This window comes from Oceanicella sp. SM1341 (genome assembly GCF_003448965.1).
GTDB lineage: Bacteria > Pseudomonadota > Alphaproteobacteria > Rhodobacterales > Rhodobacteraceae > Paroceanicella.
This window is the reverse complement of sequence record NZ_QRGC01000002.1, coordinates 1-115,343: the sequence shown is the minus strand read 5'-3', so window position 1 is coordinate 115,343 and position 115,343 is coordinate 1. Positions and strand designations below refer to the sequence as shown.

The window sequence follows — 115,343 nt, the reverse complement described above, 5'->3', positions numbered from 1 at the left end:
GCGGCGAGCATCATCGAGAGGCTGGGCACGAAGGTGTAGAGGCAGGCGAGTGCCGCGGTGCCCGCGCCGGCCCAGCCCCCGGCCGGCCAGCCGGCGAAGAACCCCGCGTAGACGTTCACGAGGATGAGCGGCCCCGGCGTCGCCTCGGCCAGGGCGAGGCCGGTGAGCATCTGCGCGCCGGTGAGCCAGCCGAGCTCGGTCACCGCCCGCTCGGCGACGTAGGGCAGCACCGCGTAGGCGCCGCCGAAGGTCACCAGCGCCGCGGAGGTGAAGAGCCCCGCCAGCGCGTCCTGCGGCTCGGGCCCGAACAGGCTGCGCGAGGCCAGCCAGGCGGCAAGCACCACAGCCGCCCCCGCCCCCAGCGTGGCCGCGGCGGCGAACAGGCCCCGGCGCGCCCCGCGCCCGGGCGCGGCCGCCACCTCCGGCGCCGCGGGGGCGGGCAGTGCCAGCCCGGCAAGGGCGGCGAGCCCGACGACCAGCGGAAACGACAGCCCCGCGACGGCGAGCGCCGCGAAGGCCGCCACCGCGACGGCCGCGTGCCGCCAGCCCGGCAGCGCCCCGCGCGCGAGGCGCAGGAGTGCCAGCAGCACGATCACCAGCACCGCGGGCTGCAGCCCGGCGAAGAGCGCCTGCACCGCCGGCAGTTCGCCGTGCTCCGCCGCCGCCCAGGCGATGGCGATCATCAGCGCCGCACCGGGCAGCACGAAGGAGAGCCCGGCGACCAGCCCGCCGATCCGTCCGTGCACGCACCAGCCGAGAAAGGTGGCGAGCTGCTGCGCCTCCGGCCCGGGCAGCAGCATGGCCACCGCCAGCCCGCGCCGGAACCGCTCCGCCGACACCCAGCCGCGGCGGGTCACGATCTCGTCCTGCATCAGCGCGATCTGGCCGGCCGGTCCGCCGAAGGACAGCAGCCCGATGCGCAGGTGCACGGCCAGCCCTTCCCACAGGCCGGGGCGCCCGGGAGGCACGTCGGACGGGGGCATCGAGCCCCCGCCCGCCGTGTCGCCGCCTTGCGGCTCCGGCGCGGGATGGGGGGCCTCGGGCCCGGATGGCAAGAGCTCGCGTGTCATGCGGATCATTCTGCCACGGCTCGGTCTCGGCCATGTGACGGAAGCCGTGTGCCGGGCGCGGCAAAGGCGCGCGGCCGGTGCGGCGGCGCGGCTCCGCCCGTGCCGGGTCGCTCGCCGGAGCCGCCCTGGCCCGCGCGAAGACGGACCGGCACGGGTGCGGCTCACGCCCCGCACCCGGCGCCGGCGCGAGGCAGGCCGGGCGCTCCTCCCGCCTGCCTCGCGGCGGCGCAGGGGGCGAAAGGCTTTCCCGCCCGGCTGCCGCCCCGGAGGCAAGCCGAAGCGCACCCTGCCAGGCGCATCTCCGGCTCTCGCGACGGCGGCATTCGAAGCCGAGGTCCCCCAAGCGCCCGGGCAGCACGTCGGGCGCCGCGGCTGGCTTCCCCTCCCGACAGTCCCGGAACGGCCCCTGCAGCCCGGAATGATGCCCCGCCCCCGCGGCGCGAGCGGTCGGGGCTGCGCCCGGGCCCTGCGATCGCGCAGCTGCGGCAGCACTCACAGAGTGCTCGCACGGAAAGAACCGGCCTTGGCGCCATGGCAAGCCTGCCCCCCGGAGCGCACGGCGACGGCCATCATCGGGTCTCGACGGCTCGGCGTCTCGCGGTCGCCGCGCGGGACGCGCGGCCGGGCCCAAACCGCAGGAGACCCGCCCGAAGGGCGGGTCGACGCAGGGCGGGAGAGCTCCCCGGCCCGAGCCACGCGGACCGCCGAGGGCAGCAAGGGCCGGCCAACATGGGGGCTCCCGCGGGCCCGACAATCACACCCGCACCCGCACACGCACTGCTCCCTGCCTCTGCCTCTGCCTCTGCCTCTGCCTCGAGGTGCTGCTCGGCCGGCAGGCGGTGTCCGGGCCCGTTTCCGTCAGCATCCGGCTGGACCGCGGGCCGCGCACCGCTAGGATGACCCGCATGTTGCCCGGATATGTCCAGGACTGGTTCGCCGCCCGTGGCTGGCGCCCGCACCCGCACCAGCTCGCCGTGCTGGAGGGGGGCGCCGCCGCGACGCTGCTCATCGCGCCCACCGGCGGCGGCAAGACGCTGGCCGGGTTCCTGCCCTCGCTGGTGGAACTCGGGCCGGAGCCGGGGCCCGGGCTGCACACGCTCTACGTCTCGCCGCTGAAGGCTCTGGCGGCGGACATCCGGCGCAACCTTTCCGCCCCGGTGGCGGAGATGGGCCTCGGCATCCGCATCGAGGACCGCACCGGCGACACCCGCCCCTCCGCCCGCCAGCGCCAGCGCCGCGACCCGCCGCACATCCTGCTCACCACCCCCGAGAGCCTCGCCCTCATGCTCTCCTACGAGGACGCCCCGCGCATCTTCGCCGGGCTGCGCCGGGTGATCGTCGACGAGATCCACGCCCTCGCCGAGAGCCGCCGCGGCGACCAGCTCATGCTCGGCCTCGCCCGGCTGGAGCGGCTGGCGCCGGGGCTGCGCCGGCTCGGGCTCTCGGCCACGGTGGAGGATCCGGAGGCCCTCGGCCGCTTCCTCTCCCCCGCCGGCTGCACCCTGCTGGAGGCGGACCCCGGGCCGGACCCGGACATCGGGATTCTCGCCACGAAGGCGCCGCCGCCCTGGTCCGGGCAGGGCGGGCGACATGCCGCGGCCGAGGTGATGGCAGAGATCGCGAAGGCGCGGGTGACGCTGGTGTTCATCAACACCCGCGCCCAGGCCGAGCTGTTCTTCCGCGCGCTCTGGGCGGTGAACGCCGACAACCTGCCCATCGGCCTGCACCACGGCTCGCTGGCGCGCGAGGTGCGCGAGCGGGTGGAGGCGGCGATGGTGGCGGGGGAGCTGCGCGCCGTGGTCTCCACCGGCTCGCTCGACCTCGGGATCGACTGGGGCGCGGTCGACCTCGTGATCCAGGTGGGCGCGCCGAAGAACGTGAAGCGGCTGGTGCAGCGCATCGGCCGGGCCAACCACCGCTACAACGCCCCCTCCCGGGCATTGCTGGTGCCGGCCAACCGGCTGGAGCTGGTGGAATGCCAGGCCGCGCTGGAGGCGGTGCGCGAGCGCGATCTCGACGGCGACCCGCGCCCGCCCGGCGGGCTCGACGTGCTGTGCCAGCACATCCTGCTCTGCGCCTGCGCCGCCCCCTTCGAGGCGGGCGCGCTCTTCGAGGAGATCCGCACCGCGGGCCCCTACGCCGGCCTCACGCGCGAGCGCTTCGAGCGCTGCCTCGAGTTCTGCGCCACCGGCGGCTACGCCCTGCGCGCCTATGACCGCTGGCAGCGGCTGATGCAGCGCGACGGGCTCTGGCAGCTGCGCGACCCGCGCCGCGCCCGCGACCTGCGGATGAACATCGGCACCATCACCGCCTCGGAGACACTGAAGGTGCGCCGGCGCGGCGGCGCGCCGCTGGGCGAGGTCGACGAGATGTTCGCCGCCTCCCTCACCCCCGGCGACCGCTTCCTCATCGGCGGCGAGGTGGTGCGCTACGAGGGCCTGCGCGAGATGGTGGTGGAGGTGAGCCCGGCTCGCGGCGCCGAGCCGATGATCGCGGTCTACGGCGGCACCAAGCTCGCCCTCTCCACCCGGCTCGCACACCGGGTGCTCGCCCTGCTGGAGGACCGGGCGCGCTGGCCCGACCTCCCCGGCCACATCGGCGACTGGCTGGAGCGCCAGGCCCGCATCAGCCGGGTGCCCTGCGCCGAGCGCCTGCTGGCCGAGACCTTCGGGCGCGACGGCCGGCACCACCTCTGCCTGCACGGTTTCGCCGGGCGCAACGCCCACCAGACGCTGGGCCTCCTGCTCACCCGGCGCATGGAGGAGGCGGGGCTGGAGCCGCTGGGCTTCGTCGCCTCCGACGCCTCGCTGATGATCTGGGGCCTGCGGGAGGTCGCCGACCCCGCCGCCCTGCTCGCCCCCGGGGCGCTGCGCGACGGGCTGGAGGGCTGGCTCGCCGGCAACGCGGTGATGAAGCGCACCTTCCGCTCGGCGGCACTGGTGGCGGGACTGATTGACCGCACCCTGCCCGGCAAGCGCCGCTCCGGGCGGCAGACCACCTTCTCCTCCGACATCCTCTACGACACGCTGCGCCGCTACGACCCCGGCCACCTGATGCTGGAGATCACCCGCGAGGAGGCGATGCGCGGCCTCGTCGATTTCGAGCGCATCGAGGAGATGCTGGCCCGCACGAGCGGCCGCATCGACCACGTGCGCGCGCCCCATGTCACCCCGCTCGCCGCCCCGCTCTTGCTGGAGATCGGCAAGGTGCCGATCCGCGGCGCCGCCGAAGCGAGACTGCTCGAGGAAGCCGCCGAGACGCTGATGGCCGAGGCCGGCGAGACGGCGGAAGACGACCTCTCCGCCTGACACCCCGTCCCGGAACAACAGGCTGGCGCGACCGCGACCGGCCGCCTGCGGCGCGCAGCATCCGCCGGGTCGCGCCTGCGCGCCGCCCGCTCCGCCATCCGCTTGTGGCCCGCGGCCAGCACCGGAGGCGGCATCCACATTGGCCCGCGCGCCTTCGGGGTCCTCCTGTCTCTCCCGCAGCCGCCCCGGGTGCGCCCCGGCCTGCCTGATTCGCCGCCCCGCTGCGCGCCGGGGCGCGATCTCCGCGCCGGCGGCACCATTGCCGCCCCCTGCCGGCCGCGCGATGCACGGCGTCGTACCGCAGATGTTTCAGCCGCTCAGGAAGGGCACCCGGATCTCGCGCTGCTTCGGGTCCGCCGCATCGCCGTAGCGCTTCAGCGCGTAGCACCCGCCCACCAGCGGCTCGGCGCGCAGCAGCGGTTCGATGGCGGTGAAGAGGCGGTCCGCGTCCGGCCCGTAGAAAAAGAACACGAAGGTGCCCTCGCCGTATTCGTCGCCGTCGAACTCGCCGGAGCCCTCGGTGTTCAGGAACTCTCCCAGGCGGTCCCCGACGGCCATCAGCCCTTCGATCTCCTCCGGTGATCCCATGGGACCGCCCTTCAGCGGCACGACGATCTTCACGCAATGTTCCATATCGGCTCCCTCCCTGCCGGATGGCACAGAGTTGCACCGGCCGCACCGCGGATCCACAGGAATTGTCGCGGAGCCGGGGCGCGGCGGCGGGAGCCGACGGGGAAGCGCGACCCGGCTCGTGCCGCGCCACGCTCGCAGCCGGTCGCGGTCGCGCCAGCGCGGGGGGGGGGGGGCCGTGGCGCCGGGCCTCAGAGCGGCAGGGCCACCGGGCGGCCGGTGCCGGGCTGGCGCATCACGTCCATGTCGATGCCGTAGATGCGGCGCAGCTCGTCCGGGGCCATCAGCGCCTCGGGGGGAAGCTGGGCGATCACCCGGCCCGCCTTCAGCGCCACGATCCCGTCGCAGAAGCGCGCCGCCATGTTCACGTCGTGCAGCACGATCACCACGCCCATGCCGCGGGCCCGGGCCAGCCGGCGCACCAGGGCGAGCACCTCAACCTGGTGGGCGATGTCGAGGGCGGAGATCGGCTCGTCGAGCAGCAGGCACCCCGCCTGCTGGGCCACCAGCATCGCCAGCCACACCCGCTGGCGCTCGCCGCCCGAGAGCGTGTCGACCTGCCGGCCGGTGAGCCCGCCCACCCCGGTCTCGGAGATCGCGTCGCGCACCGCCTGCCGGCCCTCGCCGGTGATCCGGCCCAGCGCGCCGTGCCAGGGGTAGCGGCCGAGGGCCACCAGCTCCTCCGTCAGCATGCCGGCGGTGGCGGGCAGGTATTGCGGCAGGTAGGCCACGCGGCGGGCGAAATCGCGCCCGCGCCAGGCCTCAAGCGGCCGGCCGTCGAAGCGGATGCTGCCGCGGTCGGGGCGCATCTGGCGCGCGAGGATCTTCAGCAGCGTCGACTTGCCGGAGCCGTTGTGGCCGATCAGCCCGGTGATGCTGCCGGCGGGCACATCCAGCGTGAGGTCCGAGAGCAGCTCGCGGCCGCCGAGCGCGAGGCCCAGGCCGGAGATCGAGAACAGGGGAGCGTCAGCGGTCATCGGCCTCGCCTCGTGAGCAGGAGGATCAGGTAGGGCGCGCCGATCAGCGACGCAAACAGGCCCAGCGGCTGCTCGTAGGGGAAGCTCGCCACCCGGGCGCCGAAATCGGCCAGCATCATCAGCGCGGCACCGATCAGCACCGCGGCGGCGAGCTGCGGGCCCGGCCGGGCGAAGCCGGCCCGCGCCGCCATGTGCGGCGCCATCAGGCCCACGAAGCTCATCGGCCCGACGAGCAGCGTGGCCGCCCCGGTGGCGAGGCCCGCGAGCAGCACCAGCCCGAGCCGCGCGGCCACCACCGGCACGCCCAGCGCGCCCGCCGCCTCCGGCCCGAGCGGCAACAGCACGAGCCAGCGGCGGAACAGGAGCGCGAGCCCGGTGCCCGCGCAGGCCGCCGCCACGAGCCCCAGCGCACCGGCCGGGCCCGCCGTGGCGGCGGAGCCGCTGGTCCAGGCCAGGATCTCCCAGGCGCGCATGTCCCCCAGCGACATCAGCGCGCTCAGCACCGCGCCGGAGAGGGCCGAGACCGCGACACCGGTGAGCAGCAGCTTCTCGGCCGAGAGCCCGCGCAGGGCGGCGAAGAGCACCAGCGCCAGCACCAGCGCCGCCCCGCCCATCGCCCCTCCCCCGCGCAGCAGCGCGTCGGAACCGGGGGCGAGGAAGACGACCGTCGCGAGGCCCATGCCGGCACCGCCGGTGACGCCCATCACCTCGGGGCTGGCCATCGGGTTCGCAGTCATGCGCTGCAGCAGGGCACCGGCGAGGGCCAGCAGCGCGCCCGCACCGCCCGCCGCCAGCAGGCGCGGCCAGCGCAGCGGCCAGAGCTCGGCGGCCATCGCCCGGTCGAGCAGCACCCAGCCGTCGGGCAGCCGCCCCAGCCCCAGCGCCAGCGCCGCGGCCAGCAGCACCAGCGCCGCCGGCACCGCGAGCGCGCGCGCCTCGCGGGAGAGGCGCGGCACCGGCGCGCCTTCGCCCGCCGCCCCCGGCGGGGCGGAGGCGCGCAGCCGCGGCAGCAGCCAGAGCAGCAGGGGCCCGCCGATCAGCCCGATCACCGCGCCGGCGGGGAAACGCTCACCCGCCTCGGCGGCGAGGGTCAGAACCAACCCGTCGACGAGGCTCAGCAGCAGCGCGCCGGTGAGGGCGGAGAGCGCCAGCACCGCGCCGGGCCGCCGGGCGCCGAGGCCGCGCGCCAGCGCCGGCGCGGCGAGGCCGAGGAAGGCCACCAGCCCCACCGCCGCCGTGACACTGGCCGAGAGCACCACGGCGAGCCCCAGCACGCAGGCGCGCAGCGCGGCGACATTGACCCCCAGCGCCCCGGCACCGGCGGCGCCGAGCCCCATCGCCGCGAGCGGGCGCAGCATCAGCGCCGCGAGCAGGCCGCCCGCCCCCAGCACGCCCGCGAGCCAGAGCGCCGTCTGCCAGTCCTGCTGCACCAGCGAACCGCCGTTCCAGATCACCAGCGACATGAGGTATTCGCCCTCACCGATGGTGAGGGCGGCCGAGAGGGCGGCGGCGGTCATCCCCACCAGCAGCCCCGCGACCACCATGGTGACCGGAGCAAACCCGCTGCGCCAGCCGAGGCCGAGCGACAGGGCGGCCGCCGCAGCGGCCCCCGCCAGCGCCACCGGCCAGCGGCCGCCCATCAGGATGTCGGGCGCCAGCACCGTGGCCGCCACGATGGCGAGTTGCGCGCCGGCGGAGACGCCCAGCGTGGCCGGGCTCGCCAGCGGATTGCGCAGCGCGGCCTGCATCAGCGCGCCGGAGAGGCCCAGCACGGCGCCGGCCAGCAGCCCCACGGCGCCGCGCGGCAGGGTGCCGTAGGCGAGCAGGATCTGCCCGAGGTCCATGTCGGCGGCGCGGAAGGGCCAGGCGGGCCAGGCCGCGAAGGGCAGCTCGGCCAGTGCCGCGTGCAGCCAGAGGGCAGCCGCCAGAGCCGCGGCACCGGCCGGCAGCAGGAGGGCGCGGGCGCTCATGCCGCCTCCAGCGCGGCGGCGAGCAGGCGGGCGAAGCGCCGGGCGGCGAAGATGCCGCCATGCGGGTTCACGTTGGCGAGTCGGCATACCCGGCCCTCGCGCACCGGCGGCAGGGAGGCCCAGAGCACGCTGGTCTCCAGCCCGGCGCGCGCCGCGGGGGGAATGTCGGACACGATGACGATGCGCGCCTCGGGCCGGGCGGCGAGCTCCTCCAGCGGCACCGGGGCGGCGAAGCTGAAGCGCGAGGCGGAGGTCCAGGCATTGGGCAGGCCCAGCCGGTCGAGCACGTTGCCGAACATGCTGTCGGCCCCGAAGGCGCGGAAATGCCGGGCGTCGCCGAGGTTGATCACGTAGGTGGGCCGGGTGGCGAAGGGCGCGAGCCGGGCGGCGAGACGGTCGAACTCCGCCTCGGCCCCGGCCCGTGCGGCGCGGGCGGCCGCCTCGCGGCCCAGACGGGCGCCGAGCGCGCCCAGCGCGTCGAGCGCCTTGGGCAGCGGCGGCTCGCCCGGCACGAAGAAGGGCAGCGACATCACCGGCGCGATGCGCTCCAGCGCCGCGAGATGGCGGGTGTAGTAGGGCGAGGAGAGGATGAGATCGGGGCCCACGAGGTGCAGCAGCTCGAAGTTGGGCGCGCCGCGCAGGCCGATGTCGACCACCGAGGGCGGCAGGGCCGGCTCCACCGCGTCCTCGCGAAAGCGCAGCAGCTCGGCGGCGGCCACCGGCTCCACGCCCAGGGCCACCAGCGTCTCGAGCATCGACCAGTCGAGTGCTGCCACCCGGGGCGCCGGCCCGGCCCCGGCGGCCGCCGGGGCGCGGGACACGGCAAGCCCGGTGGCCAGAAGCCCCAGCACCTGCCGCCGTGTACGCGCCGAGCCGCTCACCGGACCCGGCTCACCACTTGTAGGTGAGCTTCGCCATCACCGTGCGGCCGTCGCCGTAGTAACAGCCGAAGCTGCCGCAGTTCGAGACATAGGTCTCGTCGGTGAGGTTGCGCACCGTGACCGAGGCCACGGCACTGCCGAGGTCCCAGCTCACGCCGAGGTCGAGCAGCGTCACCGCCTCCATCTTGTAGCTGTTGGCGAGATCGCCGTAGCGGCTGCCGACGTAGCGCACGCCGCCGCCGAGGCCGAGCCCCTTGAACGGGCCGCTCTGCAGCTCGTAGTTCAGCCACAGCGAGGCGGCGTTCTGCGGCACGTTGGTGGGCTCCAGCCCGTCTTCCGTGCCGCCCTCGCGCTCGGCGTTGGTGTAGGTGTAGGCGGCATGCAGGTCGAGCCCCTCGGCGAGGCTGGCCTGCCCCTGCAGCTCCAGCCCCTGGGTGTGCACCTGGCCGATCTGCCTCTGGTAGCTCGCGCCGCCGAAGGTGTCGGTCACGGTGACATTGTCCTGCGTCAGGTCGTAGAGCGCGACGGTGAAGAGCGCGTTCATGCCCTTCGGCTGGTACTTCACGCCGATCTCGAACTGCTCGCCGGTGGTGGGCTCGAAGGCCGCACCGGTGAGCCCGTCGGTGCCGACCACCGGCTCGAAGGAAGTGGCATAGCTCGCGTAGGGCGCGATGCCGTTGTCGAAGACATAGCTCAGCCCGATGCGGCCGGTGACATCGCTGTCCTGCTCGTCGAGCTCGGAGGTGCCGGCGAAATTGGTGTAGGTGCTGCCCTCGGTCTTCGCCCAGTCCCAGCGCAGCCCGCCGGTGGCGCGCCAGCCGCCCCAGGCCACCTCGTCCTGCACGTAGATGCCGGCCTGCTCGAGCGTGGTGTCGTTGGTGGAGGTGTACCACACGTCCTTCGGCACGTCGGCGCCGTAGACCGGGTCGAAGGCGTCGAGCGTGGGGGCGTAGCCGAACTCGGTCGACACGTCATTCTCGAAACGGCGCAGGTCGAGGCCGAAGAGCAGCGTGTGCCGCGTGGGGCCGAGGTTCACCTCGCCGGTGACATGGGTGTCGAAGTTCCAGGTGGTGGTGTCCTCGCGCTGGTAGGTGACACCGCGGTTCATCGTGCGGCCGTCGGCGGCGAGGCTGCTGAAGTAGACGGAATCGTAATCCCAGTCGAATTTCGAGTAGCGGGCGTTCTGCGACAGGGTCCAGCCCTCGGCGAAGCGGTGCTCGAACTCGTAGCCGATGTTGGTCATCGTGCGGTCGGAGGTGTCGGCCGCGGTCTCGCCGATGTAGAACTCGCGCTTGAGCTGGTTGCCGCCGTTCAGCGTCAGCTCTGCCGGCAGGCCGGAGGGCGCGGTGGGGTTGTCCTTCTGGAAGCTGGTGAGCAGGGTGAAGGAGGTGTCCGCGCTCGGCCGCCAGGTGGCGGTGGGGGCGATGTAGAAGCGGTCGTCGTCCAGCTCGTCGGTCTGAGCGCCGGCCTGGCGCAGCACGCCGGTGAGCCGCCAGGCCACCTCGCCGTCGCCCAGCGTGTCGCCGACATCGCCGAAGACCTCGCGCTGGTCGAAGCTGCCCATGCCGACGCCGAGCTCGCCGAAGCTCTCGAACACCGGGTGCTTCTGGATCTGGTTGATCAGCCCGCCGGGGTTTCCCTGGCCGTAGAGCACCGAGGCGGGGCCGAGCAGCACCTCGATGCGCTCCATCCCGTAGGTCTCGATCGAGGGCGCGCCGGAGGTGCGCATCAGCTTCAGGCCGTTGAGGTACTGGCTCTGCCTCCCGTCGAAGCCGCGGATCGAGGGGCTGTCGAAGCGCGGGTCGGCGCCATAGGGCACACCCACCACGCCGGCGGAATATTCCAGCGCCTGGCCGAGCGTCTCGGCGCCCTGCGCGCGGATCTCGTCGGCGGTCACCACCGAGACGGACTGCTGGGTCTCGAGGATCGGCGTTCCGGTCTTGGTGGCGGTGGCGGAGGTTTCGGCCACGTAGCCGTCGACCGGCTGGGTCGGGTCCTGCTCGCCCTCGACGACCACGGGTTCGAGCGCGATCGGCGCGCCGCTGTCCTGGCCGAAAGCCGAGGGGGCGGAAAGGATGGCGGCGAGGCAGGCGCCGCAGAGCAGGCCGCTGCGGCCGGAGAGGAGAACGGGCATGGATAGCTCCCGGCAAGACGGTTGAGGCACGCCGCGGGGCAGGACACCCCGCGCAGGTGGCGGCGCTCTTGGCTGGGCCAGCCGGGGGCACGGCGCCGGCGGGCGGGGCGGGGAGCGCGCGGGGCGCCACCCCTGCCGGGCGGGCAGGCCATGCCTCCGCTGCCTTGCTGGAGACGCGGCCCTCATGCTCCGCCGGCAGGGCTTTGTCCAACATTTATTTCAGACCGGCGACAATTTTTGCCGCGCTGCAGCAGCACTGTTGCACCGTTGCCATTGCGGACCGCCCGCGCCGGGCCCCGGTGCCTCTTGCCAGCCGCGGCGCCTCCTGTATAGTTACGTTATAACATTACATATGAGGCTCCCGATGCCGGAAACCGACCCCCGCCTGCCCGTCACCGTCCTGTCCGGATTCCTCGGGGCGGGCAAGACGACGCTGCTCAACGCGGTGCTCAACAACCGCGAGGGCCGCCGCGTGGCGGTCATCGTGAACGACATGTCCGAGGTGAACATCGACGCCGACCTGGTGCGCGAGGGCGGCGCCGAACTCAGCCGCTCGGAGGAAACGCTGGTCGAGATGACCAACGGCTGCATCTGCTGCACCCTGCGCGACGACCTGCTGCAGGAGGTGCGCCGCCTCGCCGCCGAGCGGCGCTTCGACCACCTGCTGATCGAATCCACCGGCATCTCCGAGCCGCTGCCCGTGGCCGCCACCTTCGAGTTCCGCGACGCGGAGGGGCAGAGCCTGTCGGACATCGCCCGGCTCGACACCATGGTGACCGTGGTCGACGCGGCAAACCTGCTGGCCGATTTCTCCGGGCACGACTTCCTCGCCGACCGGGGCGAGAGCCGCGGCGAGGGCGACACCCGCCGCATCGTCGACCTGCTGGTCGACCAGATCGAGTTCGCCGACGTGGTGGTGCTGAACAAGGTCACCGCCGCGGGGCCCGCCCGGGTGGACGCGGCGCGGGCCATCATCACCGCGCTCAACCCCGTGGCCCGGCTGATCGAGACCGATTTCGCCCGGGTGCCCCCCGGCGATATCCTGGACACCGGCCTGTTCGACTTCGAGACCGCCCACACCCACCCCACCTGGGCGCGCGAGCTCTACGGCTTCGCCGACCACGTGCCGGAGACCGAGGAATACGGCGTGCGCTCCTTCGTCTACCGCGCCCGGCGGCCCTTTCACCCCCAGCGCGTGCACGACGTGCTCAACGGCGCCCTGCCGGGAGTGATCCGGGCCAAGGGCCATTTCTGGGTGGCGACCCGGCCGGACTGGCTGGCCGAATTCTCCCTCGCCGGGGCGCTGAGCAGCGTGAAGCCGCTGGGCCGCTGGTGGGCCAGCGTGCCGGAAGCGCGCCGCCCCGCCTCTCCCGAGGCCGAGAGCTACTTCCGCCGCCACTGGGCCGAACCCTTCGGCGACCGGCGGCAGGAGCTCGTCTTCATCGGCACCGGCATGGACCCCGCCGCCATCACCGCGGCGCTCGACGCCGCGCTCATCGGCCCGGAGGACCGCTTCACCCCCGAGGCCTGGACGGCGCTGCCGGACCCGTTTCCGCAGTGGCTCGCGGCGGCGCCGGCCTGATGGCCCGCGCCCGCAACGGCGGGAACAGCCGCCTGCCCCGCCGCCGCCGCAGCGCCGACCCGATGGCGGCCTACGACCGGCTATCGCCCGAGCTGCGCGCCTGGCTCGCCGCCGCGGCCCTGCCCTGGTCGCCCCGCTCGGCCCGCAAGGCCTGGGCCCGCGCCCTCGCCGCCGCGCGCGGCGACACCGCGGCCGCCCGCACCGCCCTCACCGCGCTCGAAGCCCGGCTGCTGGCCCGCGATGCGCCGGGCGTCTGGGGCCCCGGGCACCCCTCCGGCTGACCCCGCCCGCAGCAGGCGCACCCGAGCGGCCACCTGCACCTGCCGAACGCCGCCGGAAGCGCGCAGGTGGCCGCTCGGGCACCGGAAAATCCATGTGGGGGGCGCGGGGGCGCGCGCCGGGCAGATGCTTCAGGGTGCGCCTCCGCAGGGGCCTTCGGGCGGGAGACCGGCGGCGCACCTTCGGCAGGTACCTGGCGCGCGCCTTCGGCGGACTCCTTAATGCGCGCCTTTGGCGGAGCCCTTGCAGCACGCCTTCGGCAAGTTCCTTAATGCGCGCCTTCGGCAGATTCCTTAATGCGCGCCTTCGGCGCGACACCCCGGACAAACCCCCTCAACCTCCACCACCGCGCGCTCGATCTCGAAACCCGCTTCCCGCGCCGCACGGTCCAGCTCGCCGCTCATCGGCGACGACGGCGCCTCGGCCACCGACGCACAGACCCGGCAGATCATGAAGGCCGGCGCATGCCCCTCGCCCGGATGCGCACAGGCCACATAGGCGTTCAGCCGCTCGATCTTGTGCGCGAACCCGTTCGTCACCAGGAAATCCAGCGCCCGGTAGGCCACCGGCGGCTGCGAGCCCAGCCCCTCCGCCCCGAGCCGCTCCAGGATGTCGTAGGCGCCCAGGGCCCGGTGCTCTTCCAGCAGCATTTCCAGCACGCGACGCCGCACGGGGGTCAGCCGCAGCTTGCGTGCCGCGCACTCGCCTTCCGCCGCCGCCAGCGCGTCGCCGATACACGCCGCATGGTCGTGCCGCCCGAAACCCAGTGCCGTCATGACAGCCTCCCGCTCAGTACACTTCGGGGATTGATATGTGATAACGTAACATATAAGACCCCGACATCTGTTATGTAATAACACGGAGCGAGACATGCGGAAGCTTTTTCCCGGAATGGCGGTGACGGCGGCGCTCGCGGCGGGCACGGCCGCGGCGGAGGTGCCGTCGGTGGCCACCGACATCCCGCCGGTCCATTCCCTCGTGGCGCGGGTGATGCAGGGCGTCGGCACGCCGGACCTGATCATCCGCCCGGGCGCCTCGCCGCATGACTACGCGCTGCGCCCCTCCGAGGCGGCGGCGCTGCAGCGCGCCGACCTGGTGTTCTGGGTCGGCGAGGAGCTCACGCCCTGGCTGGAGGGGCCCGTGTCCGAGCTCGCGTCGGGAGCGGAGTCCATCCAGCTGCTGGAAACCCCCGGCACCACCGAGCTCGCGTTCCGCGAGGGCGCGACCTTCGAGGCCCACTCGCATGGCGACGCGCACGAGGGCCATGAAGAGCATGCCCATGACGATCATGAAGGCCACGGGCATGAAGGCCACGGGCATGATGACCACGGGCACGAAGAGCACGGGCACGAAGAGCACGGGCATGACGCGCACGCCCATGACGACCACGGGCACGATGACCACGCCCACGGGGAGGATGCGCATGGCCACGATCATCACGGCCACGATCCGCATGCCTGGCTCGACCCCGAGAACGCCCGCGTCTGGCTCGGCGTGATCGCCGACAGGCTCGCTGCGCTCGACCCCGAGCATGCCGCGGCCTACGCGGCCAACGCCGACGCCGGTCGCGCCGAGCTCACCGCACTGGAGGAGCGCATCAACGCGAGCCTCGACGGGCTGCACGATACGCCGTTCATCGTGTTCCACGACGCCTACCAGTATTTCGAGACGCGCTTCGGCCTCGCCGCCGCGGGGGCGATCAGCATCGGTGACGGCGCGGCCCCCGGTGCCGCGCGCCTCGCCGAGATCCGCGACAAGGTGCAGCGCCTCGACGTGCGCTGCGTCTTCGCCGAGCCCCAGTTCAACCCCGGCCTGGTCGAGACCGTGCTGCAGGACACCGAGGCGAAGGCCGGCGTGCTCGACCCGCTGGGCGCGAAGCTGGAGCCGGGACCCGGCCTCTACCCCGCCCTGCTGCAGGAGATGGCCGACGGGCTGCGCGCCTGCCTCGCGCGCTGAACTTCCCCGACCGCCCTCCCGCCCGCGGGCGGGCGGTCATACCGCCGGGCGGCGCGCCGCCCAGGCGGTGATCTCGGCCGCGAGCCGCGCCGGCGGCAGCGCCCGCTCGGCGGCGCCGAGGGCCAGCGCCTCGCGCGGCATGCCGAAGACGACGCAGCTCGCCTCGTCCTGCACCAGGGTCTCGGCCCCGGCCTGGCGCATCTCCAGCAGGCCGCGCGCGCCGTCATCCCCCATCCCGGTCATCAGCACGCCGAGCGCGTTGCCCCCCGCCTCCTGCGCGACGGAGCGGAACAGCACGTCCACCGAGGGACGATGGCGCATCACGCTCGGCCCTTCCACGATCTCCACCCGATACTGCGCCCCCTGCCGGCGCAGCAGCATGTGGCGGTTGCCCGGCGCGATAAGCGCGAGGCCGGGGCCGGTCATGTCGCCGTTCGCCGCCTCGGCCACCCGCATGGGGCATTGCATGTCGAGCCGCCGGGCGAAGGCGGCGGTGAACTTCTCGGGCATGTGCTGGACGATCACCACCGGAGGCCCGCGCTCCGGCAGGGCGCGCAGCACCTCCAGCAGCGCCTCGGTGCCGCCGGTGGACGCGCCCATCGCCACCAGCGAGCCGGCGCGCGGCACCCGGGCGGCGCCGGGGCGCGCGGGCGGCAGGATCACGTCGGCGCCGAGCTTGGGCAGCGGGCGGGTGAGCTCCTCCACCCGCGCGGGGCGGCGCACCCGCGCCGCGGCGAGCACGGCGGTGACCAGCAGCGCCTGGCCCTCGCGCCGGTCCGCCTCGGTGACCAGGCGCGGCTTGCCGATCACCTCCGTGGCGCCCAGTTCCAGCGCCCGCTGCGCCTGGAGCGAGCCCTTCTGCGTGGGATCGGTGCAGATGACCACCGGCAGCGGATGCCGCGCCATCACCTTGCGCAGGAAGGTGAGCCCGTCCATGCGGCTGAGGTCGAGATCCATCAGCAGCACATCGGGCATGCGGGCGCGCATCTTGGCTGCAGCGTCATACGGATCGGTCGCCGTGTCGGAAACCGTGATGCCGCGCTCGGCGGAAAGCAGGGCGCGGTAAGCCGAACGGGCGGAGGCGCTGTCATCGACGACGAGCACGCGGATCGGCCGGTCGACGGCATTCATCGGCGCCTCACTCGCGCCGGAACGGCGCCGCAGGGAGAGCGCCCGGCAGCCCCGGCCCCGCAGCCGGAGCCCGGCGGCAGACGGTGCCGGCGCGTGGCGCGCGGCGGGCTTCCCGCCCGGCACGGCCTGTTGCGGTGCCGTGTCATCCGCCCCCCCGGCTCAGCTTGCCCGGCGGGCGGGCCGCCCCCGCCGCGCCGCGGCCATCCCGCAAACGGGGCGCTCAGCGGGCCCGGCCGCCGGCCGCAGGCGGGCCGATGCCGCGCTCCTGCCTTGCGGAGGCAGGCGGCGGCAGGGCCCGCGAGAAAGACGCGCGCAGCGCCGGGGGCGGGCGGGGCGGGGGCTCGGCGGGGGATGGGGCATCCGTGCTCTCCATGGTCGGAGAGACGGTCATAGCGGGGCCACCTTAACAGCCTCTTGCGCCGTCGGGGCGCATGGCAAGGCGGGGTCCGGCACGTGGTTCAGGCAGAGCCCTGCGGGGGGGGGGGGGGGAAGGGTGGTGCCGCTTGTCAGACTCGAACTGACGACCTCCGCATTACGAATGCGATGCTCTACCGGCTGAGCTAAAGCGGCGTCCGGTGCGTCGGGCGGGCGCGGGAGTGCCGCGCCGGCCCGTCAGGCACGCTCCATACGGCATCTTGGGGGATGCCGCAAGAGCCTGTGGGGCGGCTCAGGCCCCGCGCGGGGCGGAGGTGGCGGGGGCCTCCTCCTCCACCTGCTCGGCATCGCTCGCCTCGGGCGGCGGCGCGGCCGGCTTCGGCGCCGGGTCGGAGGTTTCCGGGCCCGGCACGCTGCGGCCGGCGCCGACGATGATCGGCAGCATGGCGGCCGAGCTCGCGTCCGGCACGCTGCCGGCGGGGGGCTCCTCCCAGACCAGGGTGTCGAAGGCGTCGCAGTTCTCGCAGACCGGGGTCCAGCTCGCGTGGACATGGCGGCACTTGCCGCAGACCCACTGCTCGCCGCGCGAGGCGCCGAGCGCGCTCGCCAGCCAGCCGCGCACCACGCTGTCCTCGGCGCCCTCGCCGCGCTCCACCGCCGCCATGATGGCGAGGCTGCGCGTGGTCGGGCGGGTCTGGGCGAGATCGCCCAGCGCGCGGCGCGCACCGGGGAAATCCTCGGCAGCGAGGGCGAGCTCGGCGGCCAGCATCCGGGTTTCGGGGTGGTCGGCCTTCAGCTTCAGCAGCGGGCGGAAGCGCTCCTGCCGCTCGGCGGCGGTCTCGTCGGGCACGAGGGCGGCGAAGGCGGCGGCGAGGTCGGGGTGCGGGTTCGCCTCCCAGGCCTTCTTGAGGATCTTCTCGGCCCCCTTGCGGTCGCCCTCCCCGGCCTTGAGGCGGGAGGCGGTGACGGCGGCAGGCACGAAGGCGGGGGCGAGGCGATTCGCGTCGCGCGCGGCGAGCCGGGCGCGGGCGAGATCGCCGGTCACCTCGGCCTCGCGCGCCTCGGCGAGCGAGAGCACGGCGTCGCGCCGCGCGCCCACGTCGCGCGGCAGGGCCTTGGCCTTCACCTTGGCCTCCACCGTGCGGCGGGCGCCGGCCCAGTCACCGCTCTCGGACTGGAGCATGAACAGGGTGTCGAGCACGCCCTCGTGCTTGGGCTTCAGGGCGAAGGCCTTCTCGGCGAGCTTGAGCGCCACCTCGGTGTTGCCCTCCTCCAGCCGCTGGCGCATCAGGCCGCGCACGCCCACGAAGCGGGTGCGGTCATCCTCGAGGAGCTGCTTGTAATACTCCTCGGCGCGGGCGTGGTTGCCGGCCATCTCGGCGGCCTGGGCGTTGATGAGGCGGGTGAGCTCGGGGCGGTCGAGCAGCTTCTCGGCCTTGGAGGCCTTGGCCATCGCCTCCTTCCCCTCGCCGCCGGCGAGCGCGATCATGCCCTTGGCCAGCGCGTCGAAGCCGCGCCGTTCGCGCGAGCGGTCGAAGTGGCGCGAGATGGCGGTGTCGTCGCCGTTGAGGAAGCGCAGCACCGCCACCAGCAGGCCGGCGAGCTTGAGCAGGATCCACACCGCCAGCAGCGCGAGCAGCAGCACGATGATGAAGGTGATGGGCTCCAGGCTCACCTCGCGGGCGCCGAAGGCGATGCGCACCTCGCCGGGGGTTTCCACGACATATCCCGCGCCCCAGGCGACCAGGGCGGTGAGGACCACGAAGATGGCGACTTTGAGAAGCGACCAGATCATTGCTTTTCTCCCCCCGGCATTCAGTTCGCGACAGACGCTTCGCGCAGCGTCTCGTAGGCGGCCAGCGCGTCGCGGCGCCGCTCGGCCCGGCCGAGCCAGCCGGACATGGCGTCCTTCGCCTCCGGCGGCAGGGCCTCGGCCTCGGTGAGGGCGGCGTCGAGCCGGTCCTCCTTCAGGCGGGCGTCGACCCGGCTGAGGATGGCGTCGGTGCTGTCGCCCTGCTGCTCGGTGAGCGAGCGGCTCGCCACCTGGGCCGAGAGGAAGGCGGTGGCCCGGTCGAAGATGCCGGAGCCGGCGTCGGCGCGCAGCGAGGCGCGGATGGAGGCATGGGCAGCGTCCGGGAAATCCGCCCGCAGGGAGGACAGGGTGGGCACGCCGCTTTCCTCGGCGGCGGCGAGGCCCTCGGGCACCTCCGCGGCGCCGGCCTGCTCGATGGCGGCGACGGGACCGGTGAGCGGCTCCCCGCTCTCGATGGCGGCGCCGAGGTCGTTGAGCGCGGCCTGGTAGGCGGCGGAGCGGCGCACGGTCTCGGCATCGGCGGCGATGGCGTCGGCCTCCTCGGCGCGGCGCTCGCTGGTGGCGGCCACCTCGTCGATGCGCTGGGAGAGGCTGCCGGTGCGGCCGGTGAGGTCGGCGAGCTCGGCCTTCAGCCCGTCCACCGCGGCGGAGAGCGTGTCGAGCCGGGCCGAATTCTCCTGCGCCACGCCGGTGCCGAGCGACTCGACCTGGGCGGCGAGGCCCTGCATCTGCGATTCCGCCTGGGCGAGGCGCGATTCGATGGCGCCGCTGTCGGAGGCGGCGATCTGGTCGGAAAGCTGGTTCACCTGCTCGAGCGCCGCATCGAGGCGCTGCTGGCGCTCGGTGGCGTTCTCCTCCAGCGCGGCGGCGACACGGGCATTCACCATCTCCTCGAGCGCGGCCTCGTCGGGGCCGGTGTCGAGGGCGGCGATGCGGTCGTCGAGCTCGGCGCGCAGGGCGGCGATCTCCTCCTCGGCGCGCTCGCCGCCGGGGGTGAGCCACTGGGCGACCGGGGCCATGCCGGCGGGCAGGTGCGGCGCCACCTTCGGCCCGGCCCAGAGGAACAGCGCCCCGCCCAGCAGGATAAGCACCAGCCCGGTGAGCACCCGGCCGGCGACGGAGTAATGCTCCTCCTCCTCGTGCTCCGGCTCCTCGGGCTCCGTCTCGGGCAGGAGCGGGGGCTCGGCGGCGGGCGGCGGCGTGGCCGCGCCGGGGCCGTCCTCCTCCGGCGCACGCTCGGGCACGGGCGCGAGGGCCGGCGCGGCGCCGGGTTGCGGCGCGGCCCGGGCCGGGTCCGGCGACGGGGCTCCTGCAGCGGGGTCGTGCGGGGCGGCGGCCGGCCCGTCGGGGGCGGCCATGCGGGGCCCGGCGGGCATGTCGGCAAACGGGTCCGGCGCGGTGAGTTTCGGGCCGGACGCGGTGTCCGGGCCGGTCTTCGCGGCATCGATTTCGGTTTCGGTCTTCCTGTCGCGTGTCATGGGACCGGCATATCCTCCTGCAATTCTGGCAGGCGGTCAGACACCGCCAGCACCCATCCGCCTGTGGGGCGAAGGTAGGTCAGCCCACCGCCGGGGGCAACAATTCTTCCAGTCGGATGCGGGGTTTCACCGGCCGACAAACTGTCCCAGCCCCTCGATCACCGCCTCCGCATCGGGGCGGGAGGCGAGGGTGACGCGGCCGAAACCGGCCTCCGAGAGGGGGGTCGCGGCGGCCCGCGAGATGCAGATCGCCGCGGCGCCGCCCAGCGCCCAGCCGGCGCCGGCCGCCCGCGCCGCGAGCGCGAGATCGGTGAACAGCCGCGCCGCCCGGGGCGAGAGGAAACTGGCCACCAGCGGGCCGCCATGCGCCAGCCGCGCGGCCACGGCCTGCGGCGGGGCGGCCACCGGGCGCGCCTCGTAGAGCACCAGTTCGCGCACGCCGATGCCCTCGGCGGCCAGCGTGCCGACGAGGTCTCCCGCCGCCTGGCGGCCGTGCACCCAGAGATAGTCTCCGCCGCCGGGAATGGCCGCCCGTGCGGCCAGCGCGGCGAGCGCCGCGGCATCGCCCCCGGCCGATTCGGCGGCAAGCCCGGCCCCGGCTGCGGCGGCCGCCGTGGCATCGCCCACGCAGAGTGCCGGCAGGTGGCGCGCCTCGCTTGCCGCACAGAAGGCGCGCACGCCGTTGGCGGAGGTGAAGAGCAGCGCCTGCACGCCCTCGAGCGCCACCGGCGCGGGCTCCGTCACCAGCTCGGTAAGCGGCATCATGAGCGGCCGGAAGGCGCCCGGCCAGGCCTCCGCCACCCGGGCCGCGAAGGCCGTGGCCTGCGGCTCGGGGCGGGTGATGAGCAGATCAGCCGAAGAACCCGTCACCGGCCTTGTCCCTCAGCGCCTCGCCCAGCGCCCGGGCCGCGGCGGCGGCTTCCGCCTCGGGCCCCGACCAGTCGGCGGCGTGGCGCTCGGTGCCGTCGGGGCGCAGGATCTCGCCGCGGAAGCGGATCGTGCCGCCCTCCAGCCGCGCGAGCGCCGCGATGGGCGTGCGGCAGGAACCGTCGAGCGCGGCGAGGAAGGCGCGTTCCACCGCCACGCAGGCGGCGGTCTCGGCATCGCCGATCGGGGCGAGCAGCGCGGCGGCGCGGTCGTCGTCCGCGCGGCGCTCGATGCCGATGGCACCCTGGGCGGGGGCGGGCAGCACCGTCTCCACCGGCAGGGGAGTGCCGAGGCCTTCGCGCCCCAGCCGCTCCAGCCCGGCGCAGGCGAGGAAGGTGGCCTCGGCCACGCCGGTCTCGAGCTTCTTCAGCCGGGTCTGCACGTTGCCGCGGAACTCGACCACCTGCAGGTCCGGCCGCACGGCGAGCAGCTGGGCGCGCCTGCGCAGCGAGGAGGTGCCCACCGTGGCCCCCTGCGGCAGCGCCTCCAGCGAGGCATGCCGGGCGGAGATGAAGGCATCGCGCACATCGGCGCGCGGCAGCACGGTGTCGATCACCAGCCCCTCGGGCAGCAGGGTGGCCACGTCCTTCATCGAGTGCACGGCGATGTCGATCTCGCGGGAGAGCAGCGCCTCCTCGATCTCCTTGGTGAACAGGCCCTTGCCGCCGATCTCGGCCAGCGAGCGGTCCTGCACCGCGTCGCCGGTGGTGCGGATGACCTTGATGAGGAAGGCGTCCTGCGGCAGCCCGTGAGCGGCCATCAGCCGGTCCCGGGTCTGCTCGGCCTGGGCGAGCGCCAGCGGTGAGCCGCGCGTGCCGATGCACAGCGGCTCGGCGGGGGAGCATTGCGGTGTCATGTCCGCGGTGTTACCTGCGCAAGCACGCGCTGGCAATCGGACAAAAGCGACCAATGGACCGGACCCTGACCCTCCTCGGACTGGAATCGAGCTGTGACGACACGGCCGCCGCCGTTGTGCGCGGCCGGCCGGGCGGAGCGGGGGAGATCCTGTCCTCGGTCGTCTCCGGCCAGGCGGAGCTGCACGCCGATTTCGGCGGCGTGGTGCCCGAGATCGCCGCCCGCGCCCATGCCGAGCGGCTCGACCTGTGCGTGGAGCGCGCGCTGGAGGAGGCGGGGCTCAGCCTCGCCGATGTCGACGCCATAGCGGTGACCGCCGGGCCGGGGCTGATCGGCGGCGTGGTCTCGGGCGTGATGTGCGCCAAGGGGCTCGCGGCCGGCGCCGGGCTGCCGCTCATCGGGGTCAACCACCTCTCGGGCCATGCCCTCACCCCGCGGCTGACCGACGGGCTCGCCTACCCCTACCTGATGCTGCTGGTCTCGGGCGGGCACTGCCAGTTCCTCGCCGTGGAGGGCCCGGACAGCTTCCGCCGCCTCGGCGGCACCATCGACGACGCGCCGGGCGAGGCCTTCGACAAGGTGGCGAAGATGCTCGCGCTCGGCTACCCCGGCGGCCCGGCGGTGGAGCGCGAGGCCGCGGCGGGCGACGCCGCCCGCTTCGCCTTCCCCCGCCCGCTGCTCGACCGGCCGGACTGCGATTTCTCCTTCTCCGGGCTCAAGACCGCCGTGCGCCGCGCGCGTGACCGGATCGTGGCGGAAAAGGGCGGCCTCACCGTGCAGGACCGCGCCGACCTCTGCGCCGGTTTCCAGCAGGCCGTGGCCGAAGTGGTGGCGGAAAAGACCCGCCGCGCCTGCCGGCTGTTCGCGCAGGCGCACGGACCGCGCACCCTCGCGGTGGCTGGCGGCGTGGCGGCAAACGCTGTGCTGCGCGCCGCCCTCACCGGTGCGGCCGAGGGCGAGGGCTTCGGCTTCCTCGCCCCGCCGCTGCGCCTGTGCACCGACAATGGCGCGATGATCGCCTGGGCCGGGCTGGAGCAGCTCGGCCTGCGCGGGCCCGACGACATGGCCCTCGGCGCCCGCCCGCGCTGGCCGCTCGACGCCGCGGCCGCCGCCATGCTCGGCTCGGGCCGCAAGGGGGCGAAGGCGTGAGCGCGCCTGCGGGCGTGATCCACATTCTCGGCGCCGGGGCCTTCGGCTCCGCCCTCGCCGCCACGTTCCGCGACGGTGGCGCGCCCGTGGCGCTGCACGGCCGGGGGGCCGCGCCGGCGCTGGCGGAAGGCGACATCCTGCTCGCCGCGGTGCCGGCGGGGGCCACGGCCTCGGTGCTCGCCGCCCTGCCCCCGGGCCCGGCCGTGCCGCTGGTGCTCTGCGCCAAGGGGCTCACGCCCGGCGATCTCCTGCTGCAGTCGCAGGTGGCGGAGGGGCATGCCGGCCCGCTCGCAGCCCTCACCGGCCCGGGCTTCGCCGCCGATCTCGCCCGCGGCCTGCCCACCGCGCTCACCCTCGCCTGCGAGGAGCCGGAGGCCGGGGCGGAGCTGCAACGCCGCCTCTCCACGCCGGCGCTGCGCCTCTACCTCACCGACGATCTCACCGGCGCGCAGCTGGGCGGGGCGCTGAAGAACGTCTTCGCCATCGCCTGCGGGGCGGCCATCGGCGCGGGCCTCGGCGACAGTGCCCGCGCCGCGCTGATGACCCGGGGTTTCGCCGAGATGACCCGGCTGGGCTGCGCGCTCGGCGGCCGGCGCGAGACCTTCGCCGGGCTCTCCGGCCTGGGCGACCTCTCGCTCACCTGCAACTCGCCCCTGTCGCGCAATTTCGCCCTCGGCCATGCGCTGGGGCGCGGCGAGGCCCCGGCGGCGGTGACACAGGAGGGGCGGCCCACCGCCGGCGCCGCCCTGGCGCTGGCGCGGCGCGAGGCGGTGGAGGTGCCGATCATCACCGCGGTTGCACAGCTCCTCGCCGGGGAGATAACAGTGCGCGAGGCGATGGCGCAGCTTCTCGCCCGGCCGCTGACGCGCGAATCCAAGGGGACGACATGAACTACTGGCTCTTCAAATCGGAACCCGGCACCTGGTCCTGGGACGACCAGGTCGCCAAGGGGGCCGAGGGCGAGGAATGGAACGGCGTGCGCAACTACCAGGCGCGCAACAACATGCGGGCCATGGCGCTCGGCGACCGCGGCTTCTTCTACCACTCGGTGAACGAGAAGCGCATCATGGGCGTGGTCGAGGTCTCGGCCCTGTGCCACCCGGACAGCACCACCGAGGACCCGCGCTGGGAATGCGTCGACATCCGCGCCGTCGGCCCGTTCGCCACGCCGATCACCCTGGAGGACTGCAAGCGCACGCCCGGGCTGGAGAAGATGATCCTGGTGAACAACTCCCGCCTCTCCGTGCAGCCGGTTAGCCCGGAGGAATGGGACATCCTGTGCCGCATGGGCGGTTTCGAAGGCTGAGCGCCCGGCCGCGCCGGGCGGCCCACCCCGACGCCCCCGCCCCTCGCGGGCGCCCCCCCTGACCCCCGCCGGGCGCAGCGCCGGCAACGGCCCCCGGGCCGGTGCCACGCCCGCCGAGCTGCGGGGGCGTTAGCCCCCTCGGCGAGGCGGGCGTTCCCCCTTCGGGCTGCAGGCTGTCGCTCCCCTTCAGGCGGCCGGATGTCGGGCCGCTGGCTCTTGCACTCTCTTCGGGCTTCTGGCCGTCGCGCCCCTTCGGGCTGCGGGCTGCGGGTTGCGCTCCCTTCGAGCCGCCGGCTGTCGCGAGCGGAGTGCCGGAAATAAAGTGGCGGAGAGCTTCTGCCCAGGAAGCTCTCCGCCGCCCCACCAGGCCAGACGCGCAAACACATCCGGCCGGCTCCCACGGGTATCCCGTATCCTCATCGCACAGTGCTCCAAGGCCGCGCAGGATCGGCGCGCCGCTGCATCACGATGCAGAGGCAGGCCACCCGGCTCTGGAAAATCCGCTCTCGGGGAGACGGAGGCGTTTGGGGAATATGCGTGCCGTCAGCCTGTGGAGGTGGTGCGTCGGACATCCTGTGCTGCAGTTCCTGAACTGCAGAGAGCTGTCCGGCATCGTCCCGGCTGGCGGCGCCCGTTCTAGGCTCGCAGGATCTGTATCGCCCATCTGCCCGCGCGCCGCAAGAAATTGATAGGTAAAATCCAATAATTACAGAGGTATGAACGCAAAAGGGGCGGCCCGCGGGCCGCCCCTTCCTCGCCCGTGCGGGGGCGATCAGTAGCGGTAGTGCTCGGCCTTGAACGGCCCCTCGGCGGACACGCCGATATAGGCCGCCTGCTCCTTGGAGAGGGTGGTGAGCTTCACGCCCAGCTTGGCGAGATGCAGCGCCGCCACCTTCTCGTCGAGATGCTTGGGCAGCACGTAGACCTCGTTCTTGTACTGCTCGCCGCGGGTCCAGAGCTCGATCTGCGCCAGCACCTGGTTGGTGAAGGAGGCGGACATCACGAAGCTCGGGTGGCCGGTGGCGTTGCCGAGGTTCAGCAGCCGCCCCTCGGAGAGCAGGATCAGCCGCGCGCCCGTGGGCATCTCGATCATGTCGACCTGCGGCTTGATATTGGTCCACTTGTGGTTCTTCAGCGCCGCGACCTGGATCTCGTTGTCGAAGTGCCCGATGTTGCCGACGATGGCCATGTCCTTCATCTCGCGCATGTGCTCGATGCGGATCACGTCCTTGTTGCCGGTGGTGGTGATGAAGATGTCGGCGGAGGACACGACATCCTCCAGCGTCACCACCTCGAACCCGTCCATCGCCGCCTGCAGCGCGCAGATCGGGTCGATCTCGGTCACCTTCACCCGGGCGCCGGCGCCGCGCAAGCTTGCGGCGGAGCCCTTGCCCACGTCGCCGTAGCCGCAGACCACGGCCACCTTGCCGGCCATCATCGTGTCGGTGGCGCGGCGGATGCCGTCGACCAGCGATTCCTTGCAGCCGTACTTGTTGTCGAACTTCGACTTGGTGACGCTGTCGTTCACGTTGATCGCCGGGAAGGGCAGCTGGCCCTGCTTCATCAGCTCGTAGAGCCGGTGCACGCCGGTGGTGGTCTCTTCCGAGACGCCCTGCAGCATGTCGCGCTGCTTCGTGAACCAGCCCGGGTTCGCCGCCATGCGCTTTCTGATCTGGGCGAAGAGGCACTCCTCCTCCTCCGAGGTCGGCGTGGCGATGAGGTCGGTCTCGCCGGCTTCCACCCGCGCCCCCATGAGGATGTAGAGCGTGGCGTCGCCGCCATCGTCGAGGATCAGGTTGGCGCCCTCGGCGAAGTCGAAGATCTTGTCGGCATAGTCCCAGTACTCGGCCAGGGTCTCGCCCTTGATGGCGAAGACCGGGATGCCGGCGGCGGCGATGGCCGCGGCGGCATGGTCCTGGGTGGAGAAGATGTTGCACGAGGCCCAGCGCACTTCGGCGCCCAGTGCCACCAGCGTCTCGATCAGCACGGCGGTCTGGATGGTCATGTGCAGCGAGCCGGCGATCCGCGCGCCCTTGAGCGGCTTCGTGGTGCCGAACTCCTCGCGCAGCGCCATCAGCCCCGGCATCTCCGTCTCGGCGATGTCGAGTTCCTTGCGGCCGTAATCGGCCAATCCGATATCCTTGACAATGTAATCCGTGGACATGAAAGGCTCCTCCGAGACAATTGGAATCCTAAGGCCTGTTACCACCTTCCCCCGGGGCCGACAATGTCGGGCGTGGGTCGTGACGCGAAGTGAATGCTTACAACACGGGAGAACCCGTTTTGCCCCGCAAGACCCGCGCCTGGCAGCGCATGCTTTCCGGACGCCGGCTCGACCTGCTCGACCCGTCCCCCTTCGACATCGAGATCGAGGACATCGCCCACGGGCTCGCCTTCGTGGCGCGCTGGAACGGCCAGACCATGGGCGCCTGGCCCTACTCGGTGGCCGAGCATTCGCTGCTGGTGGAGGAGTTCTTCTGCCTCATCGCCCCGGAGGCCCCGGTGCAATGGCGCCTCGCCGCCCTGCTGCATGACGCGCCGGAATACGTGGTGGGCGACATGATCTCGCCGGTCAAGCACACGATCGGCGCAGATTACCGCGAGCTGGAGGACCGGCTGATGCAGGCCGTCCACCTGCGCTTCGGCCTGCCGGCGGTGCTGCCCGCCCGGGTGAAGGCGCAGATCAAGAAGGCCGACCGGCTGTCCGCCTGGCTCGAGGCGGTGCAGATCGCGGGCTTTTCGGAGGGCGAGGCCAGCCGCTTCTTCGGCCGGCCGGACGCGGGCCTGATCGCCTCCGTCACGCTCGACCCCCAGCCCCCCGCGGTGGTGCGCGGCGGCTACCTCGAGCGCTTCCGCACCCTGATGGGCGAGATGGGCCCCGCCTGAGGCGCCCCGCCCCGCGGGGCGGCGAGGCAGCAGGAACGGCCCGGAACGGGCCTCCGCATCGCAACGAAGGCGGCACGCGCGATTGCAGCGCCGACGGAGGGGCCGGGAGCAGCCCCGGCCGGCCGATGCCTCAGGTGTTGAAGAGGAAGTGCAGCACGTCCCCGTCCTTGACCATGTAGGACTTGCCCTCGGCGCGCAGCTTGCCCGCGTCGCGCGCTCCGGCCTCGCCCTTGCAGGCCACGTAGTCGTCGTAGCCGATGGTCTCGGCGCGGATGAAGCCGCGCTCGAAATCGCCGTGGATCACGCCCGCCGCCTGCGGCGCGTGGGTGCCGGCCGGGATGGTCCAGGCGCGGGCCTCCTTCGGCCCCACGGTGAAGTAGGTCTGCAGGCCCAGCAGCCCGTAGCCGGCGCGGATCATCCGGTCGAGCCCGGGCTCGGCGAGGCCCATTTCCTCGAGGAACATGTCGCGGTCCTCGTCGGCGAGCTGGGAGATCTCCTCCTCGATCGCCGCCGAGATCACCACCGAGGCAGCGCCCTGCTCGGCCGCCATCTGCGCCACGCGCTCGGAATGGGCGTTGCCGGTGGCCGCCGAGGCCTCGTCGACGTTGCAGACATAGAGCACCGGCTTCGCGGTGATGAGCTGCAGCAGGCTCCAGGCACGGGCGTCGTCCTCGGCCACGGACACGGTGCGGGCCGGCCTGCCGTCCTCCAACGCCGCCTGGGCATCCTTGAGCAGGCGCTCCTGGTCGGCGGCCTCGCGGTCGCCGCCGCGCACCTTGCGCTGCAGGTTCTGCAGGCGTTTCTCGATGCTCTCGAGGTCGGCGAGCATCAGCTCGGTCTCGATCACCTCGGCGTCGGAGATCGGGTCCACCCGGCCCTCGACATGGGTGACATCGTCATCCTCGAAACAGCGCAGCACATGGGCGATGGCGTCGGTCTCGCGGATGTTGGCGAGGAACTGGTTGCCGAGCCCCTCGCCCTTCGAGGCCCCCTTCACCAGGCCCGCGATGTCCACGAAGGTGAGGCGGGTGGGGATGATCTGCTTCGAGCCGGCGATTTCGGCCAGCGTGTCGAGCCGCGCATCGGGCACGGCCACCTCGCCCACGTTGGGCTCGATGGTGCAGAAGGGAAAGTTCGCCGCCTGCGCCGCGGCCGTGCGCGTGAGGGCGTTGAAGAGCGTCGACTTGCCCACGTTCGGCAGCCCGACGATACCGCATTTGAAGCCCATGAGGATCTCCGGATCTGTTGCCGGGCGCCCGGGCCCGTTTCCCGGGCGGTTCTAGGGTTTTTCCGCCCGAAGGTGAAGGGCAAAGCTGCCGCGCCCTCCGGGCGTCGCCCGGCGCGCGCCGGCCAGCGTTCCGGCAGGGCCCGGGCCGGGCTGCGGAGGTGCGCAGTCCGATTTGCCGGTCCCCGCACGGCGGCTGCGGAAACCCGCATGGAGACGTTGCGTCAACCTGCCAGAATTGTTGCAATGCAATAGGGAATACGCAGATGCAAAACAGAGAAGGTATTGAATTTCTTCTTGTTTGGTCGAAGACCCTCCAGTAGTTTTTCCGCGAGGTGCACAGATCGTTTGTGCGCCAGACCGCGAAAACGGCCCGTTCAGAAGAGCCGCGCATCGGGAGGACCATGTATGAAACTTTCTCTTCTGCTCGCAGGTGTGGCTGCGGCCGCCATTTCCGCCACCGCCGCCTCGGCCCAGGAATACACCCTGCGCATCCAGACCCATTACGCGCCGGAGACGGTGTCGGGGAAGCTCGCCGCCCAGTTCGTCGATGACGTGCAGGTGATGTCGGGCGGGCGTCTTGCCATCGAGATGTTCTACTCCTCCTCCGTCGTGAAGACGGTGGAGACCTTCGACGCCGCCGCCTCGGGCATCCTCGACGGCGACATGACCGGCGGCGCCTACCAGACCGGCAAGAACGCCGGCTTCCAGTTCGTCGGCGACATCATGGGCGGCTACGACACGCCCTGGCAGCAGTACGCCTGGCTGTACGACGGCGGCGGCATGGAGCAGGCGCAGGCGCTCTACGAAGAATTCAACATGCACCTGGTGGGCTGGTGGATCTACGGGCAGGAATCGCTCGCCTCCAACAACCCGCTCACCGGCGTGGCCGACCTGAAGGACTGGAAGTTCCGCTCGCCCCCGGGCCTCGAGACCGAGATCTTCGCCTCGCTCGGCTCCAAGCCGGTGGTGATGGACTTCACCGAGATCTTCACCGCGCTCGAGACCAAGATCATCGACGGCGCCGATGCCTCGGGCTTGGCGAACAACGTGGGCCTCGGCCTCTACGACATCGCCACGCATGCCACCTACCCCGGCTTCCACTCCATGCCCTCGGACCATCTCGCGATCCGCAAGGACAAGTGGGACAGCCTGCCGCCGGACATCCAGCGCATCATCGAGGTGGCGATGCAGAAGCTCGGCTTCCAGACCTCGCTGAAGTTCGAGGTGGCCAACAACGAGGCCGCCGCGAAGCTCAAGGAACAGGGCGTGACCCTGCACAACTGGAGCCAGGAAGACCGCATGGCCTTCCGCACGGCCGCGCAGGAAGCCTGGAAGGGCTGGGCCGAGAAGTCCCCGGAAGCCAAGGCGCTTGTCGAAAGCCACACGGCCTTCCTCGAGAAGCTGGGCCTGATCCAGTAACGCACGCTTCCGCGAGCCCGAGAAACCTGCCGGCGGGTGCCCATACGGGTGCCCGCCCGCTGTTCTGATGCCCCGGAGACAGGAGGAATTCGCAGTGGTCGAACATGAAAAGACCAGTGTCATGGACTGGATCAGCGTCGCCGTCGGGCGGGTGACCATGCTGCTCATCGCCGCGATGGTGCTGGTCATGGCCTACGAGATCATGATGCGCTACGTCTTCGAATCCGCCACGATCTGGGCCACCGAGCTGTCGCTGTGGATGGCGGGCTTCGTGTTCCTGTTCTCCGGGCTCTATGCCATGCAGCAGCGCGCGCACATCCGCATCTTCGTGCTCTACGACCTGATGCCGCGCTCGCTGCAGCGTGTCTGCGACCTGATCTCCACCGCGCTCATCGTCGCCTTCGCGGTGGCCATCGTCTGGGGCGGCTACAACGAGGCGCGCGACAAGCTCCTGCGCTGGGAGACCTTCGGCACCGCCTTCGACCCGCCGATCCCGGCCACGCTGAAGCCGCTGGTGCTGCTCATCATCTGCCTTGTCGCCGTGCAGGCGGTGACCAACCTCATCTGCGACTGGTCGAAGGACAAGGAATTCCACAACCCCGCAGACGACCTGGAAGACTGAGGCACCCGACAATGGATACAGGTACAATCTCCCTCATCCTGCTGCTGGCGCTGCTCGCGACGCTGGCCATCGGGATGCCGCTCGGTTTCGCCTCCGCCTTCCTCGCCGTCGGCGTGATGGTGATGAAATTCGGGCCCGACCTGCTGTTCGGCAATTTCGGCACCGGGCCGCTCAACATCCTCGCCCAGCGGGTCTACGGCCTGCTGACCGACTACGTGCTGATCTCGATCCCGCTGTTCATCTTCATGGCGAACCTGCTGGAACGCTCCGGCATCGCCACGTCGATGTACTCCTCGCTCAACGTCTGGCTCTCGGGCACGCGCGGCGGCATCGCCATCGTCACATCCATCATGGCGGTGATCATGGCGGCGATGTCGGGCATCATCGGCGGCGAGGTGGTGCTGCTGGGCCTGATCGCGCTGCCGCAGATGCTGCGGCTGGGCTACAACCAGAACCTCGCGGTCGGCACGATCTGCGCCTCGGGCTCGCTCGGCACGATGATCCCGCCCTCGATCGTGCTCATCATGTACGGGCTGATCACCGAGACCTCGATCCGCTCGCTGTTCACCGCCTCCTTCCTGCCCGGCTTCATGCTGGCCTCGTTCTTCATCATCTACATCATCATCCGCACCCAGCTGCGCCCGCAGGACGCGCCCCTGCCCGAGCCGGTGCCGGGCGAGCCGGTGGGCCGCGAGAAGGGCCTGCTGTTCCTGAGCTTCCTGATGCTGCTGGTGGCGGGCTTTGCCATCGCGCTGTTCCTGCGCGCGCTGTTCCTCACCGTCAGCGGCCAGAACGTGCCCCAGGAGGGGGTGGACCCGATCGTGCTCGGCATGGCGGGCGACCTGCTGCCGCTGGGCATCGTCACAGCGGTGGCGCTCGGCATCATCGCCTTCCTCGGGCTCGGCCGGCTCTCCAAGGGCTGGAGCATGGGCAAGGGCCTCGTGGCGCCGATCATCGTCATCGGCGTGGTGCTGGGCTCGATCTACGGCGGCATCACCGGCATCACCGAGGCGGCGGCCATGGGCGCCGTGGCGGTGTTCGTCATCGCGGTGGTGCGCGGCGAGGCCTCGGTGGGCCTCGTGTGGGACAGCCTGCTGCGCACGGTGAAGGCCACCGGCACCATCGTGTGGGTGACCATCGGCGCCACGGCGCTGGCCGGGGCCTACACGCTCGCCGGCGGCCCCACCTACGTGGCCAACCTCATCACCGGCGCCGAGATGCCGACCATGTCGATCATCCTGGTGATGATGGTGATCTTCCTGTTCATGGGCGCCTTCATGGACTGGGTGGGCATCGTGCTGCTGGTCATGCCGGTGTTCCTGCCCATCGTGCTGAAGCTGCCGGTGGAGGAGATCGGGGTGTTCGGCACGCTCTCGGCCTCCAACGTGGCCGTCTGGTTCGGCGTGGTGTTCTGCATGAACATGCAGGTGAGCTTCCTCTCGCCGCCCTTCGGGCCCGCGGCCTTCTACCTCAAGTCGGTGGCGCCGCCGGAAATCTCGCTCACCGACATTTTCAAGGGGTTCCTGCCGTTCATCGGCCTGCAGATCCTCGCGCTCGCGGTTCTGCTGGTCTGGCCGGGAATCATCGAAATCTTCCTCTGAGAGGGCTTGAGAAATGGCTGACTGGGTCAGACTCGATCCGCAGGACAACGTGGTGACGGCGGTGAAGCCGCTCGCCGCGGGGGTGGCACTGGAGAACGGGGCCGAGACCATCGGCCTCGTGCCCCGGGGCCACAAGATCGCCACCCGCGCCATCGCGAAGGGCGAGGCGGTGCGCAAGTACGCGCAGGTGATCGGCTATGCCTCCGAGGACATCGCGCCGGGCGCGCATGTCCACAGCCACAACCTCGAGTTCCGCAATGTCGACGTGGAATACGAGTTCGGCACCGACCTGCGCCCGGTCACTCCGGCGGCCACGCCCGACACGTTCATGGGCTACCGCCGCGCGAGCGGCCGGGTGGGCACGCGCAACTACATCGCCGTGGTCACCTCGGTGAACTGCTCGGCCACCGCGGCGAAGCGCATCGCCGCGCATTTCACCCCCGAGAAGCTCAAGGACTATCCCAACGTGGATGGCGTCGTGGCCTTCGTGCACGGCACCGGCTGCGGCATGGCCGGCGACGGCGACGGGTTCGAGGCGCTCAACCGGGTGATGTGGGGCTATGCCCGCCACCCCAACCATGCCGCGGTGCTGATGGTGGGGCTGGGCTGCGAGGTGAACCAGATCGACTGGCTCCTGTCGCTCTACGGGCTCGAGCAGGGCCCGACCTTCCAGACCATGAACATCCAGGACGTGGCGGGCCTGCGCCGCACCATCGAGGCGGGCATCGAGAAGATCGAGAAGATGCTGCCCGTCGCCAACCAGTTCACGCGCGAGCCCTGCCCGGCCTCCGAGCTGATGGTCGCCCTGCAATGCGGCGGCTCCGACGCGTGGTCGGGCATCACGGCGAACCCCGCCCTGGGCTATGCCTGCGACCTGCTCGCCGCCCAGGGCGCCACCGGCGTGCTGGCCGAGACGCCGGAGATCTACGGCGCCGAGCACCTGCTCACCCGCCGCGCCGCCTCGCCCGAGATCGGGCAGAAGCTCATCGGCCTCATCAAGTGGTGGGAGGACTACACCGCCCGCAACAAGGGCTCGATGGACAACAACCCCTCGCCGGGCAACAAGAAGGGCGGGCTGACCACCATCCTCGAGAAATCCCTCGGCGCGGCGGCCAAGGGCGGCACCTCGCCGCTCAACGGTGTCTACAAGTACGGCGAGCCGGTGACCGCGAAGGGCTTCACCTTCATGGACAGTCCGGGCTACGATCCCGCATCCGTCACCGGGCAGATCGCCTCGGGCTGCAACCTGGTGGCCTTCACCACCGGGCGCGGCTCGGCCTTCGGGGCCAAGCCCTCGCCCTCCATCAAGATCGCGACGAACACCGAGATGTACACCCGCATGGTCGAGGACATGGACGTGAACGCCGGGGCCATCCTCACCGAGGGCCGCACGGTGGAGGAGGTGGGTCGCGAGATCTACGAGCTGCTGCTGCGCGTCGCCTCGGGCGAGATGTCGAAATCCGAGGCCCAGGGCCTGGGCGACAACGAGTTCGTGCCCTGGCTGATCGGCGCGGTGATGTGAGCGTGGCAGCCCGGCCGGCCATATTGCTGATCGGCCAGGGGGCCGGCCTGCGCCAGTGCGCGGGCCTGCTCGCCCGGCACGACCGGCTGAGGCTGGCGGGGCTGGTGGCCACGGGGGGTGCGGCCGCGGTGCGCGGCTTCGCCCGCCAGGCCGATGCCGCCGTGATCGGCGATTGCGCCGACCGGCCGGCGGTGATCGCGGCCGCCGCGGCGCGGGGCTGGCCGGTGCTGCTCACCGGGCCGCTGCCCGCCTCGCTCGAGGAATTCGACACCGAGGTGGCCGCCGCGGCCGACACCCCGGTGCTGGTGGGGCTGGAGCGCCGCCACCATGCCGCGGTGGGCGCCGCGCGCAGCCTGATCGCCTCCGGCGCGGTGGGCACGCTCACCGCCATCCAGGCGCAATGGGCCCTGCGCCAGCCGCGCAGCCTCTACACCGACGAGCGCCGCCTCGCCGCCCGCGGCGGCCCGGCCTTCGCGGCCCTGGTGGAGGAGATCGACCTCCTGCGCCACCTCGGCGGCGAGATCGCCGGCATGGCCGCCCTCTCCTCCGCCCATGCCCGCCGCGGGCCGGTTGAGGACGCATTCGCGCTCTGCGGCCGCTTCGCCTCCGGCGGGCTGTTCACCCTGCTCGCCACCGATGCCGCCCTCACCCCCTGGGGCTGGGAAGCGGCGGCGGGCGAAGCCCCCGGCGTCGCCCCCACCGGGCTCGACTGCTGGCAGATCTCCGGCACCGAGGGCGCCATCGGCTTCCCCTCGCTCAGGCTCTGGCGCTTCGAGGGCGACGGGCAGGCCGACTGCTCGCGCGCGCTCTCGGCCATCGACCTCGGCGCGCGGGGCGAGCCGCCGGCGGCCCGCCAGCTCGCGCATTTCGCCGACATGGTGGAGGCGGGCGCCGCCCCCGCCGTCCCCTTCGCGCAGGCCCGCGCCAGCCTCGCCGCGGCGCTGGAGGCCCGCGCCGCCGCCGCGGCGGCGCTGCGCGACCCCGCCGCGCCCGGCGACGACGACACGAACGACGGCGACCGCGGCCCCGGCAGCGCGCCGAGACGGGTTCCGACATGATGCAATCCTGGCAGCTCTGGGCCTTCGGCGCCGCGGGCTTCGCCGCCCTCACCGCCATCCTCGCCAAGATCGGGGTGGAGGGGATCGACAGCGATCTCGCCACCTTCATCCGCACCATCGTGGTGGTGGTGGCCCTCGGCGCGCTGCTGGCCGCCACCGGCAAGCTCTCGCTGCCCGACCCGCTGCCGGGGCGCACCCTGCTGTGGCTCGCGGCCTCGGGGCTTGCCACCGGCGCCTCCTGGCTGTGCTATTTCCGGGCGCTGAAACTGGGCGAAGCCTCGCGCGTGGCGCCGGTGGACAAGCTCAGCGTCGTCTTCGTCGCCGTGTTCGCGGCGCTGTTCCTGGGCGAGCGGCTGTCGGCCTCCGGCTGGCTCGGCATCGCCCTCATCACCGCCGGCGCGCTGCTGCTGCTGCGCCGCTGACACCCCACTTCCCCGAAAGGACCCCGACATGAGCAAGCCCGCCATCGGATTCATCGGCCTCGGCCTCATGGGATCGGCCATGGTCGAGCGGCTGCAGGGCCTCGGCTACCCGATGACCGTCACCGCCAACCGCTCGCGCCCCAACATCGACGCCGCCGTGGCGCGCGGCGCCACCGAGGTGGGCACGGCGCGCGAGGTCGCCGCCGCCTCCGAGATCGTGATGCTGTGCATGGACACCTCCGCCTCGGTCGAGGCGCGGATGCGCGGCGAGGACGGGGTGATCGCCGGGCTGAAGCCGGGCGCGCTGGTGATCGACTTCGGCACCTCCCTGCCCGGCTCCACCAAGGCGCTCGGCGCGGAAGTGGCCGCCGCGGGCGCCGCCTACATGGACGCGCCGCTGGGCCGCACCCCCACCCATGCGCTCGAGGGCGCGCTCAACATCATGGCCGCCGGCGCCCAGGAAGACTATGCCCGCGCCCAGCCGGTGTTCGCCGACCTCGGCGAGAACGTGTTCCACGTCGGCCCGCTCGGCGCCGGGCACACGCTCAAGCTCATCAACAACTTCTACGCCATGACCACCGCCTGCGCGATGTCCGAGGCCTTCGCCATGGCCGATGTCGCCGGCCTGCCGCGCGACAAGCTCTACGGCGTGATGGCGGCCGGGCCCAACGGCTCGGGCATGATGGATTTCATCAAGGCCTACGGCGTGGACGGCGACGCGACCAAGCTGCAGTTCTCCGTGTCCAACGCCCGCAAGGACGTGGGCTACTACGCCACCATGGCCGATGATTTCGGCGTGCCCTCGATCATGTCGCAAGCGGCAAAGACCGCCCTCGGCCTCGCCAAGGCCGACGGCGCGGGCGAGCGCATGGTGCCCGAGATGGTCGACTGGTTCGCCTCCAAGCTGGGAGGCCGGGCGTGAAGGTACTGGTAACCGGCGGCGGCGGCTTCATCGGGCAGAAACTCGCCCGCGCCATCGCCGCGGAAGGCATCGTGGCCGGGCAGGCGGTGAGCGGGCTCACCCTCGTCGACATCGCCGCCCCCGCGGCACCGGAGGCGGGCTTCCCGGTCATCACCCGGGCCTGCGACATCGCCGACCCCGGCGCGGTGAACAAGGTGTTCGAGGAGCGGTTCGACGTGGTCTTCCACCTCGCCGCCGTGGTCTCGGGTGCTGCGGAGAAGGATTTCGACCTCGGCATGCGGGTGAACCTCTTCGGCACGCTCACGCTCATGGAGGCGGCGCGGGCGCAGGGCAACTGCCCGGTGTTCGTCTACGCCTCCTCCTGTGCCGCGCATGGCGGCGAGGCGCCCGAGACCGTGCGCGACGACACGCCGGCCAACCCGCAGACCTCCTACGGCGCGCAGAAGGTGGCCTGCGAATACCTGCTCACAGACTACTCGCGCCGCGGCTTCCTCGACGGCCGGGCGCTGCGCCTGCCCACGGTCACCATCCGCCCGGGCCGGCCCAACGCCGCCGCTTCCTCCTTCATGTCCTCGATCTTCCGCGAGCCGCTGCAGGGCGAGGCGGCGAACTGCCCGGTGGGCGAGGATTTCGTCATCTGGCACAGCGCGCCGCGCACCGTGGTGGGCAACATCCTGCATGCCGCCGCCCTGCCGGCCGAGGCCTGGGGCACCAACCGCGCGCTCAACCTCAACGGCCGCTCCGACACGGTGGGCGAGATGATCGCCGCGATGACCCGCGTCGCCGGGCCCGAGGCCGCCGCCCGCATCACCTGGAACCGCGAGCCCGAAATCGAGGGCATCCTCGAGGGCTGGCGCGCGAAGGTCGACAGCGCCCGCGGCCGCGCGCTCGGCTTCGCCACCGACGAGAGCTTCGAGGATTCGGTGCGCTGGTTCATCGAGGACGATATCTCCCGCGCCTGAACTCGCCTTTCGCGGGAACCCGCACTGGCAATCCCCGGGCGGATGCTACATCCTTGTGGCATCCGCCCCTCCGAAGGACCTCCCGATGAGTGACCTCAGACCGCAGGAAAACCGCCCCGTGGCGGCGATCCTGCTCATGCTTGCCACGTTCCTGTGTTTCGCCAGCCTCGACACCACCGCGAAATGGCTGGTCACGCACGGGTTTCCGGCGTTCCAGGTCGCCTTCGTGCGCTACCTCGTGCATTTCCTCGTGGTGCTGGCGATCTTCGCGCCCACGCAGGGCCTCACCTCGCTGGTGCATTCGCGCGCGCTCTCCAAGGAGATCCTGCGCGCGGCCTTCCTGCTGGGCTCCACGGTGTTCAACTTCTTCGCGCTGGCCTACCTGCCGATCACGGTCACCACGGCGGTGCAGTTCGCCTCGCCGCTGGCGGTCTGCGCGCTGTCGATCCCGCTCCTGGGCGAGAAGGTGGGGCCGCGGCGCTGGTTTGCCATCGGGCTGGGCTTCGTGGGGGTGCTCATCATCACCCAGCCCTGGAGCGCGGAGTTCAACTGGGCGATCCTGCTCTCGCTCGGCTCCATGCTCTGCGCCGCGCTCTACTTCATCATGACCCGGGCGCTGGCGGGGATCGATCACAACATGACCATGCAGTTCTACGCCTCGGGCCTCGCCTCGGCGATGCTGGTGGCGCCGGCGGCCACGGACTGGGTGTGGCCGGAGGATACCAGCTACTGGATCCTGTTCGGCATGCTGGGGCTGATCGGCGGCACCGGTCACTATATCGCGACCACGGCACACCGGCTGGCCCCGGCCTCCACCCTCGCGCCCATCGTCTACGTGCAAATCATCTACGTGACGTTCTACTCCTACGTCATCTTCGACACACCCCCGGACAGGAACACCATCCTGGGCACTCTGGTCATCGTGCTCTCGGGGCTCTATCTGTGGGCACGCGAACGAAAGGTTAAGGGGATCTGATGGCAGAGCTTGGCTTGATCGGGGCGGGTGTGATGGGCGGCGCGCTGGCGCTCAACCTCGCCGAAAAGGGGCACCGGGTGGTGCTGTCGGACCTCGACCTTGCGAAGAGCGAGGCGATCGCGGCGAAGGCCGTGGCCGAGGGGCTTCCCGGCCGCATAGAGCCGGTGGCGAACCCGCGCGCCATGGTGCGCGCGCTGGCCCGGCCCCGGGCGGTGATGATCCTCGCCCCGGCGGGCGACCCCACGGAGAGCGTGATCGCCGACGCGGTGCAGTATCTCGAGCGCGGCGACGCCATCGCCGACCTCGGCAACGCCGATTTCCATGACACCCGCCGCCGCGCCGGCAAGATCGGCGACCTCGGCATCGGCTATCTCGGCATCGGCGTGTCGGGCGGCGCGGAGGGCGCGCGGCACGGGCCGGCGATGATGGCCGGCGGCTCGGCCGAGGCCTGGGAGCTGCTGGCCCCGGCGCTGCAGAGCATCGCGGCGCGCTTCGAGGGCGAGCCCTGCTGCACCTTCCACGGTGCCGACGGCGCCGGGCATTTCATCAAGACCGTGCACAACGGCATCGAGTATGCCGACATGGAAGCCATCGCCGAGACCTACGGGCTGATGCGCGACGGGCTGGGCATGGAGGCCGCCGCCATCGGCGCGCAGTTCACCGCCTGGAACGACGGCCCGCTCGCCTCCTACCTGGTGGAGATCACCGGCAAGGTGGCCGGCACCACCGATGCCGCCAGCGGCACGCCCCTGCTCGACGAGATCGACGACCGCGCCGGCCAGAAGGGCACCGGGCGCTGGTCGGTGATCGAGGCGCTGCACCTCGGCGCCCCGGCCTCCACCCTCGCCGCCGCGGTGGAAGCGCGCAACGGCTCGGCCCGCAAGGACGAGCGCCTGGCCTTCGAGGCACAGTACGGCGCCGCGCCCCAGCCGGTGACCGGTGTCACCCCGGAGGACCTCGAGGCGGCGCTGCTCGCCACGCGCCTCGTGGGGCTGGCGCAGGGCTTCGCCATCCTCTCCGCCGCCTCGCGCACCTATGGCTGGGGGCTCGAGCCCGCCGCCATCGCGCGCAACTGGCGCGCCGGCTGCATCATCCGCTCCGCGCTGCTGGGCGAGATCGCCGAGGCGCAGGACGGCGCGCCGGAGGCGCCGCTGCTGGCCGCCCCGGCACTCGCCGCGAAGCTCACCGGGGCCCTGCCCGGCCTGCGCCGGGTGCTGGCCGCGGCCCTTGCCGCCGGCCACCCGGTGCCGGCCATGGCCGCCGCCCTCATCCACGTGGACGCGATGCGCACCGGGCGCGGCACCGCCAACATGCTGCAGGGCCTGCGCGACTATTTCGGCAGCCACGGGTTCGAGCGCATCGGCGCGCCGGGCAAGGTGGCCCACGGGCCCTGGGCCGACGCCGGCTGACCCCGCCCGGCCGGCCGTTTGTCGCCATACAATTTGCCGCTGGAAATCCCCGCCCGCCCGAATAGGCTGGCGGAGTTCTTCATTCCCCCGGAGCCCTCCATGTCCCTCGCGCACGGCCGCCATTTCCTGTCCATTCCCGGTCCCTCCGTCATGCCCGACCGGGTGCTCAACGCCATGCACCAGGCCGCGCCGAACATCTACGAGGGCGACATCATCACCCTCACCGCCGAGGTGTTCGACAACCTCGCGAAGATCGGCCGGACGACCGAGGCCAAGCCGCTGATCTACATGGCAAACGGCCACGGCGCCTGGGAGGCCTCGCTCACCAACACCTTCTCGCGCGGCGACACGGCGCTGGTGCTGTTCACCGGCCGCTTCGCCCGCGGCTGGGCCGAGCAGGCCGAGCGCCTGGGCATCAACGTGCAGTCGATCGACTTCGGCCCCCGCAGCCCGGTGGACCCCCAGCAGGTGGAGGACGCCCTGCGCGCCGACACCGCGGGCAAGATCCGCGCCGTGATGATGGTGCAGACCGACACCGCCACCTCGGTGCTCAACGACGTGCCGGCGGTGCGCGCCGCCATCGACGCCGCCGGGCATTCCGCGCTGCTGATGGTCGATTGCATCGCCTCCTTCGCCTGCGACGCCTTCGAGATGGACGCCTGGGGGGTCGACGTGATGGTGACCGGCTCGCAGAAGGGGCTGATGACCCCGCCGGGCCTGGGCATGAACTACGTGGGCCCCAGGGCGCTCGAGTCGCGTGAGCGCGCGGACCTCGCCACCCCCTACTGGGACTGGAAGCCGCGCTGCAACCCGCAGGTCTACTACCAGCAGTTCTGCGGCACCGCGCCCACGCACCACCTCTTCGGCCTGCATGCCGCCACCTCGATGATCCTCGAGGAGGGCATCGAGAATGTCTGGGCCCGGCATGTCACCCTGTCGAAGGCCGTGCATGCCGCGGTGGAGGCCTGGGGCCAGGGCGGGCCGCTGGAGTGCAACATCGCCGAGCCCGCGCACCGCTCGCGCGCCGTCACCTCGATCCGCACCGGCTCGATCGACGCCAACGCCCTGCGCCGCTACTGCGAGGATGAGCTGGGCCTCACCCTCGGGGTCGGCCTGCCGCTGGGCAGCCCGGTGATGGGCGGGCGCGAGGAGGGCGTGTTCCGCATCGGCCACATGGGCCACCTGAGCCCGCCGATGATCCTCGGCACCCTCGCCTCGATCGAGACCGCGCTCACCGCGCTGAACATGCCGCACGGCCAGGGCGCCGTGGCCGCCGCCGCGGCGGTGATCGCGGGGCACTGAGGCCGCCCGCGGCTCAGCCGGCGAAGAGGTTGAGCCGCAGCGCCCTTGCCGCTTCCGTCACGCCCGCGAGGGCGCGCACGCTGTTTCCCGCCGCGTCGAGCGGCGGGGAGAAGCCGGCGATGGCGAGCCGGCCCGGCGCCACGGCGAGGATGCCGCCGCCCACGCCGCTCTTGCCCGGCAGGCCCACAGTGTAGGCGAAATCGCCCGAGGCGGTGTAGAGCCCCTCCATCATCATCTCCGCGAGGATATGCGGCACGTTCGCCGCCGCGATCACCCGCTCGCCGGTGGCGGGGTTCACCCCGCCGTTGGCCAGCGTCGCCCCCATGGCGGCGAGGTTGGCGCAGGTGACGAGGGTGGAGCACTGGCGGGTGTAGATGTCGAGCGCCTCCATCGGGTCGGTCCCGATCACGCCCGCCGAGGCGAGCAGCCAGGCGATGCCGCGGTTGTGCGTGTTGGTGGTCTGCTCGGAGGCGTTCACCTCCTCCGACAGCCGGATCGGCGCGCCGGCCATGCGGGACTGGAAGTCGAGGATGCGCTGCCAGCGCGCCTCCACATCCGCGCCGGGCACGAGGCTGGCGGTGGCGATGGCGCCGGCGTTCACCAGCGGCGAGAGCGGCTTGCCGCCGTGCAGCTCCAGCGCCATCACCGAGTTGAAGGGCAGGCCCGTGGGGTCGGCGCCGATGCGGGTGCGCACCGCCTCCGGCCCGATCTCCTCCATCACCAGCGCGAGGGTGACGACCTTGGAGATCGACTCGATGGCGAAGGCGTAGCCGGTGTCGCCCGCCTGCTCCACCGCGCCATCCGCCGTGGCGACGGCGAGGCCGCAGAGCTCCGGCGGCACCTTGGCGAGATAGGGGATGTAATCGGCGTTGGCGCCGCCCGTGGCGGCGCGGGCCGTCTTCAGCCCGGCCTGCACCGCGCCGGCGATATCGGGCCCGGGGGCTGCCTGCGCGCGCAGGGGCGCCGCCCCTGCCGCCAGCGTTGCCGCCGCAGCGCCGAGCAGGGCGCCGCGCCGTGTCACGTCTCCGGTCTCGTTTTCCATCCCGCGTCTCCCCCGTTGTGCTTCGGGGGATGGTGTCGCCTCGGAGTGCAACCGGCAAGCGAAAGCTGCCCGGCCTGCACGCCGGGCGCGCGGGGCTCAGCCGGCGATGGCCTCGCCCCAGGGCGACATGATCTCGGTGGCGCCGAAGTTCTCCTCGCCGTCGCGCAGCACGCCCGCGGGGCAGGCGAAGGCGAAGGGGAAGGGCGCGCGCCGGGTGGTGACCACGCGGCCCCGCGCCTCCAGGCTCTCGATCACCGAGGCCGGCAGGCTGTCATCCGCGATCACCGTGTCGCCGGAGGCGTCGATGCGCGGCTGGTGAAAGGCCGCGTCCAGCCCCATGCCGAAATCGGTGAGGAAGGAGGCGAGCTGTGCCACCGCCGGCATGATCTTGCGCCCGCCCGAGGCGCCGATGGCAAAGCGCTTGCCGCCGGCCTCGCCCAGCACCGGGCAGACGTTCATCAGGCAGCGCTTGCCGCCGGCGAGCGAGTTCGGCCGGCCCGGCTCGGGGTCGAACCACATGATGCCGTTGTTGAGCAGCAGGCCGGTGGAGGGCGAGACGACGCGGCTGCCGAAGATCGACAGCAGGGTCTGGGTCATCGCCACCATGTTGCCCTCGGCGTCGACGATGGAGAAATGCGTGGTGCAGGCCGGTCCGCGCGGGTCGTCGTTGCCCATGTCGCCGTCATTGGCGAGGCGCTTGGCATAGGCCGCGTCGCAGGCCTCGGCATAGGCGGCATAGGCGGCGGCATCGGGCGCGCGGCCGGGGGTGAAGCCGGTGGAGAGGTTGGAGAACACGTCGGCGATGGTGGGGCCGGCGGTGAGATGCGGGGTGACCCAGAGCATCGCGTCGCGGTAGGGCACGGCGCGGGCCTCCTGCCACACGGCCTGGTAGGCCTGCAGGTCGGCGCGGCGCAGCGAGCCGCCCTTGGCCTCCACGTCGGCGGCAAGTGCTGCGCCGAGGTCGCCGTCGTAGAGCGCGCGGGCGCCCTCGTCGGCGATGGCCTGCAGGCTGGGCGCCATGGAGGACATGTCGATGCGCTTGTCCGAGAGCGCGGTCCAGTTCGCTACCGTGGGCCACTGGCCGTCCTCGAGGAAACGGGCGGCGGCGTCGGGGTCACGCGAGAGGGCGCGGGTGGAGGAGGCGATGAGCAGGGCGAGGTACCAGTCGGCCTCGATGCCCTCCTTCGCCAGTTTCACCGCCGGGGCGATGAGCTCGGCCCAGGGCATGCGGCCGTAGCGGGCATGCGCCTTGCCGATGCCGTCGACCACGCCGGGCACGGCGACGGCGGTGGCGCCGATCACGTTGCGGTCGTCCACCACGGCCTTCCAGGGGAAGAGATCGCCCGAGACCTCCTCGCCGGAGAGCGGGTAGTCGGCCGGGTTCAGCCCCGCGGGCGCGCGCATGCCGTAGTAGAGCGCCTCGGGGCCGGCGCCCATGTGGAGCATCATCGCGCCGCCGCCGGCCGGGCCGCTCATCCAGGGCTCGACCACGCCGATGGCGAAGGACACGGCCACCGCCGCGTCCACCGCATTGCCGCCGGCGGCGAGCACTTCGGCCCCCACTTCGGCAGCCAGCCGGTGCTGGGCGGCAACGATGCCGCGCCCGGAACGGGTGGCGGGCTTGGTGGTGATCTGGGCGCGGGAAAGCTGGGTCATCGGTCTCGGGTCCTGCATCGCGGGGGGCGGCGCCTCGGCCGCGGAAGTGGAAGCGCGGCCCGCAGGTGCCGGTCGCGTGCAGCGACGATGGCAAAACCTTGACGCGATGTCACGCCCCGGTGATCGGAATTTTGCACCGCTCGCTTCGCCAGGCGATACGGGAAGCCTCCGCGGCAGCGCCTGCCGCGGAGAGGCCGGGATCAGCCGGCGGCGGCTGCCGCGTCGGCCGCCGCGGCGGCGGCATTGTCGCGGCGCTTCTCGATCTGGTGCTCGTCCTCCACGAGGCCGATCTTCCAGTAGCCGGAGATGTAGCAATCGCCCATCGGCACGCCGCGGGCGCGCAGCCAGTCGCGCAGGCCCACGATGGTGCCGCTCTCGCCGGCGATGCCCACGCGCACCCGGCCCTCCGGCCAGTCGAGCGCCGCGAGGAAGTCGAGCTGGGCGGCGGAGCGCTCCTCCGGGTGGGGCAGCAGCTTCCAGGTGATGGCCACGCCCTCCGGCGCGTCGAGCGGCTGGATGTCGGCTTCCGAGGTCACCTCGATGATGGCGTGGCCGCGGGCGTCGCGCGGCATCTCCTCCAGCGCCACGCCGATCACCGGCAGGGCGGTCATGTCGGCGGCGAGGAGATACCAGTCGGCGTCCCAGGTGGTGAGCTTCTTGGTGCCCGGGCCGAGCAGGCCGAGCAGCGTACCGGGGCCGGCCTCCTGCGCCCAGCGGTTGGCAGGGCCGGCGTCGCCGTGCACGGCGAAATCGATGTCGAGCTCGCGGCTGTCGGGGCGGAAATCGCGGATGGTGTAGGTGCGGATCACCGGCTTCTCCGGCCCGTTCAGCCGGGCGCGGAAGGTTTCCTCGGTCTCGCCGGGCTCGGGCATCAGGATCTTGCAATGCGCGCCGTTCTGGCCCTCGGGGAAATCGGCGAGATCATCGCCGGTGAGGGTGACGCGGATCATGTGCGGCGTGAGGTACCGGCTGCGCAGCACCGTGAGCACGCGGGGCGGACGCTTCGGACGACGGGGAACGGAAACGGGCATGCTGTCCATGGCAGCTCCTTTCGGGAGAGGGCCCGGCCGGGCCGGGACCCCCCTTGCGAAGCATAACCGACTGAAACTGTCAAGTTCGGGCGGCGCGGGGCTGCGGCCGGCCGTGGGCGGCTTCCAGCGTGGCCAGCAGGTCGGCGAAACGCTCGCCCTGTATGGCGATATGGCTGCGCATCTCCTCGCCGGCGCGGGGGCCGTCGCCCGCGGCGATGGCGCTCACGATCGCGTCATGCTCGGCATGGCTCGCCTCCATCCGGCCCAGCGCGCGCAGCTGCAGCCGGCGGTAGGGGCGCAGGCGGCGGTGCAGCGCGCGGGCCTGTTCGAGCAGGAACCCGTGCCGGGCGGCGAGGCGGATGGCCTCGTGGAAGGTCTCGTTGGAGTAGTAGTAGCGCGCGCCGCCATCCTCGGCCGCCGCGGTGCGGGCAGTGCCGCAATCGGCATGGGCGGCACGGATGGCGGCGAGGTCTTCCGCGGTGGCGCGGCGGGCGGCGAGCCGGGCGCACATCGCCTCCAGCTCGGCCATCACCTCGAACATCTCCATCAGCCGGTGCGGGCCCAGCTCGGCCACGATGGTGCCGCGCCGCGGCCGGTGCTCCACCAGCCCCGAAGCCGCCATCTGGAACAGCGCCTCGCGGATGGGCGTGCGCGACACGCCGAAGCGCTCGGCCAGGGCCTTCTCCTCCAGCCGCTCCCCGGGGCGGAAGACGCCGGTGAGGATCTCCTCCTCCAGCCGGTCGCGCAGGGCTTCGTTTCGGGGCTCGCTGGTGCTCATGCCGCCGCATAGCACGGATTGCGCGCATGCAACAAGCACGCTCGTGTATACACGAGACTTGACAGGGCGTGCAATTTGCCCCGGAATGCGCCGATGCAGAGCCGGGTGAACCGGCCGCATGCGCCGGGCCGCGCGCCCCGCGCCACGCCTGCGCACGCAGACCGAAGAAAATAAGAAAACCGGGGCCACAGCCCCCGGATCATCGGGAGGATGATCATGCCCAATCTCGTGAAGACCGGCGCGCTTGCCGCCGCCCTTGCCGTATTCGCCGCCTCTGCCGGGGCGACGGACCTGCGCCTGAGCCACCAGTGGTCGACCAGCGACATCCGCCACAAGGTGGCGCAGATGGTGGCCGACGAGGTGGCCGCCGCGGACGTGGACCTCTCCATCCGCATCTTCCCCTCGGGCTCGCTGTTCAAGGCGCGCGAGCAGTACACGCCGCTCACCCGCGGGCAGCTCGACATGACGGTGCTGCCGCTGTCCTACGCCGGCGGCCAGCACCAGGAGTACAACCTCACCCTGATGCCCGGGCTGGTGAAGAACCACGACCACGCGGCGAGGCTCATCCACTCGCCCTTCATGGCCGAGCTGGAGAAGATCCTGAACGACGACGACGTGATGACCCTGGTGCCCGGCTACCTCGCCGGCGGCTTCGTGGGCAAGGACAAGTGCATCACCAAGCCGGAGGATGTCTCGGGCCTGCAGATCCGCGCCGCGGGCAAGGCCTTCGAGGAGATGCTCTCGGGGGCGGGCGCCTCCATCGCCTCCATGGCCTCCTCGGAGATCTACAACGCGATGCAGACCGGGGTGCTGCAGGCCACCAACACCTCGTCCTCCTCCTTCGTGAGCTACCGCATCTACGAGCAGGCCGCCTGCTACACCCCGGCGGGCGACGTGGCGCTGTGGTTCATGTACCAGCCGCTGCTGATCAACAAGACCACCTTCGAAGACCTGGACGACGCCCAGAAGGAGGCGCTGCTGCAGGCCTCGGAGAAGGCCGAGGCCTGGTATCTCGAGCAGGCCAAGCTGGAGGACGCCGCCTCCGCGCAGGTGTTCGAGGAGAAGGGCGTGGAGATCGCGAAGATGAGCGAGGAGGATTTCGAGGCCTGGCGCAAGCTCGCGGCCGAGACCTCCTACAAGGTCTTCGTGACCGAGGTGCCCGACGGGCAGAAGCTGCTCGACCTCGCACTGCAGGTGGAATGAGCCCCGGAGCCGGGCCCGCGCGGGCCCGGCTCCCCGCCTTCCCGAGCCCGCCTTTCCGAGCCCGCATTTCCACGCGCCCCTGCCCGCACGCGCCCGTGTTCCGACAAGGATGACCGATGTCCGGCACTGCCCCAGCCACGCCCCTCACTGCCGCGGCCGCCGCGGCCACAGCCCTGCCGCGCCGTGACGCGAGCCACCCGTTCCTGCGCTTCGCCGCCACGCTCTCGCGCGCCTGCGGCGTGCTGGCGGCGCTGATGATCGTCGCCTCCATCCTGGTGACCTGCCAGATGATCCTGGTGCGCTTCGTGCTCAACGGCTCCACCACCTGGCAGACCGAGTTCGTCATCTACATGATGATCGGCGCCACGCTCATCGGCCTGCCCTACGTGCAGCTGCTGCGCGGGCACGTGAACGTCGACCTGCTGCCCATCGCCCTGCCGCGCCGGCTGCGGCTGGGGCTGGCCTTCGTCACGCTCGGGGCTGCCTTCGCGGTGATCGGGCTGCTGATGTTCTACGGCGCCGAGCTGTGGCATGTGGCCTGGGCGCGCAACTGGACCTCGGAGACCGTGTGGCGCGTGCCGCTGTGGATCCCCTATCTCGCGATGCCGCTGGGCTTCGGCCTCTACCTCGTGCAGATCGCGGCCGATCTCTTCGCCGTGGCCTCGGGCCGCGAGACGCCCTTCGGCCTGCCGGAGAAACCGTGATGGACCCGCTCCTGCTCGGCCTCATCGTGGCGCTCGCCACCGTCTTCGTGCTGTTCTCCGGCATCCCGGTGGCGGTGGGGCTGCTCACCGTCTCGGCGCTGTTCCTGCTGGCGTTCGACGGGCTGCGCTCGCTCTCGCTCATGCCCGAGATCCTGTTCGGCAAGCTCAACGACTTCGCCCTGCTCTCGATACCGATGTTCATCATCATGGGGGCGGCCATCTCCTCCACCCGGGCGGGCGCCGACCTCTACGAGGCGCTGGAGCGCTGGCTCACCCGGGTGCCGGGCGGGCTGGTGGTGTCCAACCTGGGCGCCTGCGCGCTCTTCGCCGCCATGTCCGGCTCCTCGCCCGCCACCTGTGCGGCCATCGGCAAGATGGGCATCCCGGAGATGCGCAGGCGCGGCTACCCCGACGGCGTTGCCGCCGGCTCCATCGCCGCGGGCGGCACGCTGGGCATCCTCATCCCGCCCTCGGTGACGATGATCGTCTACGGCATCGCCACGGAAACCTCGATCGGCCGGCTGTTCCTCGCCGGCGTGCTGCCCGGGGTGATGCTGGTGGGGCTGTTCATGGCCTGGTCGATCTTCTCCACCTGGCGTTCGGGCAACATGGCGGTGCTGGGCCAGCGCAGCTACCCCTGGCGCGCGCGGCTCGAGATCCTGCCCCGCGTGCTGCCCTTCCTCGCCATCATCGCCGGCGTGCTCTACGCCATGTACGGCGGCGTCGCCACGCCGTCGGAGACGGCGGCGGTAGGCGCGCTGCTGTGCGTGGTGATCGCGGTGGTGATCTACCGGATGTGGAGCATCGGCGCCATCTGGGTGGTGCTGCGCGACAGCACCCGCGAGAGCGTGATGATCCTGTTCATCATCGGGGCTGCGGGGGTGTTTTCCTACATGCTCTCCTCGCTGTTCATCACCCAGTCCATCGCCGGCTGGATCGCCGAGCTGGAGGCGAACCGCTGGGTGATCATGCTCTGCGTGAACCTGTTCCTGCTGGTGGCCGGCTTCTTCCTGCCCCCCGTGGCGGTGATCCTGATGGCCGCCCCCATCCTGATGCCGATCATCGAGGGCGCGGGCTTCGACCCCTACTGGTTCGCCGTGGTGCTTACCATCAACATGGAGATCGGCTTGATCTCGCCCCCCGTGGGCCTCAACCTCTACGTGATCAACGGAATCGCGCCGGACATTCCGCTGGGCACCATCCTGAAGGGCTCGCTGCCCTTCGTGGCCTGCATGGTGCTGGGCATCGTGATCCTCGCGCTGTTCCCCGGGCTTGCCACCTGGCTGCCGACCCTCGTGATGGGAGCTGCATGATGCGCGCAACCACGATCGTCTCCGATCTCGTCTCCCGCGTGTCCGACCTCGGGCTGGCGCTGATGCCCCAGTCCGGCGGCCGCGCCACGCTGATCGACCGCTGCGACGTGCTGGTGAGCGGCAAGGGCGAGGCGACGAGCCTCGCGCTCGCCCGCGACATCCTCGACCGCTACGCGGCCCTCGAGCCGCAGGCGCGCGGCGGCTTCTTCCTCGCCCTCGCCCAGCGCTTCGGGGTAGACGAGGACCGCATGCTCGAGGCCGCCCAGGCCTGGACGGACGACCCCTCCGACACCACCGCCCGCGCCCTGCACGCCGCCTCCGAGCCCCGTGCGCAGGAGCTGATCCGCCGGCTCAACCGCGCGCCCGGCGGCACGCAGGCGCTCGTCGCCATGCGCGCCGACCTGCTGAAGATCCTGCGCGACCACCCCGAGACCGCGGCCCTCGACAGCGATTTCCGCCACCTGTTCTCCTCCTGGTTCAACCGCGGCTTCCTCACCCTGCGCCACATCGACTGGCACACCCCCGCCGTGGTGCTGGAGAAGATCATCGCCTACGAGGCCGTGCACGAGATCCAGGGCTGGGACGACCTGCGCCGCCGGGTGGGCGCGCCCGACCGCCGGCTCTACGCCTTCTTCCACCCCGCCCTGCCCGACGAGCCGCTGATCTTCGTCGAGGTGGCGCTCACCGCCGAGATCCCCCGCGCCATCGGCCCGATCCTCGAGGGAGCAAACCCGATGGCCGGCAAGGAGGCGCGCACCGCGGTCTTCTACTCCATCTCCAACTGTCAGCCGGGGCTGCGCGGCATCTCCTTCGGCAATTTCCTCATCAAGACCGTGGTGGAGGAGCTGCGCGCCGAGTTTCGCCGGCTGGAGACCTTCGTCACCCTGTCGCCCGTGCCCGGCCTGCGCCGCTGGGCCGGCAGCGAGGCGGCGCAGAAGCTGCTCACCGCCGAGGAACGCGCCGCGCTGGAGGCGGAGACCCCGCCCGCGCCCGAGCTGCTCTCGCGCATCACCGCGAAATACCTCGTGCAGGGCCGCAGCCCGCGCGGCGGCCCGGCCGATCCCGTGGCCCGCTTCCACCTCGGCAACGGCGCGCGGCTGGAGCAGGTGAACCCGGAGGGCGACGCCTCGCCCGGCGGGATGGAGGCGAGCTGGGGCGCCATGGTGAACTACCTCTACGATCTCGACCGCATAGAGCGTAATCACGAGGCCTTCGCCAACGAGGGCACCGTGGCCTTCTCCCCCGCCATCCAGAAACTGATCAAGAGCAAGTAGGACTGCCCGACGATGTATGACGACAACCACCTCGCCACGCGGCTGCGCGCGGCCTCCCTGGGCGAGACCGACCGCCTCTTCGCCATCGCCGGTTTCGGGCACCCGCTGAGCTACGAGGCGCTGTTCGCCGCCGCCGAGCGCATGGCCGCCGCCCTCGCCGACGCCGGGGTGAAGCCGGGAGACCGGGTGGCCGTGCAGGTGGAGAAGTCGCTCGAGACCATCGAGCTCTACATCGGCACGGTGCTGGCGGGGGGCGTCTTCCTGCCGCTCAACACCGCCTACACCGCCGCCGAGCTCGACTATTTCATCTCCGACGCCGAGCCCGCCGTGGTGGTCTGCGACCCCGCGCGGGAGGCGGAGATCACCCCGCTGGCGAAGGGCGCAAAGGTGCTCACCCTCGACGCCCGCGGCCACGGCACCCTGCGCGATGCGGCAGATGCCGCCGAGCCCGGCTTCGCCGCGGTGCCGCGCGGCGCGGAAGACCTCGCCGCCATCCTCTACACCTCCGGCACCACCGGGCGCTCCAAGGGCGCGATGCTCACCCACCGGGCGCTGGCCTCGAACTCCGAGACCCTGCGCGATACCTGGCGCTTCACGGCCGATGACGTGCTCATCCACGCCCTGCCGATCTTCCACACCCACGGGCTGTTCGTGGCCACCAACGTGACGCTCTTCGCCGGCGCCTCGATGATCTTCCTGCCGAAGTTCGACGCCGAGGCGATCGTCGCCGCCCTGCCCAAGGCCACCGCGCTGATGGGCGTGCCGACCTTCTACACCCGCCTGCTCGAGCACCCCGGCCTCACCCGCGAGGCGGTGGCGAACATGCGCCTGTTCATCTCCGGCTCCGCCCCCCTGCTGGCCGACACCCACGAGCGGTGGCGCGCCCGCACCGGCCACGCCATCCTCGAGCGCTACGGCATGACCGAGACCAACATGAACACCTCCAACCCCTACGAGGGCGAGCGCCGCGCCGGCACCGTGGGCTTCCCCCTGCCCGGGGTGGAGCTGAAAATCACCGACCCCGAGAGCGGCGAGACCCTGCCGCAGGGCGAGATCGGCCTCATCGAGGTGCGCGGCCCCAACGTGTTCTCCGGCTACTGGCGCATGCCCGAGAAGACGAAGGAGGAGCTGCGCGACACCGGCTTCTTCATCACCGGCGACCTCGGGGTGATCGACGCCGACGGCTACGTGAGCATCGTCGGCCGCTCGAAGGACCTGATCATCTCCGGCGGCTTCAACGTCTACCCCAAGGAGATCGAGGCGCTGATCGACGACCTGCCCGGCGTGGTGGAAAGCGCCGTCATCGGCCTGCCCCACCCGGATTTCGGCGAGGGCGTGGCGGCCGTGGTGGTGGCCGAGAAGGGGGCCGCGCTCGACGAGGCCGCGGTGCTCGCCGCCCTCGCCCCGCAGCTTGCGCGCTACAAGCAGCCCAAGCGGGTGTTCTTCGTGGACGAGCTGCCGCGCAACACCATGGGCAAGGTGCAGAAGAAGGCCCTGCGCGACGAATTCGCCGAAACCTTCGCCGCCTGAAACCCGGCCCGGAGCCGCAGGAACGCGGCCCGCCACCCCGCGCCCGGCCCGCGCCAGCGGGCTCGTTTCCCGAAGGGGGGCTCGATGCCCCCCGAGGGGAAGGTACCCGCGCGACGGCGGGATCCGCGGCACCGCCGACACCGGCGCAGCCTGCGCGGGGCCGGAGGCGTTCCGCGGGGAGCCTTCCGCACGGGGGGCATCGAGCCCCCCGCGCGAAACGATCCCGCCTGCGCGGGACGGGCGCCGGCCCCGGCCGCGACGCCTCGTGATGACGCAGCGCAGCATGGGCTCTTGATCCGCAGCGCGATTGGCGCTTCTCTGGGGGGACGTCCCTTCCCCCGGCCCCGGAGACCCCTGCATGGATGCGCTGCACATCGTGGTGATCGACACCGACGCGGACCGCGCGGCGATGATCCGCGGCGGGCTGGAGGACGAGGGCGAGTACCGGGTCAGCATCGTCTCCGAGATGCAGGGCCTCGCCGCCCGGCTGGCGCGGCTCGACGCCGACATCGTGCTCATCGGGCTGGAGAACCCCAATCGCGACACGCTGGAGCAACTCACCGCCGCCGCCGGCCCCTCCGAGCGCCCGGTGGCGATGTTCGTCGACCGCTCCGATCGCGGCATGATGCAGGCCGCCATCGCCGCGGGCGTGAGCGCCTACGTGGTCGACGGGTTGCGCCGCGACCGGGTGCGCCCGGTGCTGGAAACCGCCATCGCCCGCTTCCACTCCTTCGCCCGCCTGCAGGCCGAGCTCACCGCCACCAAGGCGGCGCTTGCCGAGCGCAAGACCATCGACCGCGCCAAGGGCATCCTGATGAAGGCCCGCGGCATCGACGAGGAAGCCGCCTACGCCCTGCTGCGCAAGACCGCGATGGACCAGGGCAAGCGCGTGGCCGAGCTGGCCGAGGGGCTCGTCACCGCCGCCGGGCTGCTGTCATGAGCCTCGCGCAGGTGGAATGCGGCTTCGTCGCCCTCACGGACAGCGCGCTGCTCGTCGCCGCCCTCGAGATGGGCTTCGCCGCCGAGGAAGGCGTGGACCTGGTGCTGCGCCGCGAGGCGAGCTGGTCCTCGATCCGCGACAAGGTCTCGCTCGGGGTCTACCCGATGGCGCACATGCTCTCGCCGCTGCCGCTGGCGATGTCGCTCGGCCTCGGCCCGGTGCCGGCGGAGATCCTCGCCCCCTTCGTGCTCGGGCTCGACGGCAACACCCTCACCGCCGCCCGGCCGCTGGCCGCCGAGCTGCGCGACCTCGGCGCGGCCTTCGGCGACGCGGAGGCCACCGCCCACGCCATCGTGCGCCGCTCGCGCCGCGACCGGCTGCGCGTCGGCGTGCCCTACCCGCACTCGATGCACCGCGAGCTGGTGCGCCTGCTGATGGAGCAGGGCGGCGGCGACGCGGACCGCGACTTCGACATGGTGGTCGCCCCGCCCTCGCTGCTGAGCGAGGTGCTGATGGCCGGCGAGGTCGACCTCGTGATGGTGGGCGAGCCCTGGGGCAGCGTGGCGGTGGACCGGGGCGCGGCCGACATGCTGCTCACCGGCGCCGCCATCCGCCGCCGCAGCCGCGAGAAGGTGCTCGGCGTGCGCCGCGACTGGGCGGAGGCGAACCCCCGCACCCTCGAGCGGCTGATGCGCGCCCTCGCCCGGGCCGGGGCCTGGGCCGGCCGGCCCGAATCCCTGCAGGTGCTGGCCGAGGTGCTGGGCCTGCCCACCTACCTCGACTGCCCCTCGCCGCTCATCGAGCAGGCCCTGCGCGGCGCCTTCGTGATCGACGGCCACGGCCATGTCGGCCAGGACCCCGACGCCCTGGTGCTCGACGCCGGCCCCGCCTTCATCCCCGACCCCGCCGAGGCGCTGTGGCTCGCGGACCGGGTGTCGGTGCCCTGGGGCATCGCCGGCAGCGAACTGCGCCGCGCCGCCGCCGCCTGCTTCGCCCCCGAGGCCGCCACGGCCGCGCTGGAGCCCCTCGGCATCCTGCCCGGCTGAGGCCCGACTCACCCTTTTTCAACAAGTTTTCCGCCCGCAGGTGCCAGCGGGCGAATCAGACCTGCGCCCCGCATGCACCGAAAATGCACGCCATATGGGCAAAATATGCCTGTATAATATGCACAAATGGCGAAACGCGCTTTCCCGCCTGATATTTTGGCACGGATTCCGACAAGGCGTTTGACTTGCGCCGCGCCGCAGCGCATAGAGAAGGCGACGGAGGCAAAGGCGCCTTCCTTTCGAATCCCCGCTCCGAAGTCGGAGCAGACTTGAGCAATGCCGCTCGAACTCAGCGACCCCTCACACGGGTCCGCGACAGTTCGAGCGGCATTTTTTTTGTTTCTGGAGATGCCCCATGCGACTGACCCGACTGCTCTGTGGCTCCGCCCTCGCGCTCGTCTCGGCCGTGCCGAGCATGGCCGAGATGCTGGATGTCGAGAAGGACGAACTGAAGTTCGGCTTCATCAAGCTCACCGACATGGCGCCCCTCGCCATTGCCTATGAAAAGGGATTTTTCGAGGACGAGGGCCTGTTCGTCACCCTCGAGCCCCAGGCCAACTGGAAGGTGCTGCTCGACCGCGTGATCGACGGCCAGCTCGACGGCGCGCACATGCTCGCCGGCCAGCCGCTCGCCGCCACCATCGGCTACGGCACCGAGGCGCATATCGTCACCCCCTTCTCGATGGACCTCAACGGCAACGGCATCACCGTGTCGAACGCGGTCTGGGAGGAGATGAAGAAGAACATCGCGCAGGAGGACGGCAAGCCGGTGCACCCGATCTCCGCCGCCGCACTGAAGCCGGTGGTGCAGGGCTACAAGGCCCAGGGCAAGTCCTTCAACATGGGCATGGTCTTCCCGGTCTCGACCCATAATTACGAGCTGCGCTACTGGCTCGCCGCCGGCGGGCTGAACCCGGGGTTCTACACGCCCGACAACACCTCCGGCCAGATCGACGCCGACGTGCTGCTCTCGGTCACCCCGCCGCCGCAGATGCCGTCGACCATGGAGGCCGGCACCATCGACGGCTATTGCGTGGGCGAGCCCTGGAACCAGCAGGCCGTCTTCAAGGGCATCGGCGTGCCGGTGATCACCGATTACGAGATCTGGAAGAACAACCCCGAGAAGGTCTTCGGCCTCACCGATGCCTTCGTGCAGGAGAACCCCAACACCGCCGTCGCCCTCACCAAGGCGCTGATCCGCGCCGCCATGTGGCTCGACGCCGATGACAACGCCAACCGGGCCGAGGCGGTCGAGATCCTGTCGCGCTCCGAATACGTGGGCGCCGACGCCGAGGTGATCGCCGCCTCGATGACCGGCACCTTCGAATACGAGAAGGGCGACGTGCGCGAGGTGCCGGACTTCAACGTGTTCTTCCGCCACAACGCCACCTACCCCTATTACTCCGACGCCATCTGGTATCTCACCCAGATGCGCCGCTGGGGGCAGATCGCGGAGGCGAAACCCGACACCTGGTATGCCGAGACCGCGGCCTCGGTCTACCTGCCGGACATCTACCTGCAGGCGGCCGAATCCCTCATCGACGACGGGCTGGCCGAACGCGATGATTTCCCTTTCGGCACCGATGGTTACAAGCCCGCCACCGCCGAGTTCATCGACGGTGTGGAATATGACGGCCACAGCCCCAACGCCTATCTCGAGCGCTTCGAGATCGGCCTGAAGGGCGAGGAGAAGGTCGGCGGCTGAGCCGCCGGCCCCGGCGGGAGGGGGTTCCCCTCTCCTCCTCCCGCACATCCCCACCGTTCCCCGGACCCCCGAAAGGCAGGACAATGACCGCCATCACTGATCCCACCCACGTCAAGGCGGCCCGCCAGGAGCGGCGCTTTGCCCGCATCACGAAGGCCGACAAGCTGTTCCGGCTCATCGGCCTCGCCTGGATCGCGCCCATGCTGCGCATCGCCGCCGGCGACCAGGCCGGCCCGAACCTGCGCGACATCTGGCGCACGCTGGGCATCCCGCTCGTGGCCATCGTGCTGTTCCTCGCCGCCTGGGCGGTGCTCGCCCCCCGGGTGCAGACCTCGCTCGGCGCGGTGCCCGGCCCGGCCGCGGTCTGGGAGCAGGCGGTTTCGCTGCACGAGGACTACCTGCGCGACAGCGCCAAGGCGGATGATTTCTACGCCCGGCAGGAGGCGCGCAACGCCAAGCTGGTGGCCGCCGGCAAGGAAGACGCGGTGAAGTGGCGCGACTACACCGGCGCCCCCACCTATTACGCCCAGATCTGGACCTCGCTGCAGACCGTGTTCTTCGGCTTCCTCGTGGCCACGGTGGTGGCGGTGCCGGTGGGCATCCTCTGCGGGCTGTCGCCGGTGGTGAGCGCGGGGCTCAACCCGCTGATCCAGATCTTCAAGCCGGTCTCGCCGCTGGCCTGGCTGCCCATCGTCACCATGATCATCTCGGCGGTCTACGCCACGAATGACGGGCTGTTCTCCAAGTCGTTCCTGATCTCGGCGATCACCGTCACGCTCTGCTCGCTCTGGCCGACGCTGATCAACACCGCGCTCGGCGTGGCCTCCATCGACAAGGACCTGGTGAACGTGGGCCGGGTGCTCAACCTCGACACCCGCACCCAGATCACCAAGCTGGTGCTGCCCTCGGCCCTGCCGCTGATCTTCACCGGGCTGCGCCTGTCGCTCGGCGTGGGCTGGATGGTGCTGATCGCCGCCGAGATGCTGGCGCAGAACCCCGGCTTGGGCAAGTTCGTCTGGGACGAGTTCCAGAACGGCTCCTCGCAGTCCCTCGCCCGCATCATGGTGGCGGTGCTCACCATCGGCATCATCGGCTACGCGCTCGACCGGCTGATGTTCGCGCTCCAGTCCATGTTCACCTTCTCGGCCACGCGGTGAGTGTCATGAAACCCATTCTCGAACTGCGCAACGTCTCCAAGGCCTATGGCAACACCCCGGTGCTGCGCGACGTGAACCTCTCCGTCACCGAAGGCGAATTCGTGGCCATCGTGGGCTTCTCCGGCTCCGGCAAGACCACGCTGATGAACATTCTCGCCGGGCTCGAGACGCCCGACACCGGCGAGGCGCTGTTCCGCTCCGCCCCCATCGAGGGGCCGGGGCCGGAGCGCGGGCTGGTGTTCCAGTCCTACTCGCTGATGCCCTGGCTCACGGTGCAGGGCAACGTGGCCCTGGCGGTGGACGCGGTGCACAGGCGCAAGTCCCGCGCCGAGCGGGCGGCGCTGGTGGCGCGCTACATCGGCATGGTCGGCCTCGCCCACGCGGCGGAGCGGCGGCCGGCCGAGCTCTCGGGCGGCATGCGGCAGCGCGTGTCGGTGGCCCGGGCGCTGGCGATGCAGCCGGAGGTGATCCTGCTCGATGAGCCGCTCTCCGCGCTCGACGCGCTCACCCGCGCCAACCTGCAGGACGAGCTGGAGGCGATCAGCCAGGCGGAGAAGAAGACCGTCATCCTGATCACCAACGACGTGGACGAGGCCATCCTGCTCGCCGACCGGATCATCCCGCTCGACCCCGGGCCGGACGCCACCCTGGCCGCCCCCTTCGAGGTGAACCTGCCCCGCCCGCGCGACCGCACGGCGATGAACTCGGACCCCGCGTTCAAGAGCCTGCGCGCGAAGGTGACCCAGTACCTGATGGAAGTGGGCATGACCGCCGCCGCCGGCCACACCCGGGTGCTGCCCGGCATCACCGCGGTGCACCACCTCGCCCCGAAGGCGCTGCGCGAGGCCGCGGCCTCGGCCAGCGACGACAGCCGCTACCTGCAGTTTTCCGACGTCCACAAGATCTACCCCACGCCGAAGGGCCCGCTCACGGTGGTGGAGGGGTTCGACCTCACGCTGGCCAAGGGCGAGTTCGTGTCGATCATCGGCCATTCCGGCTGCGGCAAGTCCACCGCGCTCACCATGGCGGCGGGGCTGAACGGCATCTCGAAGGGCGGCATCATCCTCGACGGCCGCCATGTCGAGGGGGCGAACCCGGAGCGCGCGGTGGTCTTCCAGTCGCCCTCGCTGTTCCCCTGGCTCACCGCGCGCGAGAACGTGGCGATCGGTGTCGACAAGGTCTACCCCAAGGCGAGCCGGCAGGAGCGCCAGGACGTGGTGGAGTATTACCTCGAGCGCGTCGGCCTCGCGGATGCGATGCACAAGCCGGCCTCGGAGCTCTCCAACGGCATGCGCCAGCGGGTCGGCATCGCGCGGGCCTTCGCGCTCTCGCCGAAGCTGCTGCTGCTCGACGAGCCCTTCGGCATGCTCGACAGCCTCACCCGCTGGGAGCTGCAGGAGGTGCTGATGGAGGTGTGGTCGCGCACCCGCGTCACCGCGATCTGCGTCACCCATGACGTCGACGAGGCGGTGCTGCTCTCCGACCGGGTGGTGATGATGACCAACGGGCCGCGGGCGCGCATCGGCAAGATCATGGACGTGGCCCTGCCCCGCCCGCGCACCCGCCGCGCCCTGCTCGAGCACCCGGACTACTACGCCTACCGCGCCGAGGTGCTGCAGTTCCTCGAGGATTACGAGCACGGCCACGCGAAGAAACGCGACGCCGCCTGAGACCGCGGCCCTCCCCCCGGCGGGGAGGGCGAACCCTGAGCCATCCATCCGGAAAGGACCCAGACATGGGACAGAAACTGGTTGTCATCGGCGCGGGCATGGCCTCGGGCCGCGCGCTGGAACATCTCTTCGAAACCGCCCCCGGCGCCTATGACGTCACCCTCTTCGGCGCCGAGCCGCGCGGCAACTACAACCGCATCATGCTCTCCCCCGTGCTCTCGGGCGAGAAGACATACGAGGAGATCGTCACCCATGACGCCGCCTGGTATGCAGAGCACGGTGTCACCACCCGCTTCGGCGAGGCGGTGACCGGCATCGACCGCACCCGCAAGGTGGTGATCACCGCCACCGGCGAGACGCCTTACGACAAGCTGGTGATCGCCACCGGCTCGACCCCGTTCATCATCCCGGTGCCGGGGCACGAGCTGCCGGGCGTGCTCGCCTACCGCGACCTCGACGACGTGGAGGCGATGCTCGCCGCCTCCCGCCTGCCCGGCGCCCGCGCCGTGGTGATCGGCGGCGGGCTGCTGGGGCTGGAAGCCGCGGCGGGGCTGAAGATGCGCGGCATGGAGGTGACCGTCCTCCACATCATGCCGCACCTGATGGAGCGCCAGCTCGACGCCTCCGCCGCCTTCCTGCTCGCCCGCGCGCTGGAGGCCCGCGGCATCGAGGTGCTGTGCGAGGCCCATACCGCCGAGATCCGCGGCCAGGGCCGGGTGGAGGGCGTGCTGCTCAAGGACGGGCGGGTGATCCCGGCCGACATCGTGGTGATGGCCGCCGGCATCCGCCCCTCCTCCGCCCTCGCCCGCGAGGCCGGCCTCGCCTGCAACCGCGGCGTGCTGGTGGACGACGCGATGGTGACCTCCGACGAGAACATCCTCGCGGTGGGCGAATGCGTCGAGCACGAGGGCGTGTGCTACGGGCTCGTCGCCCCGCTCTACGACCAGGCGAAGGTGGTGGCGAAAACCCTCACCGGGCAGGAGGCCGCCTTCACCCCGGTGGAGATCTCCACCAAGCTCAAGGTGACCGGCTGCGACCTGTTCTCCGCCGGCGATTTCGCCGAGGGCCCCGGCCGCGAGGAGATCGTGTTCCGCGACGCGATGCGCGGCGTCTACAAGCGCCTGGTACTGGAGGAGGGGCGCATCCTCGGCGCCGTGATGTACGGCGACACCGCCGACGGCGGCTGGTTCCTGAGCAAGATCAAGGCGCGCGAGGATATCTCCGAGATCCGCGACACGCTGATCTTCGGCCCGAATTTCGCCGGGGGGGCCACGCTGGACCCTATGGCGGCCGTTGCAGCCTTGCCGGATGATGCGGAGATCTGCGGCTGCAACGGCGTGTGCAAGGGGCAGATCATCGCCGCCATCGACGGGGGCGCCAAAAGCCTCGACGCGGTGAAGGCCGTCACCAAGGCCTCCACCTCCTGCGGCTCCTGCGCGGGGCTCACGGAAAAGGTGGTGGCCCTCACCCTGGGCGACGATTTCGTGCTGCCCGCCGCCAGCGGCATGTGCAAATGCACCGACCACAGCCACGACGAGGTGCGCAAGCTCATCCGCGCGCAGGCGCTGAAGTCGATCCCCGAGGTGCAGCAGGCGCTGCAGTGGAAGAGCTCCGGCGGCTGCGCCTCCTGCCGCCCGGCGCTCAACTACTACCTGCTGTGCGAATGGCCCGGCGAATACGAGGACCACGGCAAGAGCCGCTTCATCAACGAGCGCGTGCACGCCAACATCCAGAAGGATGGCACCTACTCGGTGGTGCCGCGCATGTGGGGCGGCATCACCAACGCGGCCGAGCTGCGCGCCATCGCCGACGTGGCGGAGAAATTCGCCATCCCCACGGTGAAGGTCACCGGCGGCCAGCGCATCGACCTCCTGGGCGTGCGCAAGGAAGACCTCCCCGCGGTCTGGGCCGATCTCAACGCCGCCGGCATGGTCTCGGGCCATGCCTACGCGAAGGGGCTGCGCACGGTGAAAACCTGCGTGGGAACAGAGCACTGCCGCTTCGGCACGCAGGACAGCACGGGGCTGGGGATCAAGCTGGAAAAGGCGCTCTGGGGCGCCTGGTCGCCGCACAAGTTCAAGCTCGCGGTCTCCGGCTGCCCGCGCAACTGCGCCGAGGCCACCTGCAAGGATTTCGGCGTGGTCTGCGTGGCCGAGGGCTACCAGCTCCATGTCGGCGGGGCCGCCGGCCTCGACGTGCGCCAGACCGAGCTCCTGTGCACCGTGAAGACCGAAGAGGAGGCGATCGAATACTGCGCCGCCTTCTACCAGCTCTACCGCGAAAACGCCCAGTACCTGCACCGGCCCTACAAGTGGATCGCGAAGGTCGGCCTCGATTGGGTGAAGCAGCAGGTGGTGGAGAACGAGGAGAGCCGCAAGGCGCTGACCGCGCGCTTCTTCCACTCCCAGAAATTCCATCAGAAGGACCCCTGGGCCGAGCGCGTGCGCGGCACCGATTCCCACGAGTTCGCCCCCCTGGCGGACCTGACACAGGTGGCAGCAGAATGAACGATTTCATCGACATCGGCGCGCTCGAGGACATCCCCTCCCAGGGCGCGAGGGTGCTGCGCACCCACGTGGGCTGCGTCGCGGTGTTCCGCACGGCGGAGGACGAGGTCTTCGCCCTCGACGACGCCTGCCCGCACAAGAAGGGCCCGCTCTCCAACGGCATCCAGCACGGGCGCTCGGTCACCTGCCCGCTGCACAACTGGGTGATCGACCTTTCCACCGGCCGCGCCACCGGCGCGGACGAGGGTGGGGTGGCGACCTACCCGGTGCAGGTGCGCGGCGGGCGCATCCTGCTCGATGCGAGCAGCCTCGCCGCGCGGCTCGCGGCGCAGTAACATGTCCCGCGCGGGAGAGACGGCCATGACCCAGGTCTGCACCACATGCCCCTACTGCGGCGTCGGCTGCGGGGTGATCGCCACCCCCACCGGCCCCGACAGCGCCCTGGTGAAGGGCGACCCGGCGCATCCGGCCAACTTCGGCCGGCTGTGCTCCAAGGGGGCGGCCCTGGGCGAAACCCTCTCGCTCGAGGGCCGGCTCCTCACCCCCCGCATCGCCGGGCGCGCCGCCGGCTGGGACGAGGCGCTGGGGCTGGTGGCCCAACGCTTCGCCGCCACCATCGCCGAGCACGGGCCGGATTCGGTGGGTTTCTACGTCTCCGGCCAGCTGCTGACGGAGGATTACTACGTCGCCAACAAGCTGATGAAGGGCTGGATCGGCTCGGCCAACATCGACACCAACTCGCGCCTGTGCATGGCCTCCTCCGTGGCGGGCCACAAGCGCGCCTTCGGCACCGACACCGTGCCCGGCACCTACGAGGACCTCGAGGAGGCCGACCTCGTGGTGCTGGTGGGCTCCAACCTCGCCTGGTGCCACCCGGTGCTGATGCAGCGCCTGCTCGCCGCCCGCGCCGCGCGCGGCACGAAGATCATCACCATCGACCCGCGCCGCACCAACAGCGCCGAGGCGGCCGACCTGCACCTCGCCCTCGCGCCCGGCTCGGACGTGACGCTGTTCAACAGCCTGCTGCGCGAGATCGGCGCCCGTGGCGCGCAGGACGCGGCCTGGCTCGCCGCCCATGTCTCGGGCGCGGAGGAGGCCTTCGCCGCCGCCCGCTACGCGACGCCCGAGGAGACCGCCCGCGCCACCGGCCTCACGGCGGCCGAGATCGCCGCCTTCCACGAGATGTGGATCGGCACGCCGCGCGTCGTCACCGTCTACTCCCAGGGGGTGAACCAGGCGACGGACGGCACCGACAAGGTGAACGCCATCCTCAACTGCCACCTCGCCACGGGCCGCATCGGCAAGCCCGGCGCCTCGCCCTTCTCGGTCACCGGCCAGCCCAACGCGATGGGCGGGCGCGAGGTGGGCGGGCTCGCCAACATGCTCGCCTGCCATCTCGACATCGAGAACGAGCGCCACCGCGCCCTCGTCCGCGGCTTCTGGGACAGCCCGCGCCTGCCCGAGCGCGCCGGGTTGAAGGCGGTCGACCTGTTCGACGCCTGCGCCACGGGGCGCATCAAGGCGCTCTGGGTGATGTGCACAAACCCCGCCGTGTCGATGCCGCGGGCCGACCACGTGGCCGAGGCCATCCGCACCTGCGAGTTCGTCGTGGTCTCCGACATGATGGCCGACACCGACACCACCCGCCTCGCCGACGTGCTGCTGCCCGCCACCGGCTGGGGCGAGAAGGACGGCACGGTGACCAATTCCGAGCGCCGCATCTCGCGCCAGCGCGCCTTCCTGCCCGCCCCGGGCGAGGCGCGGGCCGACTGGCGCATCATCTGCGATGTCGCCGCCCGCATGGGCTTCGGCGCCGGCTTCGACTATTCCGGCCCGGCCGAGATCTTCCGCGAATACGCCGCCCTCTCCGGCCTCGCGGCGCGGGAGGGGAAGGATTTCGACCTCGGCGGCCTCACCGGGCTCTCTGACGCGCGCTACGACGCCCTCGCGCCGCAGCACTGGCCGGTGCCCGCCGCGGGCCCCGCCGGCGGGCGCTTCTTCGCCGAGGGCGGCTTCTTCACCCCGGACGGCCGCGGCCGCATGCTGCCGCTCAGCCCCCGCACCAGCCCCAACGCGGTGAGCGCGGACTACCCGCTGCTGCTCAACACCGGCCGGGTGCGCGACCACTGGCACACCATGACCCGCACGGCGAAATCGGCCCGGCTGAGCCGCCATCTCGCCGAGCCCTTCGTGGAGGTGCACCCGGCCGATGCCGCGGCCGCCGGCCTCGCCCCCGCCGCCCTCGCCCGCATCGAGAGCCCGCATGGCGAGATGGTGGCCCGGGTGCGCATCACCGACCGCACCCCCGCCGGCGTGCTCTTCGCGCCGATGCACTGGACCGGGGAGTGGAGCTCCAAGGGCCGGGTGGATGCCGTGGTGGCCGCCGAGACCGACCCGGTCTCCGGCCAGCCGGAGCTCAAGCGCACCGCGGTGCGCCTGCGCGCCCTCGCCCCGGTGTGGTTCGGCTTCGCCGTCACCCGCCACGCCCCGGCGCCGCGCGGCGGCTACTGGGCCCGGGCGCGCACCGAGAACGGCTGGCGGCTGGAGCTCGCCGGCGAGAGCACCCCGCCGGACTGGGAGGGCTACGCCCGCCGCCTGCTCGGCATCCCGGCAGAGGCGGTCGCGGTCTCCTACCTCGACGCAGGGCTGGGCCAGGCGCGCATCGCCTTCCTCGCGCCCGGCGGCGGCATCGCCGGGGCGTTCTACGCCGCACCCTCCCCGGTCGCGGTGGCGCGGGATTTCGTGAGCGGCGCGCTCGAGGCGGAGGACGGCAGCCCGGGAGACATCCTCGCCGGCCGCCCCGGCGCCGGCCGCACCGACCCCGGGCCCACGGTCTGCGCCTGTTTCAACGTGGGCGTGAACACCATCACCGAGGCGATCCGCGCCCGCGGCCTGCTCACGGTGGAGGCGGTGGGCGAGGCGCTGCAGGCCGGCACCAACTGCGGCTCCTGCAAGCCCGAGCTGCGCGCCCTCATCGCCGCCGCGGGGCGTGACAGGATGGCGGCGGAGTGAGGCGCCTCAGCCCTCCTCGCCGCCCCCGGTGGCGAGGTATTTCACCGGCACGGCGGTGGTGAACTTCATCTCCTCCATCGCGATGGAGGAATTCACCTCGGAAAACTCCAGCCGGGCGATCATCCGCTTGTAGACGAGGTCGTAGCGGGCGATGTCCGGCACCACGATCTTGAGGATGTAGTCGGTCCGCCCGGTGAGACGGTAGGCCTCGACGATCTCCTCGGTCTCCTCCACCAGCGCCTTGAAGGCATCGAGCCACTGCACCTCATGGCGCGGCGCCTTCACGCCGATGAACACGGTCATCGGCAGGTTGGCCTTGGCATGGTCCACCAGCGCCACGCGGCGGCGCAGCACGCCCAGCTCCTCCAGCCGGCGGATGCGGCGCCAGCAGGGGGTCTTGGACAGGCCCACCTCCTCGGCGATCCGCGCCACCGGATAATCCGCATCGCGCTGCAGGATCTCCAGAATTCTCTGGTCCGTCGCATCGAACATAGCCGTTCCCCCAGGATTCCCCTCGGCCCCAGTCTGCCCTCTGCTGCGGCGCAGCGCCATGCCCGGCAGGCAGCCGACGCCCCGCCAACCCGGATCGGAACGCCATGCCACGCCTCAAGGGTATCACGCATCTCCATACTACGATGATCAAGTTTGAGAGAACTGTGTGTTGACTTTCACCCCGAAGGCAGGCCAGAAATATTTCACACGATTTCCCGCAAAACCTGTCCCGCAGATGCCCCGGAGCCGCCCCATGCCCATTGCCCCCGTTCCCGCCTGCCCGGAGGCCCTCGTCACCCGCATCCGCGAAGGCGTGATCGGCGAAGGCGACGCGGTGGAGGGGCCCTTCGGCCCGCGCCGGCTGATCTACGCCGATTACGTGGCCTCCGGCCGCGGGCTCGACTTCATCGAGGAGGCGATGCGCGCCCGCGTCCTCCCGCTCTACGCCAACACCCATACCGAAACCTCCGCCACCGGGCGCGAGACCACCCGCCTGCGCGAGGCCGCCCGCGCCGCGGTGCGCCGCGCGGTGGGCGCCGAGCCGCGCCACGCGGTGATCTTCGCCGGCGCCGGCGCCACGGGCGCGGCCGACAGGCTGGTGCGCGGCCTCGCGCCCGGCCCCGACACCGTGGTGTTCATCGGCCCCTACGAGCACCATTCCAACGACCTGCCCTGGCGCGAATGCGGCGCGCAGACCGAGCGCATCGCCCTCGACGCCGCGGGGCGGATCTGCCTCGACAGCCTGCGCGCCGCCCTCGCCCGCCACGCGGGCGCGGGGCTGAAGATCGGCGCCTTCTCCGCCGCCTCCAACGTCACCGGTGTCACGTCGGACCTGCGCGGCCTCGCGCGGGTGCTGCACGGCGCGGGGGCGGTGTTCGTGTGCGATTTCGCCGCCGGCGGGCCCTACATGCCGATCGACATGGCCGAGAGCGCCCCCGGCGCTGCCGACGGGATCGACGCCATCCTGCTCTCGCCGCACAAGTTCGTCGGCGGGCCCGGCGCCTCGGGCGTGCTGGTGGCGGACCGGGCACTGTTCCGCTCCGCCTGCCCGGGCATCGCCGGCGGCGGCACGGTGAGCTACGTGACCGAGACCAGCCATGTCTTCGTGCGCGACATCGAGCGGCGGGAGGAGGCGGGCACGCCCGACATTCTCGGCAACATCCGCGCCGGCATGGTGCTGGAGCTGAAATCCGCCGTGGGCGCGGGCCGCATCGCGGCGCTGGAGCGCGCGCATGTGGCGCGCCTCACCGCAGCGCTCGACCGCCTGCCGGAGGTGGAGATGCTCGGCCCCCGCGAGGCGGAGCGCTTCGGGGTGTTCGCGCTCAACATCCGCGCCGGCGCGCGGCTGCTGCACCACAATTTCACCGTGGCGCTGCTCAACGATCTCTTCGGCATCCAAGCCCGCGGCGGCTGCTCCTGCGCCGGGCCCTACGGCCACGCGCTGCTCGGCATCGGGCCGGAGCGCGCCCGCGCCCATGCCGCACAGGTGGCGGCGGGCCGCGCGCTGTTCCGCCCCGGCTGGGTGCGGCTGGGGGTGAACTATTTCCAGGCGGAGGAGACGGTGGACGCGCTGGCCGAGGCGCTGCGCTTCATCGCCCGGCGCGGGGCGGCCTTCCTGCCGCGATACACGGTCGATGCCGCGAGCGGCACCTGGCGGGCCAGGGGCGAAGGCCCCGCCGCGCCCGCCTCGCTCAGCGCGCTGTGGGGCGCGGCACCGCCCGCGCTTGCGGCGCCCGATTTCGCGGCCTGCCTCGCGGAGGCGGAGCGGCTGGCGGATGCGCCTGTCACGGCGGCGGAGGCCCCGGCGCTTCCGGCCGAGGCGGAGGCACTGCGCTGGTTCTGGCTGCCCGGCGAGCGGCCGGGGGCCGGGGCGGCCGCGGCCTGAGGCCTCAGGCCTCGACCCGGCGCTTCACCAGCAGCTCGCGGTCGGGCGAAAAGGACCGCGCGATGGGCAGGATGGCCGCGCCAAGCGAGCGGGCGGCAAAGCCGATGCTGCCGGCGCGGATCTCCACCGGGCTGGTGCCGGTGACATCGAGCAGGGCGAAGGCGCGGCGGGTCTCCTCGGTGAGCGCCTCCACGTCCACCGCGTCGAGCATCGCGTCGATCACCACGCCCTCGAAGTCGATCACCGCCACCGAGGCGGCGATGGCATGGGCGATGCCGCGCGCCGCGCGGGCGCGCCAGTCGAGCCAGGCCGGGTGCTCGCGCGCCATGCGCACCTTCTCGCGCATCTCGCCGGCCGAGCCGATGCCGGCGGAGGCGAGCGAGCGGTCGAGCCCCAGCAGCGAGGCCTGGCGGATGAGCTGCTCCGGCCCGCCCGGCCCCGGCACCGGCATCGAGCCGATGGCCCCGGCATTGGCCCGCGTGCCTTCCAGCAACCGCCCCTCCAGCACGATGCCGCCGCCGATGAACGTGCCCACGTAGATGTAGAGCGCCGAGGAAAACTCGAAGGCCCGGCCCAGCATCATCTCGGCGGCGCAGGCGGCGGTGGCGTCGTTCCACAGCTCCGTGGGCAGCTCGAACAGCCGCTTCACCGTGCCGAGGATGTCGACCTCGTCCCAGTCCTGCAGCTCGCGCGGCCCGAGCTCGAGCACGTCGCCCCAGCCCGAGAGCGTTCCGGGGGCCGCCACGCCCACGCCGATGATGCGCTCGCGCCGCTCCGGCGAGACCTCGGCCATCAGCGCGCAGGCCTCCAGCTCGAGCCGGGCCATCACCTCGGCGCAGCGCGGCACGTCGTAGCGCGCCTCGCGCGCGAGGATCACCTCGCCGAGGAAGTCGACCAGCGCGAGCTCGAGGCTGCGCCGCCCGATCTTCACCCCGATCGACAGCGCCCCCTCCGGCGCCAGCGCGATGGGGGTGGAGGGCTGGCCCACCTTGCCGCGCACCTTCTCCTCCTTGCGCACCAGCCCTTCCTTGAGCAGCGCGTTCACGATCACCGAGGCGGATTGCGCGGTGAGGCCGGTGGCCCGGGCGATCTCGGCCTTGGGCATCGGGCCGTTCTGGCGGATGAGGTCGATGATCAGGCGGCGGTTGTAGGCACGCAGGCCGGCCTGGTCTCCGCCGGGAATCGTCGAGGGCGGCATCGGATAATTCACTCCCTGTGATTTTCCTCCAGCATCCCCCAGGGCGCGCGAAAGCGCAATGCTTCCGCGCGCGCCGCCCGGGGGAGGCCGGGAGGCCGGGTATCAGGTGATCACGTCGGGGGCGGGGCGGCCGGTGCGCGCGGCGATGCCGGCCAGTTCGTCGGCGGCGGAGATCACCGCGGCGAGGGCCTCCTGCGGGTCGCGGTGGTGCTGCGCCGGGTCGGCCTCGAACTGCTCGACGTAGAGGCGCAGCGTGGCGCCCACGGTGCCGGTGCCCGAGAGGCGGAACACCGCGCGGGCGTCCTCCTCGAAGAACACGCGGATGCCCTGGCTCTTCGCCTGCGAGCCGTCGACGGGGTCGGTATAGGCGAAATCATCCGCCTCGCGCACGGTGAGCCCGGCCACCTTGCGGCCCGTGAGCCCCGCGAGCCCGGCGCGCAGGTCGGCCATCAGCGCCTCGGCGGCGGGCTTGTCGACGCCCTCGTAATCGTGGCGGGAGTAGTAGTCGCGGCCGAACTCGGCCCAGTGCTCCTTCAGGATCTCCGCCACCGGCTGCTTGCGCACCGCGAGGATGTTGAGCCAGAGCAGCACCGCCCAGAGCCCGTCCTTCTCGCGCACGTGGTTGGAGCCGGTGCCGGCACTTTCCTCGCCGCAGAGCGTGGCGAGGCCGGCGTCGAGCAGGGTGCCGAAGAACTTCCAGCCGGTGGGCGTCTCGTGCGCGCCGATGCCGAGCTTGAGCGCCACGCGGTCTGCCGCGCGAGAGGTGGGCATGGAGCGGGCGACGCCGGCGAGCCCGTCGGCATAGCCCGGCGCGAGATGCGCGTTGGCCGCCAGCACGGCGAGGCTGTCGGAGGGCGTCACGTAGGCGCCGCGGCCCACGATCATGTTGCGATCGCCGTCACCGTCGGAGGCAGCGCCGAAATCGGGCGCATCGTCGGACATCATGAGGTCCATCAGCGGCCTGGCGTAGGTCGGGTTGGGGTCCGGGTGGCCGCCGCCGAAATCGGGCAGGGGCACGGCGTTCATCACCGTGCCCTCGGGTGCGCCGAGCAGGCCCTCGATGATCTTCGTCGCGTAGGGGCCGGTCACGGCATGCATGGCGTCGAAGCGCATGGTGAAGCCGGAGGCGAAGAGCTCGCGGATGGCGCCGAAGTCGAACAGGCTCTGCATCAGCTCGGCGTAGATCTCCACCGGGTCGATGACCTCGACCACCATGTCGCCCAGCGTCGCCTCGCCCAGCGCCGCGATGTCGGGCGCGGCCTCCTCGAGGATGTGGTACTCGGAGATGGTGGTGGTGCGCTCGTGGATGGCGGAGGTGATCGCCTCCGGCGCCGGGCCGCCGGCGGGGATGTTGTACTTGATGCCGAAATCGCCGTCCTTGCCGCCGGGGTTGTGGCTGGCCGAGAGGATGATGCCGCCGTCGGTCTTGCGGGTGCGGATCACGGCGGAGGCGGCGGGGGTGGAGAGGATGCCGCCCTGGCCCACCACCACGCGCGCCACGCCGTTTGCCGCCGCCATGCGCAGGATGGTGCCGATGGCCTCGGTGTTGAAGTAGCGGCCGTCGCCGCCGAGCGTGAGGGTCTTGCCCGCGGGGTCGATCACGTCGAAGAGCGACTGGACGAAATTCTCGAGGTAGCCGGGCTGCATGAACACGGCGGTCTGCTGGCGCAGGCCCGAGGTGCCGGGCTTCTGGCCGTCGATCGGTTTCGTCGCGATGGTCGTTTTGCTCATAAGGTCCTCGATGCCCTGGGCGGGGCCATGGAAATGACATGTCTCGGCGGCGCGCCCCCCGGCGGCCGCCCGGTACACCCCTGCTGGTGCAAATACATGGCCGATGCCGCGCGGCCTGTCCATGCCGCGCTGCGGCGGCCTGCCGCTTTGCCGCGGCCCGGGGGCGATGTACCCCCGCGGGGGCCGCCGGGGCTCTACCTAGCGCGCCCGGGCCCGACGGCACGCCTTCTTTGCATCTTGCCGTTCTCCGCCCGGGGCGTTAGAAAAAATCACTCTTGATTACTAATCTACAAGATCACCGGGAGCCGGACACGACGGGCACGACCGTCGGGCCGCGAAGCCCGGGAGGGAGGAAACCGGATGGCGCAAACAGCCATGGAAACGACATGTTCCTGATCTGCGGCGAAGCCCTTTTCGATGTCTATGTCGGCGAGACGACATCGACCGGCGTGATGCTCGATGCACGCATCGGCGGCTCGCCCTACAACGTGGCCATGGGCCTGTCGCGCATGGGGCGCGCCGCCGGCCTGCTCACCGGAAACGCGCAGGACAGCCTGGGCGCGCGGCTGATGAAGGCCGCCCGCGACGAGGGCATGGACACCCGCTTCCTGCTGCCCAAGCCCGCGCTCACCACGCTTGCGCTGATCGGCGTCGCACCCGACGGCGCGGCGCAGTACAGCTTCTACTCCGAGGGCTCGGTGGACTGGGCGGTGACCGAGGCGGACCTGCCCTCGCTCGAGGGCATCAGCGCCGTGCACGTGGGCTCCTACTCGCTGGTGCTCGAGCCGGCGGGCTCCTCCTTCCTCACGCTGGCGCGGCGGGCGCGCGGCTCGCGGCTGGTGTCGCTCGACCCCAACATCCGCCTCGGCGTGGTGCCCGACCGGGCGCGCTGGCAGGAGCGCATCGGCGATTTCCTGCGCTGCGCCGACCTGGTGAAGGTCTCGGACGAGGATCTCGCCGTGCTCTGCCCCGGCAAGGGGGTGGAGACCGCGGCGCGGGACTGGCTGGCCATCGGCCCGAAGATGGTGGTCGTCACCCTGGGCGGCGAGGGCGCCTTCGCCGTCACCGCCGAGCACATGGTGCGGGTGCCGGGCAAGGCCATCCGGGTGGAGGACACGGTGGGCGCGGGCGACACTTTCCAGGCCGCCCTGTTGACGGCGCTCGACGAAATGGGCCATGCATCTCCTTCCGCGATCGCGGAACTCTCGGCCGAGACGATTTCCCGCGCACTGGCATTTGCCGTGGAGGCCTCGGCCATTACCTGTCAAAGACGCGGTGCGGACCTTCCGCACCGCCACCTGCTGCCGGCGCTAGGTTAGCCGGCCGGAATCCGGAGGTCCCGATGGTTGCCCGCACGATCCCTGTCCAGCCCTTTGACCTGGTGGTGTTCGGCGCCACGGGAGACCTTGCCCGGCGCAAGCTCCTGCCCGGGCTGTTCCACCGGCTCCAGGCCGGACAGATGCCCGAGGACGCCCGCATCTTCGGCGCCGCCCGCTCCGAGCTCGACGACGAGGGCTACCGCGCCATGGCCCGCGAGTCGCTCGAGGAATTCGTGAGCAAGGAAGACCGCACGCCGGAGCTGGTGGAGTGCTTCCTGGGCATGCTGCACTACGTTTCGGTGGACGCGAGCTCGGACGAGGGCTGGCCGGTGCTGGCCGAGCGCATGGGCGAGGGAGACGCGGAGCGCGTGCGCGCCTTCTACCTCTCCGTCGCCCCGCGCTTCTTCGGCGCCATCGCCGACCGGCTGGCCGAGAACGGCCTCGTCACCCCCGAGAGCCGCATCGTGGTGGAAAAGCCGCTGGGCCGCGACCAGGAGAGCGCGCATGCGCTCAACGAGCGCCTCTCCAGCCATTTCACCGAGGCGCAGATCTACCGCATCGACCATTACCTCGGGAAGGAGACGGTGCAGAACCTGATGGCGATCCGCTTCGCCAACGCGCTTTTCGAGCCGCTGTGGAACGCCCGGCACATCGACCATGTGCAGATCACCGTGGCCGAGAGCATCGGCGTGGAGGGGCGCGGCAGCTACTACGACCAGTCCGGCGCCATGCGCGACATGGTGCAGAACCACATGATGCAGCTCCTCTGCCTCACCGCCATGGAGCCGCCGGCGCATTTCGACCCCGACGCGGTGCGCGACGAGAAGCTCAAGGTGATCCGCGCCCTCGCCCCCATGGGCCCCAACGAGGTGCCCCGCGCCACCGTGCGCGGCCAGTACCGCGCCGGCAGCGGCGGGGCGAGCTACCTCGAGGATGCCGAGAACCCCGACAGCACCACCGAGAGCTACGTGGCCCTGCGCGCCGAGATCGCCAACTGGCGCTGGAAGGGCACGCCCTTCTACCTGCGCACCGGCAAGCGGCTGCGCACCCGGATGTCGGAGATCGCGGTGTTCTTCAAGGACCCGCCGCATTCCATCTTCACCGACCAGGTCTCGGCCCTGCACGGCAACGCGCTGATCATCCGCCTGCAGCCCGACGAGGGCATCACCCTGCGCATGACCATCAAGGACCCCGGGCCCGGCGGCATGCGCCTCACCGAGGTGCCGCTCGACATGACCTTCGCCGACGCGATGGGCGCGAAGAACGGCACCAAGGTGCGCATGCCCGACGCCTACGAGCGCCTGATCATGGACGTGATCCGCGGCAACCAGACCCTGTTCATGCGCGGCGACGAGGTGGAGGCCGCCTGGGCCTGGACCGACCCGATCATCGCCGCCTGGGGCGCCTCGGGCGAGAAGCCCCAGCCCTATGACAGCGGCTCCTCCGGCCCGGAGGACGCGCTGATGCTGCTCCACCGCGACGGCCGGCGCTGGCGCGAGATCGCGTCGTGAGCCCCGCCGGCCCGCGCGAGGATTTCCCCGACAGGGTGACCCTGATGGCCGCCCTCGCCGGCCGGGTGGCGGGGCTGCTGGCCGAGGCGATCGCCGCCCGCGGCCGGGCCACGCTGGCCGTGCCCGGCGGCACCACGCCGGGGCCCTTCCTCGAGCTGCTGTCGGAGACGGATCTCGACTGGAGCAGGGTCTCGGTGATGCTCACCGACGAGCGCTTCGTGCCCGAGAGCTCGGAGCGCTCCAACACCGCCCTCCTGCGTCGCACCCTGCTGAAAGGCCGCGCCGCCGCCGCCACGCTGGTGCCGCTCACCGCGGAGGGCGAGAGCCCGGAGGCGGTGCTGCCCGGCCTCGCGGAGGCGGTGCGCGCGGCGCTGCCGCTCGATGTCTGCGTGCTCGGCATGGGGGCGGACATGCACACCGCCTCGATCTTCCCCGGCGCCGACAAGCTGGCCGAGGCGCTGGCGCCCGATGCGCCGGAGCTGCTGCCGATGCGCGCGCCCGGGGCGCCCGAGCCGCGCATCACCCTCACCGCGCCGGTGCTTTCATCGGCGCGTCACATCTTCGTGCTTCTCACCGGGGCGGAAAAGGCCGAGGCGCTCGCGCGTGCGCTCACGCCGGGCCCGACGGAGGAAGCGCCCGTACGCGCCGTGCTCTCGCATGGCGCCACAGTGGTCTACGCGCCCTGAACTGCCCCTGAAAGGGAGGAAGCGACATGAGCCTCAAGCCAATGGTCGCGGACGTCACCGCCCGCATCAAAGCCCGCAGCGCCGAGACGCGCAGCGCCTACCTGGAGCGCTGCTCCCGCGCGGCCGAGGCCGGCCCCGGCCGCGCCCACCTGAGCTGCGGAAACCTCGCCCACGCCGCCGCCGCCGCCGGCCCCGACCAGGACAGCGTGGCGCTGGAGCGCGCGCCCAACATCGGCATCATCACCGCCTACAACGACATGCTCTCGGCCCACCAGCCCTACGAGCGCTTCCCCGAGCTGATCCGCGAGGCGGCCCGCGCCAACGGCGGCACCGCGCAGGTGGCCGGCGGCGTGCCGGCCATGTGCGACGGCGTCACCCAGGGCCAGCCGGGCATGGAGCTGTCGCTGTTCTCGCGCGACGTGATCGCGCTTGCCGCCGGCGTGGGCCTCACCCACAACGTGTTCGACGCCGCGCTCTTCCTCGGCATCTGTGACAAGATCGTGCCGGGGCTGGTGATGGCGGCGGCCACCTTCGGCCACCTGCCGGCGATCTTCCTGCCCGCGGGCCCGATGCCCTCGGGCATCTCGAACGACGAGAAATCGGTCATCCGCAACAAGTTCGCCACCGGCGAGATCGGGCGCGAGGAGCTGCTGCGCTCCGAGATGGCCGCCTATCACGGCCCCGGCACCTGCACCTTCTACGGCACGGCGAACACCAACCAGATGCTGATGGAGTTCATGGGCCTGCACCTGCCGGGCTCGAGCTTCGTGAACCCCAACACGCCGCTGCGCGACGCGCTCACCCGCGCGGGCGTGAAACGCGCGCTGGAGATCACCGCGCGGGGCAACGAGTTCACCCCCGTCTCCGAGGTGCTCGACGAGCGCGCCTTCGTGAACGGCATCGTGGGGCTGAACGCCACCGGCGGCTCGACCAACCTGCTCATTCACCTCATCGCCATGGCGCGGGCGGCGGGCATCGTGCTTGCCTGGGAGGATTTCTCCGACCTCTCGCAGGTCACGCCGCTGATGGCCCGCGTCTACCCCAACGGGCTGGCCGACGTGAACCATTTCCACGCCGCGGGCGGCCTCGGCTACATCATCGGCGACCTGCTCTCCGAGGGGCTCCTGCACGACGACACCCGCACCGTGGCCGGCATCGGCCTCGCGCGCTACACGCAGGAGCCCAAGCTCGATGCGAACGGCGAGGTGCGCTGGGAAGAGGGCGCGAAGGAGAGCCTGAACGACCGGATCGTGCGCCCCGCCGCCGACCCCTTCGCCCCCACCGGCGGCCTGCGCCTGCTGCGCGGCAGCCTCGGCTCGGCCTGCATCAAGATCTCCGCCGTGAAGGAGGAGCGCCACATCATCGAGGCGCCGGTGCGCATCTTCCACGATCAGGAGGCGGTGAAGACCGCCTTCCGCGCCGGCGAGTTCACCTCCGATTTCATCTGCGTGGTGCGCTTCCAGGGGCCCAAGGCCAACGGCATGCCGGAGCTGCATTCCCTCACCCCGATGCTCTCGGTGCTGCAGGAGCGCGGGCTGAAGGTGGCGCTGGTGACCGACGGGCGCATGTCCGGTGCCTCTGGAAAAGTGCCGGCCGCGATCCATGTGAGCCCTGAGGCTACGGATGGCGGGCCGATTGCGCGGCTGCGCGAGGGCGATATGCTGCGCCTCGACGCGGTGGCCGGAACGCTGGATGCCCTCGTCGACCCCGCGGAATGGGAGGCCCGCACCCCCGTGGCGGCCGATCTCTCCGGCAATGCCTTCGGGCTGGGCCGCGAGATGTTCGCCGCCTTCCGCAACGTGGTCGGCAGCGCCGAGACCGGAGCCGCAGTGGCGGTCTGAGGAAGAAGGACGGAACATGAGCGACATCGACACGGCCTGGAAACGGCTGGAGACCGAGGGTGCCCGCCTGCGTGGCATCCACCTGCGCGAGCTCTTCGCGGCGGATCCCGGCCGTGCCGGGGCCTTCACGGCCACGCTCGACGACCTGTCGATCGACTTCTCCAAGGAGAAGATCGACCAGGCCGCCCTCGCCGCCCTGCTCGGCCTCGCCGAGGCGGCCGCGGTGCCCTCGTGCCGCGACGCGCTGTTCTCCGGCGCGCCGATCAACCTCACCGAGGGCCGGGCCGTGCAGCACATGGCCCTGCGCGCGCCCGAGGGCGCGGTGATCGAGATCGACGGCGCCGACGTGATGCCCGAGGTGCGCGCCACGCTCGATCGGTTCCTCGCCTTCGCCGAGGACGTGCGCTCCGGCGCCTATGCCGCGGCCGAGGGGCCCTTCACCGACGTGGTGAACATCGGCATCGGCGGCTCCGACCTCGGGCCGGTGATGGCCACCCGCGCCCTGCGCCCGGACCATGACGGCCCGCGCCTGCACTTCGTCTCCAACGTCGACGGCGCCCACATGGCCGACGTGCTGGCGCCGCTGAACCCGAAGACCACGCTGGTCATCGTCGCCTCCAAGACCTTCACCACGCTGGAGACCATGGCGAACGCCGACACGGCGCGGGCCTGGCTCTCCGCCGCTCTCGGCGAGGGCGCGGGCGCCCACATGGCCGCCGTCTCGACCAATCTCGAAGCGACGGCGGCCTACGGCATCGACGCCTCGCGCGTCTTCGGCTTCTGGGACTGGGTGGGCGGCCGCTACTCGGTCTGGTCGGCCATCGGCCTGCCGGTGGCGATCGCGGTGGGGGCGCAGGCCTTCCGCGAGTTCCTCGCCGGCGCCGCCGCGATGGACGCGCATTTCCGCGAGGCGCCGCTGGCGCACAACCTGCCGGTGCTGCTGGCGCTCATCGGCATCTGGCGGCGCAACGTGATGGGCTGGCGCACCGTGGGGCTCATCCCCTACGACCAGCGGCTGGAGCGCTTCCCCGCCTATGTCCAGCAGCTCGACATGGAATCGAACGGCAAGAGTGTCACCCGCGAGGGGCGCCCCGCCGGCGCCACCGGCCCGGTGATCTGGGGCGAGCCGGGCACCAATGCCCAGCATTCCTTCTTCCAGCTCATCCACCAGGGCGCCGACACGGTGCCGGTCGACTTCATCGCCGCCGCCACCCCCCGCGGCGCCGACCAGCACCACCACGAGCTGCTGCTGGCAAACTGCTTCGCCCAGGGCCAGGCGCTGGCCTTCGGCAAGTCCGAGGCCGAGGTGCGCGCCGACATGGAGGCGGAGGGCAAGTCCGCCGCCGAGATCGACATGATCGCCCCGCACCGGGTGTTCCCCGGCGACCGGCCGACCACCACCATCCTGCACCGCGCCCTCACGCCTTTCGCGCTCGGCCGGCTCGTGGCCCTTTACGAACACAAGGTCTTCGTGCAGGGAGCGATCTGGAACGTGAACTCCTACGACCAGTGGGGCGTCGAGCTGGGCAAGGTGCTGGCCAAGGCGCTCATCCCCGCCGTGAAGGGCGAGGCGCTGCCAGAGGGGCTCGACGGCTCCACCGCCGGGCTGATCGCCCGTACCCGTGAACTGAAAGGCTGACCCGATGAAGACTCCCGCCCAACTCTGCGCCATGGCCCCGGTGATCCCGGTGATCATCGTGAACGAGGTCGCCCAGGCGGCACCGCTGGCCAGGGCCCTGGTGGCCGGCGGCCTGCCGGTGCTGGAGGTGACGCTGCGCACCCCGGTGGCGCTGGAGGCGATCGCGGAGATGAGGGCCGCCTGCCCCGAGGCCGTGGTGGGCGCCGGCACGCTGCGCAACGCGGCCGACGTGAAGGCCTGCATGGACGCCGGCTGCGCATTCGGCGTGAGCCCCGGCGCGCCTGCCGCGCTGATGGACGCGGTGGCCGAGGCCGGCATGCCCTTCCTGCCCGGCTGCGCCACCGCCACCGAGGCGATGGCCCTCGCCGATCGCGGCTTCGAGGTGGTGAAGTTCTTCCCCGCCGGCGCCGCGGGCGGGCCGAACCTGCTGAAATCCCTCGCCTCGCCGCTGCCGGACGTGAAGTTCTGCCCCACCGGCGGCGTCTCGCTGGAGAACGCGCCGGACTACCTGAAGCTGCCGAATGTCTGCGTGGTCGGCGGCTCCTGGGTGATCCCGAACGACGCGCTGGCGAACGGCGACTGGGACCGCATCGAGCAGCTCGCCCGCGCCGCCATCACCGCCCTGCGCCCGCTGCAGAAGGTCTGAGCGGGCGAGCTCGCACGAAAGGGGCGGCGCCCGCCGGTGCCGCCCCTTTTTCATGTCCGCCTGCCCGGCCACCTCGCCACCCGTTCCGCCCGGGCCGCGCCCGGCGCCGGACAGGCGAGCACCACTTCCTCAAGGGGCCACGCAACGGTGCGCTGCCCCCGCCACCCGGTCCGCCCGGGTGGCACACCCGGGCCGCGCCCGACCTCCCCCCGGAGGGCGCGATGGCGATGTCGTCCGCAACACGCGCGACAGGAATGCTTCGGGGTGCCACGCAGGCCGGAGGGAGCACGCCCTCCAGGTCGGGCGCAGCCCTCGTCGCCCGGCAGGGGGAGGAAGAGCGGCAGGTAGTGCCTCGAGACTGCTCGCGAACCCCCGGAGCGCACCCCTTCGGACGGGCGCGGCCCCGGGCGCCACGCGTGGCGGGCCGGTCAGAGGCCGAAGGCGGCCTCGATCTCGGCGACGTTGTTCACGTTGTCGCGCCAGTTCTTCACGATCTTCTTGGTGCGCGCCTCGCCCACCTTGTCGAAGACGATGTCCGTGCCGGCCATCAGCTTGCGCAGCACCGGGCGCAGGGCGCGCTCGTCGGCGCCGTAGAGGTCCTCGTAGGTCATCTCCTCCACCCGGCGCAGGCGGCGCAGGTAGCCGTTCACGAAGGCGATCTCGCGCTCGTACTGGCGGCACATGGTCTGCAGCTTGTCCGGCTCGACCGTGTACTTGCCGTTGATCTCGACATCCTTGAAGGTCACGTACACCCCGGTCTCGCGCGCGAAGACCAGCGACAGCGCGTGCTCCAGCCGGTTGGCGCGGGTGAGGTGGACGAACTTGTAGCCGCGCTGGTTCAGCACCTTCAGCATCGGCGGCAGCTCGATCATGCTCATCCAGGTGTTGGACACCGCCCAGAAGGAATTGTACTTCACGTCGAGGATCGGCACCGGGAAGTTGTGCTCCACGTGGTCGAGCCAGTCCTCCAGCAGCTTGCGCAGCTCCGGCTCCTTGCGGATGAGCGGATAGTCCCGCCCCTCCCGCTCCATCCAGGCGAAGAAATTGCCGTCCGCACCCTGGGTGTCGGTGTGGAACGCCTCGCCCACGTTGTGGCCGTTGCTTGAATCCGCGACGAGGCTGCGCAGGAAGTTGGTTCCGGTGCGCTGCTTGGCGACGATGACGAGGCCCTTCATATCGTCAGGCTCCTCCGATTCCTGGCCGCTCCGGGCCGAATTGCGACGATCTGCGCGGGGTCAGGCGGACTTCCGCCCCAGGCTCGGTTCGAGCAGTAACAAGCCCATTTCGACGAACTTGTCAAAGCTGCGCTCCTCCCGGAGGATGGACAGCAGCCGGGCCGAGGCCTCGGCCCGTTCGGACGGGCTGTCGTGCAGTCGGCGCAGCGCCTCGACATAGCCCTCCACGTCCTCGCTGTCGGCCACGTAGAACGGCCAGTCCGGCCCGAGGAAATCCGGGATGCCGCAGATGCGCGGCGCCACCATGGGCACGCCCCGCGCGCCCATCTCCAGCAGGATGTTCGGCGTGCCGTCGAAGCGGGCGGTGTAGAGGAAGGCGAAGGCCTCCGCCGTGGGCAGCTCGTCGACCGAGGAGAACGGCCCGCCGTAGCGCAGGTTGGGCGGCATGGCGCTCCAATCCACCCGGGTGTCGTGCAGGATCTCCGAGCCGTAGATCACGAATTCGAGCTCCGGCATCTGGGCGGCGATGCGGCCCACCACCTGAGGGTTCTTCTGGTGGTCGAGGCGCGAGGCCCAGAGCACGGTGTTGCCGCTGCGCGGGTTCGCGGCAGCCGTGGCGGCAGCCGCCGGGGCGGGCAGTGACGCCACCGGGTACTTCAGCGCCACGGTCTTCTCCTCCGGCAGGCCGTAGCGCTCGCGGATCTCGGCGCGGTACCACTCGTTGTCGAAGATGAAGCGGTCGACCCATTCCACGATCTCGGGAATGTAGCGGAAATAGCCGTCGTAATTGCCGGTGGCATGCACGTGGTGGCAGAAGGCCGAGACATGGATGGCCCCGCTCGCCGCGCGCAGGCGCTGCGCCAGGTGCGGCGTGGCGAGCGCGGTGTAGCCGATCCAGGAATGGCACAGGTGCATCACCTGCGGGCCCAGCGCCTCCACCGCGTGGGTGAGCACCTCGGTGCGCATCTCCACGGTGAGGTCGTTCCAGCCGCGCTCGGTTGCGGTCTCGCACACCGTGGGCAGGTCGACGATGAAGGGGGTCAGCGCCTCGTGCACCGGCGAGACGCCGGACTTGTCGGCCAGCAGGATGGCCACGCTCAGCCCCGCCCGCCGGGCGAGATGCGCGTGCCAGGCCCCCACCAGCTCGGCCCCGCCCACGCGCAGCGAGGGCAGGATGATCACCACGTCGGCGCCGGAGGGGAAGCGCTCCTCCACCTGCTCGACCACGGGCAGCACCACGCCTGCGTCCGTGGCCCAGGGCAGCGGCTCGTTCCTGAGCTGCGAGAGCGGCCCGCGCCCGGGGTAGGTGCGGCCGTGCTCGGCGATCTGGCGCAGCGCCTCGGGCGAGAGGCCGGTGAGCTCGCGCACCCGCTCGTTGCGCGAGATGCGGCCGAACTCGAGCCCGTTGTCGTCCGACACCAGCGCCGACCAGACCATCGAGCCCAGCGCGCCCTGGCGCCACCACCAGCCGAACTCGTCGCGCCACTCGGAGAAGTAGAGCCAGTCCGACCAGTCGACCGGAACATCGTCGGCATCGGCGATGCGCCGGCCCTCGTGACGGCCGAAATTCTCCCAGTGGGCGGTGAACTCCGCCTCGGTCCAGTGGCCGAGGGCGTGGAGCTCCAGCATGTCCGGGTAGGACTGCCAGTAGATGTTGGGATCAAAGCCGGGCATCGGCCGCATCCTGTGCCGTGAGCAGGTCGCCGTAGCGCGCGATGGCGACCGAGTCCTGCACGATGGAAATGCCCGCGCCCTTGCGGACCATGCGATACAGCCGGCGGGCCAGCGCGCCGGCGCTGTCGAGCCCCGCCGCATCGAGCGGATGCCGCGTCATCGCCACCAGCGGAACCCGGCCACCGCCGAGGCTCTGGTCGTACATGGTCGCGAAGGCCACGTCTGCCTTGCTGTAGTCATACATGGTACAATGATACCTGCCTTCACGGCTGCGGCCAATCGTGATGTGCGGCGAGAAGATCTCGAGCTCGGCGTTCTCGATCAGCGCCTTGCCGGCCACGGCGAACCAGGCCGGGGAGATCCAGGCATCGGCGGTGCGGTAGAGATAGAGCTCGTGCTCCTTCGCGCGCAGGGTGGCGATCTCGAGCCCGCCCGCCCGCTGCGCCTCGACCCGGAACCAGCGCGAGGCGGGGTGGGCGGCCGTGTCCGGGCCGCCCTCCCCGGCCTGCACCGGGTTTCCGGCCAGCAGCGCGGCGAGGTCCATCGCCCCGTCGCGCACCAGCCCGGCGAAGCGCTGCGTGGTGACCGAGGCGAGCGCCGCGGTGGTGCGCTCGTCCATCAGGTGCGGCTCCCACAGCGTCTCGTCGGTGAAGAGCGGCAGGGCGGAGGCATGCACCCGCACCGGCACCGGCCCGCCCGAATGCGCCCGCCACAGCCGGGCATTCTCCGCCAGCGCCGCCAGGGTGGGGGCGAGCGGGTCGGTCCCGGTCTCGGGGTAGAGGAACATCACCTGCTTCTGGTTTTCCAGGATGGTGCGGTGGAACTCGCCGAACACCTCGCCGAAGATCGACGAGCCGGTGTCGATGACGACGGATTGCATGAACTGCATCAGCGGGCGCATCATCATGCGGCGGAAATACCATTCCCCCAGCCGGTAATGCTCCTGCAGCAGCCGCACCGAGATGAGCTTGGCCCCGTAGGTGGCCGCCAGCCGCGCCTCGGAGAACACGTGGTCGCCCTCGTCGACGATCAGCACCGGCTGGTAGGCGCCGCCGTCGAGGTCGCGCGCGGCCTCGAGCAGCTCCTCCACCACCATGTCGGCGGCGCGCATGCGCTCCATCGTGGCGAAGATGAACACCTTCGGCCGGTGGTCGAGCCCCAGCATCATGTACTCGGTGGCCGAGACCACGTTGTAGTTGAGGTTGGGCAGCCAGAGCCGGCGCTCGGGCACCGGCATGGTGTTGAACTCGGTGATGAGCGATTCGAGCTCGCCCTGCCGCTTCACCTCGCTCCAGAACCAGCCGGGCAGCGGCGGCTCGGAGGCGATGGGTTCGGCCTTCATCGCGCTGAGCGGCGAGAAGCCGCGCAGCGGCGGGTTGCGGTTGCCGCGCTCGCGGGTCATCTCGAGGATGTTCTGCGGGTCGAACAGGGGCGATGCGTCCTGCATCATGCCCGGCATCAGCCCGAGGCTGATGCGCGCCGGCTTCACCCGGTAGAAGCAGATCGTCTCGGGGATGTAGCTGTGCCGGATGCCGCCGTGGATGGTGTGGCTGGCCCAGTTCCAGTCCTCGTTGCCGATGCCGGTGCGCGGCGAGTTGTGCGGCAGGGGGAATTCCTCGAACAGCTTCCGGTTCACCACCAGCTTGTTGGAGTAGTACCACTCCGACACCAGGAACAGCGGGTGGAAGCGCGGGTCCTCGCTGTCGATGGTGGTGCGGATGTCCATCAGGTCGCCGAACCGGGCGAAGACATGGGTGTGGTAGACCGCGCGCGGGTCGATCAGCCCGGCGCGCAGCTGCTGGAAGAAGGCGCGATACCAGTTCGAGGAGAACAGGTCGTCACCGTCATGCAGGAACACCCAGTCGTTGCTGGCCTTGGCGATGCCATGGGCGCGGGCGGCGCCGAGATCGCCGATGTCCACCCGTTCCACCCGGTCGACCACGCCGGGAAACCGGGCGAGCACGGAGAGGGTGAGCTCGTCGGGCCGGTCGATCACCGCCAGCACCTCCACCTCGCCGCCCTCCTCGCGCGCGAGTTGCTTGGCGATGGCGATGGAGCGCAGCGTGGGCGCGAGCAGAAGCCCCTCCCGGTGAAGGTTCAGCACCGCCGTGGCACGGGTCTCGCCCTGCTCGCCCGGCCGGCTGCGCCCAGACCGGGCCTGCAGCAGGCGCGACAGGGTGCCGATCGGGTTTCTGCGCGGCCGCGCCGGCCGCGAGGCTGCATCGCTCACTGTCTCTCACCCTGAAATTCGCGCCGCATCCCGGCACCGCCGTTACCGGGATGCCAGCCGGCAAGGACTATTGCGATGCAACATTGAGAAAGCATTTCACTACCGGTCGTCACCGCGTCCATGAATACCGGTCCCCGCGGGCGGAGGGAAACCCGCGAAAACCCTCCGTGCGTCCTGTCGTCGGCCCAGATTTACGTCTGTCTCCGTATCTGCCAAAACGGTAGCGGTCAACATGGGGCAGGTACACGGGTATGAGGCAAACGGATGCAGAGGGCGGCACGCAGCCCGCCCGCGGCCGCCATCGCCAGGAGCCGGCGCCATGCGCCTCGACCAGCACCTGACGGCCCGGGGCCTGGCCGACAGCCGCTCCCGCGCGCAGGCCGCCATCCGCGCCGGCGCGGTCTCGGTAGACGGTGCCGTGGTCACCCGGCCGGCCTTCGCCGTGCCCGAGGGCGCACGGGTCGAGCTCACCGGCGAGACCCTGCCCTGGGTGTCGCGCGCGGCCCTCAAGCTCGCCCATGCCCTCGATGTCTTCGGCCTCGCCCCCTCCGGCGAAGCGCTCGACGTGGGCGCCTCCACGGGCGGGTTCACCGAGGTGCTGCTGGCCCGGGGCGCCGCGCGCGTGCATGCGCTCGACGTGGGCCATGGCCAGCTCCACCCCCGCATCGCCGCCGACCCGAGGGTGCGCAACCTCGAGGGGGTGAACGCCCGCGACATTCCGCCCGGCCTGGTGCCGCCGGTCGACTGGGTGGTGAGCGACGTCTCCTTCATCGGGCTGGAAAAGGCCCTGCCCGGCGCGCTGGCGCTCGCGAAGCCCGGCGCGCGGCTGGTGGCGCTGATCAAGCCGCAGTTCGAGGCGGGGCCGGAGCACGTGGGCCGCGGCGGCATCGTGAAGGACGCGGCCGTCCACGCCGCCTGCCGCGCGCGCATCGCCGCCTTCCTCGAGCGCTCGGGATGGGAGGTGACCGGCGAGGACGAGAGCCCCGTGACCGGCAGTGACGGCAACCGCGAGTTCCTCGTGGCGGCCGTGAAACGCGGGCAGGTGTCCGCGGTGGACATTCATCGCATTGACCCTTCAGGCGCCGACCGGCACGGTCGACCGGGAAAGGATATGGAATGATCGGGCTGCAGGACCACCCCCAGCGCTACGCGCTCGCCAACGAGCTGCACGCCCGGCCCTTCCCCGAGCTGCGCGCGCCCTGCCGGGCCGTCTACCTCGCCATCAAGCCCGAGCGCGACGCCGCCAGCCGCGACCGCAACCGCGACCTCGCGCATCTCATCTCCCTGCTCGACCGCCACGGCGCCCCCCACCCCGCCCCCGGCGCCGACCACTATTACGGCACCGTGGGCCGGGTGGCGCTGAAATGGGAGCGGCACACCGAGTTCGTCACCTACACCATGTTCACCGACGGCGTGGCCGACCCGCCCTTCTCCGGCCAGATGGAGGAGATCTTCCCGCGAGACTGGCTGGCCGAGGCACCGGGCCGGCTGCTCACCTCCGCCCTCGTCCGGGTGGAGACGGTGCCGGAGGAAGAGGCCGACGACGCCGCCCTCGCCCGGCATTTCGACGGCTGGTTCGTGCGCGAGAGCCTCGCCGTGTCGCGGGTGATCGACGACCAGGCGGTGATCGCGGGGGATTTCCGCATCGACGCGAACGGCCACACGCGCTTTGCCGTGCTGGCCCGGCCCGAGATGGGCCCGCGCCGGCTGGGCCGCATCGTGCAGCGCCTGCTGGAGATCGAGACCTACAAGAGCTCGGCCATGCTCACCCTGCCCGTCGCCCGCCAGGTGGCCGTCCGCGCGGCCCAGATCGACGCCGAGCTCTCCGGCCTCGTGGGCGCCATGGCCCGCGGCGAGGGCGACGAGGCCGCCACCCTCGACCGGCTGCTGGCGATGACCGCCGAGATCGAGGCGCTCTCCACCGGCTCGGCCTTCCGCTTCGGCGCGGCGGAGGCCTACGAGGCCATCGTGAACCAGCGCATCGAGGTGCTGCGCGAGGAGCGCCTCGCCGGCCGCCAGACCTTCGGCGAGTTCATGACCCGGCGCTTCGACCCCGCGATGCGCACCTGCCGCTCGGCCAAGAAGCGCATGGACGAGCTGTCCCTGCGCGCCGCCCGCGCCGCCGACATGCTGCGCACCCGGGTCGACGTGGCCGTGGCCGCGCAGAACCGCTCGCTGCTCGAGAGCATGGACCGCCGCGCCGCCCTGCAGCTGCGCCTGCAGGAGACGGTGGAGGGCCTGTCGGTGGTGGCGATCAGCTACTACGCGGTGAGCCTCGCGGGCTACCTGCTCGCCCCGCTCGGCCATCTCGCGGGCATCGACAAGAGCACGGTCATCGCCATCGCCACCCTGCCGGTGATCTACGTGGTCTGGCGCATGGTCAAACGCATCCGCGCCCATCTCGGCCACTGAGACCCCCGGCGGCCCGCCGCTTCCCGGCCCCCCCGCGCCCCTCTGGCAGGAGGGGCCGGGGCCGCGCCTCCGGCGCCGGGCACGGGCCACCTCGGGCCGCGCCGGCGCCGGCCGGGCTCAGCCGCCGTCGCGGGCGATGAAATCGGCCACGCTTTCCGGCTCCTGCCCGGTGAGGCGGCGCACCGCGTCGGTGACGATGCCGTGCATGCCCTGCGCCGCCTCCACGTCGAAGGCCACCAGCGCGTCGGCGAGGAAGGCCGGCAGGCCGGCGCCCAGCAGCCCCTCGCGCAGGGCCTCGGGCGCGAGGTTCACATGCGCAACGCCCGGGCCGGCGAGGGCTGCGATCTCGTCCATCGTCACGGCCGCGGGGCCGGTCACGTTGAAGATGCGGTTCGCCGGCGCCTGCAGCAGGGCGGCGGCATCGGCACGGGCACAGTCGGCCCGGGTGACATATGCCCGGCCCCGCCCGGCGGTGGCCGAGAACAGCTTGCCGCTCTCGCGGGCATGGCCGAGGCTCATCGGCAGCAGGTCGGCGTAGAGGCAGTGGCGCATCACGGTCCAGCTCATCGCGCTGCGGTACATCGCGAGCTCGGTCTGGAAATGGTCGTTCGCCACGCCCGAGGGCCCGGGCAGTGCCGCGACATGCGAGGTGTAGACGACGTGCTTCACCCCCGCGGCCTCCGCCGCCGCCACCGCCGCCTGATGCTGCGGGATGCGGATGTCCGGCACGTCGAGCCTGTCGGTGCTGATCATGAGCACCCGGTCCACCCCGACGAAGGCGGTGGCGAGCGTGTCGGGCGCGGAGAAATCGGCCTGCCGCAGCTCCACGCCGCGCGCCGCCAGGTCGGACAGCGCGTCGGGGTTGCGCGAGGCGGCGATGATGGTCTCGTCGCCCTTCGTCGCCAGCAGGGCCTCGACCACCGCGCGGCCGAGCTGGCCGGAGGCTCCGGTCACCAGAAGTTTCGTCATGGCTGCACTCCTTCTCGCAGTTGGTCTCGAAACGAGACTTGCTTCAGATACGAGATCGTCAGAAAAGCGAAAGGAGGCAGTTTGCAGCCCCATAGGCACACCGAGGGTACCGCCATGAACGACCAGACCCGTCCTGAACCCGTCGCCTCCGCCGCGGCACTGGGGGCCGCCATGGCCGCCGGCCACCGCGAGGGCCACGAGAAGGGCGCGCCCTTCGGCGATTGCCACGTGCGTCAGGTACTGGGCCCGCTCGGCTCGAAATGGAGCTCGCTGCTGCTGCTGATGCTGGCCGGCGGGCCGAAGCGCTTCGGCATGTTGCGGCGCGACCTGCCGGACATCTCGCAGCGCATGCTCACCCAGAGCCTGCGCGCGCTGGAGCGCGACGGGCTGGTGAGCCGCACCGTGTTCCCCACCAAGCCGCCCTCGGTGGAATACGCCCTCACCGAGCTCGGCTGGAGCTACATGGAGCCGCTCTCGCGCATGGTGCTCTGGGCCGACCGAAATCACCCCCGGGTACGCGCGGCGCGCGAGGCCTTCGACGCGGCGAATCCCGCCGACTGAACCGCGCCCGCCCCGGCATGCCACGGTGCACCACCGCGCTTGGTGCCGTGCAGGGATTCTGCTAGACAACCTTTCAGTAGTGATTGCGCCGGTACCCTCGCAGGGTGATTTGCGCCCTGCTGTAGGAGATGCCGAATGACCAATGCCGCCGACGCGCCCCGGGCGCGCCTGCGTGCGGACTCCGCACATCCAGACCTCGTCACCGTCCACCGTCGCTTCGGCACGGCCGCGCTGCTGCTGTTCGGCCTCTCCCTCGCGCTGGGGGACGGGGTGGGCGAGCGTCTTGCCGAGAGCCTGCTGGGCCTGGCCTATGGTCTCGCCTGGTGGAGCTTCCTCGAATACCTGCTGCACAGGTTCGTGCTGCACTGGGAGCCGGAGGGGCCGCGCGCCAGGGCGCTGCGCCGCCGCCTGCCCGGCCATCGCGGCCATCACAACACCCCCGCCGACGCCGACCAGATCGTGAGCACCCGCCATGCCTTCGCCCTGCCGCTGGCGGTGCCGCTGTTCCTGGGCATGCTGGTGATCGGCTTCTCGGTGCATTTCGCCGTGGCCGCGCTGGCCGGCGGCGCCCTGGGCTACGCGGCCTACGAGACGGTGCATTTCGGCTGCCATCGCGGCCGGGCCTCGGGCTGGTACTGGCGCATGATCCGCCACCACCACGCCATCCACCACCACCGCGACGAAACGGTGAACTTCGGTGTCACCTCGCCGCTGTGGGACATGCTGTTCCGCACCCGCTACCGCCCCGCCGCGCGCCGCCGCCCGGCCTGAGCAGGCGAAGCGGCGCACGCCGGGCGCCCCCACGCCGCCCGCACGGCAGCGCCGGAACCCGGCCCCGAGCGCCCGGTCCGAAGCATCCTCGCGCGCCGGAGCGCGGTGACAGGGGGGCCCATCTTGCGCCCCGCCCTGCGCCATGGCGGGGCCGCCCCGGCGGTCTCCCGCGCCACCCGACGGCGCGAGGGCAGGCGCGGATGCGGCCCCGGCGCCTTGCCCGGGACGTGCCGGATCGCGGTGCCGATGTCGGCCGCGCCGGGGGGCTGCGGTTCGCGGACTTGCCGCAGGGGGTGTTCCGGGCCGGCGGATGCGGCGGCTCGCCACGCCCTCGCCATGGCCTATATGCTCACACGCCACCACGTGGCAGGCAGGAACGGGACGGCACGGGGCCGCAAGCGCGGGCCCGGCGCGCAGGCAGGAGAGACATCGCATGGACATCACCACCCTCGTGGCCCTCGTCGTGGCCGCCGGCGCCGCCGCGGGCACCGGCGTGCTCTTCCAGCCGGGCGAGTGGTATCGCGGGCTGGTGAAACCGGCCTGGACCCCGCCGAACCGCGCCTTTCCCATCGCCTGGACCGTGCTCTACATCCTGATGGTGATCGCGGCCTACCGCATTTCGCAGCGCCCCGACGCGGGGCCCGCACTGGCACTCTGGGCGGCGCAGATCACGCTGAACGCCTGCTGGTCGCCCACCTTCTTCGGGCTGCACCGGCCGGGCATCGCCTTTCTCCAGCTCGCCCTGCTCTGGCTCGCGGTGGCGGCGATGATCGGCGCCTTCTGGGCGCGCGACATCTGGGCCGCCATCCTCATGGTGCCCTACCTCGTCTGGGTCACCTACGCCGGGGCGCTGAACCTGGTGATCTGGGACCGCAACCCCTCCGTGGCCTTCACCCGCCACCGGCCCTGAGCCGCATCGGGCGGCGCCGGGCCTGCTTCGGGCCGCCGCCGGCCCGGCGCCTGGGGGCGTCGCGCAGCGGGGCCGGCGACGACAATCGGGCTCCGACCGCCGGTCCTGCCGCGCGCGGTGGCCCGGCCCGTGTCAACCGCGGATGACCTTCAGCATCTGCTCCACATGCGCGGGGTCCGCGTCGGGCGTGATGCCGTGGCCGAGGTTGAAGATGTAGGGCTTTCCGGCGAAGGCCTCGAGCAGCGTGCGGGTGCCGCGCTCCAGCGGATCGCCGCCCAGCACCATCAGCAGCGGGTCGAGGTTGCCCTGCAGGCAGGCGAGCGGCGAGAGCTCGCGCGCTGCCCAGGCGGGGTCGACCGAAGTGTCGAGCGCCAGCCCCTCCACCCCGGTCTCGCGCGCATAGGTGGCGTAATTGCCGCCCGCGCCGCGGGGAAAGCCGATCACCGGCACGCCGGGGTGCGCCTCGTGCAGCCGGGCGAGGATGCGCAGCGCCGGCTCGATGCAGTAGCGGCGGAACATCGGCCCGGGCAGCGCGCCGGCCCAGCTGTCGAACAGCTTCACCACCTCGGCGCCGGCATCGACCTGGGCGATGAGATATTCCGCCGTCGCCTCGGTGATCCGGTCGATCAGCGCGTCGAACACCTCGGGCTGGCCGTACATCAGCCGCCGCGCCGGGGCCTGGTCGGGCGTGCCGCGCCCGGCGATCATGTAGGTGGCCACGGTCCAGGGCGCGCCGGCGAAACCGATGAGCGTGGTCTCGGCCGGCAGCGCGCCCTTGAGGATGCGCAGCGTCTCGTAGACCGGGGCGAGCGTCTCGTGCACCTCGGCGGCGGGGCGCAGGCGGGCCATGTCCGCAGCGCTCTCGATGGTGGAAAGGCGCGGCCCCTCGCCGGTGACGAACCACAGGTCGGCGCCCAGCGCCTGGGGCACCAGCAGGATGTCGGCGAAGAGGATGGCGGCGTCGAACCCGTAGCGCCGGATCGGCTGCAACGTCACCTCGGCGGCGAGCTCGGGGGCGTAGCACAGCTCGAGGAAACTGCCGGCGCGGGCGCGGGTCTCGCGGTACTCGGGCAGGTAGCGGCCGGCCTGCCGCATCATCCACACCGGCGGCACGGCCTGCGCCTCGCCCTTCAGCGCGGCCAGCAGCGTCTTGGTCTCGGTCATCGTCTCACCTTCAGGAACCCATGCCCCGGAGACATCCGCCCGGGGCCGTCGCGGGCCGTTATGTCACAAGCCGTGCCCGAGGCACAGGGGCGCACGGGCGACAGGCCGCCGCGCCCGCAGGGGTCGACAGGCTCAGGCGCCGGGGAAGATCTGCGCCTCGTGCTCGGCGATGTAGATGCGCAGCCAGGCGGTGAAGCGCTCGGGCGCCGCGGCCACCTCGCGGCGCAGCTCGGCGCGCTCCACCCAGCGGGTGTCGGACACCTCGGCCGGGTTCGGGCGCAGGGCGAGCGTGGCCGGGTCGACCTCGGCCGAGAACAGCGCCACCACCTCGTGCTCGGTCATGCCGCCGCCCACGTCGGCGCGGTATTCCACCCGGCCGCGCTTGCGCAGGGTGAGGCCGGTGAGGCCCAGCTCCTCGCGCAGGCGGCGGGCGGCGCAGATGGCGTTGTGCTCGTTCCAGCGCGGATGCGTGCAGCAGGCGTTCGCCCAGAGGCCCGGGGAATGGTACTTCGTGTCGGCGCGGCGCTGCAGCAGGGTGCGGCTGCCGTCGGTGAGAAACACCGAGACGGCCGGGTGGCGCAGCCCCTCGCGGTGGACCTCCAGCTTCTCCATCGGCCGGGCGATGCCGTCCTGTCCCCAGGCGGGGATCATCTGCTCAGTCATCGTGCTTCCGTTCGCATACATTCATGCCGGCACGCCGATACCACGTCTGGCCGGCCTCCCCAAGGGCGGGGTGCTCCCGTACTCGTGAGCGATACGGCATTGCCCCCGGCGCCCCGGAGGCGCAAAGGGGTCACGATTCCGTAACACCATGGTCGGAATGATCGGGCGGTCCGAATGCGTCACTTTCGTCCCTTGAAGGCGGTGGCGTGGTGTAGACAATCGCCCGGCCGACTCACCGACGGCCCTGTCCGCCGGGAACACGCCCAAGCATCCGGCCCGCACCAGCTTCGCGGACCCGTCGCCAGGAGATTGGTAAATGAACTACGATGACCTGTTCCAGACACAGCTCGACGCCCTGAAGGCCGCCGGAAACTACCGCGTCTTCGCGAACCTGGAACGGTACCGCGGCAACTTCCCGAAGGCGCGCAACCATGCCGGGGGCGAGGACGCCTCCGATGTCACGGTCTGGTGCTCGAACGACTATCTCGGGATGGGCCAGCACCCGGAGGTCATCTCCGCCATGCACCGCGCGCTCGACGAATGCGGCGCGGGCGCCGGCGGCACCCGCAACATCTCCGGCACCAACCATTACCACGTGGCGCTCGAGCGCGAGCTCGCCGGCCTGCACGGCAAGGAGGGCGCGCTGCTCTTCACCTCCGGCTACGTGTCGAACTGGGCGGCGCTCGGCACGCTGGGCGCCCGGCTGCCGGGCTGCGTGATCTTCTCCGACGCGCTCAACCACGCCTCGATGATCGAGGGCATCCGCCATTCGCGCGCCGAACGGCGGATCTGGAAGCACAACTCGGTGGAGGACCTCGACCGCCAGCTCTCCGAGTTCGGGCCCGAGGTGCCGAAGATCGTCGCCTTCGAGAGCGTCTACTCGATGGACGGCGACATCGCTCCCATCGCCGAGATCTGCGACGTGGCCGACAAGCACGGCGCCATGACCTATCTCGACGAGGTGCATGCCGTGGGCCTCTACGGCCCGCAGGGCGGCGGCATCTCCGACCGCGAGGGGCTGTCGCACCGCCTCACCCTGATCGAGGGCACGCTGGGCAAGGCCTTCGGCGTGGTGGGCGGCTACATCACCGGCTCGGCGGCGCTGTGCGACTTCCTGCGCAGCTTCGCCTCGGGCTTCATCTTCACCACCTCGCTGCCGCCGGCAGTGGCGGCGGGCGCCCTCACCTCGATCCGGCACCTGCGCGCCTCCTCGGCCGAGCGAGAGCGCCAGCAGGAGCAGGTGGCCAAGCTGCGCGCGAAGCTCGACGCCGCCGGCATCCCGCACCTGCCCAACCCCAGCCACATCGTGCCGGTGATGGTGAAGGACCCGGTGAAGTGCAAGATGATCTCCGACATCCTGCTCGAGCAGTACGGGATCTACGTGCAGCCGATCAACTACCCCACCGTGCCCAAGGGCACCGAGCGGCTGCGCTTCACCCCCTCGCCGGCGCATTCCGACGCCGACATCGACCACCTGGTGCGGGCGCTGAAGGACCTCTGGTCGCAGTGCGCCCTGTCGCGCGCGGTGGCCTGAAGCCGGAAAGAGAGCCTGCGCGGCCGCTCCGCCCGGGGCGGCCGTATTCGTCTCCGGCCCTGAGGCGGGTGCGACGCGGCTGAGGTGGGAAAAGGCGGGGTAAAGGGGGCGCGCGGCGGCGGCCAGGCCCCTCCTCGCGGCGAATTTTCCACGGTTTCGTGACAGCGGGCAACCGAGATTATTCGCAGTGCAGCGAAAATAATACTGGACAGGCGGGGGTGGTGCTCGCACCATATCTCGTATCGGGAGGCAAATTCCTGCCGATTTATGGACAAGCTCTCAGCCCCTAGCGGGGCCCTCCCCGCGAAGGCGCCACAGCTAGAGGGAGCGACTGGCATGAACGCCATCGAGCACGACCTGTTCACTGACGACATCCACCCCATCGATATTGTCGAGACCCTGGCCGCGCACCACGACTGGGATTTCGACCGCGTGGCCGAGGACCAGATCGCCATGGCGATCGAGGGGAGCTGGCGCAGCTACTCGCTGTCCCTCGCCTGGTCGGGCCACGAGGAGGTGCTGCGCCTCCTGTGCACCTTCGAGATGGAGCCGCCCCAGGAGCGCGTTCCCGAGCTTCTCGCCCTGATGGACAAGGCGAACGACCGGCTCTGGACCGGGGCCTTCACGCTCTGGCCGGAGCAGAAGATGATGATCTACCGCTACGGGCTCACGCTCTGCGGCGGGCAGACCGCCTCGGCCAGCCAGATCGACTACATGGTCCAGGCCGCGGTGATGAGCTGCGAGCGCTTCTACCCGGCCTTCCAGCTGGTGTGCTGGGGCAATCGCAGCGCCGAGGAGGCCCTTGGCATCGCCATCGCCGAGGCTTACGGTCGGGCCTGATTTCGCACTGCCCTCCCCGGCCGGGGTTTCGGGCCGGACGGGGAGGACACCACCATGGGCGCCATGGACACGATCGCCGCGCGCGGCCTTGTGCTGCTGGGTTGCGGCAAGATGGGAACCGCGCTGCTGGAGGGCTGGCTGGCCGGAGGGCTGCCGCCCGAGGCGGTCTGGGTGATCGAGCCGAAGCCCCATGACGGGCTGACGGCGCTGGCGGGCCGCGGCCTGCACCTCAACACCGACCTGCCGGAAGCGCCGGCCGTCTGCCTGCTGGCGGTGAAGCCGCAGATGATGGGCGCGGCGCTGCCCTCGGTCGCGGCCTTCGGCGGCGGCGGCACGGTGTATCTCTCCATCGCGGCGGGCACGCCGATCTCGGCCTTCGAGGCGGCCTTCGGCGCCGGCGCGCCGGTGGTGCGGGCGATGCCCAACACCCCGGCGGCCATCGGGCGCGGCATCACCGCCTTCGTGGGCAATGCCGCGGCGGGCGAGGAGGCGCTGGAAATGTCCGAAGCGCTGCTCGCCGCCGTGGGCCAGACCGTGCGGCTGGAGGCGGAGGCGCAGATCGACGCGGTCACCGGTGTCTCCGGCTCGGGGCCGGCCTATGTCTTCCACCTCATCGAGTGCCTCGCCGCGGCGGGCGAGGCCGAGGGCCTGCCGGCCGACCTCGCGCTGCAGCTCGCCAAGGCCACCGTGGCCGGCGCCGGCGCGCTGGCCGAGGCCTCGGCCGAGGACCCCGGGCAGCTGCGGGTGAACGTGACCTCGCCCGGCGGCACCACTGCGGCGGCACTCGAACACCTGATGGACCCGGAAACCGGCTTCCCGCCGCTGGTGAAACGCGCCGTGGCCGCGGCCGCGGCACGGGGGCGGGAGCTCTCGGCCGGCTGAGACCGGGGCGGGACCCTCACGGATCCGGCGGAGGCCCTTGCGGGCCACGCCTCCCGAGCCGGCCCCGCGCCTTCGGCACGGGCCCGGCAGCGCGCCGCCTTCAGAGGCGGCGCAGGATCGGGGCCTGGGCGCGCACCTCGTCGAAGATCTTGCCGGCGCCATGGGGCGGGTTGAGGAGCAGCAGGCCGGAGCCGGTCATGCCCTTGCCGCCCTTGAGGGTGAAGCTCACCTCGTCGCGCAGCACCGGCAGGCGGGAGAGCCCGTCGATCAGCGCCTCGTGGCGGCGGGCGGGCAGCAGCGGGTACCAGACCATCACCACCGCCTCCGACCACTTGCCCAGCAGGGTGCGCACGAAGCGCGCGGTGGCGGCGTATTCGTCCTTCACCTCGTAGGAGGGGTCGACCAGCACCAGGCCCTGGCGCGGCTTCGGTGGCGCGAGCGAGAGCATGCCGGCGAACCCGTCGCGCTTGCGGATGCTGGTGTTCGGCCCCTCCAGCGCGCGGGACAGGGCGGCGTGCTCGGCCGGGTGCAGCTCGAACAGGGTCAGCGGGTCATGCGCGCGCAGCAGGCTGCGGGCGATGAGCGGCGAGCCGGGGTAGGCGCGCGGGCCGTGGGCGGCGCGCGTCTCGGCGAGGGCGCGGCCGAAGGGCGTCTCGGGGCCCGGGGGCGGGATCAGGTCGATCCCCTCCGCCGCCTCGCCGGTGCGCGTGCTCTCGGGGGCGTCGAGATCATAGAGGCCGCGGCCGGAATGGGTCTCGAACACCGAGATCGGCCGGGGCTTGCGGCACAACCGTTCCAGCAGGCCGGCGAGGGCCATGTGCTTGTGCAGGTCGGCCGGGCCGCCGGCGTGATAGGCGTGCTGATAGGAAAGCATCCCCCCTGCTACCCGCTCCCGCGCGCCGGCGCCAGAGGCGAGGTGACACGGCGTGCTTGCGCGGGCGGCCCGGCCGGCGTATCCATGGCGCATGACACATGCCCGCCCGATGATCCGGACCTTCTGGTGGCGCTCCTCGTAAGGAGCGGCCGCGACATGTCATGCCCTGTCCCGAGCCGCCGCAGGTGCGGCCCGGTCTGACTGCCCCCGGAAAAGGCGACGGACAGGAACACTCCCCTTGCGGCGGCCCATTCCCCCAAGGAGAGAGAAATGCCCAACCCCGTTATCCTGACCGGAGACCGCACCACCGGCCCGCTGCATATCGGCCATTACGCCGGCTCGCTGCGCAACCGCATCCGCCTGCAGGAGACCCACGAGCAATACCTGCTGCTGGCCGATACCCAGGCCCTCACCGACAATGCCTCCGACGTGGCCAAGGTGCGCGACGCGGTGCTGGAGGTGGCGCTCGACTACCTCGCCGTGGGCATCGACCCGGCGAAATCCACCATCTGCCTGCAATCGCACCTGCCGGCGCTGGCGGAGCTGTCGATGCTCTACCTCAACTTCGTCACCGTGGCGCGGCTGGAGCGCAACCCCACCATCAAGGACGAGATCCGTGCCCGGGGCTTCGGCCGCGACATCCCGGCCGGCTTCCTGTGCTACCCCGCGGCCCAGGCGGCCGACATCACCGCCTTCCGCGCGGGCCTCGTGCCGGTGGGGGCCGACCAGGCCCCGCTCATCGAGCAGACCAACGAGATCGTGCGCCGCATCAACGCCGCCTGCGGACGGCCGGTGCTGGTGGAGGCGGAGGCGCTCATCCCCGAGGCGGGCCGCCTGCCGGGCGTGGACGGGCGCGCGAAGATGAGCAAGTCCGGCGGCAACGCGATCCGCCTCTCCGCCTCGGCGGACGAGATCTCCGCCGCCGTGCGCCGCATGTTCACCGACCCCGGCCACCTGCGCGCGGAAGACCCCGGCCGGGTGGAGGGCAACGTGGTGTTCGACTATCTCGACGCCTTCGAAGAGGACCGCGCCGAGGTGGAGGCGCTGAAGGCCCGCTACCGGGCGGGCGGGCTCGGCGACAGCGTGATCAAGCGGCGGCTGGAGGACATCCTGCAGGCCCTGCTCGCCCCCATCCGCGCCCGCCGGGCCGAGCTGGCGCGCGAGCGGGGCTACGTGCTCGACGTGCTGCGCGCCGGCACCCACAAGGCCCAGGCCGTCACCCGCGACACGCGCAACGAGGTGGTGACGGGGCTGGGACTTTTCCGGCTCTGCGCCCCGGAAATGGTCGCGAAAGAGGCAAATCCGGACGCCGGCGGGAAAGATCTGTTCACACATGCGTGACAGCATGGGCCAATGGAGAGTTCCGCCGAGCCCCCGCGCCGGCCCGTTCCGGGCCGCGCGAACCCCCGAAAGCAGCCGGGAAACCGGCCCCGAAGACAGATCGAATGGCCCACATGGATCGCGCTCGTGGCGTGTTATGCGGGGTGGTGCGGGCTGCTCGCGCTCTGGCCGGTGGCGGGGGGCTGGGTGCTGCCGGGGCTGGCGGTGCTGGTCACCTTCCATTCCTCGCTGCAGCACGAGTGCCTGCACGGCCATCCCACCCGCAGCGCGCGGCTGAACGAGGCGCTGGTGTTTCCCGCGCTGGGGCTGTTCGTGGCCTACCGGCGCTTTCGCGAGACCCACCTGCGACACCACAACAACTCGCTGCTGACCGACCCCTACGACGACCCGGAGAGCTGGTATGTCGCGCAGGCCGACCATGCCGCGCTGTCCGCGCCGCTGCGGCTGGCGCTGGCGGCGGCGGGTACGCTGGCGGGGCGGCTCACCCTCGGGCCGTTCCTCTCGCTCTGGGGCTTCTGGCGCAACGACATCCGGCTGATGAGCGCCGGCACGCCGGGCGTGGCGCGGGCCTGGGTGCTGCACGGGCTGGGCATCCTGCCGGTGCTGGGCTGGCTCTGGCTGTGCGGCGTGCCGCTCTGGGCCTATGTGGCGGGCGCGGCGCTTCCGGGCTATTCCCTGCTGATGATCCGCACCTTCATCGAACATCGCGCCGGGCACGACCCCGCGCACCGCTCCGCGGTGATCGAGGCGGAGTGGCCCTTCCGGCTGCTGTTCCTCAACAACGCCCTGCACGCGGTGCACCACGAGCGCCCGGCCGCGGCCTGGTATGAGCTTCCCGCGCTCTACGCGGCCGACCGCGAGGGGGTGTTGCAGCGCAACGGCGGCTATCTGCTCGCCGGCTACCGCGAGGTGGCGTGGCGCTGGGGGCTGCGCCGGCGCGAGCCGGTGGTGCACCCGTTCCTGCGGCGGACCCCGCGCGGATGATCGCCGCCCTGCCGATGTACGACTGGCCGGAGATCCGCCCGGCCACCGACGCCTTCTGGCAGCGCCTGCGCGAGCGCCTGGCGCGGGAGGGGATCACCGGCCCGCAAGCCCTCACGCGCGAGCTTACCGCCGCCGAGACCTGGGCCCACCCGGAGCTGCTGCTGGGCCAGACCTGCGGCTGGCCGCTCACCCACGGGCTGGCCGGCGCCTCGGTGCCGGTGGCCCGGCCGATCCACGATGTGCCGGGCTGCGGCGTGGGGGTGTACCGCTCCGCCGTCATCGTGCGCACGGGCGAGGACCGGCCGCTCGACACCCTGCGCGTGGCGGTGAACGGGCCGGACTCGCTCTCCGGCTACCACGCGCTGCGGCGCTGGCTGGCGCGGCGCTCGGTGGAGATGGCGCCGCATCTCGTGACCGGCGGGCACCGGGCCTCGGTGGCGGCGGTGCGTGACGGTAAGGCCGATCTCGCCGCCATCGACGCGGTGAGCTGGGAGCTCGCCCGCCGCCACGAGGGGGTGCGCGGCCTCGAGCGCCTCGGCTGGACCGAGGAGGCCCCGGCCCTGCCCTTCATCACCGCGCCGGGCGGCCCGGCGGCGGCGCTGGCCCGCGCGCTCGCCCGCCCCGGCCCGGAAATCGCCGCCGCGATCGGGCTTGTCGGCATCCTGCCCGCGGGGATGGAGGACTATGCCGCGCTCGGCGGGTGGTAAGCCCGCCCCCGCAACGCCTTAGGGTTTGGTGATCACGCACACTTGCGTTACTCCTTGTGCCCGAGGGACCAGTAACAACGGCAGGGGAGCATGGCAGCGGAGCCGGTATTGCGGATGGAGGATCTCACCATCGCCTTCGGGAGGGGTGCGGCCTCGCATGTCGTGGTCGAGGGCGCCGGCCTGACCCTGCGCCGGGGCGAGACCCTCGCCCTCGTCGGCGAGAGCGGCTCCGGCAAGACGCTGACCGGCCGCGCCATCCTGCGCATCCTGCCCCGCGGGGCGCATATCACCTCCGGGCGGGTGCAGTTCACCACCTCCGAGGGCCGCTCGGCCGACCTGCTCGCCCTCTCCGAGGCGAAGATGCGCAAGATCCGCGGCGGGCGCATCGCGATGATCTTCCAGGAGCCGATGAGCTCGCTCTCGCCGCTGCACACCATCGGCAACCAGGTGGTGGAAAACCTGCGGCTGCACCGCGGCGTCACCGGCACTGCCGCGCGCGACATCTGCCTCGAGACCTTCGCGAATGTCGGCTTCCCGGAGCCGGAGCGCGCCTGGTCGGCCTACCCGTTCGAGCTCTCCGGCGGGCTGCGCCAGCGCGCGATGATCGCGATGGCCATGGTCTGCGAGCCCGAGCTCATCATCGCCGACGAGCCCACCACCGCGCTCGATGTCACCACCCAGGCCCAGGTGCTCGACCTGATGCGCAAGCTGCAGGACGAGACCGGCATGTCGATGATCATGGTCACCCATGACCTCGGCGTGGTGGCGAACATGGCGGATTCGGTGGTGGTGATGAAGCGCGGCCGCGTGGTGGAGAGCGGGCCGGCCCGCGCCGTGCTCACCGCGCCCGGGCATGACTACACGAAGGCGCTGATCGACGCCGCGCCCGAGATCCCGCTCGACATGCCGTCCGAGACCGGCCCGGTGGCCGACCCGATCCTGCGCGCCACCGGCCTCTCGAAGACCTACCCGGGCCGCTCGGGCAAGCTCGGCCGGCCGGGCAAGCCGGTGCGCGCCGTCTCGGGCGTGGAGATCGCGGTGGGCCGGCGCGAGACGCTGGCCATCGTGGGCGAGAGCGGCTCGGGCAAGTCGACCGTCGCCAAGCTGCTGCTGCGCGCGGAGGAGCCGGACCCCGGCGCCCATATCCGCTTCCGCGGCGCCGACGGGGTGGAGCAGGACGTGGCCACCATGGACCGCGCGACGCTGAAATCCTTCCGCCGCAAGGTGCAGATCGTCTTCCAGGACCCGTTTTCCTCGCTCTCGCCGCGCATGTCGGTGCTCGACATCCTCACCGAGCCGCTGCGCATCCACGGCATCGGCACCGCGGCCGAGCAGAAGGCCCGCGCGGCGGAGCTGATGGCGCGGGTCGGCCTGTCGCCCGCGCATCTGGGGCGGTTTCCGCATGCCTTCTCCGGCGGGCAGCGGCAGCGCATCTGCATCGCGCGGGCGCTGGCGCTGAGCCCGGAGATGATCATCTGCGACGAGCCCACCTCGGCGCTCGACGTCTCGGTGCAGGCGCAGGTGCTGGAGCTGCTGAAGGAACTGCAGGAGGAGATGGGGCTGAGCTATCTCTTCATCTCGCACAACCTCGCCGTGGTGGCGGGGCTGGCCGACCGGGTGGCGGTGATGCGGCGCGGCCGCATCGTCGAGCAGGCGCCCGCGAAGCTGCTGTTCGAAAATCCGCGCCACCCCTACACCCAGGCGCTGATCGCCGCCTCGCCCGAACCGGACATGGACCGCAGGCTCGACCTCGCGGCCGTGGCGCGCGGTGCGGGCGACCCGCATTGCTGGCCCGAGCCCTTCGCCTATCACGGCGACGCGGCCCCGGGCCTGATCGAGATTGAACCCGGACATTTCGTGAGTGCTGCCGCATGAAACTCTTCCTCGGATTGCTGTTAGTTGCCGGCCTCGCGGCCACGGCCCAACCCGGCCGCGCCAATCCCGCCCTGCAGGAGACGCCCCTGTTCGAGAAGCAGGTGGCGGCCGGAGAGCTGCCCCCGGTGGCCGAGCGCGTGCCGCAGGAGCCGCTGGTGGTCGACCTCGCGGCGCGCGAGCGCAGCGTGGGCACGCCCGGCGGCACGCTGCGCACCTTCATCACCCGCCCGCGCGACGTGCGCTACATGGTGGTGTGGGGCTATGCCCGGCTGATGGGCTATGACCAGAACTACGACCTGCGCCCCGACCTGCTGCGCGCCGTCGACAACGAGGGCAACCGCGTCTACACCTTCCACCTGCGCCGCGGCCACCGCTGGTCGGACGGCGCGCCCTTCACCACCGAGGATTTCCGCTATTTCTGGGAGGACGTGGCGCTCGACCCCGACCTCTCGCCGGGCGGCCCGCCGGAGGTGATGCTGGTCGACGGCAAGGCGCCGAAGGTGACGGTGATCGACGAGGTCACCATCCGCTACGAATGGGAGAAGGCGAACCCGCGCTTCCTGCCCGCCCTCGCCGCGGCGCGGCCGCCGTTCATCTACCGCCCCGCGCATTACCTCAAGCAGTTCCACGCGAAATACGTCGACCCCAAGACGCTCGAGCCGCTGATGGCCGAGCGCAAGGCGCGCAACTGGGCGCAGCTGCACAACGGGCTCGACAATCTCTACAACAACGACAACCCCGACCAGCCCACCCTGCAGCCCTGGGTCACCGTCTCGGCGATGAACAGCCAGGGCTACGAGCTCACCCGCAATCCCTATTACCACCGCGTCGACGCCGAGGGGCACCAGCTGCCCTACATCGACCATGTCGAGCTCACCATCGCCGCGGCGGGGCTCATCCCGCAGAAGGTGACGCTGGGCGAGGCCGACCTGCAGGTGCGCTCGATCTCCTTCTCCGATGCGCCGGTGCTCAAGCAGGGCGAGGCCAAGGGCAAGTACCGCACCTGGCTCTGGTCCACCGGCTACGGCTCGGAGATCGCGCTCTACCCCAACCAGAACTACAACGACCCCGCGATGCGCGAGCTGTTCCGCAGCGCCGATTTCCGCCGGGCGCTGAGCCTCGGCGTGCGCCGCACCACGATCAACAAGACCCTCTACTTCGGCCTGGCGAAGGAGGTGAACGTGGCGCCGCTGCACGGCTCGCCCTTCTACGACCCCGCGCTGAGCAACGCCTGGGCCGAGCACGACCCCGACCGGGCCAACAAGATGCTCGACGCCCTCGGCCTGCAGGAGCGCGACGGCGACGGCACCCGCCTGCTGCCCGACGGCCAGCGGCTGGAGATCGTGATCGAGAGTGCCGGCGAGCGGCCGGAGGAATCCGACGCCATCGAGCTGCTGGCGGAGATGTGGGCCGAGATCGGCGTGCGGGTGATCTACCGCCCGCTCGACCGCGACATCCTGCGCAACAAGGTCTATGCCGGGCAGTCGATGATGCCGGTGTGGTATGGCTGGAACAACGGCATCCCCACGCCCGAGGCGCCGCCCGTAGACCTCGCGCCGGTGGAGCAGACCAACTTCTCCTGGCCGGAATGGGGGCAGTACACCCAGTCGAACGGCGTGGCCGGCGAGCCGCCGCAGACTGACGTGGCGAAGAAGCTGCTCGCGCTGTTCCACGACTGGGAGGAGGCGACCAGCGAGGAGGAGCGCCGCGAGATCTGGCACGAGATGCTCGAGATCCAGGCCGACGAGGTGTTCGCCATCGGGCTGGTGAGTGCGGCGCCGCAGCCGGCCATCGTGTCGGAGCGGCTGCAGAACGTGCCGGAAAAGGCGATCTACGCCTGGGAGCCGGGCGCCCAGCTCGGTGTGCTGCGCATGGATGAATTCTGGTTCGCTCCCTGATCCATGGCCCGATACATCCTGCGCCGATGCCTGACGATGATCTGGACCCTCGCCGTGGTGTCGGCGCTGGTGTTCCTGATCGTGAACCTGCCCCCGGGGGACATCCTGTCCAACCGGATCAACGAGCTGATGGCCTCGGGCGAGAGCTCCTCGGTGGCGCGGGCGAAGTTTCTCGCGGCGCAATACGCGCTCGATGAGCCGATCTGGAAACAGTACCTGATCTGGCTCGGCGCCTGGCCGGGGCCGCTGGGCTTCGAGGGGCTGCTGCAGGGCAACCTCGGCTGGTCCTTCGAGCTCGACCGCCCGGTGTCCGACATCGTGACCGAGGCGATGTGGATGACGGTGGTGCTGAACTTCACCACCATCCTCTTCGTCTACGTGGTGGCGCTGCCGCTGGGCGCGCTCGCCGCGGTGCGGGCGAATTCGCTGGTCGACTATCTCGCCACCTTCATCGGCTACATCGGCCTCGCCACGCCGAACTTCCTGCTCGCCATCATCCTCTACAGCAAGGGGGCGGAGTGGTTCGGCCTGCCGGTGGGCGGCATGGTGAGCCGGGAATACGCCAATGCGCCGATGAGCCTCGACAAGCTGCTCGACATCGCGGCGCATCTCGTGGTGCCGGTGATCGTGATCGGTACCTCCGGCATGGCCGCGATGGTGCGGCGCCTGCGCGCCAACCTGCTCGACGAGCTGGGCAAACCCTACGTGACCACCGCCGCCGCCAAGGGGCTCTCGCCCACGCGGGCGGTGGTGAAATACCCGCTGCGCATGGCGCTCAACCCCTTCGTCTCCGACCTCGGGAACATGCTGCCGCAGCTGGTCTCCGGCTCGGTGCTGGTGTCGGTGGTGATGGGGCTGCAGACCATCGGGCCCATCCTGCTGCAATCGCTCAAGAGCCAGGACTATTTCCTGTCCGGCTTCATCCTGCTCTTCGTCTCGGCGCTCACGCTGGTGGGCATGCTGATCTCCGACATCCTGCTGGCGCTGCTCGACCCGCGCATCCGCTTCGAGGGCCGCGGCCGATGATGGATCCCGACGCGCATTACGTCGCCCCCGGCGGGCATGACCCCGATGCCGAGCGCCAGGTGATCGAGCGGCAGGACCTCGACGCCGCCACCTGGATGCTGGTGTGGCGGCGTTTCCTGCGCCACAAGCTGGCGGTGCTCTCCGGCCTGTTCCTGCTGGTCACCTACCTCGCCCTGCCCTTCGTGGATTTCCTCGCCCCCTACGACCCCGCGGTGCGCGACGACGACCACCTGCTCGCCCCGCCCCAGCCGATGGGCCTGTTCGACGGCGGGCTGCTGGTGAGCTATCCCAGCACCGAGAGCCTCGACCTCACCACGCTGCAGCGGGTCTACGAGCCGGATTACGACAATCCCCAGCCGGTGCGCTGGTTTGCCAGCTGCGGGCCGCAGTATTCCTTCCTCGGGCTCTGGATGAGCGACAACCGGCTCGCCTGCCCGCCGGAGGGCGGCACGCTCTACATCCTGGGCACCGACAGGCTGGGGCGTGACCTGCTCAGCCGGCTGATGCATGGCGCGCGGCTCAGCCTCACCGTGGGGCTGATCGGCGTGGCGATCTCCTTTGCCATCGGCATGATCGTGGGCGGGGTGGCCGGCTATTTCGGCGGCTGGGTCGACTCGGTCGTGCAGCGGGTGATCGAGATCATCCGCTCGCTGCCCGAGCTGCCGATCTGGCTGGCGCTCTCGGCCGCGGTGCCGGCGAGCTGGGGGCCGGTGTCGGTGTTCTTCGTGATCTCGATCATCCTCGGCCTGCTCGACTGGCCGGGGCTGGCGCGCGCCGTGCGCTCGAAGTTCCTCTCGCTGCGCGAGGAGGAATACGTGCGCGCGGCCGAGCTGATGGGCGCCTCCACCACCCGGGTGATCGGGGCGCACATGATGCCGAACTTCATGAGCCACCTCGTGGCCACGGCCACGCTCTCCATCCCCACGATGATCCTGGGCGAGACGGCGCTGAGCTTCCTCGGCCTCGGGCTGCGGCCGCCGGCGGTGAGCTGGGGGCTGATGCTCAACGACGCGCTGCAGATGGGCCAGGGCGCGCTCACGGTGGCGCCCTGGGTGCTCTGGCCGCTGGTGCCGGTGATGCTGGTGGTGCTGGCCTACAATTTCGTGGGCGACGGCATCCGCGACGCGCTCGACCCCTATTCCTGACCCACACTGAAAGGCACAGACGGTGGAATTCCTGTTCAAGGGCTTCGTGATCGGGGCCGGCGCCACGCTGATCTTCGATCTCTGGGTGCGGTTCGTGATCGTCGGCCTCGGGCTGCCGGGCGCGAACTGGACACTGGGCGGGCGCTGGTTTGCCCACATGCCGCGCGGCCGGTTCCGGCACGAGAGCATCGCCGCGGCGCCGAGCCTTCCGGGCGAGACCGCGGTGGGCTGGACCATGCATTACCTGATCGGCATCGCCTACGGGCTCATCCTGCTGGCGCTCTGCGGGCCGGACTGGGGCCGCGCGCCCACGCTCTGGCCGGCGCTGGCCTTCGGGCTGGTGACGGTGCTGGCGGGCTGGCTGATCATGGCGCCCTGCATGGGCGCAGGCATCGCGGCGTCGAAGGCGCCCCGGCCGATGCAGGTGCGCGCCGTCCAGCTGTCGAACCACGCGGTGTTCGGCGTGGCGATGTGGCTCTGGGCGCTTCTCGCTGCCGCCGCCTGGGGCTGAGACCGCCGCCCCCTTATTGCGCGGCGCGGATCTGCTCGGCCTGGTCCGAGCGGTCCTGCCCGATCACCACGGGCACGGCCACGGCGGCGGCACGGGCCCAGGCCTCGGCGACCGGGTCTGTCCAGTCACGTATGCCGGTGCCGCCGGGGCGGCCCGGAAAGGGAAAGTTCCTTATGGCCAGCAGCCTTGCATTCGAATCCCCGAACGCCGTGCCGTGCTCGCCCAGGACCGGGCAGGAACGACGGGCCTGAACCCGCCCGTAGTTGATATCTCGCATCGAACACACCCCCCCTGGTATGTCTTCAACCTCGGCCGGTCATTCATGTTCGACCATTCATGCTCGGCCATTCATGCTCGGCCATTCGTGTTCGGCCATCCCTTTCGACCATTCCTGATCGACGCCGACCTCCCCCTTCTGACGCCGGCGCGATTCCGGAGGAGATCATGTCACAGTTCGGCAATCTTTGGGGGTAACAAGTTAACATTGCACTTATGCCGAGCATACAGCGGACATTTTGTGTCTCAAAGGCGACAGTTCTCTGCGTGTTTGTGTCCCGCATCCTGCGGGGATGCGCCGGGGCCGGAGTGCCGGGCGGATCCCGCGCCTGACTGCGGCGGCCTTGCTCAGAGCTGCTCGCGCGCCAGCAGCGCGCGCAGCGCCTCGAGCTCCGGCGCGCCCCAGGCATCGCGGCCGAGCACGGCGCGCCAGGCATCGAGGTAATGCGCCCCGGAATAGACATGGCCGTAGCCGGGCGGCGTGCCGGTGGCGATGGCCATGTCGAGCGCGAGCTGCAGGAAGGTGACCACCGGGTACCAGCGCAGGTCGGGCGAGACGTCCGGACCGCGCGGGCCGCGCATCCAGTCCGGTTCGCGCCAGGCGGAGGTTTCCTCGAAGAACACGATCGGGTCGCCCGCGTGCTGGAGGTAGACGATGCGCAGCGGCCCCCAGGGGCGGGGGTCGTCGGCCAGCACGTCCCGCTGGGTGGTGAAGCGGATCACCGAGCCGTCGCGGAACTGCGGCAGCCAGGCGGGCGAGCCGGGCACCCGCTCGGCCACCGCCTGCTGCCAGGTGGGGCTGGGAAAGGGCGGGCCGGCCCAGAGCGCGCCCTGGAACGGGTCGGCGATCACGTCGAACAGGTCGGCCGAGAGGTCGGAGTTGAGCGCGCCGAGGCTGAGCCCGTGCAGGAACAGCCGCGGCCGCGCACCCTCCGGCAGGCTTTCCCAGTGATGGTAGACGGTGGCGAACACGGCCCGGGCGGTCTCGGTGCCGTATTCGGCGTCGACGAAGAGCGCGAGCCAGCTCGGCAGGTAGGAGTACTGCACGGTGACGGTCGCGATGTCGCCGTCGGTGAGGTATTCCACCGCCTTCTGGCTGCCGGGGTCGAGCCAGCCGGTGCCGGTGGGGGTGGCGATCACCAGCGTGGCGCGCTCGAAGGCGCCCTGGCGCTGCATCTCGGCGAGGGCGAGCCGGGCGCGGTCTTCCGGCGTCTCGGCCGAGTTGAGCCCGACGTAGATGCGCAGCGGCTCGCGCGCCGGGCGGCCGGACATGCGGGTGATCTGCGCCGCGTCGGGCCCGGCGGCCACGATCTCGCGCCCCGCCCGGCCCAGCCCCTGCCAGCCGACGAGGGAGGCGGAGCTGCCGGTCTTGCCCGGCTCGGTGGGGCGGGGGGATTCGGGCTCCAGCAGGGCGTCGTAGCGCGCGTAGGAACTGTCGAGCGCGGTGAGCACGCCGCGCATCAGCACGCCGCTGCCGATGGACCAGAACAGCGCCGCGGCCAGCACGAAGCCCAGCAGCGCCGCCACGCGGGGCGGCAGCAGCCGGTCGGCCCAGGCGGAGAACAGCCGCACCGCGGCGCCGAAGAGCCGGCCCAGCAGCAGCAACACCGCGGCAACGGCAATGGTGATGGCGCCCAGGGTGAAGGGGCGCGAGCTCTCCACCGGGGGCATCTCGATGAGGATGCGGATGCCGTTCTGCCAGTCCGACGCCTTCCAGAAGGCCACCGCGGCCACCGCGGCGCAGGCGAGCGAGAGCAGCATGCGCGGCCAGGCCGCGCGGCGCGGATAGGGCAGGCCGAGGTAGAGCCAGACCAGCCGCACCCCGTGGCCGATGCCGTAGCCCACCGCGAAGCTGATACCGGAGAGAACGCCCTGCATGGCCGCGCTGCGCGGGATCAGGCTGGGGGTGAGGGAGGCGGCGAGGAACAGCGTTCCCAGCGCCAGCCCCAGCGCGGAAAGCGAGCGGAAATAGGCCGTTACCATTGCCGAACCCGGTAGTCTCATGCCTGCGGCCCTCCCCCCTTCACGAAAGGAGGAGCGTAAGGGGCCGGCGGCGGGCCTGTCCACCGGGCGGGGTGTCTCAGGCCTCGAGCGGGTGGTGGCAGGCGAGCGCGCCGCCCTGCCCGTCGGGCAGCAGCGCCGGCCGCTCGGCGCGGCACAGCGCAGTGGCACGCGGGCAGCGGGTGTGGAAGCGGCAGCCGGGGGGCGGGTTCAACGGGCTCGGCAGATCGCCGGAGAGGATGGTGCGCGCCGGGCGCGGCACGTCCAGCTTCGGCACCGGCACGGCGGAGCGCAGCGCGGCGGTGTAGGGGTGGCGCGGGGCGGAGAACACCCGGTCCACCGGCCCGGTCTCGACCACCGAGCCGAGGTACATCACCGCCACGCGGTTGGAGATCTGCCGCACCACCGAGAGGTCATGCGCGATGAAGACGTAAGTGAGGCCCAGTTCCTCGCGCAGGTCGGCGAGCAGGTTGACGATCTGCGCCTGGATGGAGACATCGAGGGCCGAGACCGGCTCGTCCGCCACCACCAGCTTCGGGCGCAGCGCCAGGGCGCGGGCGATGCCGATGCGCTGTTTCTGGCCGCCGGAGAACTCGTGCGGGAAGCGCATCGCGTGCTCGGGCAGCAGGTCGACCCTTCGCAGCAGGGCGGCGACGCGATCCGGGATCTCGGCGCGGTCGCAGGCGGCGTGGATGCGGAACGGGTCGGAGAGCAGGTCGCCCACGCGGCGGCGCGGGTTGAGCGAGGCGGCGGGGTCCTGGAAGACCATCTGCATCTCGCGGCGCAGCGGGCGCATGCGCGCGGCCGAGGCGCGGGTGATGTCGCGGCCCTCGAACTCGAGCGTCCCGGAGGTGATGTCCTGCAGCTTCATCAGGCAGCGGCCGAGCGAGGATTTCCCGCAGCCGCTCTCGCCCACGATGCCGAGGGTCTCGCCCGGCATCACCTCGAGCGAGACTTCGCTCACCGCCTGCACCGCCCGGCGGCGGGCGGGCAGCAGCGCGCGGCCGACGCGGTAGGTCTTCGAGAGTTCGGTGGCGCGCAGCAGCGGAGTTGCGGTCATGAGCGGGCCTCCCCGGCGGCGAGAAGTTCGGCCCGGCGGGCCGGGCTGAGCACGCAGGCGGCGCGGTGGCCGCCCTCGCCGGTGAGTGCGGGCATGGCGGCGCAGGCGGCATGGGCATGGGCGCAGCGCGGGCGGAAAGCGCAGCCCGCCGGCAGGGCCGAGAGGCGCGGCGGCGTGCCCGGGATGGCCGAAAGCCGCGCCGGCCGCGCGCCTTCCAGCGGCGGGATGGAGGCGAAGAGCCCCCAGGCGTAGGGGTGCTGCGGCGCGGTGAAGAGATCGCGCTTGCTGCCCTCCTCCACCACCTTGCCGGCATACATCACCCGCACGGTGTCGGCGATCTCGGCCACCACGCCGAGGTCATGGGTGACGAGGATCACGGCGGAGCCGAACTCGTCGCGCAGCCGGCCGATGAGCTCGAGGATCTGGGCCTGCACGGTGACATCGAGCGCGGTGGTGGGCTCGTCGGCGATGAGCAGCGCGGGGTTGCACGACAGCGCCATGGCGATCACCGCGCGCTGGCGCATGCCGCCCGAGAGCTGGTGCGGGTAGCGCCCGGCCACGTCGGCCGGGGCGGGGATGCCGACGGCGGAGATCAGCTCCACCGCCCGCGCCCGCGCGGCGCGGGGCGAGATGCGCTCATGCGCGCGGATCTGCTCCACGATCTGGGCGCCCACGGTGTGCACCGGGGTGAGGGCGGTCATCGGGTCTTGGAAGATCATCGCCATGTCGCGGCCGCGGATGCGGTCGAGCGCGCGGCGGCCGAGGCCCACCAGCTCCTGCCCGCGGAAGCGCACGGAGCCCGAGAGCACGGCGTTGGGGCTGGTGATGAGGCCCATGAGGGCGAGCAGGGTCTGGCTCTTGCCGGAGCCGCTCTCGCCCACGAGGCCCATGATCTCGCCGGGGGCGATGGCGAAGGAGATGCCGCGCACGGCTTCCACCAGCCCGTCCTCGGTGCGGAAGGAAACGGTGAGGCCGGAGACCTCGAGCAGCGGTTCAGCGGGCATCGCGGGCCCTCGGGTCGAGAATGGCATGCAGGATGTCGACGACGAAATTCGCCATCACCACGAAGAAGGAGGCGTAGATGACCGTGGCAAGGATCATCGGCAGGTCGAGGGTCTGGAGCGCGTCATAGGTGAGCTTGCCCACGCCCTGCAGGCCGAACACCACCTCGGTGAGCAGCGCGCCGCCGCCCACGAGGGCACCGAAATCGAGGCCGAACATGGTCACGAAGGCCACGAGCGAGGTGCGCAGCCCGTGGTGCAGCAGCACCCGGGTCTCGCCGATGCCCTTGGCGCGGGCGGTGCGGATGAAATCCTCCTGCATCATCTCGATGAGCGAGGCGCGCAGCACCCGGCCGTAGAGGCCGACATAGAGGGTGGCGAGCACGGTCCAGGGGATGACGAGGGCCTTGAACCAGCCCCAGGGGTCGACCGAGAGCGGCACGTAGCCGAGGGCCGGCACCCAGGAGAAGGCCCATGTGTCATGCCAGCGCGACTGGGTGACGAGGTTTGCGACCTCGCCCAGCCAGAACACCGGCATGGAGATGCCGGCGAGGCCGAGCATCATCAGCCCGCGGTCGACATAGCTGCCCCGCGTGGCGCCGGCCACCACGCCGACGACGAGCCCGCCCAGCACCCAGAGCACCGCCGCGCCGCAGACCAGCGACAGGGTGATGGGAATGGCGTTCATCACCGTGGGGATGACCTTCTGCCCGCGGTTCACGAAGGAGGTGAGGTCGCGGGTGACGAAGAGCCGCTTCATCATCAGCGCGTATTGCACCGGCAGCGGGCGGTCGAGGCCGAAGTCATGGCGCACCTGCTGGAGGGTTTCCTGGCTGGCGTTGCGGCCGGCGATGCGGGCCGAGGGGTCAGCCCCCGGGGTGGCGAAGAAGATCAGGAAGGCGACCACGGAGATGCCGAACATCACCAGCACCATCTGGCCCAGCCGGGCAAGGAGGGCGAAGAGCATCAGCCGATCCTCACGGTGGATTTCGGGTCGAGCGCGTCGCGCACGCCGTCGCCGAAGATGTTGAGCGCCAGCACGGTGACCGCGATGGCGATGCCCGGCGCCAGCGCCACGGCGGGGCGGGAATAGAGCAGGCCCTGGCCGTCCTGGATGATGGTGCCCCAGCTCGCGTCCGGCGGCTGCACGCCGATGGAGAGGAAGGAGAGCGCGCTCTCGATGATCATGTTGAGCGCCAGCATCAGCGGCACGAAGACGATGATGCGGGTGACGACATTGGGCAGGATGTCCACCCAGAGGATGCGCCAGGGCGAGGCGCCCAGCCCCACGGCTGCGGTGACGAACTCGGATTTCATCAGCGTGATCACGTGGTTGCGGATCGGGCGGGCCACGTAGGGGATGTAGACCACTCCGATGATGACGATGGGCAGCGCCAGCGAGCCGGAGCGGATCTCGAACGGCCCGATCAGCAGCGGCTGGGAGATCAGCACGATGGAGAGCGAGATGGCGAGCAGGAAGATCGGGAAGGCCCAGAGCACGTCGAGGATGCGGGAGAGCACCGTGTCGACCAGCCCGCCGAAGAAGCCCGCCACCACGCCCACGAAGGTGGCGACCACGAGGCAGAGCACCGCGGCGGCGCCGGCGATGAACAGCGAGTTGCGCCCGCCGTAGAGCAGCCGCGCGGCCACGTCACGCCCCTGGTTGTCGGCGCCCAGCATGTAGGGGCCGAGCTGCCAGGTGGGGCCGATGGGGGTGAGGCCGAGGCCCAGCCCCTCGGTGGAGGCTTCCAGCACGTCGCGGCTCTTGCCGTCGACCGTGATGGTGCCGTTGAGATTGGTCGCGAACGGGTTCGTGCCCGAGACGTAGGTCGCGTAGAGCGGGGCGGCGAGGCAGGCGGCGAGGATGACGAGCAGCACGGCGAGGGCGGCGAGCGCCGCGCGGTCGCGCTTCAGCCGGCGCCAGGCGGTGGCCCAGGGGCCCTCGGCCGCACGGGCTTTTTCGGGAAGGGGGGGTGTGGTGTCGGTCATCTCTCGGCGCTGGCTGGAGGGCTGGCATGGCGGCGGCCCCCCTTTGCCCGGGGGGCCGCCGCGCGCCTTTGTGTCAGGTCCGGGTCACTGGAGCCAGGACTGGCTCATGATCCAGTAGAACTGCGGGGAGAAGGTGAAGTTCTGCACCCGCTTGGACACGAAATCGACGCGCTTGGGGGTGAAGAGCACCGCGGCGGGGGCGGCGTCGGTCACCGCGTGGTCGACCTCGGTCCACATCTGCGCCGACTTTTCGGGGTCGGTGAGGGTGAGGGCGGCGGCCTCGTCCATCTTCGCGTCGATCGCCTCGTCGCAGAAGCCGGCGATGTTCACCGAGGCGTCGGAGCCGGGGGTGAAGCTGTCGCAGCCGAAGAGCACCTGCAGGAAGTTCGAGGGCGACGGGTAGTCCTGGAACCACTGCGAGATGGAGATCTGCACCTTGTTGTTGGTGTTCTGGATGTAGGTGAACTGGATGTTCTGCGAGATCGGCTGCACCGAGGTCTTGTAGCCCAGCTCGTTCAGCACGCCCTGCAGGTAGACACCGATGGCGCGGGAGACGGTGTTGTCCTCCGCCACGATGGTGACCTCCTGGCCGGCGGTGCCGGATTCGGCCACCAGCGCCCTGGCCTTCTCCATGTCCGGCGCGCTCCAGGTGTCGGTGCCGCCCGCGGTGTAGGGGCAATAGGGCACGTAGGAGGGGAAGCCGGGCGGCAGGATCTGGCAGGCGGGCTGCGCCAGCGCCGCGCCGCCGAAGAGCTTCACGATGGCCGAGCGGTCGATGGCGTAGTTCACCGCCTGGCGCACCCGCACATCGTCGAAGGGCGCGAGATTGGTGTTCATCGGCGCATACCACATCGCGGTGAGCGGGTGGACGGACACCTGGGAGGCGTAGCGCGAGCCGATCTCGGCGAGGCGGTCGGGCGGCGGCGGATCGAACATCCAGTCGGCCTGGCCGTTCTGGATGGCGGTGACGGCGGCTTCCTCGGTGAGGCCGAAATCATAGTCGATCTGGTCGGGGTAGCCGGCGGGCTGGGCGTCGGCGCTCCATTCCGCGAAGTGGGGGTTGCGCACCATGCGCAGCTGCTCGTTCGGGTTGTAGCTCTCGATCATGTAGGGGCCGGTGCCGGGCACGGGGGTGGTGCCGGCGTCCTCGGCGGGGGTTTCGGCCGGCAGGATCGCGGCATGCGGGATGGCGATCTTCTGCAGGAACTCGCCGTCCGGGGCGGTGAGGTTGATGGTCACGGTGTTCGCGGCATCGTCGATCACCACGCCGCCGTCGAGCGTGCAGTCCGCCGGGCTCTCGAGGCAGGCGTCCGCGCCCACGATGCCGTTGTAGAACGTGCCGGAGGTGGGGCCGGAGACCTTGAAGATGCGCTGGAAGGAGGCGAGCACGTCTTCGGGCGTGAGGTCGGTGCCGTCGGAAAACCTGATGCCCTCGCGCAGCTTGAAGACATAGGTCTTGCCGTCGTTCTGCGGCTCGGGCAGTTCCTCGGCGAGGTCGGCGACCACGTCGAAGCCGGTCTCGTCACCGGCCTTCCGGAAGGTCACCAGCCCGTCGTAGAGCATGTAGTTGATCTGGAAATACTGCAGCGTGTAGTTGATGTGCGGGTCGATGGTGCCCGAGGCCGCCTTGGCGAGCAGCCGCATGGTGCCGCCGGGGGTGCCTTCCTGGGCGTGCGCGCCACCGGCCGGCATCGACGCGGCGAGGCCCGCGAGGGCGATCCCCGACATCAATGCGGCAAGGGTCGTTCTGGGTCGCATGGCCGTGTCCCTTCCTGGAGTTCGCATGGATGACGCCGCGGCGGAGCGGGGCCCGGCCGGACGGATGACGAGAGGCCGGGCCCGGGCCCGACTGCGACCAGCCTAGGGGCCGGGCGGCCCTCGCGTATAGCTATCGAATCTTATAGGTTCGAGCACCGATGCCGCTCTCGCGGGCAGCCGGCGGCAGGTTTGCCGCCGTTTCGCCCGCAAAACGCGCAATCGGGCCGCTCTGTCGATTTGACAAGCACGGGGCCGGGGATAGAATTTGCCGATGCTGCACACCATCGCCGAACACGAGCACGAGTTTCATCCCGGCATGTCCGTGGCCGATGCCATGGACGTGGCGCTTGCCCTGCTGCGGCCGGAAGGGTTCGACATCGCCACCTACGACTATTCGCCGGTGCCGCTGAGCCATGACGGCGAGTTCATCACCCCCGCCGTGCTCAGCCTGTGCAATGCGCCGGAGGACATGGAGGCGCTGTGGTGCCGCGGCGGCTACTACCAGATCGACCCGGTGATGGAGGCCTCGCTCGCGGTGTCGCGGCCCTTTGTCTGGGCGCATGGCGGGCGGCAGAGCCCGGTGATGCGCAAGGTGCTGGCCGAGAAGCACTCGCCGGTGGTCGCCTACCTGCACGACACGCGGATGACCTGCGGCATCACCGTGCCGATCCGGGCCGAGGGCGGGGCGCTCGCCACCTTCTCCGCCATCCGCACCGACCCCGGGCGCGACACCGAGCGCGACGCCGAACACCTGCTGGCCGCGATGGGCCATCTGGGCCGCGTGTTCCATGACGCGGTCTACCCCGGGTTCGACGCCGCCACCCGCACCAGCGCGCATATCCGCCTCACCCCGCGCGAGCGCCAGTGCCTGCGGCTGTGCGCGGCCGGGCTCACCACCAAGCAGGTGGCGCATGAACTGGCGCGCTCGGTGCCCACGGTGACGCTGCATCTCAACTCCGCCACCCGCAAGCTCGGGGCGCGCAACCGCTTCCAGGCCATCGCCCGCGCGGCGCATTACCGGCTGCTGGAACCCGACGCCTGAGCCACCCCTCCCCTGCCCCTCCTGCGCCGCGCGCGGCCGGCGAACCTATAAGATTCCCTAGCTGTCGGCCGCCGCCGGGGCTTTGCTAACCTGCCTGTCGCGGTGCCCACCGGCCCCGCCGGACATGCCCCGACCCCGAGGAGACAGGCACAATGAGCGAGATCCCGACCACCGAAGGCTTTTCCGCCTGGCAGGGCCACCAGACCTGGTACCGCGTGAGCGGCGACCTCTCCTCGGGCAAGCTGCCGCTGGTGGTGGCGCATGGCGGGCCGGGCTGCACGCATGACTACGTGGACAGTTTCCGCGCGCTCGCCGCCACCGGCCGCCCGGTGATCCACTACGACCAGATCGGCAACGGCAAGTCCACGCACCTGCCGCAGATGGGCCCGGAGTTCTGGACCGTGGAGTTCTTCCTCGGCGAGCTCGACGCCCTGCTCGACCACCTCGGCATCCGCGGGCGCTACGCGCTGCTCGGCCAGTCCTGGGGCGGCATGCTGGGGGCGGAGCACGCGGTGCGCCGGCCCGAGGGGCTGAAGGCGCTGGTGATCGCGAACTCGCCGGCCTCGATGGCGCTGTGGTCGGCCGGGGCGGCGGCGCTGCGCGCCGAGCTGCCGGAGGAGGTGCAGGAGGCGCTGAACCGGCACGAGGCCGCCGGCACCCTCGACCACCCCGACTACCTCGCCGCCACCCGGGTGTTCTACGACCGGCACGTGTGCCGCATCAGCCCCTGGCCGGAGGAGGTGGCCCGCACCTTCGCCGCCATCGACGCCGACCCCACGGTGTACCACGCGATGAACGGGCCCACGGAATTCCACGTGATCGGCACGATGAAGGACTGGTCGGTGATCGACCGGCTGCCGCAGGTGACCGCCCCGACCCTCGCCTTCCGCGGCCATTACGACGAGGCGACGGCGGAGTGCGTGCAGCCCTTCCTCGACCTGATCCCGGGCTGCGAGGGCCATGTCTTCCCCGCCTCCAGCCACATGCCGCATGTGGAGGAGAAGGCGGAGTGCATGGCGGTGGTCGAGGCCTTCCTCGCCCGCCACGACTGAGATCGTCAGGCGCCCGCCGCGGGATGGCGGCGGGCCGACCGGCGTCAGAGCTTCGCCGCGCGCAGGCGCAGGGCGTTGCCGATCACCGAGACCGAGCTGAGGCTCATCGCCGCCGCGGCGATGACCGGCGACAGCAGGATGCCGAAGAACGGGAACAGGATGCCCGCCGCCAGCGGCACGCCCGCGGTGTTGTAGACGAAGGCGAAGAACAGGTTCTGCCGGATGTTCGACATCGTCGCCTCCGCCAGCCGCCGGGCGCGCAGGATGCCGGTGAGATCGCCCTTCACCAGCGTGACGCCGGCGCTCTCCACCGCCACGTCGGCGCCGGTGCCCATGGCGATGCCCACGTCGGCGGCGGCCAGCGCCGGGGCGTCGTTCACCCCGTCGCCCGCCATGGCCACCGAGCTTCCCCCGGCGCGCAGCTCCTCGATGAGCGCGCCCTTGCCCTCGGGGCTGATGCCGGCCTTCACCTCGTCGAGCCCGAGGGTTTTCGCCACGGCGCGGGCGGTGGCCTCGGCGTCGCCGGTGGCCATCACGATGCGGATGCCGGCATCATGCAGGCCGCGGATGGCCTCGGCCGTGGTGTCCTTGATGCGGTCGGCCACGGCGACGATGCCGGCGGCACTGCCATCGACCGCGAGGAACATCGCGGTGCGCCCCTCGGCCTGCAGCGCCTCCGCCCGCTCCGCCAGCGCGCCGAGCGACACGCCCTCGTCCGCCATCAGCGCCGCGTTCCCCAGCGCCAGCCGGCGGCCGTCGGCACTGCCGGTGACCCCCTTGCCGGTGACGGCGGCGAAATCGGTCACCTCGGCGCGGCGCGCGCCGCGCTCCGTGGCGCCGGTGACGATGGCCTCGGCCAGCGGGTGTTCCGAGCCGCGCTCCAGCGCCGCGGCGAGGGAGAGCACCTCCTCCTCGGGCAGGGCGCCGGCCACCACCTCGGTGAGCGAGGGCCGCCCCTCGGTGAGCGTGCCGGTCTTGTCGACCACCAGCACGTCGACCTTCGCCAGCCGCTCCAGCGCCTCGGCGTCGCGGATCAGCACGCCGGCATGGGCGCCGCGCCCGGTGGCCACCATGATCGACATCGGCGTGGCGAGGCCGAGCGCACAGGGGCAGGCGATGATCAGCACGCTCACCGCCGCCACGAAGGCATAGGAGAGCGCCGGCGCCGGCCCGAAGAGCGACCAGGCCAGGAAGGCCAGCACCGCCACCGCCACCACCGCGGGCACGAACCAGTTCGCAACCCGGTCGGCCAGCGCCTGGATGGGCGCGCGGCTGCGCTGCGCCTGGGCCACGAGGCCGACGATGCGCGACAGCGTGGTCTCGGCGCCCACGCGCTCGGCCTTCATCAGGAAGCTGCCGGTGCGGTTGAGCGTGCCGCCGGTCACCGTGTCGCCGCCGGATTTCTCCACCGGCACCGGCTCGCCGGTCACCATGCTCTCGTCCACGGCGGAGCGGCCCTCGGTGACGGTGCCGTCGACCGGCACCGCCTCGCCGGGGCGCACGCGCAGGATGTCGCCGGCCTTCACCTCGTCGAGCGGCACGTCCTGCTCCGCGCCGTCGCGCACGCGCCGGGCGGTCTTGGGCGCGAGGTCCATCAGGGCGCGGATGGCGTCTCCCGTGCGGTCACGCGCGACGAGCTCCATCACCTGGCCCACGAGCACCAGAACAAGGATCACCGCCACCGCCTCGAAATAGACCGGGGGTGCGCCGTCATGCATCATCGCGTGCGGGAAGATGCCGGGCAGCAGCAGGGCCACCACCGAGAACACCCAGGCCGCCCCGGTGCCCACGGCGATCAGCGTCCACATGTTGGGCGAGCGGTTGACGATCGAGGCCCAGCCGCGTCGGAAGAACACCCGGCACAGGAAAAGCACCGCGGTGGCGAGCACCGCCTGCAGCCACACGAAGGCCACGGGCCCCAGCCACTCGCGGAAGGGCAGGCCCAGGTGGTCGCCCATCTCGAGCACGAACACCACCGCAGCCATGGGCGCGGTGATCCACAGCCGGCGGCGGAAATCGACGAGCTCGGGGTTCGGGCCGCTGTCGGCCGTGGGCATCATCGGCTCCAGCGCCATGCCGCAGAGCGGGCAGTCGCCCGGGCCGTCCTGCACGATCTCGGGGTGCATGGGGCAGGTCCATTGCGCGCCGGCGGGGGCCTGCGGGGCCGGGCGGTCGCCCAGCCATGCCTCCGGCTCGGCCTCGAACTTCTCCTGGCAGCGCGCCGAGCAGAAGTAGAAGCGCTGGCCCTCGTGCTTCGACATCCAGCGGGCCGAGGCGCGGTCCACCGTCATGCCGCAGACCGGGTCCTTCGCGGTGAGGTATTTTTCCGGCTCCGCCACGAACTTGTCATGGCAGCCCTGGGAGCAGAAGTGGAAGTCGCGGCCCTCGTGGCTTGCCACGGGCTTGCCGCGCGCGGGGTCCACGGTCATGCCGCAGACCGGGTCGCGGATCACGGCGGGCGCGGGATCGCCGCCGCCGCAGCAGCTCCCCTGCCGCGCGGGGTGGTGGTGGTGCGAATGATCGGACATGGGATGTCTCCAGCGAGCAGGATCTCTTCTGCAGCGGCATATGGGGCTTCCAGCCACTGGAAGGTCAAGGGGGTGCAGGCCTTGACCTTCCAGTTTTCGGAACCTTTATGTGCAGGGAACGCACAGCGGAGAGCACGCCGATGAACATCAAGGAGGTGGCAGGGCTGAGCGGCCTGCCGGCCAAGACCATCCGCTACTACGAGGACATCGGCCTTGTGCGCCCGGCCCGGGCGGACAACGGCTACCGCGCCTTTTCCGAGCGCGACGGCGCCAAGCTGGCCTTCCTCGCCCGCGCCCGCTCGCTCGGTTTCAGCATCGACGATTGCCGCGCCCTGCTCTCGCTCTACGAGGACCGCAGCCGCGCCAGCGCCGACGTGAAGGCCCTGGCCGAGGACCGGCTGGAGGAGATCGACCGCAAGATCACCGAGCTCGAGGGGCTGAAGGCCACGCTCTCGCAACTTGTCCGCCGCTGCCACGGCGACGACCGGCCGGACTGCCCGATCCTGGAAGACCTCGCCGGCCAGGGCTGAAGGGGCAGGCAGCGCCCGCCCTGCGCGCCCGGCTCACGCGGGCCTCCGTGATCATGCCGATCTCCGGGAGGGCCATAGGGCGGCAATGCAGCCTCCATGCCCGCCGGACCCGCAGTCATCCGTGCCCTCGGCGCGACGCCCTGGTCGCGCCGGCCACCGGGCAGCGCAGACGCAAAAACCCTCCGCGGCTGAGCCTGCGGAGGGTTTTCTGTATTTCTGGTTGCGGGGGCAGGATTTGAACCTGCGGCCTTCAGGTTATGAGCCTGACGAGCTACCGGGCTGCTCCACCCCGCG

Annotated in this window: 94 protein-coding genes and 2 tRNA genes (1 of these 96 running past the window's edge); 58 read left to right on the top strand and 38 right to left on the bottom strand. The window is 71.6% G+C overall.

Annotated elements, in window-relative coordinates:
- Positions 1-1,070 carry the 5' portion of a chromate efflux transporter gene (chrA, locus tag D3P35_RS02490; RefSeq protein WP_232830343.1) on the bottom strand. The gene continues 277 nt to the left of window position 1, outside the view, so 1,070 of the gene's 1,347 nt are visible here — the first part of the coding sequence; the start codon lies at positions 1,068-1,070; the stop codon falls past the left edge of the window.
- A gap of 905 nt (positions 1,071-1,975) precedes the next feature.
- On the opposite strand from chrA, the gene D3P35_RS02485 reads away from it, so the two are divergent.
- Positions 1,976-4,378 carry a ligase-associated DNA damage response DEXH box helicase gene (locus D3P35_RS02485; protein WP_370029901.1) on the top strand — a complete coding sequence of 801 codons (2,403 nt, stop codon included), beginning with the start codon at positions 1,976-1,978 and terminating at the stop codon, positions 4,376-4,378.
- 309 nt (positions 4,379-4,687) lie between these two features.
- On the opposite strand, the gene D3P35_RS02480 is transcribed toward D3P35_RS02485, so the two are convergent.
- The 5 genes from D3P35_RS02480 to D3P35_RS02460 form a co-directional block, all read right to left on the bottom strand.
- On the bottom strand, positions 4,688-5,011 hold the full coding sequence (locus D3P35_RS02480; protein WP_118132885.1) for a hypothetical protein: 324 nt from the start codon (positions 5,009-5,011) through the stop codon (positions 4,688-4,690).
- 188 nt (positions 5,012-5,199) lie between these two features.
- Positions 5,200-5,985 (bottom strand): ABC transporter ATP-binding protein, encoded by a 786-nt coding sequence (locus tag D3P35_RS02475; RefSeq protein ID WP_118132884.1) that lies wholly within the window; start codon positions 5,983-5,985, stop codon positions 5,200-5,202.
- A complete protein-coding gene (fhuB, locus tag D3P35_RS02470) occupies positions 5,982-7,955 on the bottom strand; it encodes a Fe(3+)-hydroxamate ABC transporter permease FhuB (RefSeq protein ID WP_118132883.1) in 1,974 nt (657 codons plus the stop codon). Before fhuB ends, D3P35_RS02475 begins: the two co-directional genes overlap by 4 nt.
- Entirely contained in the window at positions 7,952-8,836 is an 885-nt protein-coding gene (locus D3P35_RS02465) for an ABC transporter substrate-binding protein (protein ID WP_198670435.1), read from the bottom strand. Before D3P35_RS02465 ends, fhuB begins: the two co-directional genes overlap by 4 nt.
- 10 nt (positions 8,837-8,846) lie before the next feature.
- A complete protein-coding gene (locus tag D3P35_RS02460) occupies positions 8,847-10,970 on the bottom strand; it encodes a TonB-dependent siderophore receptor (protein ID WP_118132882.1) in 2,124 nt (707 codons plus the stop codon).
- A gap of 364 nt (positions 10,971-11,334) precedes the next feature.
- On the opposite strand from D3P35_RS02460, the gene D3P35_RS02455 reads away from it, so the two are divergent.
- Positions 11,335-12,552 carry a GTP-binding protein gene (locus D3P35_RS02455; protein WP_118132881.1) on the top strand — a complete coding sequence of 406 codons (1,218 nt, stop codon included), beginning with the start codon at positions 11,335-11,337 and terminating at the stop codon, positions 12,550-12,552.
- Complete coding sequence (locus tag D3P35_RS02450; protein WP_198670434.1) at positions 12,552-12,833, top strand: DUF6525 family protein; 282 nt, start codon at positions 12,552-12,554, stop codon at positions 12,831-12,833. Before D3P35_RS02455 ends, D3P35_RS02450 begins: the two co-directional genes overlap by 1 nt.
- Positions 12,834-13,124: 291 nt before the next feature.
- Here D3P35_RS02450 and D3P35_RS02445 read toward each other — a convergent pair whose 3' ends face one another.
- Entirely contained in the window at positions 13,125-13,607 is a 483-nt protein-coding gene (locus D3P35_RS02445) for a Fur family transcriptional regulator (protein WP_118132880.1), read from the bottom strand.
- Between the two features lie 94 nt (positions 13,608-13,701).
- Between D3P35_RS02445 and D3P35_RS02440 the strand changes: the two genes are divergently transcribed.
- Positions 13,702-14,787, top strand: coding sequence for a zinc ABC transporter substrate-binding protein (locus tag D3P35_RS02440; RefSeq protein WP_118132879.1), 1,086 nt, complete (start codon positions 13,702-13,704; stop codon positions 14,785-14,787).
- A gap of 36 nt (positions 14,788-14,823) precedes the next feature.
- Here the strand turns inward: D3P35_RS02440 and D3P35_RS02435 are convergent, their stop codons facing one another.
- The 6 genes from D3P35_RS02435 to hemC all read right to left on the bottom strand — a co-directional run bounded on the left by D3P35_RS02435 (position 14,824) and on the right by hemC (position 21,367).
- Positions 14,824-15,918: a chemotaxis response regulator protein-glutamate methylesterase gene (locus D3P35_RS02435; RefSeq protein WP_118132878.1), complete on the bottom strand. Its 1,095-nt coding sequence runs from the start codon at positions 15,916-15,918 to the stop codon at positions 14,824-14,826.
- 494 nt (positions 15,919-16,412) lie between these two features.
- Positions 16,413-16,488, bottom strand: a tRNA-Thr gene (locus D3P35_RS02430).
- A gap of 97 nt (positions 16,489-16,585) precedes the next feature.
- The gene (locus D3P35_RS02425) at positions 16,586-18,088 is read right to left on the bottom strand and encodes a heme biosynthesis protein HemY (RefSeq protein ID WP_118132877.1); all 1,503 of its coding nucleotides are present in this window, start codon (positions 18,086-18,088) and stop codon (positions 16,586-16,588) included.
- Between the two features lie 20 nt (positions 18,089-18,108).
- Positions 18,109-19,584 carry a COG4223 family protein gene (locus D3P35_RS02420; protein WP_118132876.1) on the bottom strand — a complete coding sequence of 492 codons (1,476 nt, stop codon included), beginning with the start codon at positions 19,582-19,584 and terminating at the stop codon, positions 18,109-18,111.
- A gap of 126 nt (positions 19,585-19,710) precedes the next feature.
- A complete protein-coding gene (locus D3P35_RS02415; RefSeq protein WP_118132875.1) occupies positions 19,711-20,454 on the bottom strand; it encodes a uroporphyrinogen-III synthase in 744 nt (247 codons plus the stop codon).
- The gene (gene hemC, locus D3P35_RS02410) at positions 20,435-21,367 is read right to left on the bottom strand and encodes a hydroxymethylbilane synthase (protein ID WP_118132874.1); all 933 of its coding nucleotides are present in this window, start codon (positions 21,365-21,367) and stop codon (positions 20,435-20,437) included. Before hemC ends, D3P35_RS02415 begins: the two co-directional genes overlap by 20 nt.
- Before the next feature lie 53 nt (positions 21,368-21,420).
- On the opposite strand from hemC, the gene tsaD reads away from it, so the two are divergent.
- Genes tsaD through D3P35_RS02395 form a run of 3 tightly spaced genes read left to right on the top strand, consistent with a single transcriptional unit; the run spans position 21,421 to position 23,821 of the window.
- Positions 21,421-22,515 carry a tRNA (adenosine(37)-N6)-threonylcarbamoyltransferase complex transferase subunit TsaD gene (tsaD, locus tag D3P35_RS02405; protein ID WP_118132873.1) on the top strand — a complete coding sequence of 365 codons (1,095 nt, stop codon included), beginning with the start codon at positions 21,421-21,423 and terminating at the stop codon, positions 22,513-22,515.
- A 14-nt stretch (positions 22,516-22,529) separates the two neighbouring features.
- The gene (locus D3P35_RS02400; protein WP_118133137.1) at positions 22,530-23,405 is read left to right on the top strand and encodes an NAD(P)H-dependent glycerol-3-phosphate dehydrogenase; all 876 of its coding nucleotides are present in this window, start codon (positions 22,530-22,532) and stop codon (positions 23,403-23,405) included.
- Positions 23,402-23,821: an EVE domain-containing protein gene (locus D3P35_RS02395; protein WP_118132872.1), complete on the top strand. Its 420-nt coding sequence runs from the start codon at positions 23,402-23,404 to the stop codon at positions 23,819-23,821. Before D3P35_RS02400 ends, D3P35_RS02395 begins: the two co-directional genes overlap by 4 nt.
- Before the next feature lie 772 nt (positions 23,822-24,593).
- Here D3P35_RS02395 and ahcY read toward each other — a convergent pair.
- Positions 24,594-25,985, bottom strand: a complete 1,392-nt coding sequence (gene ahcY, locus D3P35_RS02390; protein ID WP_118132871.1) for an adenosylhomocysteinase — start codon at positions 25,983-25,985, stop codon at positions 24,594-24,596.
- 119 nt (positions 25,986-26,104) lie between these two features.
- Between ahcY and D3P35_RS02385 the strand changes: the two genes are divergently transcribed.
- A complete protein-coding gene (locus D3P35_RS02385) occupies positions 26,105-26,707 on the top strand; it encodes a YfbR-like 5'-deoxynucleotidase (RefSeq protein ID WP_232830342.1) in 603 nt (200 codons plus the stop codon).
- A gap of 130 nt (positions 26,708-26,837) precedes the next feature.
- Here the strand turns inward: D3P35_RS02385 and ychF are convergent, their stop codons facing one another.
- The gene (gene ychF / locus D3P35_RS02380) at positions 26,838-27,935 is read right to left on the bottom strand and encodes a redox-regulated ATPase YchF (RefSeq protein WP_118132870.1); all 1,098 of its coding nucleotides are present in this window, start codon (positions 27,933-27,935) and stop codon (positions 26,838-26,840) included.
- Positions 27,936-28,340: 405 nt separating this feature from the next.
- Between ychF and D3P35_RS02375 the strand changes: the two genes are divergently transcribed.
- The 11 genes from D3P35_RS02375 (at position 28,341) to D3P35_RS02325 (ending at position 40,150) form a co-directional block, all read left to right on the top strand.
- Positions 28,341-29,354, top strand: a complete 1,014-nt coding sequence (locus D3P35_RS02375; RefSeq protein ID WP_118132869.1) for a TRAP transporter substrate-binding protein — start codon at positions 28,341-28,343, stop codon at positions 29,352-29,354.
- Positions 29,355-29,448: 94 nt separating this feature from the next.
- The gene (locus D3P35_RS02370; protein WP_232830341.1) at positions 29,449-29,976 is read left to right on the top strand and encodes a TRAP transporter small permease subunit; all 528 of its coding nucleotides are present in this window, start codon (positions 29,449-29,451) and stop codon (positions 29,974-29,976) included.
- An 11-nt stretch (positions 29,977-29,987) separates the two neighbouring features.
- Complete coding sequence (locus tag D3P35_RS02365; protein ID WP_118132867.1) at positions 29,988-31,577, top strand: TRAP transporter large permease subunit; 1,590 nt, start codon at positions 29,988-29,990, stop codon at positions 31,575-31,577.
- 13 nt (positions 31,578-31,590) lie between these two features.
- On the top strand, positions 31,591-33,099 hold the full coding sequence (locus tag D3P35_RS02360) for a UxaA family hydrolase (RefSeq protein WP_118132866.1): 1,509 nt from the start codon (positions 31,591-31,593) through the stop codon (positions 33,097-33,099).
- Positions 33,100-33,101: 2 nt separating this feature from the next.
- Complete coding sequence (locus tag D3P35_RS02355) at positions 33,102-34,157, top strand: hypothetical protein (protein ID WP_157982007.1); 1,056 nt, start codon at positions 33,102-33,104, stop codon at positions 34,155-34,157.
- Entirely contained in the window at positions 34,154-34,579 is a 426-nt protein-coding gene (locus D3P35_RS02350; protein ID WP_118132864.1) for an EamA family transporter, read from the top strand. Before D3P35_RS02355 ends, D3P35_RS02350 begins: the two co-directional genes overlap by 4 nt.
- Before the next feature lie 28 nt (positions 34,580-34,607).
- Complete coding sequence (locus D3P35_RS02345) at positions 34,608-35,501, top strand: NAD(P)-dependent oxidoreductase (protein WP_118132863.1); 894 nt, start codon at positions 34,608-34,610, stop codon at positions 35,499-35,501.
- Positions 35,498-36,463, top strand: coding sequence for a D-erythronate dehydrogenase (gene denD, locus D3P35_RS02340; protein WP_118132862.1), 966 nt, complete (start codon positions 35,498-35,500; stop codon positions 36,461-36,463). Before D3P35_RS02345 ends, denD begins: the two co-directional genes overlap by 4 nt.
- Before the next feature lie 85 nt (positions 36,464-36,548).
- Entirely contained in the window at positions 36,549-37,439 is an 891-nt protein-coding gene (locus D3P35_RS02335) for a DMT family transporter (RefSeq protein ID WP_118132861.1), read from the top strand.
- A complete protein-coding gene (gene gndA, locus D3P35_RS02330; RefSeq protein WP_118132860.1) occupies positions 37,439-38,848 on the top strand; it encodes an NADP-dependent phosphogluconate dehydrogenase in 1,410 nt (469 codons plus the stop codon). The genes D3P35_RS02335 and gndA overlap by 1 nt, the downstream gene beginning before the upstream one ends.
- 99 nt (positions 38,849-38,947) lie before the next feature.
- Positions 38,948-40,150, top strand: coding sequence for an alanine--glyoxylate aminotransferase family protein (locus tag D3P35_RS02325; protein WP_118132859.1), 1,203 nt, complete (start codon positions 38,948-38,950; stop codon positions 40,148-40,150).
- Between the two features lie 13 nt (positions 40,151-40,163).
- On the opposite strand, the gene glsA is transcribed toward D3P35_RS02325, so the two are convergent.
- The 4 genes from glsA to D3P35_RS02305 form a co-directional block, all read right to left on the bottom strand.
- Entirely contained in the window at positions 40,164-41,192 is a 1,029-nt protein-coding gene (glsA, locus tag D3P35_RS02320) for a glutaminase A (protein ID WP_118132858.1), read from the bottom strand.
- A 96-nt stretch (positions 41,193-41,288) separates the two neighbouring features.
- Entirely contained in the window at positions 41,289-42,848 is a 1,560-nt protein-coding gene (locus tag D3P35_RS02315; RefSeq protein ID WP_118132857.1) for a gamma-glutamyltransferase, read from the bottom strand.
- Between the two features lie 200 nt (positions 42,849-43,048).
- Positions 43,049-43,888 carry a siderophore-interacting protein gene (locus D3P35_RS02310; protein ID WP_232830340.1) on the bottom strand — a complete coding sequence of 280 codons (840 nt, stop codon included), beginning with the start codon at positions 43,886-43,888 and terminating at the stop codon, positions 43,049-43,051.
- A 70-nt stretch (positions 43,889-43,958) separates the two neighbouring features.
- A complete protein-coding gene (locus D3P35_RS02305) occupies positions 43,959-44,657 on the bottom strand; it encodes a GntR family transcriptional regulator (RefSeq protein ID WP_118132856.1) in 699 nt (232 codons plus the stop codon).
- A 216-nt stretch (positions 44,658-44,873) separates the two neighbouring features.
- Between D3P35_RS02305 and dctP the strand changes: the two genes are divergently transcribed.
- The 13 genes from dctP (at position 44,874) to D3P35_RS02240 (ending at position 62,718) form a co-directional block, all read left to right on the top strand.
- Entirely contained in the window at positions 44,874-45,860 is a 987-nt protein-coding gene (gene dctP, locus D3P35_RS02300) for a TRAP transporter substrate-binding protein DctP (RefSeq protein ID WP_118133134.1), read from the top strand.
- Between the two features lie 116 nt (positions 45,861-45,976).
- Positions 45,977-46,564 carry a TRAP transporter small permease gene (locus D3P35_RS02295; protein WP_118132855.1) on the top strand — a complete coding sequence of 196 codons (588 nt, stop codon included), beginning with the start codon at positions 45,977-45,979 and terminating at the stop codon, positions 46,562-46,564.
- The gene (locus tag D3P35_RS02290; RefSeq protein ID WP_118132854.1) at positions 46,564-47,877 is read left to right on the top strand and encodes a TRAP transporter large permease; all 1,314 of its coding nucleotides are present in this window, start codon (positions 46,564-46,566) and stop codon (positions 47,875-47,877) included. Before D3P35_RS02295 ends, D3P35_RS02290 begins: the two co-directional genes overlap by 1 nt.
- Entirely contained in the window at positions 47,877-49,151 is a 1,275-nt protein-coding gene (locus tag D3P35_RS02285) for a malonyl-CoA decarboxylase (RefSeq protein WP_198670433.1), read from the top strand. Before D3P35_RS02290 ends, D3P35_RS02285 begins: the two co-directional genes overlap by 1 nt.
- A 12-nt stretch (positions 49,152-49,163) precedes the next feature.
- Entirely contained in the window at positions 49,164-50,681 is a 1,518-nt protein-coding gene (locus tag D3P35_RS02280; RefSeq protein WP_118132852.1) for a malonyl-CoA synthase, read from the top strand.
- Positions 50,682-51,039: 358 nt separating this feature from the next.
- Positions 51,040-51,621: an ANTAR domain-containing response regulator gene (locus tag D3P35_RS02275; protein WP_118132851.1), complete on the top strand. Its 582-nt coding sequence runs from the start codon at positions 51,040-51,042 to the stop codon at positions 51,619-51,621.
- Entirely contained in the window at positions 51,618-52,667 is a 1,050-nt protein-coding gene (locus D3P35_RS02270; RefSeq protein WP_118132850.1) for a CmpA/NrtA family ABC transporter substrate-binding protein, read from the top strand. The genes D3P35_RS02275 and D3P35_RS02270 overlap by 4 nt, the downstream gene beginning before the upstream one ends.
- Before the next feature lie 355 nt (positions 52,668-53,022).
- Entirely contained in the window at positions 53,023-54,372 is a 1,350-nt protein-coding gene (locus D3P35_RS02265; RefSeq protein WP_198670432.1) for a CmpA/NrtA family ABC transporter substrate-binding protein, read from the top strand.
- Between the two features lie 83 nt (positions 54,373-54,455).
- Positions 54,456-55,529: an ABC transporter permease gene (locus D3P35_RS02260; protein WP_118132849.1), complete on the top strand. Its 1,074-nt coding sequence runs from the start codon at positions 54,456-54,458 to the stop codon at positions 55,527-55,529.
- A gap of 5 nt (positions 55,530-55,534) precedes the next feature.
- Complete coding sequence (locus tag D3P35_RS02255) at positions 55,535-57,199, top strand: ABC transporter ATP-binding protein (RefSeq protein ID WP_118132848.1); 1,665 nt, start codon at positions 55,535-55,537, stop codon at positions 57,197-57,199.
- A 65-nt stretch (positions 57,200-57,264) separates the two neighbouring features.
- Positions 57,265-59,706, top strand: coding sequence for a nitrite reductase large subunit NirB (gene nirB / locus D3P35_RS02250; RefSeq protein ID WP_118132847.1), 2,442 nt, complete (start codon positions 57,265-57,267; stop codon positions 59,704-59,706).
- Positions 59,703-60,041 (top strand): nitrite reductase small subunit NirD, encoded by a 339-nt coding sequence (gene nirD, locus D3P35_RS02245; protein ID WP_118132846.1) that lies wholly within the window; start codon positions 59,703-59,705, stop codon positions 60,039-60,041. The genes nirB and nirD overlap by 4 nt, the downstream gene beginning before the upstream one ends.
- 25 nt (positions 60,042-60,066) lie before the next feature.
- Entirely contained in the window at positions 60,067-62,718 is a 2,652-nt protein-coding gene (locus tag D3P35_RS02240; protein ID WP_118132845.1) for a nitrate reductase, read from the top strand.
- Positions 62,719-62,724: 6 nt separating this feature from the next.
- On the opposite strand, the gene D3P35_RS02235 is transcribed toward D3P35_RS02240, so the two are convergent.
- Positions 62,725-63,210 (bottom strand): Lrp/AsnC family transcriptional regulator, encoded by a 486-nt coding sequence (locus tag D3P35_RS02235; RefSeq protein ID WP_118132844.1) that lies wholly within the window; start codon positions 63,208-63,210, stop codon positions 62,725-62,727.
- A 253-nt stretch (positions 63,211-63,463) separates the two neighbouring features.
- Between D3P35_RS02235 and D3P35_RS02230 the strand changes: the two genes are divergently transcribed.
- Positions 63,464-65,095 carry an aminotransferase class V-fold PLP-dependent enzyme gene (locus tag D3P35_RS02230; protein ID WP_118132843.1) on the top strand — a complete coding sequence of 544 codons (1,632 nt, stop codon included), beginning with the start codon at positions 63,464-63,466 and terminating at the stop codon, positions 65,093-65,095.
- Between the two features lie 4 nt (positions 65,096-65,099).
- Here D3P35_RS02230 and D3P35_RS02225 read toward each other — a convergent pair whose 3' ends face one another.
- Together D3P35_RS02225 and D3P35_RS02220 are read right to left on the bottom strand one after the other, a co-directional pair.
- Complete coding sequence (locus D3P35_RS02225) at positions 65,100-66,305, bottom strand: ROK family transcriptional regulator (RefSeq protein ID WP_157982006.1); 1,206 nt, start codon at positions 66,303-66,305, stop codon at positions 65,100-65,102.
- Between the two features lie 90 nt (positions 66,306-66,395).
- Entirely contained in the window at positions 66,396-68,024 is a 1,629-nt protein-coding gene (locus tag D3P35_RS02220; RefSeq protein WP_118132841.1) for an alpha-D-glucose phosphate-specific phosphoglucomutase, read from the bottom strand.
- Between the two features lie 386 nt (positions 68,025-68,410).
- On the opposite strand from D3P35_RS02220, the gene D3P35_RS02215 reads away from it, so the two are divergent.
- The 6 genes from D3P35_RS02215 to eda are packed head-to-tail and all read left to right on the top strand — an operon-like array spanning position 68,411 to position 75,666.
- Positions 68,411-69,343, top strand: coding sequence for a carbohydrate kinase (locus D3P35_RS02215; protein WP_118132840.1), 933 nt, complete (start codon positions 68,411-68,413; stop codon positions 69,341-69,343).
- Positions 69,344-69,366: 23 nt separating this feature from the next.
- Positions 69,367-70,854, top strand: a complete 1,488-nt coding sequence (zwf, locus tag D3P35_RS02210; RefSeq protein ID WP_118132839.1) for a glucose-6-phosphate dehydrogenase — start codon at positions 69,367-69,369, stop codon at positions 70,852-70,854.
- Positions 70,851-71,540 (top strand): 6-phosphogluconolactonase, encoded by a 690-nt coding sequence (gene pgl, locus D3P35_RS02205; RefSeq protein ID WP_255418332.1) that lies wholly within the window; start codon positions 70,851-70,853, stop codon positions 71,538-71,540. Before zwf ends, pgl begins: the two co-directional genes overlap by 4 nt.
- A 26-nt stretch (positions 71,541-71,566) precedes the next feature.
- A complete protein-coding gene (edd, locus tag D3P35_RS02200; RefSeq protein ID WP_118132838.1) occupies positions 71,567-73,381 on the top strand; it encodes a phosphogluconate dehydratase in 1,815 nt (604 codons plus the stop codon).
- Between the two features lie 16 nt (positions 73,382-73,397).
- Entirely contained in the window at positions 73,398-75,020 is a 1,623-nt protein-coding gene (pgi, locus tag D3P35_RS02195) for a glucose-6-phosphate isomerase (RefSeq protein ID WP_118132837.1), read from the top strand.
- A 4-nt stretch (positions 75,021-75,024) separates the two neighbouring features.
- Positions 75,025-75,666, top strand: coding sequence for a bifunctional 4-hydroxy-2-oxoglutarate aldolase/2-dehydro-3-deoxy-phosphogluconate aldolase (gene eda / locus D3P35_RS02190; RefSeq protein ID WP_118132836.1), 642 nt, complete (start codon positions 75,025-75,027; stop codon positions 75,664-75,666).
- A 428-nt stretch (positions 75,667-76,094) separates the two neighbouring features.
- Here eda and D3P35_RS02185 read toward each other — a convergent pair whose 3' ends face one another.
- From D3P35_RS02185 to D3P35_RS02175, 3 genes are read right to left on the bottom strand one after another with little or no spacing between them, the layout of a single operon-like run.
- Positions 76,095-76,841, bottom strand: a complete 747-nt coding sequence (locus D3P35_RS02185) for a hypothetical protein (RefSeq protein ID WP_118132835.1) — start codon at positions 76,839-76,841, stop codon at positions 76,095-76,097.
- Between the two features lie 60 nt (positions 76,842-76,901).
- Positions 76,902-78,515 carry a glycosyltransferase family 4 protein gene (locus D3P35_RS02180; RefSeq protein WP_118132834.1) on the bottom strand — a complete coding sequence of 538 codons (1,614 nt, stop codon included), beginning with the start codon at positions 78,513-78,515 and terminating at the stop codon, positions 76,902-76,904.
- Positions 78,502-80,745: a glycosyltransferase gene (locus tag D3P35_RS02175; RefSeq protein WP_118132833.1), complete on the bottom strand. Its 2,244-nt coding sequence runs from the start codon at positions 80,743-80,745 to the stop codon at positions 78,502-78,504. The genes D3P35_RS02180 and D3P35_RS02175 overlap by 14 nt, the downstream gene beginning before the upstream one ends.
- A 319-nt stretch (positions 80,746-81,064) precedes the next feature.
- Here D3P35_RS02175 and D3P35_RS02170 point away from each other — a divergent pair, with 319 nt between their 5' ends.
- Positions 81,065-81,865, top strand: a complete 801-nt coding sequence (locus D3P35_RS02170) for a TlyA family RNA methyltransferase (RefSeq protein WP_118132832.1) — start codon at positions 81,065-81,067, stop codon at positions 81,863-81,865.
- Entirely contained in the window at positions 81,862-83,157 is a 1,296-nt protein-coding gene (locus tag D3P35_RS02165; RefSeq protein WP_118132831.1) for a DUF3422 family protein, read from the top strand. Before D3P35_RS02170 ends, D3P35_RS02165 begins: the two co-directional genes overlap by 4 nt.
- Positions 83,158-83,274: 117 nt before the next feature.
- Here D3P35_RS02165 and D3P35_RS02160 read toward each other — a convergent pair whose 3' ends face one another.
- Positions 83,275-84,126 carry an NAD(P)H-binding protein gene (locus D3P35_RS02160; RefSeq protein ID WP_198670431.1) on the bottom strand — a complete coding sequence of 284 codons (852 nt, stop codon included), beginning with the start codon at positions 84,124-84,126 and terminating at the stop codon, positions 83,275-83,277.
- Positions 84,127-84,240: 114 nt separating this feature from the next.
- Between D3P35_RS02160 and D3P35_RS02155 the strand changes: the two genes are divergently transcribed.
- From D3P35_RS02155 to D3P35_RS02145, 3 genes are all read left to right on the top strand, one after another.
- Positions 84,241-84,687, top strand: a complete 447-nt coding sequence (locus D3P35_RS02155) for a helix-turn-helix domain-containing protein (RefSeq protein WP_232830339.1) — start codon at positions 84,241-84,243, stop codon at positions 84,685-84,687.
- Positions 84,688-84,822: 135 nt separating this feature from the next.
- A complete protein-coding gene (locus D3P35_RS02150) occupies positions 84,823-85,458 on the top strand; it encodes a sterol desaturase family protein (protein WP_118132829.1) in 636 nt (211 codons plus the stop codon).
- Positions 85,459-85,891: 433 nt separating this feature from the next.
- Complete coding sequence (locus tag D3P35_RS02145; RefSeq protein ID WP_118132828.1) at positions 85,892-86,368, top strand: TspO/MBR family protein; 477 nt, start codon at positions 85,892-85,894, stop codon at positions 86,366-86,368.
- A 132-nt stretch (positions 86,369-86,500) separates the two neighbouring features.
- Here D3P35_RS02145 and hemE read toward each other — a convergent pair whose 3' ends face one another.
- Together hemE and idi are read right to left on the bottom strand one after the other, a co-directional pair.
- On the bottom strand, positions 86,501-87,532 hold the full coding sequence (hemE, locus tag D3P35_RS02140) for a uroporphyrinogen decarboxylase (protein WP_118132827.1): 1,032 nt from the start codon (positions 87,530-87,532) through the stop codon (positions 86,501-86,503).
- A 132-nt stretch (positions 87,533-87,664) separates the two neighbouring features.
- Complete coding sequence (gene idi / locus D3P35_RS02135; protein WP_118132826.1) at positions 87,665-88,195, bottom strand: isopentenyl-diphosphate Delta-isomerase; 531 nt, start codon at positions 88,193-88,195, stop codon at positions 87,665-87,667.
- Positions 88,196-88,511: 316 nt separating this feature from the next.
- On the opposite strand from idi, the gene hemA reads away from it, so the two are divergent.
- From hemA to proC, 3 genes are all read left to right on the top strand, one after another.
- Positions 88,512-89,729: a 5-aminolevulinate synthase gene (gene hemA, locus D3P35_RS02130; protein WP_118132825.1), complete on the top strand. Its 1,218-nt coding sequence runs from the start codon at positions 88,512-88,514 to the stop codon at positions 89,727-89,729.
- A 336-nt stretch (positions 89,730-90,065) separates the two neighbouring features.
- A complete protein-coding gene (locus D3P35_RS02125; protein ID WP_118132824.1) occupies positions 90,066-90,569 on the top strand; it encodes a YbjN domain-containing protein in 504 nt (167 codons plus the stop codon).
- A 54-nt stretch (positions 90,570-90,623) separates the two neighbouring features.
- Entirely contained in the window at positions 90,624-91,451 is an 828-nt protein-coding gene (gene proC, locus D3P35_RS02120; protein ID WP_118132823.1) for a pyrroline-5-carboxylate reductase, read from the top strand.
- A gap of 100 nt (positions 91,452-91,551) precedes the next feature.
- Here proC and rlmJ read toward each other — a convergent pair whose 3' ends face one another.
- Positions 91,552-92,325 carry a 23S rRNA (adenine(2030)-N(6))-methyltransferase RlmJ gene (gene rlmJ, locus D3P35_RS02115; RefSeq protein ID WP_118132822.1) on the bottom strand — a complete coding sequence of 258 codons (774 nt, stop codon included), beginning with the start codon at positions 92,323-92,325 and terminating at the stop codon, positions 91,552-91,554.
- 270 nt (positions 92,326-92,595) lie between these two features.
- Here rlmJ and trpS point away from each other — a divergent pair, with 270 nt between their 5' ends.
- The 8 genes from trpS (at position 92,596) to D3P35_RS02075 (ending at position 101,812) form a co-directional block, all read left to right on the top strand.
- Positions 92,596-93,666 carry a tryptophan--tRNA ligase gene (gene trpS / locus D3P35_RS02110; protein ID WP_118132821.1) on the top strand — a complete coding sequence of 357 codons (1,071 nt, stop codon included), beginning with the start codon at positions 92,596-92,598 and terminating at the stop codon, positions 93,664-93,666.
- A 126-nt stretch (positions 93,667-93,792) separates the two neighbouring features.
- On the top strand, positions 93,793-94,650 hold the full coding sequence (locus D3P35_RS02105; protein WP_232830338.1) for a fatty acid desaturase: 858 nt from the start codon (positions 93,793-93,795) through the stop codon (positions 94,648-94,650).
- Positions 94,647-95,357 (top strand): phosphate/phosphite/phosphonate ABC transporter substrate-binding protein, encoded by a 711-nt coding sequence (locus tag D3P35_RS02100; RefSeq protein ID WP_118132819.1) that lies wholly within the window; start codon positions 94,647-94,649, stop codon positions 95,355-95,357. The genes D3P35_RS02105 and D3P35_RS02100 overlap by 4 nt, the downstream gene beginning before the upstream one ends.
- Before the next feature lie 114 nt (positions 95,358-95,471).
- On the top strand, positions 95,472-97,232 hold the full coding sequence (locus tag D3P35_RS02095; protein ID WP_232830337.1) for an ABC transporter ATP-binding protein: 1,761 nt from the start codon (positions 95,472-95,474) through the stop codon (positions 97,230-97,232).
- Positions 97,229-99,130: an ABC transporter substrate-binding protein gene (locus D3P35_RS02090; protein ID WP_118132817.1), complete on the top strand. Its 1,902-nt coding sequence runs from the start codon at positions 97,229-97,231 to the stop codon at positions 99,128-99,130. The genes D3P35_RS02095 and D3P35_RS02090 overlap by 4 nt, the downstream gene beginning before the upstream one ends.
- A gap of 3 nt (positions 99,131-99,133) precedes the next feature.
- On the top strand, positions 99,134-100,156 hold the full coding sequence (locus D3P35_RS02085) for an ABC transporter permease (protein WP_118132816.1): 1,023 nt from the start codon (positions 99,134-99,136) through the stop codon (positions 100,154-100,156).
- Positions 100,153-101,301 (top strand): ABC transporter permease, encoded by a 1,149-nt coding sequence (locus tag D3P35_RS02080; RefSeq protein ID WP_118132815.1) that lies wholly within the window; start codon positions 100,153-100,155, stop codon positions 101,299-101,301. The genes D3P35_RS02085 and D3P35_RS02080 overlap by 4 nt, the downstream gene beginning before the upstream one ends.
- A gap of 22 nt (positions 101,302-101,323) precedes the next feature.
- The gene (locus tag D3P35_RS02075) at positions 101,324-101,812 is read left to right on the top strand and encodes a DUF2938 family protein (protein WP_118132814.1); all 489 of its coding nucleotides are present in this window, start codon (positions 101,324-101,326) and stop codon (positions 101,810-101,812) included.
- Between the two features lie 13 nt (positions 101,813-101,825).
- On the opposite strand, the gene D3P35_RS02070 is transcribed toward D3P35_RS02075, so the two are convergent.
- The 7 genes from D3P35_RS02070 to D3P35_RS02040 form a co-directional block, all read right to left on the bottom strand.
- Complete coding sequence (locus D3P35_RS02070; RefSeq protein WP_118132813.1) at positions 101,826-102,089, bottom strand: hypothetical protein; 264 nt, start codon at positions 102,087-102,089, stop codon at positions 101,826-101,828.
- A 347-nt stretch (positions 102,090-102,436) separates the two neighbouring features.
- Complete coding sequence (locus D3P35_RS02065; RefSeq protein ID WP_198670430.1) at positions 102,437-104,092, bottom strand: alpha/beta-hydrolase family protein; 1,656 nt, start codon at positions 104,090-104,092, stop codon at positions 102,437-102,439.
- A 76-nt stretch (positions 104,093-104,168) separates the two neighbouring features.
- Positions 104,169-105,149, bottom strand: coding sequence for an ABC transporter ATP-binding protein (locus D3P35_RS02060; protein ID WP_118132811.1), 981 nt, complete (start codon positions 105,147-105,149; stop codon positions 104,169-104,171).
- A complete protein-coding gene (locus D3P35_RS02055; RefSeq protein WP_118132810.1) occupies positions 105,146-106,153 on the bottom strand; it encodes an ABC transporter ATP-binding protein in 1,008 nt (335 codons plus the stop codon). The genes D3P35_RS02060 and D3P35_RS02055 overlap by 4 nt, the downstream gene beginning before the upstream one ends.
- Entirely contained in the window at positions 106,143-107,117 is a 975-nt protein-coding gene (locus D3P35_RS02050) for an ABC transporter permease (RefSeq protein ID WP_118132809.1), read from the bottom strand. Before D3P35_RS02050 ends, D3P35_RS02055 begins: the two co-directional genes overlap by 11 nt.
- Positions 107,117-108,139 carry an ABC transporter permease gene (locus D3P35_RS02045; protein WP_118132808.1) on the bottom strand — a complete coding sequence of 341 codons (1,023 nt, stop codon included), beginning with the start codon at positions 108,137-108,139 and terminating at the stop codon, positions 107,117-107,119. The genes D3P35_RS02050 and D3P35_RS02045 overlap by 1 nt, the downstream gene beginning before the upstream one ends.
- 84 nt (positions 108,140-108,223) lie before the next feature.
- Positions 108,224-109,897, bottom strand: coding sequence for an ABC transporter substrate-binding protein (locus D3P35_RS02040; protein ID WP_118132807.1), 1,674 nt, complete (start codon positions 109,895-109,897; stop codon positions 108,224-108,226).
- A 271-nt stretch (positions 109,898-110,168) separates the two neighbouring features.
- Between D3P35_RS02040 and D3P35_RS02035 the strand changes: the two genes are divergently transcribed.
- The gene (locus D3P35_RS02035) at positions 110,169-110,939 is read left to right on the top strand and encodes a LuxR family transcriptional regulator (protein ID WP_118132806.1); all 771 of its coding nucleotides are present in this window, start codon (positions 110,169-110,171) and stop codon (positions 110,937-110,939) included.
- 152 nt (positions 110,940-111,091) lie between these two features.
- Positions 111,092-111,991: a proline iminopeptidase-family hydrolase gene (locus D3P35_RS02030; RefSeq protein WP_118132805.1), complete on the top strand. Its 900-nt coding sequence runs from the start codon at positions 111,092-111,094 to the stop codon at positions 111,989-111,991.
- Positions 111,992-112,035: 44 nt separating this feature from the next.
- On the opposite strand, the gene D3P35_RS02025 is transcribed toward D3P35_RS02030, so the two are convergent.
- Positions 112,036-114,519, bottom strand: coding sequence for a heavy metal translocating P-type ATPase (locus tag D3P35_RS02025; protein WP_118132804.1), 2,484 nt, complete (start codon positions 114,517-114,519; stop codon positions 112,036-112,038).
- 140 nt (positions 114,520-114,659) lie between these two features.
- Here D3P35_RS02025 and cueR point away from each other — a divergent pair, with 140 nt between their 5' ends.
- Positions 114,660-115,049, top strand: coding sequence for a Cu(I)-responsive transcriptional regulator (gene cueR / locus D3P35_RS02020; protein WP_118132803.1), 390 nt, complete (start codon positions 114,660-114,662; stop codon positions 115,047-115,049).
- A 217-nt stretch (positions 115,050-115,266) separates the two neighbouring features.
- Here the strand turns inward: cueR and D3P35_RS02015 are convergent.
- A tRNA-Met gene (locus D3P35_RS02015) sits at positions 115,267-115,343 on the bottom strand.

Bases quoted from the DNA above. Each gene is read 5' to 3' on its own strand.
- idi (WP_118132826.1), bottom strand. From the start codon at position 88,195: ATGACTGAGCAGATGATCCCCGCCTGGGGACAGGACGGCATCGCCCGG.
- D3P35_RS02185 (WP_118132835.1), bottom strand. From the start codon at position 76,841: ATGAAGGGCCTCGTCATCGTCGCCAAGCAGCGCACCGGAACCAACTTC.
- D3P35_RS02255 (WP_118132848.1), top strand. From the start codon at position 55,535: ATGAAACCCATTCTCGAACTGCGCAACGTCTCCAAGGCCTATGGCAAC.
- D3P35_RS02040 (WP_118132807.1), bottom strand. From the start codon at position 109,897: ATGCGACCCAGAACGACCCTTGCCGCATTGATGTCGGGGATCGCCCTC.
- D3P35_RS02480 (WP_118132885.1), bottom strand. From the start codon at position 5,011: ATGGAACATTGCGTGAAGATCGTCGTGCCGCTGAAGGGCGGTCCCATG.
- D3P35_RS02450 (WP_198670434.1), top strand. From the start codon at position 12,552: ATGGCCCGCGCCCGCAACGGCGGGAACAGCCGCCTGCCCCGCCGCCGC.
- D3P35_RS02285 (WP_198670433.1), top strand. From the start codon at position 47,877: ATGCGCGCAACCACGATCGTCTCCGATCTCGTCTCCCGCGTGTCCGAC.
- D3P35_RS02240 (WP_118132845.1), top strand. From the start codon at position 60,067: ATGACCCAGGTCTGCACCACATGCCCCTACTGCGGCGTCGGCTGCGGG.
- D3P35_RS02100 (WP_118132819.1), top strand. From the start codon at position 94,647: ATGATCGCCGCCCTGCCGATGTACGACTGGCCGGAGATCCGCCCGGCC.
- D3P35_RS02095 (WP_232830337.1), top strand. From the start codon at position 95,472: ATGGAGGATCTCACCATCGCCTTCGGGAGGGGTGCGGCCTCGCATGTC.
- eda (WP_118132836.1), top strand. From the start codon at position 75,025: ATGAAGACTCCCGCCCAACTCTGCGCCATGGCCCCGGTGATCCCGGTG.
- D3P35_RS02220 (WP_118132841.1), bottom strand. From the start codon at position 68,024: ATGAGCAAAACGACCATCGCGACGAAACCGATCGACGGCCAGAAGCCC.
- D3P35_RS02350 (WP_118132864.1), top strand. From the start codon at position 34,154: ATGATGCAATCCTGGCAGCTCTGGGCCTTCGGCGCCGCGGGCTTCGCC.
- D3P35_RS02325 (WP_118132859.1), top strand. From the start codon at position 38,948: ATGTCCCTCGCGCACGGCCGCCATTTCCTGTCCATTCCCGGTCCCTCC.
- D3P35_RS02475 (WP_118132884.1), bottom strand. From the start codon at position 5,985: ATGACCGCTGACGCTCCCCTGTTCTCGATCTCCGGCCTGGGCCTCGCG.
- D3P35_RS02080 (WP_118132815.1), top strand. From the start codon at position 100,153: ATGATGGATCCCGACGCGCATTACGTCGCCCCCGGCGGGCATGACCCC.
- D3P35_RS02315 (WP_118132857.1), bottom strand. From the start codon at position 42,848: ATGACCCAGCTTTCCCGCGCCCAGATCACCACCAAGCCCGCCACCCGT.
- D3P35_RS02045 (WP_118132808.1), bottom strand. From the start codon at position 108,139: ATGACCGACACCACACCCCCCCTTCCCGAAAAAGCCCGTGCGGCCGAG.
- D3P35_RS02365 (WP_118132867.1), top strand. From the start codon at position 29,988: ATGGATACAGGTACAATCTCCCTCATCCTGCTGCTGGCGCTGCTCGCG.
- fhuB (WP_118132883.1), bottom strand. From the start codon at position 7,955: ATGAGCGCCCGCGCCCTCCTGCTGCCGGCCGGTGCCGCGGCTCTGGCG.
- hemC (WP_118132874.1), bottom strand. From the start codon at position 21,367: ATGACACCGCAATGCTCCCCCGCCGAGCCGCTGTGCATCGGCACGCGC.
- D3P35_RS02275 (WP_118132851.1), top strand. From the start codon at position 51,040: ATGGATGCGCTGCACATCGTGGTGATCGACACCGACGCGGACCGCGCG.
- hemA (WP_118132825.1), top strand. From the start codon at position 88,512: ATGAACTACGATGACCTGTTCCAGACACAGCTCGACGCCCTGAAGGCC.
- D3P35_RS02165 (WP_118132831.1), top strand. From the start codon at position 81,862: ATGATCGGGCTGCAGGACCACCCCCAGCGCTACGCGCTCGCCAACGAG.
- hemE (WP_118132827.1), bottom strand. From the start codon at position 87,532: ATGACCGAGACCAAGACGCTGCTGGCCGCGCTGAAGGGCGAGGCGCAG.
- trpS (WP_118132821.1), top strand. From the start codon at position 92,596: ATGCCCAACCCCGTTATCCTGACCGGAGACCGCACCACCGGCCCGCTG.
- D3P35_RS02235 (WP_118132844.1), bottom strand. From the start codon at position 63,210: ATGTTCGATGCGACGGACCAGAGAATTCTGGAGATCCTGCAGCGCGAT.
- D3P35_RS02230 (WP_118132843.1), top strand. From the start codon at position 63,464: ATGCCCATTGCCCCCGTTCCCGCCTGCCCGGAGGCCCTCGTCACCCGC.
- D3P35_RS02360 (WP_118132866.1), top strand. From the start codon at position 31,591: ATGGCTGACTGGGTCAGACTCGATCCGCAGGACAACGTGGTGACGGCG.
- D3P35_RS02305 (WP_118132856.1), bottom strand. From the start codon at position 44,657: ATGAGCACCAGCGAGCCCCGAAACGAAGCCCTGCGCGACCGGCTGGAG.
- D3P35_RS02280 (WP_118132852.1), top strand. From the start codon at position 49,164: ATGTATGACGACAACCACCTCGCCACGCGGCTGCGCGCGGCCTCCCTG.
- ahcY (WP_118132871.1), bottom strand. From the start codon at position 25,985: ATGTCCACGGATTACATTGTCAAGGATATCGGATTGGCCGATTACGGC.
- D3P35_RS02295 (WP_118132855.1), top strand. From the start codon at position 45,977: ATGTCCGGCACTGCCCCAGCCACGCCCCTCACTGCCGCGGCCGCCGCG.
- edd (WP_118132838.1), top strand. From the start codon at position 71,567: ATGAGCCTCAAGCCAATGGTCGCGGACGTCACCGCCCGCATCAAAGCC.
- D3P35_RS02025 (WP_118132804.1), bottom strand. From the start codon at position 114,519: ATGTCCGATCATTCGCACCACCACCACCCCGCGCGGCAGGGGAGCTGC.
- tsaD (WP_118132873.1), top strand. From the start codon at position 21,421: ATGGACCGGACCCTGACCCTCCTCGGACTGGAATCGAGCTGTGACGAC.
- ychF (WP_118132870.1), bottom strand. From the start codon at position 27,935: ATGGGCTTCAAATGCGGTATCGTCGGGCTGCCGAACGTGGGCAAGTCG.
- rlmJ (WP_118132822.1), bottom strand. From the start codon at position 92,325: ATGCTTTCCTATCAGCACGCCTATCACGCCGGCGGCCCGGCCGACCTG.
- D3P35_RS02170 (WP_118132832.1), top strand. From the start codon at position 81,065: ATGCGCCTCGACCAGCACCTGACGGCCCGGGGCCTGGCCGACAGCCGC.
- nirB (WP_118132847.1), top strand. From the start codon at position 57,265: ATGGGACAGAAACTGGTTGTCATCGGCGCGGGCATGGCCTCGGGCCGC.
- cueR (WP_118132803.1), top strand. From the start codon at position 114,660: ATGAACATCAAGGAGGTGGCAGGGCTGAGCGGCCTGCCGGCCAAGACC.
- D3P35_RS02070 (WP_118132813.1), bottom strand. From the start codon at position 102,089: ATGCGAGATATCAACTACGGGCGGGTTCAGGCCCGTCGTTCCTGCCCG.
- D3P35_RS02420 (WP_118132876.1), bottom strand. From the start codon at position 19,584: ATGACACGCGACAGGAAGACCGAAACCGAAATCGATGCCGCGAAGACC.
- D3P35_RS02375 (WP_118132869.1), top strand. From the start codon at position 28,341: ATGAAACTTTCTCTTCTGCTCGCAGGTGTGGCTGCGGCCGCCATTTCC.
- dctP (WP_118133134.1), top strand. From the start codon at position 44,874: ATGCCCAATCTCGTGAAGACCGGCGCGCTTGCCGCCGCCCTTGCCGTA.
- proC (WP_118132823.1), top strand. From the start codon at position 90,624: ATGGGCGCCATGGACACGATCGCCGCGCGCGGCCTTGTGCTGCTGGGT.
- pgi (WP_118132837.1), top strand. From the start codon at position 73,398: ATGAGCGACATCGACACGGCCTGGAAACGGCTGGAGACCGAGGGTGCC.
- D3P35_RS02150 (WP_118132829.1), top strand. From the start codon at position 84,823: ATGACCAATGCCGCCGACGCGCCCCGGGCGCGCCTGCGTGCGGACTCC.
- D3P35_RS02345 (WP_118132863.1), top strand. From the start codon at position 34,608: ATGAGCAAGCCCGCCATCGGATTCATCGGCCTCGGCCTCATGGGATCG.
- D3P35_RS02435 (WP_118132878.1), bottom strand. From the start codon at position 15,918: ATGAATGCCGTCGACCGGCCGATCCGCGTGCTCGTCGTCGATGACAGC.
- D3P35_RS02085 (WP_118132816.1), top strand. From the start codon at position 99,134: ATGGCCCGATACATCCTGCGCCGATGCCTGACGATGATCTGGACCCTC.
- D3P35_RS02145 (WP_118132828.1), top strand. From the start codon at position 85,892: ATGGACATCACCACCCTCGTGGCCCTCGTCGTGGCCGCCGGCGCCGCC.
- gndA (WP_118132860.1), top strand. From the start codon at position 37,439: ATGGCAGAGCTTGGCTTGATCGGGGCGGGTGTGATGGGCGGCGCGCTG.
- D3P35_RS02065 (WP_198670430.1), bottom strand. From the start codon at position 104,092: ATGAGACTACCGGGTTCGGCAATGGTAACGGCCTATTTCCGCTCGCTT.
- D3P35_RS02055 (WP_118132810.1), bottom strand. From the start codon at position 106,153: ATGCCCGCTGAACCGCTGCTCGAGGTCTCCGGCCTCACCGTTTCCTTC.
- D3P35_RS02270 (WP_118132850.1), top strand. From the start codon at position 51,618: ATGAGCCTCGCGCAGGTGGAATGCGGCTTCGTCGCCCTCACGGACAGC.
- D3P35_RS02485 (WP_370029901.1), top strand. From the start codon at position 1,976: ATGTTGCCCGGATATGTCCAGGACTGGTTCGCCGCCCGTGGCTGGCGC.
- D3P35_RS02060 (WP_118132811.1), bottom strand. From the start codon at position 105,149: ATGACCGCAACTCCGCTGCTGCGCGCCACCGAACTCTCGAAGACCTAC.
- D3P35_RS02180 (WP_118132834.1), bottom strand. From the start codon at position 78,515: ATGCCCGGCTTTGATCCCAACATCTACTGGCAGTCCTACCCGGACATG.
- D3P35_RS02440 (WP_118132879.1), top strand. From the start codon at position 13,702: ATGCGGAAGCTTTTTCCCGGAATGGCGGTGACGGCGGCGCTCGCGGCG.
- D3P35_RS02290 (WP_118132854.1), top strand. From the start codon at position 46,564: ATGGACCCGCTCCTGCTCGGCCTCATCGTGGCGCTCGCCACCGTCTTC.
- D3P35_RS02265 (WP_198670432.1), top strand. From the start codon at position 53,023: ATGCGACTGACCCGACTGCTCTGTGGCTCCGCCCTCGCGCTCGTCTCG.
- D3P35_RS02395 (WP_118132872.1), top strand. From the start codon at position 23,402: ATGAACTACTGGCTCTTCAAATCGGAACCCGGCACCTGGTCCTGGGAC.
- D3P35_RS02035 (WP_118132806.1), top strand. From the start codon at position 110,169: ATGCTGCACACCATCGCCGAACACGAGCACGAGTTTCATCCCGGCATG.
- D3P35_RS02160 (WP_198670431.1), bottom strand. From the start codon at position 84,126: ATGACGAAACTTCTGGTGACCGGAGCCTCCGGCCAGCTCGGCCGCGCG.
- D3P35_RS02445 (WP_118132880.1), bottom strand. From the start codon at position 13,607: ATGACGGCACTGGGTTTCGGGCGGCACGACCATGCGGCGTGTATCGGC.
- D3P35_RS02050 (WP_118132809.1), bottom strand. From the start codon at position 107,117: ATGCTCTTCGCCCTCCTTGCCCGGCTGGGCCAGATGGTGCTGGTGATG.
- glsA (WP_118132858.1), bottom strand. From the start codon at position 41,192: ATGGAAAACGAGACCGGAGACGTGACACGGCGCGGCGCCCTGCTCGGC.
- D3P35_RS02335 (WP_118132861.1), top strand. From the start codon at position 36,549: ATGAGTGACCTCAGACCGCAGGAAAACCGCCCCGTGGCGGCGATCCTG.
- D3P35_RS02155 (WP_232830339.1), top strand. From the start codon at position 84,241: ATGAACGACCAGACCCGTCCTGAACCCGTCGCCTCCGCCGCGGCACTG.
- nirD (WP_118132846.1), top strand. From the start codon at position 59,703: ATGAACGATTTCATCGACATCGGCGCGCTCGAGGACATCCCCTCCCAG.
- D3P35_RS02125 (WP_118132824.1), top strand. From the start codon at position 90,066: ATGAACGCCATCGAGCACGACCTGTTCACTGACGACATCCACCCCATC.
- D3P35_RS02310 (WP_232830340.1), bottom strand. From the start codon at position 43,888: ATGGACAGCATGCCCGTTTCCGTTCCCCGTCGTCCGAAGCGTCCGCCC.
- D3P35_RS02425 (WP_118132877.1), bottom strand. From the start codon at position 18,088: ATGATCTGGTCGCTTCTCAAAGTCGCCATCTTCGTGGTCCTCACCGCC.
- zwf (WP_118132839.1), top strand. From the start codon at position 69,367: ATGGTTGCCCGCACGATCCCTGTCCAGCCCTTTGACCTGGTGGTGTTC.
- D3P35_RS02455 (WP_118132881.1), top strand. From the start codon at position 11,335: ATGCCGGAAACCGACCCCCGCCTGCCCGTCACCGTCCTGTCCGGATTC.
- D3P35_RS02090 (WP_118132817.1), top strand. From the start codon at position 97,229: ATGAAACTCTTCCTCGGATTGCTGTTAGTTGCCGGCCTCGCGGCCACG.
- D3P35_RS02260 (WP_118132849.1), top strand. From the start codon at position 54,456: ATGACCGCCATCACTGATCCCACCCACGTCAAGGCGGCCCGCCAGGAG.
- D3P35_RS02030 (WP_118132805.1), top strand. From the start codon at position 111,092: ATGAGCGAGATCCCGACCACCGAAGGCTTTTCCGCCTGGCAGGGCCAC.
- D3P35_RS02215 (WP_118132840.1), top strand. From the start codon at position 68,411: ATGTTCCTGATCTGCGGCGAAGCCCTTTTCGATGTCTATGTCGGCGAG.
- D3P35_RS02460 (WP_118132882.1), bottom strand. From the start codon at position 10,970: ATGCCCGTTCTCCTCTCCGGCCGCAGCGGCCTGCTCTGCGGCGCCTGC.